This is a genomic window from Agromyces sp. SYSU T00194 (assembly GCF_040496035.1).
GTDB lineage: Bacteria > Actinomycetota > Actinomycetes > Actinomycetales > Microbacteriaceae > Agromyces > Agromyces chitinivorans.
On record NZ_JBEPJZ010000002.1, the window covers coordinates 739,360 to 854,702 of the forward strand.

Below are 115,343 nucleotides of genomic sequence, written 5' to 3' on the forward strand. Positions count from 1 at the left end.
CGGGCGACCTCCTGCGCAGCCCGGCCCCGGATCTCCGCCGCGAGCACCTCCTGCTCGTCCGGGGAGATCGCGTCGACGATGCCCGTGCACCCGGTGAGGCCCGTCGCCACGACGACGGCGATGGCCAGCCCGCCCGCATGCGACCGGACGCGACGTCCTGCCCGCATGACTCGATCATCCCACCACCGGGGTGTGCGCGCACGGGACCACGGACCCGCCCGGTCGGCGGTGGGTCGACAGCTCCCGGAGACAGAGAAGAGGCCCGGAATCACGCATGATTCCGGGCCTCGTTGGTTGCGGGGGCAGGATTTGAACCTACGACCTCTGGGTTATGAGCCCAGCGAGCTACCGAACTGCTCCACCCCGCGGCACAAGAGATAACACTAGCATCCGCTCGGGCGTCCGTCCAATCGAGACCGGATCCGGGCGGCATCCGATTCGGCTCAGGACGGCTCGGTGCCCGCCGGGCCCGCGGACGACGCCCGGACCGCCTCGATCGAGTACGACAGCGGCAGCCACGGACGGTCGGGCCAGCCCCACATGCCGTCGCCCGTGTCCACCGTGCGCGGGAAGATCCTCCACGGCACGGCGTAGTGCTCGCGGAAGTCCGCGATGCCCAGGCCGGCGTCGCGCAGCGCCCGGTGGATCTCGTCCATCGGGTGCATCCACTCCCAGGTGCGGGCGTGCTCGAGCTGCGCGTCGGGATCGGCGTAGTCGGAGGCGTCCACGACGATGTCGGGCTCGGGGTTGCCGTAGGGATAGGTGAAGGCGGGCATCCCGTCGGCCGCACCGTCGCCGTCGAAGACGAAGGCGGCAGGATGCCCGTCGGCGAAGAGCAGCACCCCGCCGGGCTTCAGGTACCAGGCGATGATGCGGGCCCACTCCGCGACGTCCGGGAGCCAGCCGATCGTGCCCCACGTGGTGAACACGACGTCGAAGGCGCCCGGCTCGGGCAGCGCCTCGCGCGCCGCGTAGACGTTCGACTCGACGAAGCGCGCGCGTCCGTCGTCCATGCCGATCTCGGCCGCCATGCGCTCGGCCTCGTCGAGCGCCGGGCGCGAGAAGTCGAGTCCGACGACGGTGGCACCCAGGTTCGCCAGCGAGAGCGTGTCCGAGCCGAAGTGGCACTGGAGGTGCAGCACCCGCAACCCGTGCAGCCCGTCGGGGAGCCGACGCGCGAGCATCGCCTCCACGATGGGGTCGAGCACCGTGCGCCCCTCACGGAGCGGCTGCTGGTCGTACATCGACCCGGGGCCGAGGTGCACCGGGACGCGCTCGTCCCAGTTGGCGCGATTGTCGTCGAGCCAGTCCCCCGACCGCAGGTCGATGGTCATCAGCCGTTGAGGAGCGCCAGCATGTCGGCGATCGTCGACGCGAGCTCCGCGTCGGCGAGGCCGTACGCCGCCCAGTCGCCCTCCGACAGCGCCTGCTGCTTGTCCTGCAGCGACTGCTGGGCCTGCCGGAGCAGCGCCTGCAGCTGGGCATCGGTCTCGGGATCGCCGGTCGTCGTGCCCGTGCCGGTGTCGCCGCCGGTGTCGCCCGTGCCGGTGTCGCCGTCGGTGTCGCCCGTGCCGGTGTCGCCGCCGGTGTCGCCCTCGACGCCGCTGTCACCCGCGGATGCCCCGGACTCGCCGCCGAACAGCACGTCCAGCGCCTCGTCGAGGGTGTCCTCGAACGCGATCTGGTCGCCGAAGGCGACGAGCACCTTCTGCAGCAACGGGTAGCTGGTCTCACCGGTCGAGCGCACGTACACGGGCTGCACGTAGAGCAGGCCGCCGCCGACGGGCACGGTGAGCAGGTTGCCGTTGATGACCTCCGACGAGCCCTGGCGCAGGATGTTCAGCTGCGCCGAGATGCTCGGGTCGCCGTTGAACTGGTTCTGCACCTGGCCGGGGCCGGGAACGAGATCGCCCGACGGGAGCGTCAGCAGCCGCAGGGAGCCGTAGCCCTCGGCGCGCTCGCCGTCGGACGTCCCGGCATCGGCGTCCACCGCGAGGTAGCCCTTCAGCACGTTGCGGCTGTCCTCGTCGCCCGACTCCGGGATGAACGTGGAGTAGAGCGAGTAGCTCGGCTCGTCCTGACCGGGCATCTGCATCGTCAGGTAGTACGGCGGCTGCAGGATGTCGCTGCCGGTCGGGGCCGTCGGCTCGTCGGGCGTCGTCCAGGCGTCGTCCCGCGAGAAGAACGAGCCCGCGTCGGTCACGTGGTACCGGCCGAGGATCGAGCGCTGCAGCTTGAACAGGTCGGACGGGTAGCGCACGTGGCTCATCAGGTCGCCCGACATCTCCTCCATCGGCACGACCGTGGCCGGGAAGATGTTCTGCCACGCCTGCAGGATGGGCTCCTCCTCATCCCACGCGTACAGCGTGACGCTGCCGTCGTAGGCGTCGACGGTGGCCTTCACCGAGTTGCGGATGTAGTTCACGTCGTCGAGCGCGAAGGTCGGCGCGAGCTGCTGCGAGTCCGAGATCGCCTGGCTCATCGAGAGCTTGGTCGAGTACGGGTACGCGTCGGTCTGGGTGTAGCCGTCGACGATCCAGACGATCCGGCCGTCCACCACCGACGGGTACGGGTCGGAGTCGAGCGTCAGGTACGGCGCGACCTTCTGGATGCGCGTGAGCGGGTCGCGGTCGTAGAGGATCTGCGACTCGTCGTTGACGTTGTCGGACAGGAAGATCTGCTCGCTCTGGAACTTCAGCGCGTAGATCAGCTTGTTGAACAGCCCGCTGAGCGACGGGCCGCCCTCGCCCTCGAACGTGGTCTGGGTCTGGTTGCCGTTGTCGCCGCCGGCCGGGTAGTCGAGTTCGACGGGGCTGGTGCCCTCCGGGGCGCCCACGATCGAGTACTCGGGCGAGTTCTCGCCGAAGTAGACGCGCGGCTCCTCGATCTCGAGGTCGCCGGTGGTCGGGATGCCCGACTGGATGAAGACCGGCTGGCCGTCGACCGAGCGCTGGTTGCCCGCCGCCGCGACCATGCCGTAGCCGTGCGTGTAGACGATGTGCGAGTTCACCCAGTTCTGGGCGTCGCCGAGGCCGGCCAGGCGCAGGTCGCGCACCGCGACCACGGCGTCCTGCGTGGTGCCGTCGATCTGGTAGCGGTCGACATCGAGGATGTCGGGGAACTGGTAGTACTGGCGGAACTGCTCGAGCTGTGCGAACGCGTCGCTGATCTGCGCCGGGTCCATCAGTCGGATGTTCGCCGTGGTCTCGGCGTCGGCGCGCAGCGCGCCGCGCTCGGCGTCGGTCTGCGCCTCGTACGGGATCTCCTCGACGTCGGCGACCCCGAACGCCTCGCGCGTCATGTCGATGTTGCGCTGGATGAAGGGCGCCTCGAGCGTCTTGGCGCTCGGGTCGACCTGGAAGCGCTGGATCACCCACGGGTAGAGCGATCCGATGATGAGGCTCGAGATGATCAGCAGCGCGGTGCCGACGAGCGGCAGGCGCCAGCGGCCGATGATCGCGGTGATGAAGAAGAGGATCGACACGACCAGCGCGATGCCGGCGAGGATGCCGCGACCGGGGATCGTCGCGTACACGTCGGCGTACGACGCGCCCGTCATGAGGTCGTTCGACTCGGTGAGCGTGGCGTACTGGTCGAACCAGATGCTGACGGCCTGCAGCAGCAGGTAGATGCCCGCGGTGATCGCGATCTGGATGCGCGCCGACTTCGAGATGACGACCTCGCGGCCCGAGACGCGGATGGCGCCGTAGAGGTAGTTGGTGGCGATCACGAGCAGGGCCGACAGCAGCACCACCGCGGACGCGAAGCCGACGAGCCCGCGGTAGAACGGCAGGTCGAAGACGTAGAAGCCCACGTCGAAGTTGAACTGCGGGTCCGTCGTGCCGAACGACGTGCCGTTCAGCCAGAGCAGGGTGGTCTGCCAGCGCGACGCGGCCGAGACGCCGCCGAAGATGCCGAGCACGGCGGGGATGCCGTACATCGCGAGCCGGCGGAGCGGCTCGAACACCTCCTGGTAACGGTCGAGCTGGGAGTTCAGCTTCGCGTAGACCGGCCGGGTGCGGTAGGCGATCTGGATGCTGATCCAGACGGGCAGCCCCATGCCGACGAACCCGATGAGGAACAGCAGCAGCCGGGCGATCCACTCGGTCGTGAGCACGTTCAGGAAGCCGAGCTGGTCGTACCAGAGGACGTCGGCGTAGAGCCCCGCGAAGATGAAGAAGCCCACCACCAGTGCGACCACGATGCCGATCGTGATCGCGATCGGCGCGCGTCGGCGCCCTTGAGCCTGGTCGGGTTGTGCAGACGTCACTCTCGGCCTCTACTTCGTCGGGGTCGGGTCGATCATCAATCCTAGGCGGACCGGACCGTGCAGGTTCCGGGATCCAGCGAACCGCCAGCCCGCCGTGACCACGTCGTGACCATGCGCGGCCGGATCAGCCCGCGGCGCAGCGCGGCAGCGCGTCCAGGTCGCCGCCCTGGGCGATGACGTCGATCGCGTCGATCGCGTCGTCGAGGGTCTGCACCGCGAAGACCTCGAGGCCCGACGGGATGTTCCCGACGACCTCGTCGCAGTTGCTCGCGGGCGCCAGCATCCAGTCGGCGCCGGCGCCGACCGCGCCGTGCATCTTCTGGCGGATGCCGCCGATGGGGCCCACGTTGCCGGCCGAGTCGATCGTGCCCGTGCCGGCGATCCGCTCGCCGCCGGTCATGGCGTCGGGCGTCAGCTTGTCGATGATGCCGAGTGCGAACATCAGGCCGGCACTCGGCCCGCCCACGTCGTCGAGCTGGATCTGCACGTCGATCGGGAACTCGTACTGCATCGTGACGCCCACGCCGATGAGCAGGGTGCCGTCCTGGTCGCGCGGGGTGACGACCGCGTCGACGGTCTCGCCGTCGCGGTCGACCTCGATGTCGGCGGGCTCGGCGCCGTTGACCTGGATGGCATCGCGCAGCGACGCGATGTCGTGCATGGGCTCGCCGTTGACGGCGGTGATGACGTCGCCCTCCTCGAGCTGGCCCTCCGCGGCCGAGTCGTCGAGCAGCCCGATGATGGTGACCTCGCGCGGGAAGTCGTAGCCGAGCTCGACCAGCGCGGCCGCGATGGCGTCCTGCTGGGAGTCGACCATGAGCGTCTGGTTCTGCTCGTCGCGCTCCTCCTGCGTGAGGTCGGCCGGGAAGACCGCCTCGATGGGCACCACCGCACGGCTGTCGTCGAGCATCGCCCCGCCGATCTCGAGCCACGACGGCTGCCGCTGCGGATTGCCGACGATCGAGACGGTGAGCAGGTCGAGGTTGCCCTCGGTCGGGTACGTGGTCTCGTCGGGCACGGAGATGAGCGGCACCTCGTCGCCGTCGCTCGTGGTCGCGACCCCGAGCGTGTCGTACACGGGGCCGGGCTGCTCGATGACGTACGGCGCCGGCGACGACGCGAAGACGCCGGCGATCACGACGGCGATCGCCAGGAGCCACCAGCCGGCGGTGCGGGCCCGCGACCCGGGGCGACGCTGTTCGGGGCGCGCGCGATCCTCGTCGAACAGGGCCATCGGGTTCCTCTCTGGGTCGGCACACGGGGGCGCGCCGACGGCACCGTGCGGGTGGCGATGGCGCTGTTCGCGACGGGCGGACAGCCGGAACGACCAGCCTAGGCCATTTCCCAGTCAACCCGTCGGGCGCGCGGATAGCGTAGGAACATCCGACTGGGAGGTGGCTGAAGTGGCCGACGAGAATGGCCCCGGCGACGACCGGAGTCCCGAGGACGAGTTCCGCGACATGCTGCGCGAGATCCTGTCCGGCGGCGCGGGCGTCGACCCCGCCCAGCTCGCCGGCGCGGCCGGCCTGCCGAACGATCCGGCGAGCGTCGCCGCGCTGTTCAGCCAGCTCCAGCAGGCGATGGCCTCGGGCGGCGACGGCATCAACCGCGACCTCGCCCTCCAGCAGGGCGTCGCCCGTGCGAAGGACGGCCAGCAGGACACGGATGCGGCGACCCGAGCCGCCTGGGAGCAGGCGTACCACGTGGCCGCCCTCTGGCTCGACGAGGCCGTCGCCGTGAGCAGCCTGACCGAGCCCGGGGTGCTGCTCAGCCGGCGCCGCTGGGTGGAGCAGACCATGCCGGTCTGGACCCAGCTCGCCGAGCCGGTCGCCGCGAGCATCGCCGACTCGCTCACGCAGGTCATGTCGGAGCAGGCCCCCGAGGAGCTGCGCGGCATGATGGCCGGCGCGAGCCAGATGATGCGGTCGATCGGCGGCACGCTGTTCGCGATGCAGCTCGGCCAGGTGGTCGGGCAGCTGTCGGCCGAGGTCGTGTCGGGCGGCGACGTCGGCATCCCGCTGCTGGAGGACGGCACCGCCGCGGTGCTGCCCCAGAACGCCGCCGAGTTCGGCGACGGGCTCGACATCCCCGACGACCAGGTGCAGCTCTACCTCGCGGTGCGCGAGCTCGCGCACGCGCGCCTGTTCCGCCACGCGCGCTGGCTCCGGCTGCGGCTGATCACCTCCATCACGGACTTCGCCCGGGGCATCCGCATCGACACCGACCGCATCGAGGAGCTCGCCAGCGACTTCGACCCGTCGAACCCCGAGGCGCTGCGCGACGCGCTCGTCAACGGCTCGCTGATCCCGCCGAAGACCCCCGAGCAGCAGGCCGCGCTCGCGCGCCTGGAGACGATGCTCGCCCTCATCGAGGGCTGGGTCGACGTGGTCACCGCCCGCGCGACCGAGCGCCTGCCCTCGAGCGGCGCGATCGCCGAGACGATCCGCCGCCGCCGGGCGACCGGCGGGCCGGCCGAGTCGGCGTTCGGCACGCTCGTCGGGCTGGAGCTGCGTCCGCGTCGCCTGCGCGAGGCCGCGGCGATGTGGGCGGCCGTCACCGACGCCGTCGGGGTCGCCGGGCGCGACGACCTGTGGTCGCACCCCGACCTGCTGCCGTCGTCGGAGGACGTCGACGACCCGGCGCGCATCGTCGCCCGGCTCACCGGCGACCGCACCGAGGAGGAGGCCAGCGAGGCCGACGCCTTCGACCAGGCGCTCGAGGCGCTGCTGCGCGGGGAGTCGCCCGGCGGCGAGGCGGCCGAGGGCGACGAGGGCGAGCGCCCCTAGCTCCGCGAGCCGACGGCGGATGCCTGTGGACGGTCGCCCCGCGTCCACAGATCCTCCGCCGACGACCCGAGCGGATGCCCCGTGCGGCAGTCTCTCGGCATGGCCGTCCGCATCGATCCGCGCATCCCCGTCGTCTGGCGCTCCCCGTCCGACCTGCAGCTGGGCGCCGCGCGCCCGCTCGCGGTCATCCGCGACGCCGACGACGTCGACCTCGCTCTCCTCGAGGCGATGCGCGCGGGCGCGGCACGCGCGAGCCTCGAGCGGCTCGCACGGCGGCTCGGCGCCGACGACGGCGACGTCGACGTGTTCCTCGCGACGGTCGAGGCGGCCGTCGACGCACCCGACCCGCAGGTGCACGCGCGGGTCGCGATCGACGGTGACCCCGCCCGCTGCGCCCGACTCGCCGCCGACCTCGCGGCGGTCGGCCACGAGGTGGTCGGCCCCGCGCACGACCCCGACGCGGTCGACCTGGCCGTCGTGGTCGCCGACCACGTGGTCGACCCGAGGCGGGTGCGCGGCTGGATGGCGCGCGACGTGCCGCACCTGCGCGTGCTCGTCGATGACGACGGGGTCGTGGTGGGGCCGCTCGTCGAGCCCGGCGAGGGGCCGTGCCTGCACTGCGTCGAGCTCGCTCGCGCGGACGCCGACGACGCCTGGCCCGCGATCGCGTCGCAACTGCTCGGGCGGCCGGCCCGCGGCATCCGCCCGCTCACCCTGCTGCAGGCGATGACCGCCGCGACGCTGGCGGTCGACGCCCGCCTGCGGCGCGACGACCTCGGGCTCGCCGACCGGGCGATCCGCTTCGACGCGGTCAGCGCCGAACCGCGCTCCGAGCCGGTGCCGTCGCATCCGCGCTGCGGCTGCCGATCTCTTGCAGGAACCGTGACGGCGCTCGCACCGCACGCGACTGGCCGCCCCGCTCGGCCCAGCTCACCTCGAGCCGGCGTCGTGCCCGCGTGATGCCGACGTAGAGCAGGCGGCGCTCCTCGTCGACCTGCTCGAGTCCCGTGGCGTACGAGATGGGGAGCAGCCCCTCGGACAACCCGACCAGGAAGACCGTGTCCCACTCGAGCCCCTTCGCCGAGTGCAGCGTCGCGAGCGTGACCGCCGACACCGTCGGCTCGTGCTGGGCCGCGGCGCGTTCCAGCAGGTCGTCGGTGAAGCGGCGGAACGTCGTGCCCGGCGCGGCGTCGTCGACGAGGCGCACGAGCGCGTTGTACGCCTCCCATCGGTCGCGCACGGCACCCGGCCCGTCGGGCGGGGTCTGGCTCCAGCCGAGCGAGCGCATCACGTCGCTCACCGACTTGAACAGCGGCTCGTCGGCGATCGTGAGCGACGCCGCGCGCAGCGCCTGCACCGCCTGCTTGACCTCCGGCTGGTCGAAGAACCGGCGCGCGCCGCGCAGCCGGGAGCTCACGCCGACCTCGTCGAGCGCGGTCTCGAGCACGGCCGACTGCGCGTTGGTGCGGTAGAGCACTGCGATCGACTCGGGCCCCTCGCCCGCGTCGACCAGCTCGAGCACGCGCTGCGCGACCTGGCGTGCCTCGGCGATGTCGGAGGGATGCTCGCGCACCACCGGTCGCGGCGCCGACGGCTCGGAGCGCTCGCTGGTGAGGGCCAGCGCGCCGGGGCGGCCGCGCATGAGCCGGTTCGCGACGTCCACGATCGGCGCGGACGAGCGGTAGTTGTGCTCGAGACGCAGCACCGTGGCATCCGGGTACCGCCCCTCGAAGCCCAGCAGGTAGTCGGGCCGCGCGCCCGCGAACGAGTAGATCGTCTGGCTCGCGTCGCCGACGACGCACACCTCGCTGCGGTCGCCGAGCCACAGGTCGAGCAGGCGCTGCTGCGCCGGGGAGACGTCCTGGTACTCGTCGACCACGAAGAACCGGTACTGCTCGCGCACGTGCATCGCGACGGATGCCTCCTGCTCGATCATGCCCGCCGTCGCGAGGAGCACGTCCTCGAAGTCGATGCGCCGCGCCTCGTCCTTCACCCGCTCGTAGCCGCCATGCAGGTCGAGCGCCTGCTCGACCGTCAGGGCGCCGGGCGCACCGCGGGAGGTCAGCCGCACCGCGTGCTGCTCGATCGAGTCGCCCGAGACCTTCCGCAGCTCGATGTCGGCGGCGAGGTCGCGCAGGGTGGCCGAGTCGACCCGGATGCGCAGCCGCTCCGCGGCCTGGCCGAGCACGCGCGCCTTGCCGTCGAGCACGGCGGGTGCGCTGCCGCCCACCACCAGCGGCCAGAAGTAGTTGAGCTGGGCGAGCGCGGCCGCGTGGAACGTGCGGGTCGCGACACCGGACGCGCCCAGGGTGCGCAGGCGTCCGCGCAGCTCGGCCGCGGCGCGCGTGGTGAAGGTGAGGGCCATGACGCGCTCGGGCGTGTAGGCGCCAGTGCGCACGCCGTACGCGATGCGGTGCGTGATCGCGCGGGTCTTGCCCGTGCCGGCGCCCGCGAGCACGCAGACCGGGCCGAGCAGCGACTCGGCCGCCCGACGCTGCTGGTCGTCGAGCGCGTCGAGGAGCGCCGCGGGGTCGTCGCTCATGCGTGCCCGTCGATCTCGCCGCCGTACCACTCCTCGAGCATCCAGCGCGCGATGGACGACGCCCCGGGCAGCGCGATCTCGCCCGCCGCGGCGGCGAGGGCCTCGCGGGTGTACCAGCGGAGCTCGACGATCTCCTCGCCGTCGGGGCGCACCGCGTCGGGGTCGGCGACGGCCGCCGCGAAGCCCACCATGAGCGAGGCCGGGAACGGCCACGGCTGCGAACCGAGGTAGCGCACCTCGGAGACCTCGAGGCCCGCCTCCTCGGCGATCTCGCGCACCACGGCGGCCTCGAGCGACTCCCCCGGCTCGACGAACCCGGCGAGCACCGAGAAGCGGTGCTGCTCCCACATGGCGTTCGAGCCGAGCAGCACGCGGTCGTCGCCGTCGGTGACGAGCACGATCACGGCGGGGTCCGTGCGCGGGAAGATCTGGCGCTCCTCGGCCGTGCAGCGACGCACCCAGCCGCCCTGCTCGACCGCGGCGGGCGCACCGCATGCGGGGCAGAAGCGATGCGAGTCGTGCCAGTTGGCGAGTGCGACCGCCTCGGTGAACAGCCCGGCGTCGCGGTCGCCCAGCCCGGTCACCACGGCGCGCAGCCCGCCCCAGCGACCCTCCTCGGGTTGGAGCGCCCGCGCGGCGTCGTCGTCGAGCACGTGTGCGACGACGCGCACCGCGGTGCCGCCGGCGTCACCGTCGTCGTCGCCGGGCAGCGTGCGGCCCAGGTAGATGCGCGGCTCCCCCGCGGGCGCCTCGGCCACCGTGAGCAGCGCGAGCTCGAGCGGCGAGCCGTCGACCCGCTCGGCCATCAGCGCGCGCCCGCGCCAGATCGGCAGCACGCGCGTGGCGGGGTCGGCGTCGAGCTCGGCGAACAGGTCGGGCGCGGTGCGCGCCTCGGCGTCCCGGTCGAGCGCGGATCGCGCGAGCGGGGGCACGGGCACGGTCATGTGCGACCTCTCTGCGACGGGCGGCGGAGATACCGCGAGGGCGTGGCGCTCGGCCACGGTGAAGGCGGGCGAGCCTAGGCTGAGACCCATGGCCAGACCTCCACTCACTCTAGCCGCGTTGGCCACGGCGGCCGTTCCGGGGCTCGAGGTCTCGGGCGCCCGGCCGCACTCGCGCGGATCGTACGGCCAGTTCGATTCGGCGCTGCTGCGCAGCACCGACGGGCGCACCCTCCTCATCCGCGTGCCGACCACGTCGAGCGCCGAGCTCGAGCAGTCGGCCGACCTGGTCGCCCTGCGAGCGCTGTCCGCGGGCATCCGCGCCCGGCTGCCCTTCGTGGTGCCCACGTTCGTCGGGCAGGCGCCGGTCTCGGGCACGCGTGCGGTCGTGTACGACTACGTGCCCGGGCAGGTGCGCGACGCCGACGGGCTCACCGCCGAGCCGATGCTCGCGTCCGAGGTCGGGGAGTCGATCGCGGCGATCCACCTCCTGCCGTCGGCCTTCCTCGCCGAGGCGGGGTTGCCGCGCCAGACCGCGGCGGACTGCCGGTCGGCGGTGGTCGAGCTCATCGGGCGCGCGGCCGACACCGGTCGGGTGCCGGCGGCGCTGCTGCGCCGGTGGGAGTCCGCCGCCGACGACGCGGCGCTCTGGCAGTTCGCGCCGACGGTGATCAACGGGGCGCTCGCGGCCGACTCGTTCCTCGTCGAGGGCGCGCACGTGTCGGGCGTCATCGGCTGGTCGGGGCTCCAGGGCGGCGACCCGGCGCGCGACCTGCACTGGCTGCTGACCGCGCGCGGCGACGCCGCCGAGCACGCGCTCTCGGCGTACCTGCGCGCGCGTGGCGGCCCCCAGGACGGCGCCATCGCGCAGCGGGCACTGCTCCACGGCGAGCTCGAGCTGGCCCGCTGGCTGCTGCACGGAGTGGAGACCCGCGACCCCGAGGTCATCGAGGACGCCGTGGGCCTGCTCGACGGACTCGTCGAGACCGTCCACTCCGACGAGTCGCCGGCGCTCTCGACCGACACGGGTCCGATCATGGCGGTCGACGAGGTCGAGGACCTGCTCGGACGCACCCCGCGCACCCCCGGGCGCGACGCCTCGACCATGCTGACCGACACGTACGACCGCTCCGACCTCGAGCGCATGGCGGCCGGCGAGCAGGACGAGCCCGAGGCGGATGCGACGGGGGCGCTGCCGCTCGACCTCACCGGCTGGGGCGAGGAGGCCGGGGCCGATGACGGCGCGGCGGGCGATGCTCAGGAGACCGGCGACGACGACCAGGACTCGAGCAGCTCCTCCTCGTCGTAGAGGCGTTCGGGCCGCACGACGGCGTCGTCCTCCACGAAGTAGAACAGGGCGTCGACCTCCTCGGGCGGCACCTCGCGCCAGGTCGCGAACGCGAGCCGGTACAGGGCGAGCTGGGTCTGCTTCAGCTCGAGGTCGCGCGCGTCGCGCGGCGCCTTCCCCGTCTTCCAGTCGACGACCTCGTAGCGCACGCCCCGGCGGCCGGCCTCGCTGTCGGGGTCGACCTGGTAGACCGCGTCGAGCTTGCAGACGAACACCGTGCCGCCGAGCGGCAGGTGGATCTCGACCTCGACCTCGTCGGGCTTGCGCGTTCCCCACGGCGATGCGGCGAACGTCTCCTGCAGCCGCGCGAGCCGCTCGTGCTCGACGGGCACGGCATCGCCGGCGTCGAGCTCGAACGCGGCCGCGTCGACGGCGTCGGCCGCACCCGTGGAGCGCGCCTCGACCCACGAGTGGAACAGCGTGCCGATGCGGGTCGCGCGATACGGCCGCTGCGGCACGGGCCGTCGCAGCTCGGCGGCCACCGCGGCGGGGTCGTCGACCCAGTCCTTGAAGCGCGATGCGGGCACGCGGGTCGGGCGCGCGGCCACCGGGTCGGAGGCGGCGCGCCGCTGCGCGCGCTCGGCGAGCAGCAGGTCGAGATCGCGCGCGAGCGCGTCGCCGACCGCGTGCGTCGCGCCCGTGTCGCGCGCGGCGGCGACGGCTGCGGCGGCCGCGACGACCCGGGAGCGCCGGGTGCCGAGCGGGTCGAGCGGCCACGTGGCGCGCTGCCCGCCGCCCTCGCGCGGGTTGGCCTCGAACGCGGCCGGGACGGGCAGGTCGGCCTCGTCGAGCACGCCGCCGGCGACGAGTTCGTGCAGGTACGGGCTCGGGCCGCGGGCGCCCTTCTGCACCGACCACCACGACCCGCTGAAGAGCAGCCCGCGCCGCGCGCGGGTCACGGCGACGTAGGCGAGCCGACGCTGCTCCTCCTCGTGCAGGGCCCTGATCTCGGCCTGGAAGTCCTTCGTCGCCTGGTCGAACTGCTTCTGGTCGTGCACGCCCCGCCACGCCAGCTCGGGCAGCTCGTCGCGGTCGCCCTTGAACTCGTAGGGCAGCGCGCCGAAGGCGAGCCATCCCTTCGTCGACAGCGGCGCCGACGGCAGCTCGCCCTCGACCGAGCGCGGGATCGCCACGAGGTCCCACTCGAGCCCCTTCGCGCCGTGCACGGTGAGCACCTGCACGGTGCCGGGCTCGGGCTCGTCCTGCCGGGGCGCGAGGCGGTCGCGCTCCTCGGCCTCGGCGAGCCAGCCGAGGAACGCGCCGAGCGTGGGCGCCTCGCTGACGTCGAGGAAGCCGGCCAGCAGCTCGTCGAAGGCCTCGAGGCTCGGTGCGCCGAGCGGCTGGCTCGCGTTCGCGCCCACCTCGATGTCGAGCAGCAGCTCCTGCTGCACCAGGGTGACGAGGTCGGCGAGCTCCAGGCCGGCCCGGCGCCGGAGCGACATGAGCTGGGCACCGGCGGCGCGCATGCGCGAGAGCCCCTCCTCGCCGATGTGCGCCGTCGCCGCGTGCCCGGCGGGCGCCTCCACGACGAAGTCGAGCGCGTCGACGAGCGAGGCGTGCTCCTCGGCCGTGACCGACGCGCGCAGGCGCTGCCGCACGTCCCGGTCGAGCGGCTGCAGGGCGTGGTCGCGTGCGGCGAGCCAGCGTGCGGTCTCGGCGAGCCCGGCGAGGTCCGCCGCCCCGACCTGCCAGCGGGCGCCCCCGAGCAGTCGCAGGAGCTCGGCGCCCGCACTCGGGTCGTGCAGCACGCGCAGTGCGCTCACGAGGTCGGCGATGACGGGCTGGTCGAGGAGCCCGGCGAGGCCGAGCACGTGGAACGGCACGCCCCGCGCCTCGAACGCCTCGGCGAACACGTCGACCTGCTTGAGCGTGCGGCAGAGCATGGCCGCCGACGGACGGTCGCCGGGAACGCCGAGCCGACACGCGAACCAGTCGGCGACGGCAGCCGCCTCCTCCTCGACCGTCTCGCCCCAGGTGAGCTCGACCGTGCCCTCGGTCGCGACCGGCGACGCCTCGAGCGCCCGCTTGGGCACCACGGGCGCGTCGAGGAACGGCCGGAGCAGGACGTTCGCCGCGCGCAGCACCCGACGCGGGTTGCGCCAGCTCGTCGAGAGGTCGTAGACCGCGGCGTCCCCGTCGCCGAAGTCGCGCCCGAACCTCGCCAGGTTCACGGCGCTCGCGCCGCGCCAGCCGTAGATCGACTGGTCGGGGTCGCCGACCGCCATCACGGGCTGCCCGGAGAACAGCGCGGACAGCAGCCGCGTCTGCACGACGCTCGTGTCCTGGTACTCGTCGAGCAGCACGGCGCCGTACCTCCCGCGGTACGCCTCCACGACGCTCGGGTCGCGGCCGCAGATCTCGAGCGCGAACGCGACCTGGTCGGAGAACTCGAGCAGCCCGCGACGTCGCTTCTCGTCGGCGAACCGCTCGGCGAGGTCGACCAGCACGGGCAGCGCGCCGACCTGCTGCATGGCCGAGGCGAACGTGTCGTAGGGCAGCTTCTTGCGCGCGGAGCCGGTGGGCAGGTCGTGCATCGCCAGGAACTGCCGCGCCATCACGCGCACGTCGCGCGGGTCGGCCACGTTCTCGGCGAGGCCCCGGCTGAGCTCGAGCACGGCGCCCGTGATGCGGTCGGCCGACGCGTCGAGCTCGACCAGGCGGTCGTCGTCGCTGTCGAGCACGACCCGGCGGGCGAGCTGCCAGGCGGATGCCTCGCCGAGCAGCGCCGCGTCGGGCTCGCGCCCGATGCGCATGGCGTGCTCCCGGTAGATCGCGCTCGCGAACGCGTTGTACGTGGAGACCTCCGCGGCGTCGAGCAGGTCGAGCTCGACGCGGGCGATGCCCTCGTCGACGAGCTGGCCGACGCGGCGGGCGATGCGCTCGGCCAGTTCGCCCGCCGCCTTGCGCGTGAACGTCAGGCCGAGCACCTCGGGCACGGCGACGTGCCCGTTCGCGAGCAGCCAGACCACCCGGTTCGCCATCGTCTCGGTCTTGCCGCTGCCGGCGCCGGCGACGACGAGGCTCTGCGCGCGGTACGGCGCCTCGATGACGGCGCACTGCTCGTCGGTCGGCGACGGCAGCCCGAGGCGCGCGGCGATCTCGCGAGCGCCGATCGTCGGTCGATGCAGGGCCGCGCCCGCGGATGCGCCGCTCACGCGCTGACCGCCTTGACGAGCTGCACGCGGTACTCCCACGCGCCGAGCGGCGACCGGTGCGGCAGCTCCAGCGGGCCGTCGAAGCGGGCGCCGGCCATGATCCGGCCCGCGGCGTCGACCCGCTCGGCGAACGCAGCCGCCGCCTCGTCGTCGAACGGCTGCTGCACGCGCTCGGAGTAGGCGCGGCCCGACGTGGGCTTCGCGACGAAGACGAGCTTCGCCCCGCCCAGCTCGCCGCCGTCGAGCGGCACCACGCCCTCGCGCGCCGCCGCCTGGTAGGCGCCGAGCTGCGGGTGCGACGCCATGCCGTTCACCGCAGGCATGGAGCGCCCGGTCTTCAGGTCGACGATGACGACCGTGCCGTCGTCCGAGCGCTCGACCCGGTCGACCGTGCCGCGCACCAGGGTGCGCCCGAGCTCGAGGCTGAACCGCCCCTCGGCGCCGAGCAGCGCCTTGCCGTCGTCGGCGAAGCCCGCGAGGTACTCGGCCGCGCCCTCCGCCATGCCGTGGGCGTTGCGGCGTTCGCGGGCGTCGAGCCATGGGGCGTCGAACCGCAGCTCCCCCCAGCGGGCCTCGATGCCGGCCCAGACCCGGTCGACGTCGACCTGGTCGGCGGGCAGGGCGGATGCCTCCTCGACGACGGCGTGCACGATGGTGCCGAGCGACGCGGCGAGGCCGCTCGGCGTCTGCGCGACGGCGTCGACGAACCAGGCGACGGGCGACGCCTCGGCCTTCTCGATCTGCGAGGGCGACACCGGCACCCGGGCATCCGGATCGCCGTCGAGGTCGACGAGCGGCGCGACGGTGCTGGGCTCGCCGAGCCCGTACCATTCCCCCGGGTCGGCGCCCGGCACGCCCGCGTCGGCCAGCCGGGCGAGCGCCTGGGCCGCCTCGGACGACCCGGTCGCCGCCACCTCGCGACGGAGCGCCGCGACGAGCCGGCGCAGGTGCAGGGGGCGCCGACGGCGGGGGGCGCTCGGCACGTCGGCGAACGCCATGAGCACCGACGGCTGCTCGTCGTCGTTGCTCGTGCAGGCGAGCACGAGCTGGCGGTCGGCGCGCGAGGCGGCGAGCGCGAAGAGCCGCAGCTCGTCGCTGCGCACCTCGGCGCGCTCGTCGGCCGCGGTGCGGGCGACGACCTGCGCGAGCGGCTCGCCCGCACGGTCGGCCTCGGCCACTGCCGCGAGACGGTCGGCGCGCAGCAGCGAGCCGCGCGGCTTCAGGTTCGGCCACACGCCGTCCTGCAGGCCGGCGATGACCACCACGTCGTAGTCGCTGCCGACGAGGGCCTGCGGCGAGCACACCAGCACGGTCTCGTCGGCGCGACGCGGGGCGAGCGAGTCCTCGGGCACGTCGCTGCCGAGCACGTCGTCGAGGAACCGCCGTGCGGGCGCGCCCGGCAGCCGCTCGACGAACCGCTCAGCCGAGGCGAACAGCGCCACTGCCGCGTCGAGCGCGCGATTGGCCTCCTCGGCGAGCAGCCCGTGCCCGGAGGCCTGGGCGGCCCACTCGGCCGACAGCCCGCTGCCGTCCCAGACGGCCCAGAGCACCTCCTCGATCGTGCCGCCGGCGTCGGCGACGCGGCGCGCCTCGGCGAGCACCCGGCCGAGCCGCCCCGCACGCCGAGCGAGGCGGTCGTCGATCGTGTCGAACCCGCCGGGCAGGCCGAGCGCCTCGACGAGCAGCTCGTCGCCCGAGCGCTCCCCGCCCGCGGCGAGCTCGTCGCGCCGCAGCGCGAGGCGCAGCCGGCGCAGCCCCACGCCGTCGAGTCGTCCGAGCGGGCCGGCGAGCATCGAGGCGGCGAGCTCGGCGGTGAGCGGCTCGCGGCCGACCACGTAGGAGGCGGCGCGGAGCAGCAGCGCGGCGGCCGCCTCATCGCGCAGCGCCGACCGGGCCGCCGAGGTGCGCGTGGGCACGTCTGCAACCGACAGCGCGCGCTCGACCGCCGCGATCTCGCCGCCCGAGCGGAGCACGACGGCCATGCGCGACCAGGGCACCCCGTCGAGCAGGTGCCGCTCGCGGAGCAGCGCCGCGATGTCGGCGCACTCCGCGGCATGCGACGGGGCGTCGATGCGCACGAGCGGGGCGATGCCGTCGGGTGCCGCGTCGTCCGCCGCGAGCACGGCCGCCCGCTGCGGGCCGCCGAGCGCGGTGCCGATGCGGCTCGTCGCGGCCGAGACGACCGCGCGGATCTCCGGCCGGCCGCGCCGCACGTGCTCGAGCACGACCTGCTCCACGTCGGGCAGGCCGAGCGCCGGCCCGAGTGCCCCGAGCAGGTCGGCGCGGCCGCCGCGGAAGGCGTTCGCGGCGACGTCGGGATCGCCGAGCGCGATGACCGACGCGCCGCGCCGCACGAACGCGCGCAGCAGCGCGATCGTGCCCTCCGTGGCATCCTGCGCATCGTCGACCACGATGCAGCGTGCCTCGGCGAGCGACCCCATCGCGGCGAGGGCCTCTGGGTCGCGCACGCTCGCGCCGACGACCGCGGCCCCGAAGGCCAGCAGCTCGGCGGCGTCGAACCGGGAGTCGCGGAACTGGTCCTTGACCTCGGCGTACTCCTCGGCGAAGTCGGCGGCGGCCGCCCAGCCGTCGACGCCGGCCCGCTCGCCGAGCCGGCGCAGGTCGGCCGGCGAGATGCCGTGCTCGGTCGCCCGCATGAGGAGGTCGCGCAGCTCGGTGCGGAACCCGCGCAGGCGACGCACGTCGGGCCCGAGCGCATCGGGCCAGGCCGGACCGGCGCCGTCGTCGATGGCGCCGTCGATGAGCTCGGCGATGATGCGGTCGTGCTCGCCGCCGGTCAGGAGCGTCGGGTCGGCGTCGGCGAGCGCCCCGCGCACCACCTGGAACGCGACCGAGTTCGCCGTGCGGGCGAGCGGCCCGTTGGTCGGCACCCCGAGCCGCAGCGCGATGCGGTCGCGCAGGCCGGTCGCCGCCTGCCGGCTCGACGCGAGCACCAGCACGTGCTCGGGCGCGTACGCCCGGTCGAGCACGCGCTCGGCCACGACCTCCACCGCCAGCGTGGTCTTGCCCGTGCCGGGCGCGCCGAGCACCGCGGCCGACCGGCCCTCCGGCAGCGCGAGCACGCGACACTGCGCGGGGTCGAGCGCTCTGCCCGCCGCGACCGGCGCGACGTCGGGCGCGACGGCGACGGCCCCCGGCGCGGCGGGGTCGGTGACGAGGTCGGGCTGCTCCACGGCCCACACGCTAACGGGTTGCGCCGACAGTGAACGCGAGCCCGGTGGCGGGTCGCCGGTGTCGTAGTCTGAGCGGGTCACGTCGCACACTCGGAAGGGCCCACAGTGGACATTCGCATCGGCATCCAGAACTCCCCGCGCGAGATCGGGTTCGAGTCCGACCAGTCGGCGAAGGACGTCGAGAAGGCCGTCGCCGATGCCCTCGCCGGTTCGTCGGGCTACCTCCGCCTGCTCGACGCGAAGGGCTCGGTCTACGTCGTGCCGACCGCGTCGCTGGCCTACGTCGAGATCGGCACCGACCAGTCGCGCCGCGTCGGCTTCGTCGCCTGATGGAGCTGATGTTCATCGCCCTCGGCGGGGCGATCCTCGGGCTCGCGGCCCGCTATGCGCTGCCGCGCCGCCACCTGCACGGCTCGGTGCTGGTGCCCGCGATCGGCACCGCCGCCGCCGCGGTCACCTGGGTGGTGCTGACCTGGTTCGGCATGCCGTGGGACGGCGGCTGGATCTGGCTGGTCTCGCTGGTCTGCTCCGGCCTCGCCGCGGCAGGCGCCGACGTGCTGATCGGGCGCAGGCGCGAGGCATCCGACGCCGCGCTCGCCGAGCGCCTCCAGCGGCCGGGCGCGCAGCTCGCCTGAGGCATCCGCCCGCCTCCGCCTCCGCGGAGACCCCGCTTCTCAGGAACCGCCCCACCTCGGCCTGCCCCGCTTTTCAGGAACCGTCGATCGGGCCACGCAACGATCCTGCGTGGGCCGAGCCGATGCAGCCCGGAGCGGCCGGATGCGGCCGGTGCGACGCATGATTGCTGCATCCAGCCGATTCGGCTCCTGAGAAGCGAACCACCGCCGCGGGCGACAGGCGCGCGAACTCCTGAGAAGCGAACCTCCGTCACGGGCGCTGGGGCCGAGCCCACGCGCGAGGACGGTCTCTCGGAGCGCCGGGCGAGCGGATGCCGCGGGCCGACGTCGCGCATCGGCGGACGTGCGAGCGGGCGCCCGTCAGGCCGTCAGCCGGGTAGGCCCGTCGGGCTGACAGCCCGGTAGGCCCGTCGGGCCGTCAGTCCGTCAGCCCGGTAGGGCCGTCCGCCCGGTAGCCGTCAGGCCGTCAGGCCGAGGCCGTCCATGCGGCGGGTGTGCGCAGCGATCAGCTCGGTGAACATCGGCTCCACCTCGGGGCCGTGCCCGGTGCCCTCGCGCAGCGCCGAGCGCGCGACGAGGATCGTGTCGCCGACGATGCGCCGGCCCCAGAGCGCGAGCCGGTCGGCCAGCGTCGGCACGGTCGCGATGCCCTCGCTCAGCTCGCGGACGAGCACCGGCGACGCGCCGACCTCGCCGAGCAGGCGCACCACGCGCCCGCGCACGGGCCCGGGGAGGCCGTCGGCGAGCCGGATGAAGTAGTCGTCGAGCATGCCGGCACTGACGTACGTGCCGAGCAGCAGCTCCCACCAATCTGCGCCGGCGATCGCGGCCCGGTACGCGTCGAGGGCCGGCGCGAACGGCGCCATGACCTCCTCGGGCTCGGCGTCGTGCTCGCGGATCTCCTCGATCAGGCCGTGGTGCTTGCGCAGCGCCACGCCGGCGGCGGCGCTCAGGCCCTCCTTGGCGGCGAGGTTCGGCGACGTGGCGACGGCCCGCGAGAGGTTCTCGAAGAACTCGAGCTGGATGTACGCGGCCTGCCCGAGGAAGGGCAGCAGGTCGGGCGTGAGCTCGGTGAAGTCGACCCTGGTGAGGTTCGTCGGCTGGACGCGGGGTCGCTGCCCCGTCGTCTCACCGCGAGCGCCACGACGGGCCGACCAGGAAACCACCCGACCAGCCTAGTGCCGCGCGCTCAGGGGTCGTGACGGGTCGCCCGGTACACTCGTCTGCGGAGCCGTCGGCAACGGATCGACGGCCAGTGCGCCTGACGACGAACCAGGGCGCGCCTCTACATTCGAAGACAGGCACTTTCTCTTGACGACATTCTCCGATCTCGGCATCGCCCAGGACATGGTCGACGCCCTCTCGGCGAAGGGCATCATCGAGCCCTTCCCCATCCAGGAACAGACCATCCCGCTCGCCCTCTCCGGCCAGGACATCATCGGCCAGGCGAAGACGGGCACGGGCAAGACCTTCGGCTTCGGCCTCCCCCTCATCCAGCGCCTCGGCGACGCGCCCGAGCCCGGCGTCAAGGCGCTCGTGGTCGTGCCGACCCGCGAGCTGTGCGTGCAGGTGACCGAGGACCTCGAGCTCGCGACCGCGAACCGCCCCACCAACATCGTGTCGATCTACGGCGGCAAGGCGTATGAGGGCCAGATCGACCAGCTGAAGGCCGGCGGCCAGATCGTGGTCGGCACCCCCGGGCGCCTCCTCGACCTCGCCTCGCAGCGCATCCTGTCGCTGAAGGACGTGCAGGAGATGGTGCTCGACGAGGCCGACAAGATGCTCGACCTCGGCTTCCTCGCCGACATCGAGAAGCTCTTCGCGCAGACGCCGGCGACGCGCCACACGATGCTGTTCTCGGCGACCATGCCGGGGCCGATCGTCGCGCTCGCGCGCCGCTTCATGACGCGCCCGATCCACATCCGCGCGACCGACCCCGACGAGGGGCTCACGCAGGCGAACATCAAGCACCTCGTGTACCGGGCGCACTCGCTCGACAAGGACGAGGTCATCGCCCGCATCCTGCAGGCCGAGGGCCGCGGCAAGACCGTCATCTTCACGCGCACCAAGCGCGCGGCGGCGAAGCTGGTCGAGGAGCTCAACGACCGCGGCTTCAACGCGGCGGCCGTGCACGGCGACCTGAACCAGGACCAGCGCGAGCGCGCCATGGCCGCGTTCAAGGCCGGCAAGAAGGACGTGCTGATCGCGACCGACGTCGCGGCCCGCGGCATCGACGTGCTCGACGTGACGCACGTGATCAACCACACCATCCCCGACGACGAGAAGACCTACCTGCACCGCGCCGGCCGCACCGGCCGCGCGGGCAAGACGGGCATCGCCGTCACGTTCGTCGACTGGGACGACCTGCACAAGTGGGCGCTGATCAACCGCGCGCTCGAGTTCGGGCAGCCCGAGCCGACCGAGACCTACTCGTCGAGCCCGCACCTGTACACCGACCTCGACATCCCCGAGGGCACGAAGGGCCGCATCCGGGCCGCATCGGCACCGCCGTCGCGTTCGAGCACGGCCGGTCGAGCCGAGGGGGCGGATGCCGCGGGCGCCCGCTCGGGCCAGGGCAGCCGCTCGCGCAATCGGCGTCGCACCCGCAACGGGTCGTCGTCCGGCGGGCAGGACGGCCAGGGCGGATCGCAGGCGCAGTCGACCGCCCCGGCCGACGCAGAGGCGCCTGCGGAGCGGAGCGAGCCCGGCACGGGCACGCACGACGGCAGGGGCCACGAGCACCACGACGGCAAGGCTGCGCCGCGCCGCCGCCGTCGTCGCCGCGGACCGCGCCAGGGTGCGAACCAGGGCGGCCAGGCGCCCCAGCCGTGATCGCGTGACGCGGCCCCCCCCGGGGCCGCGTCCGCCGCACCGGACGAGTCGGCATCGCCGACCGGCCGCGCCGGTCAGCCCGGGAGCACGGGCTCCGTACCGGTGCCCTCGGCGATGATCCGCTCGACGACCTCGGGTGCGGTGGTGAGCTCCCCGAGCCGGTTGGGCTTGCCCGTGCCGTGGTAGTCGCTCGACCCGGTGACGGCGAGGCCGAACCGGTCGGCGAGCGCGCGCAGTGCGCGCTTGTTCGCCTCGTGGTTCTCGGGGTGGTCGATCTCGAGGCCGAACAGCCCGGCGTCGACGAGCTGGCGCAGCCGCTTCGGCGCGATGACCTCGCCGTCGCCGCGCGTGCCCGGGTGCGCGAGCACGGGCACCCCGCCCGCCGCGCGGATGAGCCGCACCCCCGTGAGCGGATCGGGCGCGTAGTGCGGTCGGGCGTATCCGGAGCGCCAGTGCAGGATGCCCGCGAAGGCGTCCGACCGCGTCGGCACGTGGCCGCGTGCGACGAGCGCGTCGGCGATGTGCGGGCGGCCGATCGTGGCGCCCTCGGTCGCCTGCGCGAGCACGTCGTCCCAGGTGAGTGCGTAGTCGTGCGCGATCGCCTCGACGATCGCCTCCGCCCGCGTGCGCCGGCCCTCGCGGATGCGCGCGGTCTCGGCGCGCAGCGCCTCGTGCTCGGGGTCGACGAGGTAGCCCAGCAGGTGCACGCTCGCGAACTGCTCGCGCGTCGACAGCTCCATGCCCGGCAGCAGCGCGATGCCGTGCGCACGGGCCGCCTCGCGCGCCGCATCCCACCCCGCGGTGGAGTCGTGGTCGGTCAGCGCGATGCCGTCGAGGCCGACGAGCGCGGCCTCCGCGACGAGCTCCGCGGGCTCCTGCGTGCCGTCGGACACGCTCGAGTGCGTGTGCAGGTCGAAGCCGCCGGCGGGACGGTCCAGGCGGGGCATCTTCACATGCTATCCACGCCGGCGTGCGCCGCCGCGCCCGCTCTCGGCGTGCTCACGGCGACCCTGCACGGCGCTCCCGGCACCACCCCCTACGCTGGGTCGGGTGTCCCGGCTGCTCCTCGTCCTCGCCGTGCTCGGCGCCGCCGCCGCAGCAGCGGTGTTCACGTGGCCGCAGGGGTTCGGCCTGCAGACCGAGTGGATCGTCTCGCACGTCGTCGCGCTCCGCGGGCTCGCCGTCGTCGGCGCGCTGGCGTGCTGCGTCCTGCTCCTGCTGGTCAGTGCGACGCACCAGCTGCGTGCCCTCAGCGCGGGGCTGATCGTGGTGCTCGCCGCGTACGCCGTCGCGAACGCAGGGATCATCGCCATGCGCGGCACGTCGGGCACGCCGGTGGCGTCCGGCCCCGACACGATCACGGTGCTGTCCTGGAACACGCTCGGCGAGGTGCCCGACGCCGACACGATCGCGCAGCTCGCACTCGACACCGGCGCCGACATCGTGTCGCTGCCGGAGACGACCGAGCCGCTCGGCGAGGAGGTCGCGATCGCGATGCGCGAGGGCGGCAACCCGATGTGGGTGAACACGATCGCGTTCGACGTCATCGCGAAGGCGCGCTCGACGACCCTGCTGATCTCCCCCGACCTCGGCGACTACGAGGTCGTCTCGGCGGTCGGCACCGGCCCGCCCGGCAACACGAACACGCTGCCGACGGTCGTCGCGAAGCCCGTCGACGGCGACGGCCCGACGATCGTCGCGGCCCACGCGGTCGCGCCGATCCGCTGGGAGATGCGCAACTGGCGCAGCGACCTGGAGTGGCTCGCCACGCAGTGCGCGTCGGGCAGCGTGATCATGGCGGGCGACTTCAACGCCACGGTCGACCACTTCGCGGGGCACGGCGTCGACGGCGGCGACCTCGGGCAGTGCCGCGACGCCGCCCTGCAGGCGGGCGCAGCGGGCGTCGGCACCTGGCCGACCGACCTGCCCGACCTGCTCGGCAGCCCGATCGACCACGTGCTCGCGACCTCGGACTGGAGCGTCGAGGGCTTCGAGGTGCTCGGCGAGCTCGACGACTCGGGCAGCGACCACCGGCCGATCGTGGCGGAGCTCGCCCGGCGCTGAGAGAATGGACCCCATGTCCACGAACTCCACCGACACCAGCACCACCGACGCCGCCGAGCAGACCGAGGCGGGCCGCGACACCAACCGGTCGACGACGCCCGGCTCGGAGGGGTTCAAGGAGTACATCGGCTCGGGCTGGGCCGAACGCGCCGACGTCGCGCCGCCCGCACGCGAGTCCGCCGCGCCCGCGGCCCTGCGCCGAGCCGCGGTCTCGGCGCAGCACCCGGGCCAGCGCCTCATCATCCCGGCCGGCGACATGAAGCAGCGCTCGAACGACACCGACTACCCGTTCCGCGCCCACTCCGCGTTCGCGCACCTCACCGGGTGGGGCGCCGACTCCGAGCCCGGTGCCGTGCTCGTGCTCGAGCCGGCGGCCGACGGCCACGACGCCACCGTGTACTTCCGCGAGCGCGCCGGCCGCGACTCGGAGGAGTTCTACGCGAACCCGGCGATCGGCGAGTTCTGGATCGGGCCGCGCCCGTCGCTCGGGCACGTCTCCGCCGACCTCGGCGTGGCGACGCGCGGGCTCGACGACTTCGACGCCGTGATCGCCGCCGTCGACACCGACACCGTCGTGGTCCGCGAGGCCGACGCCGCCATCACCGAGCGGGTGGACCACGCCCGCATCCGCTACGCCGCAGAGCGCGCCGTCTCGCACAACGCGTCCGACGCGCCGTTCAGCCTCGAGGTCGGCGAGGAGCACGAGCCGGATGCCGCGCTGGCGCGCACGTGCTCGGAGCTGCGACTCGTGAAGGACGACTACGAGATCGGGCAGATGCGCCTCGCGATCGCCGCCACGCGTCGCGGCTTCGACGACGTGCTCGCCTCGCTCCCCCGCGCGGCCTCCGAGCAGCGCGGCGAGCGGGTCATCGAGGGTGCGTTCCAGGCCCGCGCCCGCCTCGACGGCAACGACGTCGGCTACGGCTCGATCGCGGCGGCCGGCCCGCACGCCACGGTGCTGCACTGGACGCGCAACGACGGACCCGTCGCCCCCGGCGACCTCGTGCTGCTCGACGCGGGCGTCGAGCTCGACAGCTACTACACCGCCGACATCACCCGCACCTTCCCGGTGAACGGCACCTTCTCCGAGGTGCAGCGCCGGGTCTACGAGGCGGTGCGCGAGGCGGCCGACGCCGCGTTCGCCGTGGCGAGGCCCGGGGCGATCTTCCGCGAGGTGCACGCCGCCGCGATGCAGGTCATCGCGCGCCGCACCGCCGAGTGGGGCCTGCTGCCGGTGTCGGCCGAGGAGTCGCTGCAGCCCGAGAACCAGTTCCACCGGCGCTACATGGTGCACGGCACGAGCCACCACCTCGGCATGGACGTGCACGACTGCGCCCAGGCGCGCCGCGAGCTCTACATGGACGGCGTGCTCGAGGAGGGCATGGTCTTCACGATCGAGCCGGGCCTGTACTTCCAGCCGGACGACCTCACCGTGCCCGCCGAGTACCGCGGCATCGGCGTGCGCATCGAGGACGACGTGCTCGTCACCGCCTCCGGCGTCGAGAACCTGTCGGCGGCGTTCCCGCGCACGGCCGACGAGGTCGAGGCGTGGGTGCGCGAGGTCGTCGGCACCGACTGAGCGGATGCCCCAGGGCTGCGCCTGCGTACGCCCCGTGCGCCTACGCCCCCTGCGCCGTCGCGCGGCGCGCGCGCCACCAGGCGAGCACCGCGTCGACCATGCGCTTCACCCAGGCGGCGATGCGCGCCGCCCACGCGAACTCGGTGCCGAGGATGGCGAACCCGAGGAAGAACACGAGCGTGCCCGGGCCGGGCAGCGGCATCAGGATGACCCCGGCGACGACGACGAGCGCGCCGATCGCGCCGATCGCGAACCGGTAGGCGAACCGGAGTCGCGGGTGCCGCTCGATCCAGGCGCGCGCGCGGCGCAGCACGCGACGGATGGGGCGCTCGGGGTCCTCCCCCGCCGCGATCTCGCGACGCAGCTCGAGCTCGGTGACCATGCCCCGGATGCTACGCAGCGGTGCTGTGAGCTGCCTGCGCGACGGCTCCGGATCGCCTGCGCGGCGCGGCGGACGCGGCGGACGTCACCGGTCGCGCGCGGCCGGCTCGTCCGGGGCGCCGGCGACATCGCCGGCCTCCGGCCCGGCAGGCTCGTCAGGCGCCGCTTCGGACGCCTCGGGCGTCTCGTCGGGCTCGGCGAGCTCGCCGTACGCGGGCCGCGGCCGCGGGGTCGCGGCGGCATCGCGGGCCGCGTCGGTCGCGTCGCCGAAGGTACGCGGCCGCGTGGGCTCCGGGGCCGGCGGCGGCGGGGAGGCATCCGTGCCCAGGATCTCGCGCGCTCGCGCGCCGAGGCCCGGGTCGACGATCAGGGCGTAGCGGCCCGCGGCGACCTGCATCACCGACGTGAAGTCGCGACGGCGGCGGTTGATGGAGTACGTCACGAGCCCGAACAGCATGCCGAAGCCGGCACCCAGCAGCAGTGCCGCGAAGAGCACGCCGAACGACTGGTCGCTCGGCGAGAAGATGAAGAAGAGCAGGCCGAGGAACATGCCGAACCAGAGGCCCGACAGCGCACCGGCCCCGGCGGCGCGGCCGTAGCTCATGCGACCCGTGACGCGCTCGATGCTCATCAGGTCGGTGCCGACGATCGCGAGCTGCTTCACCGGGAAGTCCTCGTGCGCGAGCCGGTCGACGGCGGCCTGCGCCTCGGCGTAGGTCTCGAAGCTCGCCGCCTCGTCGCCCTTCGGCACCGTGGGGAACTTCGTGCCGCGGCCGCCCAGCATCCTCGGATTCGTCACGCGCCCATTGTCCCATGCGACCCCGGGGCGCGGCCCGGGGGTACATTCGAGTGGTGAGCGCCTCGAGAGTCTTCGTCGCCCGACTTGCCGGGTGCGCCGTGTTCGACCCCGCCGGCGATCGCGTGGGGAAGGTGCGCGACGTGCTCGTCGTCTACCGCAAGGACGATCCGCCGCGGGTGGTGGGGCTGATCGTGGAGATCCCGGGCAAGCGCCGGGTCTTCGTGTCGATCGGCCGCGTCACCAGCATCTCGAGCAACCAGATCATCACGACCGGCATCATCAACATGCGCCGGTTCGAGCAGCGCGGCGGCGAGGTGCGCCTGATCGCCGAGATGTTCGGCCGCCAGGTCGACTTCGACGACGGCTCCGGCGAGGCGACGATCGAGGACGTCGCCATCGAGGAGCACGCGCAGGGCGAGTGGGACGTCTCCCAGCTGCTCGTGCGCCGCCGCAAGACGAGCGCGTCGCCGTTCGCCCGCGGCGCGACCGCGTTCGTCGGCTGGGGCGAGGTGAGCGAGCGCTCCGGCGCCGGCCAGCAGCAGTCGGCCGAGCACCTGATCGCGGCGTACTCCGAGCTGAAGCCCGCCGACCTCGCGAACACCATGCTCGAGCTCCCCGCCGACCGCCGCCGCGAGGTCGCCGCCGAACTGCCCGACGGTCGCCTCGCCGACGCGCTCGAGGAGATGCCCGAGGCCGACCAGGTGGAGCTGCTCGCCACGCTCGGCGACGAGCGCGCCGCCGACGTGCTCGACCACATGCAGCCCGACGACGCCGCCGACCTGATCGCACAGCTGCCCCAGGAGCGCGGCGAGCAGCTGCTCGACCTGATGGAGCCCGAGGAGGCCGACGACGTGCGGTTCCTCCTCTCCTACGAGGCCGACACCGCGGGCGGGCTCATGACCACCGAGCCGATCATCGTCTCGGCCGACGCGACGGTCGCCGAGGGGCTCGCGCTCATCCGCCGGCACGAGCTGCCGCCGGCGCTCGGCGCCGCGGTGTGCGTCACGATGCCGCCGCACGAGCCGCCCACGGGCCGATTCCTCGGCCTCGTGCACTTCCAGCGGATGCTGCGCTACCCTCCGAACGAGCGCCTCGGCGCCCTCATCGACCAGGGCCTCGAGCCCGTCAGCGCCGACACGTCGGCCGCCGAGGTCAGCCGCATCCTCGCCAGCTACGACCTCGTGTCGGTGCCCGTCGTCGACGAGCGCAACCGCCTGCTGGGGGTGGTCACGATCGACGACGTGCTCGACTACCTGCTGCCCGACGACTGGCGGTCGCATCCCGACGAGGACGACGACGTGCGCCAGCGCGCCGCAATCCGCCAGCAGATGCTGACCGGCAGCATCCCGATCCAGACCGGACGCCGCACGCGGAGGAGGACCGATGGCACGCGCTGACCGCTCCGCCTCGCGCACCGACGCCAACCGCGCCGCCACGCCCGCGCGCGACCGGCGCGACCGCGACCGCTTCGGCCGCTTCACCGAGTGGGTGGCCCGCGGCATGGGCACGCCCTGGTTCCTGCTCGGGCTCACGCTGTTCGTCCTGCTCTGGATGACGTGGAACACGATCGCCCCGGCGAGCCTGCAGTTCGACCGCGCCGACTACGGGTTCATCGCCCTGACGCTCGTGCTCTCGCTGCAGGCGTCGTACGCCGCGCCGCTCATCCTGCTCGCGCAGAACCGGCAGGACGACCGCGACCGGGTGCAGATCGAGCAGGACCGCCAGCGCGCCGAGCGCAACCTCGCCGACACCGAGTACCTCGCACGCGAGGTCGTCGCGCTGCGGCTGGCGATGAGCGACATGGCGTCGAAGGACTTCATCCGATCGGAGCTGCGCGCGATGCTCGACGAGCTCGACGCGCGCGAGCGGGCCGGCGAGGACGAGCATGCCGGGAGCTGACGGCCGCGACGACACCGTCGTCGGGCGCGTCCTGCGTGCGCTCGACGGGGTGCTCGACCCCGAGATCCGGCGGCCGGTCACGGAGCTCGACATGATCGGCGACGTGCGCGAGTCGGGCGAGCGCGTCGCGGTCGACGTGAAGCTCACGATCGTCGGATGCCCCGCGGCCGACCGCATCGAGCGCGACGTGCGCACCGCCGCCGAGTCCGTCGTCGGTCCGGGCCGCGCCGACGTCGCGCTGTCGGTGATGACGCCGGAGGAGCGTCGCGCACTGACGGAGAAGCTGCAGGCGGGGCGCCCGAAGCGCGGCATCCCGTTCGACGCCGAGTCGCTCACGCGCGTGTACGCGGTCACCAGCGGCAAGGGCGGCGTGGGCAAGTCGACGCTCACGGCGAACCTCGCGGTCGCGCTCGCGCGACGCGGCCTGGCCGTGGGCGTGCTCGACGCGGACGTGCACGGGTTCTCGATCCCCGGCATCCTCGGGCTCGTCGACGACGAGGGCCGGGCGCCCCGGCCGACCCGGGTCGACGAGATGATCCTGCCGCCGGTCGCGCACGACGTGAAGGTCGTCTCGATCGGCATGTTCGTCGACGACGCGCAGGCCGCCGTCGCATGGCGGGGCCCGATGCTGCACCGCACCATCCAGCAGTTCCTCACCGACGTCTACTGGGGCGACCTCGACGTGCTGTTGCTCGACCTCCCGCCCGGCACGGGCGACGTGGCGATCTCGGTGGGCCAGCTGCTCCCCCACGCCGACGTGCTCGTCGTGACGACCCCGCAGCCCGCGGCCGCCGACGTGGCCGAGCGCAGCGGCTCCGTCGCCCGCCAGACCGGGCAGCGCGTGCACGGCGTGATCGAGAACATGGCGGGGCTCGCCCAGCCCGACGGCACGGTGCTGCAGGTGTTCGGCGAAGGCGGCGGCCGCGAGGTCGCCGAGCGGCTCTCGCGCGGCCAGGACGAGCCTGTGCCGCTGCTCGCGTCGGTGCCGCTCTCGATCGCGCTCCGCGAGGGCGGCGACGCCGGGGAGCCCGTCGTGGTCGCCGCGCCGGACGACCCCGCTGCGGTCGCGATCGACCGGGTCGCGGCGGGGCTCGCCGCGCGGCCGAGGTCGCTGCAGGGCCGCCGACTCGGGGTGCGGGTGCGCTGATGCGCGGGTCGGCGGTGCGCGCGAGGACCGCCGTGCGCCGCCCGGGCGCCGTGCTCGCGGCATCCGCCCTGCTGCTCGCGATCGCCGGCTGCGCCGCCGGCGACGAGTTCGCCGACCCGCCGCCCGGCCTCGACGTGACGGTGTTCCAGCACCGCCTCGACTACGTGCCGCGCGTGCTCGAGGTGCGGCTCGAGAACGGCGGGGACGCGAGTCTCGAGGTCACCGAGGTCGCCTTCCGGTCGAGCCGCTTCGCCGACGCCGCACGCGACCCCGACGGCGTGACGCTCACGCCGGGGCGCGCGGTGGCGCTGCGCATCCCGCTGCCCGAGTCGGTGTGCGACGTCCGCGACGACGGCGGGCCCGTCGTCGACGTCAGCTGGGTCGACGCGGACGGCGCGCACACGACGCGCATCCCGGCGGTCGACGAGCAGGCGGTGCTCGACCGCATCAACGACGAGGACTGCCTGGCCGCCGCCGTCGCCGAGGTGGCCCGGATCACCCCGCCGGCCGCGCTGCGCACCGAGGGAGCGGGCACGGACGTGCGCGCATGGATCGACCTGTCCGTCGAGCCGGCCGGCGGCGACGGCACGCTGCGACTCCGGGACGTGCGCACCACGACCCTGCTGGTCGGACCGGGCGGCGTCGGCTGGCCGCTCGAGGTCGCGGTCGGCGACCGCTCCGGCGGCTTCGACGTGGTCTCGGGCGACGACCTGCGCGCCGACGTCTACGCGTTCGTGGGCGAGCGCTGCGCCCTGCCCGCGCGCTGAACGGCCGGTGCGGCCCGGGTCCCGGGCGGGTCTCAGGCGGGCTCGACCAAGCGCCCCAGCAGTTCGACGAGGAGTCGCTCCGCCAGCGGCGCGGGCAGTACCTCGACGAGCGCGAGCACGGGCGCCAGCGACTCGGGCACGGCCGGGCCGTCGCCGCCGATGAGTCCGAGTCCGGCGAGCAGCCCCGCCGCCGTGTCGGAGTCGATCCCGCCGTCGAGCGCCCCGAGCGCCGCCGCTCCGCCGAGCCCGTCCAGCAGCGCGGCGCCGTCGAGCCCGGGCTGGCCGCGCACGTCGTCTGCCGCAGCCGCGAGGGCGGGGAGCAGGCCCGCGAGCGTCGATTCCGTGACGGGCGTCACCGTGAGGTGCGTGGTGCGCGGCAGGGCGACGCCGTCGGGCTGCAGGTAGCCGGGCTGCAGCTGCAGCTGCCAGCCGCGGGCCCGCACGGCATCGGCCCAGCGGTGCGGGTCGACCCGCTGCGCCTCGGGCGCCTCGGGGTCGGTCGCGACCGCCAGCAGCGGCCCGGTCGGTGCGCCGACGACGCGGAGCCCCTCGATCGCGCCCACCGCGTCGACCAGCGCCGACGTGGCACGCGCGGCCTGGGCCGACAGCTCGGCGAACCCGTCGGCGCCGAGCACCTGCACGATCGCCCACGCGGCCGCGAGCGGGCCCGCGGGCTTGGAACCGAGCAGGGTCGGGTTCACGACCGGGTAGCCCGACCACTCGGTCGTGGCGAAGTACTGCAGGCGCTGGCGATCGCGTCCGCGCTGGAGCAGCACGCTCGCGCCCTTCGGCGCGTAGCCGTACTTGTGCAGGTCGGCCGAGAGGCTCGTCACGCCCGGCACGCGGAAGTCCCACGGCGCCACCCCGGTCGGCCAGAAGGCGAGGGCGAATCCGCCGATGCACGCGTCCACGTGCAGGTCGACGCCGTGCTCGAGCGCGGCGGCGGCGACCTCCGCGACCGGGTCGAGCGTCGCGAACGGGTACGACGGCGCGCTCACGACGGCGAGGGCGACGTCGGGGCCGAGGCGGGCGGCCATGGCGGATGCCTCGGGCGCGCCGGTCGCCGGATCGACCGGCACCGCGTCGAGGTCCAGCCCGAGCAGGTGCGCGGCCTTGCGGAAGGCCGCGTGCACCGTGGTCGGGGCGACGAGCCGGGGCGTGCCGGTGCCGCCGCGCGCACGCCAGGCGTCGCGGGCGGTCTTGACGGCGAGGATGCAGCTCTCGGTGCCGCCCGAGGTGACCGTGCCGACCACGTCGTCGCCGGCGTGGAACGCCTCGCGGGCGAAGCCCACGAGCTCGCGCTCCATCACCGCCACCGACCCGAAGGTGGTCGGGTCCAGTCCGTTCACCGGCTGCACGGCGCGTGCCGCGCGCGCGGCGAGCTCGTCGAGCTCGGGGCGGCCGGAGTCGTACACGTACGAGAGCACGCGCCCGCCGTGGGTCGGCGCGTCGGTCGCGCGCAGGGCGTCCAGGCGCGCGAGCACCTCCTCGGCGGTGGGGATGGCGGTGTCGGTCACCGTTCGGCCTCCTCCTGCGCCCGGACGGCGCGTTCGATGTCGGTGCGGCGCAGCCGGTAGCGGCCGAGCGTCGCGAGGCTCGCGAAGGCGAGGGCTGCGGGCACGATGCTGAAGGCGATCGCGATGCCCGCGACGGCCTCCGGGGACTGGGTCACGACCTGGCCGCCGACGGACTCGACGTACCCGGTCACCGCGAGCACGACCGTGAGCGCGCTCGCGCCGAGCGCCATGCCGGCGGTCTCGCCCGCCGTCCACACGCCGCCGAAGGTGCCCGCGCTGCCGTCGCCGTGGGCGGCCGCGTCGACCGAGACGACGTCGGGCAGCATCGCCATGGGCAGCGACTGCATGCCGGCGTACGCGGCGCCCGCGACCGCGACGGGCAGGTAGACCCACGCGCCCGGTGCGAACAGCATCGGGGTCAGCGACAGCGTCGCGACGGCGAACACGATGCTCGCCCAGGCGAAGGCGCGCTCCTTGCCGACGCGGCGCGAGACCGCGCCCCACGCGGGCGCCATGAGCAGGGCCGGGCCGATCAGCGCGAGGAAGAGGAAGGTGAGCGCGTCGTCGGAGTGCAGCACCTGGACCGCGACGTAGTTCGCGGCGGCGAGCATGAGTCCCGTCGCGAGCGCCTGCAGCACGAAGGTCGACAGCAGCGCGCGGAAGGGCGCGCTGCGGCGCAGCACGCGCACGCCCGCGGCGTACTGCTCGCGGACGCCGCGCCAGGCGGATCCGCGCGGCGCGGGCCCGGAGGCATCCGTCACCGGCAGCCCCCGCGGCGCCGTGAAGCTCGCGACGAACAGGCCCGCCCCGATCACGAGCCCCGCGACCAGCGCCATGACGAGGTAGCCCGTGTACTCGTCGCCGCCGACGCGCCGCAGCGCGGGGGCGCCCGCTCCGAACAGCAGGATCGACGCGCTCAGCACCACCACGCGCCAGGTGAGCAGGCGCGTGCGCGCGTCGTAGCCGTGCGCGATCTCGGCCGGCAGCGCGATGTACGGCACCTGGAACAGCGAGAACGCCGTCGCCGTCAGGATGAACGCGACCAGCACCCAGGCGGCCGACAATCCGGGTGCGAGGCCCGCCGGCACCGCGAAGGTGAGCAGGAAGCAGACCGGCAGGGCGACCGCGCCGAGCAGCATCGGGCCGCGCCGGCTGCCGGTGCGCGCCAGCGTGCGGTCGGAGCGGAACCCGATGACGGGGTCGATGACGACGTCCCAGATCTTCGCGACGGTGACGATGGCACCGGCGAGCAGCGCGGCCACGCCCAGGGTGTCGGTGAGGTAGTAGACGAGCACCAGCCCGGGGAGCGTGCCGAAGCCCCCGGTGCCGATCGAGCCGACCGCATAGCGGATGGTCGTCGCCCTGCCCGAGGGCCGTTCCGTCGCGGTCATGACGGGCAGCATAACCGCTCGGCGGCGAAGTGGGTCATCTGACCTAGACTGTCCACATGTCCGCGCCGGCACGCCTCACGCACGCCCCGACCACGTCGCATCCCGGAGCCTCGGTGCCGGACGCGCAGTGGTTCGCCGAACTGCACGACGACCTCGTCGCCACGAGCGGCGAGACCCGCATCGTGCTGGCGGCCGCGACCGGCGAGCCGCTGCACGAGCTGCCGCTCAGCACCGAGGCCGACGTCGTCGGCGCGTTCGCCCGCGCCCGCCTCGCGCAGGTCGCGTGGGCGCAGTCGGGGTTCGCGCACCGGCGCCGGGTGCTCCTGCGCGCCCACGACCTGATCGTCGCCCGCCGCGAGCAGCTCATGCACCTCGTGCAACTCGAGACCGGCAAGACCCGCGGGCAGGCCTTCGAGGAGGCCTACCAGGCAGCCGCATCCGCACGCTACAACGCGCTCGCCGCCCGCCGCGTGCTGCGCACCCGCCGCACCCACTCCGGCGCGCCGTTCGTGTTCACCACGCACCTGCGCAACCGGCCGCGCGGCGTCGCCGGCGTCATCACGCCGTGGAACTTCCCGCTCTCGCTCGCGGCGATGGACGTGATGTCCGCCCTCGCCGCGGGCTGCGCGGTCGTGCAGAAGGCCGACGAGCAGGCGGCGCTGAACATCCTCGAGCTGCGGCGCGCGGCCGTCGACGCCGGCGTACCCGGTGACCTCTGGTCGGTGGTCGCGGGCCCCGGCGCGACGATCGGCGAAGCGGTCACCGACCACGCCGACGTCATCGCCTTCACGGGGTCGACCGCCACCGGGCGGGCGATCGCGCGCAAGGCGGCGGAGCGGCTCGTGCCGGCCTCGCTCGAGCTGGGCGGCAAGAACCCGCTCATCGTGCTCGACGACGTCGACCCCGACCGCGCCGCCCGGCAGGCCGCGTATGCGTGCTTCTCGGCGCACGGGCAGCTGTGCGTGTCGACCGAGCGCATCTACGTGCAGCGTGCGGTGGCCGAGCCGTTCACCCGGGCCCTCGTGCGGGAGCTCGCCGCCATGACGATCGACCCCGCGCCCCGATCGGCGGGCGACATCGGCACGCTCACCACCGCGGCGCAGCTCGAGCGCGTGCGCACGCACCTCGACGACGCGCTCGCCAAGGGCGCGACGGTGCTCGCCGGCGGATCGCACCGCCCCGAGATCGGGCCGTACGCCTTCGAGCCGACGCTGCTCGCCGACGTCACCCCCGACATGCTCTGCCACGCCGAGGAGACGTTCGGCGCTCTGGCATCCGTCTACGTGGTCGACACCGAGGACGAGGCCGTGATCGCCGCGAACGACAGCGCCTACGGGCTGAACGCGAGCATCCTCAGCGGCTCGACCGCCCGCGCGAGGCGCCTCGCCGGGGCGCTCGAGGTGGGGTCGGTCAACATCAACGAGGGCTACCGCGGCGGGTTCGGCGCGATCGCGGCGCCCATGGGCGGCTCCAAGCAGTCGGGCCTCGGCCGCCGGAACGGCCCCGACGGGCTGAAGCGCTACGTCGAGGGCGTCACCGTGTCGGCGACGACCGGGCTCATCGCCCCGCCCACGACGGCGCGCGAGTGGAGGCGGCTCGAGGGCCCGATGCTGCTCCTGCTGCGCCTGCAGCGCGTGCTCCGACGGCGCTGAGCGCCCGAGCCGCGTCCGACTGCGCCGAGCGCCCGCGTCACCGACCGGTCAGGTGGCCTCGGAGTCGAACGGCGCGGCGTCGCCCGTGCGCACCACGTCGCGCCCGCGCTTGAACGGCGACGACGCGCTGCCGACCGCGGCCGCACCCGCGCCCACCGCGGCGGTGCCCGCGCCCGCAGCCGTCACCGCGGCCGTCGCGGCCTGCTGCTTCGGCGACGGCGCCTGCGTCGCGAACGGGTCGACGTCGTTCAAGGCGTCGCGCACGATGCGTCGCGGGTCGTACTGGCGCGGGTCGAGCTTGCGCCAGTCGACCTCGTCGAACTCGGGGCCCATCTCCTCGCGCATGCGCGACTTCGCGCCGTTGGCCATGTCGCGCATCGAGCGCACGAACTGCCCCAGCTTCTGGGCGTACATCGGGAGCTTGTCGGGCCCGAGCAGGAACACGGCGATGACCCCGATGATGAGGAGTTTCTCGAAGGTCAGCCCGAACACCCCTCAAGACTACTGCGCGGCGAGGCGGCGGGCGTACGGGTTGTGGGAGTCGTACGCTGGACGCCGACGAGTACCGGGAGCCGCGCACGTGTCCGACCATGACCTGAACTGGAAGTTCGCCGACGAGACCGTCGTCGAGCCCGAGGCGATCGCCCGGGTGCGGCAGCAGTCGCTCGAGCTGGGGATCGAGCCGGTCTCCCCCGCGGTCGGCGCCCAGTTGTCGGTGCTCACCGGCGTCGGCCGTGCGAACGCGATCATCGAGATCGGCACCGGCGTCGGTGTCTCGGGGCTCTGGATGCTGGCGGGCAGCCGGCACGGTCACCTCACCTCGATCGACAGCGAGGCGGAGTACCACCAGCACGCCCGGGAGAACTTCGCCGACGCGGGCATCGCCCCCACCCGCACCCGCTTCATCGCCGGTCGCGCGGGCGAGGTGCTGCCGCGCATGAACGAGAACTCCTACGACGTGGTCTTCATCGACGCCGACCCGGAGTCGACCATCGAGTACGTCGAGCACGCCCTGCGCCTGGCGATGCCGGGCGGCGCGGTGCTCGTCGCGAAGGCGCTCTGGAAGGGGCGCGTCGCCGACCCGGCGAAGCGCGACCCCGTGGCATCCGGTTTCCGCACCCTCATCTCCGAACTCGCGGCGTCGAACGCGGTGGCCACGGCCCTCTCCCCCGCCGGCCAGGGGCTGCTCCAGATCGTCAAGCTCGGCGCCTGACCGGCCGCCCACCCGGGCGGCGTCGCCTGCGTTCGCCCGCCCCGGGCGAAGTCGCTTTTCAGGAAGCCCGGCGCGGCCCGCGCACGATACGGCTGCAGGCCGAGCAGACCGTGCAACATCCATGCAGCTGCGGGGCCCGACCGCGACAGGATGCGCCGGCGAAGCCTCGGCGCTCCTGAATAGCGACAACCCCCGTGTGCGGGTGGGGCCGCGCGATGCCCCGCGGGCGTCCGGACATGCGAAGGGCCCGCGCACCCGGCGCGGGCCCTGCAGAACGATGCGCTAGCCGGCGTCGACCACGCCGCCGAGCACGTCGTGCAGCTCCTTGGCCTCCGCATCGTTGACCGAGACGACGAGACGGCCGCCACCCTCGAGCGGAACCCGCACGATGATGAGACGACCCTCCTTCACAGCCTCCATAGGCCCGTCTCCGGTCCGTGGCTTCATGGCCGCCATTGAGCTCCCCTTTCGTGGCCGGACACCCCCTATTATCCGGCATCCCGGCGGGGTGGGGAAATCGGCTGGGGATCATGCGCAACGCACGATCCCCTTCACGGCGCCCATCGGCCGTGGATCACGGCGGGGTCCAGTCGGACCCGTCGATGCCCCAGCAGAGCAGCAGCCAGCCCATCTGGAGGCCCAGGAACAGCGCCACCACGGCGACCCGGTAGATGCGCGACCGCGGCATCGCGACCGCGCCCAGCAGCGGGAACATCGGGGCGAGCAGCCGGAACACCGACGACTGCGGGAAGAACACCGCGAGCAGGTACAGGCCGTAGCTCAGCACCCAGAGCCGCAGGTCGACGCCGAGGCGCCGCACCGCGGGCGAGACGAGCACGAGCACGAATGCGACGATGAGGCCGACCACGACGATCGTGCCGAGCACCTTCCCCAGGAACCAGACCCCGGACTGGAACCACGCCGTGAACGGCACCAGGTCGACGCGGCCGACGTACGGCGCCCGCCACGCGAGCTCGGTGTCCAGGTAGGCGGTCGCCCGCCCGGTCACGATCCACGCGACCACGGGCCAGGCGAGTCCGGCGATGCCCGTGTAGACCGCCGCCGCGGCCGACATGACCCGTTCCCTCGTGGGGAACGGGTCGGTCCGACGCGCGCGGAACCGAAGCAGCCAGTGCAGCGCCAGCGCCAGTGCCAGCGCCAGCGCGCCGGGCCTGGTGAACGCCAGCACGGTCACGACCGGGAAGAGCCACTCGTAGCGACGGTCGACCAGCAGCAGCAGCGCCACGTTCAGCAGCAGCAGGAACAACGCCTCCGCGTACCCGAACTGGAACACCGCCGACACCGGTGCCACGCAGTACAGCACGACCGCGAACCGCACCCGGTCAGGCTCGAGGAACCGGCTCATCAGCCGGTGGAAGACGAGTGCCGACCCCAGCCCGGCCGCGACCGAGACGAGCACGGCCGCGACGTCCCAGCCGAGGGTCGTCACGGTCATGACCAGCCGCACGACCACGGGATACGCCGGCATGAACGCCCATGCGTTCTCCCCCACGTGTCCCGCATCGCCGACCGGCAGTTCGGACGGGTAGCCGGCCGACGCCACGTAGCCGAACCAGCGCGCATCCCAGATGTTCGCGTACTCCCAGTAGCCGGGTGACGCCCCGGTCCATGGGTTCTCCTGCTGCACGCGCGCGAGCGCCAGCACCATCACCGTCGTCGCCGCCCGGGCGAGGGCGTAGATGCCGATCACCTGCAGCCACCAGGGGGCGGATGCCGCGAGCCGGCGCGCACCCGGGCGACGCGCGCCGCCCGGGGCGGCGTGCGCAGACGCGGCGGCCGTGCGCTCAGTCATCGCTCAGCCAGGCGCGCAGCGCACGGTCGCAGTCGCGGATCTGGTGCAGCGGCACCCGCTCGTCGTCGGCATGGGCCTTCAGCGGGTCGCCCGGCCCGAAGTTCACGGCCGGCACGCCCATCGCGCTGAACCGGGCGACGTCGGTCCAGCCGTACTTGGGCTTCGCGTCGGCGCCGACGGCGGCCACGAACTCCTGCGCGAGCGGGGCGTCGAGCCCGGGGCGGGCGCCCTCGGCGCGGTCGACCACGGTGAGCTCGTACTCGGGGAACAGCTCGCGCACGTGCGCGACGGCCTCGTCGACCGACCGGCTCGGCGCGAACCGATAGTTCACGTGCAGCGCCGCGTCGTCGGGGATGACGTTGCCTGCGACGCCGCCCGACACGCCGACCGCGTTGAGGCCCTCGCGATACGCGAGGCCGTCGACCTCGACCGTGCGGGCCTCGTACGCGGCGAGGCGCTCCAGCGCCGGGGCCAGCTTGTGGATGGCGTTCTCGCCCACCCAGCTGCGCGCGGAGTGCGCGCGGAGGCCGCGCGCCCGCAGCTCGACGCGCAGGTTGCCGTTGCAGCCGCCCTCGACGGCTCCGTTGCTCGGCTCGCCCAGGATCGCGAAGTCACCCGCGAACAGGTCGGGGCGGTTCGCGGCCAGGCGGCCGAGCCCGTTCAGGTCGGCGGCGACCTCCTCGTGGTCGTACCACATCCAGGTGACGTCGACCACGGGCGCGACGAGCTCGAGTGCGAGCTTCAGCTGCACCGCGACGCCCGCCTTCATGTCGACGGTGCCGCGCCCCCAGAGGTACTCGACCCCGTCGATCTCCTCGAACCGGGTCGGCAGGTTGTCGTTGATCGGCACGGTGTCGATGTGGCCGGCGATCACGACCCGACGGGCACGCCCGAGGTCGGTGCGCGCGACGACGGCGTCGCCGTCGCGCACGACCTCGAGGTGCGCGGCGGGCGCGAGCGCTGCCTCGATCGCGTCGGCGAGCGTGGCCTCGTCGCCCGAGACGGACGGGATGTCGCAGATCGCGCGCGTGATCTCGACGGGGTCCGCCGACAGGTCGAGGGCCGTTGCGGGGGCGTCCGAGGCGGTCATCCGGCCAGTCTACGAAACACGGGCGACGAGGTCGCGGCCGGTACGCTGGCCGTATGCCCGACTCCGCATCCGACACGTCGTCCGCCCGCTCCGCCTGGGGCCACGGCATCGCGTCCGTCGCGACCGACGGCACCGTGCTCGACACCTGGTTCCCCTCGCCCGCCCTCGGCGCCCCGCCCGCCGACCACCACGTGGTGCCGAGCGCCCTCGAGGCGGCCGTGCACGACGACGAGCGACGCGGGGTCACCCAGCGCCTCGTCACCGAGCACATCGACCTCGACGCGCCGCCCGCCTCGACGAGCGACGCGTACCTGCGCCTGCAGCTGCTCTCGCACCTGGTCGTCGCGCCGAACACGCTGAACCTCGACGGCATCTTCGGGTACCTCCCCAACGTCGTCTGGACCAACGCGGGCCCGGTGCATCCGGCCGACTTCGAGCGCCTGCGCCCGGTGCTGCGCCGGCACGGCATCCAGGCGACGGGCCTGGACAAGTTCCCGCGGCTGCTCGACTACGTCACGCCCGAGCGCGTGCGCATCGCCGACGCCGGGCGGGTGCGCCTCGGCGCCCACCTCGCGCCCGGCACGACGGTCATGCACGAGGGCTTCGTCAACTTCAACGCCGGCACGCTCGGCACCTCGATGGTCGAGGGGCGCATCTCGCAGGGCGTCGTCGTGGGCGACGGCTCCGACATCGGCGGCGGCGCCTCGATCATGGGCACCCTGTCGGGTGGCGGCACGCAGCGCGTGGCGATCGGCGAACGAGCGCTGCTCGGCGCCAACTCGGGCATCGGCATCTCCATCGGCGACGACACCGTGGTCGAGGCGGGCCTGTACGTGACCGCCGGCACGAAGGTCGTCGTGGTCGGCGGGCCGCGCACCGCCGACGGCGGGCCGACGACGGTGAAGGCCGTCGAGCTCTCGGGCACGCCGAACCTGCTGTTCCGCCGCAATTCGCTCACGGGCGCCGTGGAGGTGCTGTCGCGCAGCGGCGACGGCGTCGCGCTCAACGCACAACTGCACGCCTGACCGGATCGGCCACGACCCTCCGGTACAGTTGCCCCCACCCGGCCCGCCGGACGACCTGACGACCCCCGACACGAAGGAGTGACGCGTGGGATCCGACCGACCGCGCACCCATCGCCACCGCCTCATCGCGTTCCTCGTGGGCGTGCTGGTGGTGGTGCTGATCGGCGCGATCGTCGGCGCGGGCGTCGGATGGTGGATCGTCCAGCGCTCCTTCCCCGAGACCTCCGGTCGCATCGAGGTCGCCGGGCTCGACCAGCCCGCCGTCGTGTACCGCGACGACGCCGGCGTGCCGCAGGTCGTCGCCGAGACCACCGCCGACCTGTTCTTCACGCAGGGGTACGTGCACGCGCAGGACCGCTTCTGGGAGATGGACTACCGGCGGCACGCCGCGTCGGGACGGCTCGCGGAGCTGCTCGGCGAGCAGTACGTGGCATCCGACGCCCTCGTCCGCACGCTCGGCTGGCGGCGGGTCGCCGAGCGCGAGGTCGAGGAGTTCGACGACACCACCCGTGCCGCGTACGAGGCCTACGCGGCCGGGGTGAACGCCTACCTCGACCAGCACGGGGGCCCCGACCTCTCGCTCGAGTACGCGCTGCTCGGGCTGCAGTTCCCCGGCTACGAGCCGGAGCCGTGGACGCCGGCCGACTCGGCCTCGTGGCTGAAGGCCGCCGCGTGGGACCTCCGCGCGAACCTCGACGACGAGCTCGACCGCGCGCTGCTGTCGACGGCGCTGCCGCCCGAGGAGGTCGAGCGCCTGCACCCGGGCTTCGACTACGCGTCGGCCGCGACGATCATCGGCGACCCGCCGCCCCTGCCCGAGGAGGGCGCCGAGGCCGAGGGCGCGTCGACGGATGACACGGGCGCGACGGATGCCCCCGAGGCGGGCGAGGAGCTGCTGGCGGCACCGCTCGCCGAGTTGCGCGCCCGGTTGGACGCGCTGCCCGCCGTGCTGACGACCCCGGGAACCGACATCGGGTCGAACTCCTGGGTCGTCGCGGGCGCCCACACCGCGTCGGAGTTGCCGCTGCTGGCGGGCGACCCGCACCTCGAGCCCACCCTGCCGTCGGCCTGGACGCAGTCGGCCCTGCGTTGCGCGCCGGTCTCCGACGAGTGCCCCTACGAGGTCTCCGGCTTCGGCTTCGCCGGCGTGCCCGGCATCATCGCGGGCCACAACGCCGCCATCGCCTGGACGCCGACGAACCTCCTCGCCGACACGACCGACCTCTACCTGGAGCAGGTCGACGGCCGCGAGTACCTGCAGGGCGACACGATGGTCGCGCTCGAGGAGCGGCAGGAGGTCATCGAGGTGGCCGACGGTGCGCCGGTGACGATCACCGTGCGCACGACCGGGCACGGGCCGCTCGTGACCGGGCTCGACGACGGCTTCGAGGTCGTCGCCGAGGAGTACCCCGAAGCGGCCGGACTCGAGGACGCCGGGTACGAGCTCGCGCTGCAGTGGACCGGCCTCTCCCCCTCCCGCACCGCGGGCGCGATCCTCGCGATGAACCGTGCGCAGGGCCGGGGAAGCTTCCGGTCGGCGGCCGAGCGTTGGGACCTGCCCGCCCAGAACCTGCTCTACGCCGACGTCGAGGGCAACATCGGCTCGCAGGCGGTCGGCCGCGTGCCCGTCCGCGAGACGGGCGACGGCACGTTCCCCGTGCCGGGCTGGACCGGCGAGTACCGCTGGAGCGGCAGCGTGGCGTTCGACGAGCTGCCCTCGGAGGAGAACCCCGAGCGCGGCTACCTCGTGGCGGCGAACACGCCCCCGCTCGAGGACGGCGACGGCCCGATGCTCACGCAGGACTGGGCGCAGGGGTATCGCGCCACGCGCATCGATCGCGTGCTGCGCGAGGCCATCGCCGCCGATCAGCCGGTGAGCCTCGCCACGATGGCGAACCTGCAGGTCGACCGCGCCGACCCGGCGGCGGCGATGCTGCTGCCCGTGATCGCCGAGCTCTCGCTCGACGGCGACGCGGCACGCGGGCAGCAGCTGCTCGCGGGCTGGGACGGCGTCGACGACGTCGACAGCAGCGGCGCCGCCTACTTCCAGGTGGTCTGGAGCACGCTGCTCTCCGAGATGTTCGCCGACCTGCCCGACGGCACGCGTCCCACCGGCGGCGACCGCTGGATCCGCGTGGTCGACAACCTCCTCGACGAGCCGGAGTCCGACTGGTGGGCCGCCGCGGACGCCGGCGCCGACGGACGCGATGCCGTGCTCGCCGCGGCGATGGCCGCCGCCTGGCAGGAGAGCGCCGACCGCATGGGCTCCGACCCGGCGCAGTGGCGATGGGGGCGTCTGCACCAGCTGCACCTGCGCAGCCAGGCGTTCGGCGAGACCGGCCTGCTCCCCGCGCGCTGGCTCCTCGACCGCGGCCCGTGGGAGCTCGGCGGCTCATCTGCGGTCGTCGACGCGACCGGATGGGACGCGCGCGAGGGCTTCGCCGCGAACTCGGTGCCCGCGATGCGGATGCTCGTGGACCTCGCCGACCTCGACGCGTCGCGCTGGGTGAACGCGTCCGGCGCCTCCGGGCACGCGTTCCACCCGAACTACGTCGACCAGACCGAGGTGTGGGCGCGCAGCGGCACGCTGCCGTGGCCGTTCACGCTCGAGCGCACCCAGGAGCTCGCCGAGCACACGCTGCTCATGCGGCCGGCGGGCGGCTGACGGGCGAGGCGAGCGGATGCGTCGGGGCGGCGACCGCCCCGATCCGCCGGCGCCGCACTCAGCGGGCGGGGAACTGCCGCTCGGGCTGGCCGACGTACAGCTGCTGCGGGCGGCCGATCTTGGTGGCGCCGTCGAGCTGCATCTCGCGCCAGTGCGCGATCCAGCCGGGCAGGCGGCCGATCGCGAACAGCACGGTGAACATGCGGGTCGGGAAGCCCATGGCCTTGTAGATGACGCCGGTGTAGAAGTCGACGTTCGGGTAGAGGCGACGCTCGCGGAAGTAGTCGTCCTCGAGCGCGATCTGCTCGAGCTCCTTCGCGATGTCGAGCAGCGGGTCGCTCACGCCGAGGCCGGCGAGCACGGCGTCGGCGCTCTCCTTGACGAGCTTCGCGCGCGGGTCGTAGTTCTTGTACACCCGGTGGCCGAAGCCCATCAGGCGCACGCCCTCCTCCTTGCGCTTGACGCGCTCGACGAATGCGCGCACGCCCTCGCCGGAGTCCCTGATGCCCGCGAGCATCTCGAGGACGGCCTCGTTGGCGCCGCCGTGGAGGGGGCCGTAGAGGGCGTTGATGCCGGCCGAGACGGAGGCGTACAGGTTCGCGCCGGTGGAGCCGACGAGGCGCACCGTGGAGGTGGAGGCGTTCTGCTCGTGGTCCTCGTGCAGGATGAGGAGCCGGTCGAGCGCGGCCGCCACGGTCGGGTCGATCTCGTACGGCTCGGCGAGGATGCCGAAGTTCAGCTTGAGGAAGTTGTCGATGTACGACAGCGAGTTGTCGGGGTACAGGAACGCCTGGCCGAGCGACTTCTTGTGCGCGTATGCGGCGATGACCGGCAGCTTCGCGAGCAGGCGCACGGTGGTGAGCTCGACCTGCTCGGGGTCGTTGGGGTCGGACGAGTCCTCGTAGTACGTCGAGAGCGCGGAGACCGCGCTGGAGAGCACCGACATCGGGTGCGCCGTGTGCGGCAGCGCCGAGAAGAACCGCTTGAGGTCCTCGTGCAGCAGCGTGTGGCGGCGGATGCGCTCGTCGAAGCCGGCGAGCTCGTCGGCGGTCGGCAGGTCGCCGTAGATGAGCAGCCACGCGACCTCGAGGAAGGTGGACTGCTGCGCGAGCTGCTCGATCGGGTAGCCGCGATAGCGCAGGATGCCCTGCGCGCCGTCGATGTAGGTGACCGAGGACCGCGTGGCCGCGGTGTTCGCGAAGCCGTAGTCGAGCGTGGTCAGGCCCGTCTGCTTCATGAACGTCGAGATGTCGACGCTCGACGCGCCCTCGACCGACGGAACGACCGGGAAGCTCGCCGTCCCTCCCGGGTAGGTCAGCGTCGCCTGCTGCGGCTCGCCACTCGTTCGCGTCTCGACGTCGCCCACGGCGCCTCCTGTGATCCGGGTGTGTCTCGGGGGAATGGTGCTTGCGTCCCGCGCCGGTTCGCGGCCGGGACCCGCATACAGCCTAGACGTGCGCGCGACCTACTGTCGCATCCGCCAACGATCCCCGTGGACGACTGCACGAAACCACGAAAGGCGAGGGTGCGGATGCCCCGAGCAGGCTCAGGCCGCCGCGGCCAGGCGCGCCGCCGCCTCGGCGACCCGCTCGTCGGTTGCAGTGAGCGAGAGCCGCACGTGCTCGGGGAAGTGCGGGCCGTAGAAGTGCCCGGGACCGGCGACGATGCCGAGTGCGGCGAGTCGATCGATGCTCTCCCACGCGTCGCGTCCCTCGGTCGCCCAGAGGTAGAGCCCCGCCTCGCTGTGGTCGATGCGGAACCCGGCGCCCGTGAGCGCGGGCACGAGCACGTCGCGCCGGGCGCGATAGCGGGCCTTCTGCGCGGCCACGTGCGCGTCGTCGGCGAGCGCGGCGACCATCGCGGCCTGCAGCGGCGCGGGCGGCATGAGTCCGGCGTGCTTGCGGACGTTCAGCAGCCGGGAGATGCGCGTGCGGCAGCCCGCGACGAACGCGCCGCGGTAGCCGGCCATGTTCGACTGCTTGCTGAGCGAGTACACGGCGAGGGTGTCGGTGCGCGTGTCGCCGATCACCCGCGGGTCGAGGATGCTCGGCACCCGCTCCGCGTCCCACGGCGCGTCCCAGCCGAGCTCGGCGTAGCACTCGTCGTTCACGACGACGGCGCCGAGCTCGCGGGCACGCGCGTGCGCGGCGCGGAGCGCATCGATGTCGAGCACCCGCCCGTCGGGGTTGCCGGGGCTGTTGAGCCAGACGAGTGCGGTCTCGGCGGGCCACTCGGCGGGGTCGTCGGATGCCAGCGCGTCGGCGCCCGCGAAGGTGGCGCCCACCGCATACGTCGGGTACGCCGCGCGCGGGTGCACCACGACGTCGCCCGCGCCGATGCCGAGCATGAACGGCAGCATGGCGACGAGCTCCTTCGAGCCGATCGTCGGCAGCACGTGGTCGGCCGTGAGGCCCGTGACGCCGCGGCGCCGGGCGAACCACTCGACGATCGCCGCCCGCAACTCCGGGGTGCCGGTCGTCGTGGGGTATGCGTGGGCATCGGTGGCCTCGCGCAACGCGTCGCGGACCACGTCGGGCGTGGGGTCGACGGGCGAGCCGATCGACAGGTCGACGGTGCCGCCCGGGTGCCGTGCCGCACGCTCGCGGTACGGCGTCATGAGGTCCCAGGGGTAGTCGGGGAGCTCGCCGAGCGCCACGGTCAGTGCGCCTGCGGCGGCAGCGCGGCGACGACCGGGTGGTCCTTCGCGATCACGCCGACCTTGGCCGCCCCGCCGGGCGAGCCGATGTCGTCGAAGAACTCGACGTTGGCCTTGTAGTAGTCGGCCCACTGGTCGGGCAGGTCGTCCTCGTAGTAGATCGCCTCGACCGGGCACACCGGCTCGCACGCGCCGCAGTCGACGCATTCGTCCGGGTGGATGTAGAGCGAACGCTCCCCCTCGTAGATGCAGTCGACGGGACACTCGTCGATGCAGGCGCGGTCTTTGACGTCGACGCACGGGAGGGCGATGACATAGGTCACGGTGTTCGCGTTCCCTTCGGTAGGCGGGCCCAGCCAGTCTACGCGTCGGGGCTGCGCCCGATGACGCCGGGTGTCGTGTCTAGGAGTCGGCGCGGCGCGGCTGCGGCAGCGTCGGCCAGGCGACGACGAGCACCGAGATGAGCGTCGGACCCACCGCCCAGACGGTCCCCGCGAGCCCCTCGGAGATCAGCAGCGTTCCGCCCCCCTGCGGGAGCGAGAGCAGCGAGACGACGCCCACGAGGCCGAACGCGCCCGCGAACGCGACCCACCGATCGCGTGTCACGAGGCGGAGTCCGGCGAGCAGCGCGGCCGCCCCGACGAGCGCGACCACGATGCCCCAGGGCAGGTCGACGTCGCCGACGGTCCACGCGGAGCGATGCCCCAGCGTGCCCAGCACGCCGTAGAGCGCGCCCGCGACGAGCGCGCCGGCCATCACGCCGACGCGGCGGAGCCCCGGCGTCACTGGCCCGCGGGCACGACGACGTACACGATGCCCTCGCTCGCTGCGGTCACGAAGACGTCGAACCGGGGGTTGCTGAAGGCCACCACGCCCGAGCCGCCGGTCTCGGCGAGAGCGGTGTCCTCCTGGAATCCGGCGGCCGCGAGCTGCTGACGGGCCTGCTCGAGCGGGTCGGACGACTCCGGCCGGATCGTGACCGCCCAACCCGAGTCGTCCTGGACGGTGCCGGATGCCCCGAAGAGCACCTCGCCCTCGACGACCGGCACCTCGGCCGGCCACCCCGCCGGCATCTCGCCGACCCCGACCGCGCCGCCCGTGGCACCCTCGATGGCTTCCTCGACGCCGCGGTTCACGATCTGCTCGAGCGGATTGCCGAAGCATCCGGTGAGGCCGACGGCCAGGGCGACTGATACGGCGACGGCGGAGAGCGTACGGGCTGCGATGGGCATGGCACCAATTATCGCCGGTTCGCGACCGCCCGCATCGGGGGCATCCACGAGTCGCCCCACCGGTGCGCGTGGAGGGCGTCGGTCGCGTACGGTGGGTGCGACCTGCCGACGACGCGAGGAGCACCCGCATGGACGACCAGCCCGTGATCACGACGACCTGGGACGGACCGATCGCGACCGTGACGATCGATCGCCCCGCGGCCCTCAACGCCCTCTCGCGGCGCGTGCTCGAGGAGCTCGGGTCGGCGTTCGACCGGCTCGACGAGGCGGGCACCGACCTGCGCGGCGTCGTGCTGATCGGCGCGGGCGGGCGCGCGTTCGTCGCGGGAGCCGACATCCGCGAGCTGGCGGACCTCGATGCCGAGGGCGCCGCGGCGATGGGCAGGCTCGGGCACGAGACGGTCGCCCGCATCGAGGCGCTCGGCGCGCCGGTCATCGCGTGCGTCGACGGCTACGCGCTCGGTGGCGGACTCGAGCTCGCCCTCGCCTGCGACATGGTCTACGCGTCGGCGCAGGCGAGGTTCGGCCTGCCGGAGGTGTCGCTCGGCGTCATCCCGGGCTTCGGCGGCACCGTGCGCCTGCCGCGCGCCGTGGGTCTGGCGCGGGCCAAGGAGCTCATCTACTCGGGGCGGACGATCGACGCGGCCGAGGCCGAGCGCATCGGCCTGGTGTCGCGCGTCGAGGCCGATCGCGAGACGCTGGTCGCCGCGGCCCGTGCGACGCTCGACGAGATCGGCACGCGGTCGCCGGCCGCGGTGGCGCTGGCGAAGTCGGTGCTGGTCGAGGCCACCGGGCGCCCGACCGACGCCGCGACGACGCTCGAGGTGGACGGGTTCTCGCGCGCCTTCGGCACCCGGGACATGCGCGAGGGCACGCGCGCGTTCCTCGACAAGCGGAAGCCGGAGTTCACGGGTCGCTGACGCGAATCGCCCGGCGCCGCCCGCGAGGCCGCGAACGGCGCAGGCGCCCGCCGCCCGTCCGCGCGTCGCGTGCGCGCTCGTCGTGCGACGGCGCGGGGGTCAGCCGTTGACGTGCGAGGCGAGCCAGGCGTAGCCGTCGAAACGCGAGCCGTCGGTGTAGTACATCTCGAGGTGCAGGTGCGGTCCGGTGGACTGTCCGGTCGAGCCAACGCGGCCGATCGTCTGTCCTGCGGTGACGTGCTGGCCGACCGAGACGGAGATCGAACCGGCCTGCATGTGGGCGTAGAGGCTCGTCACGAGGCGTCCGCCGATGTTGTGCTGCACCTCGACGTAGTTGCCGAGGCCGCCGCCGCCGGCGGTCGCGGTGACGACCACGCCGTCGGCGATCGAGCCGATGGCCGTGCCCGCGCCCGGGTTGAAGTCGATGCCGTCGTGGAAGGTCGAGCAGCCGGCGCAGGGCGCGACGCGGTAGCCGAAGCCGTCGCTGATCTTCGAGTGGTTGGGGAACGGCCAGACGACCGTGTCGACGTCGGCGAGGGCGGTGACGCCGACGCCGGCGACCGAGGTGTACAGGGGCGGCGGTGCCGCCTCGACGTCGTACGAGCCGGACTCGATCGGCGCGATCTCCGAGGCGCCGACCACGATGGTCTGCGGGTCCTCGGCGGGCGCCTGGTCGTAGACGCTGGCCGCGTACGCCTGGTCGTCCGAGGAGGTCAGCGCGGCCGCGGGGAGCGTCGTCGAGACGGCGAGCGCACCCACGAAGAGGAAGCCGAACCCGCTGGTCACCGTGCGCAGTCGTGCCTTCCGCGCGCGGTACTCCTCCAGCGTGAGCGAACGGCTCGGCCGGGCGCCCCAGGCGTTCCAGGCGACGGAGGCGTCGCGGAGGGCGCGGCGGAGTGCGTCGGGAAGACGCGGGGTGCGCTGCGTGCTGCGTCCGCGACGGGGGCCGACGGCGCGGCGACGCGGGGCGGCACGGCGGCCGGAGGGGGTACGGGGCATGTCTGGGGGAACTTACGCGTGAAAGTAACGGTCTGGTAACGGTCGTTGGACGACCCGACGTACGTTACGTGACCGAACCTGAAAGAACGCTCGGTATTCGGCGGGCGGATGCCCGCAGGCGGGCGTCGCCCGACCGCATCCGCTCGCCCCGACCGCGCCCGCGGCCGGGACGCCCCCGTGCGGGCTACGCCTGCTTCTTGAGCCGCGAGGCCGCACGCGCACGGGCGGTGGCGTCGAGCTCGACCTTGCGGATGCGCACCTTCTCGGGCGTGACCTCGACGCACTCGTCCTCGCGGGCGAACTCCAGGCACTCCTCGAGCGAGAGCTGCCGAGACGGCGTCATCGACTCGAACGTGTCGGCGGTCGAGGAGCGCATGTTCGTGAGCTTCTTCTCCTTGGTGATGTTCACGTCCATGTCGTCGTTGCGCGAGTTCTCGCCGATGACCATGCCCTCGTACACCTCCTCCGTGGGGTTCACGAAGAACGTCATGCGCTCCTGCAGGGCGATGATCGCGAACGGCGTCACCACGCCCGAGCGGTCGGCGACGATCGAGCCGTTGTTGCGGGTCGTGATGACACCGGCCCACTCGTCGTAGCCGTGCGAGATCGCGTTGGCGATGCCCGTGCCGCGCGTGATGGTGAGGAACTCGGTGCGGAAGCCGATGAGGCCGCGGCTCGGCACGACGAACTCCATGCGCACCCAGCCGGTGCCGTGGTTCGTCATGTTCTCCATGCGGCCCTTGCGTGCGGCGAGCAGCTGCGTGATCGCGCCGAGGTACTCCTCGGGGGCGTCGATCGTGAGGTGCTCGTAGGGCTCGTGCACCTTGCCGTCGACGGTGCGGGTGACCACCTGCGGCTTGCCGACGGTGAGCTCGAAGCCCTCGCGGCGCATCTGCTCGACGAGGATCGCCAGCGCCAGCTCGCCGCGGCCCTGCACCTCCCACGCGTCGGGCTTGCCGATGTCGAGCACATTGAGCGAGACGTTGCCGATGAGCTCGCGATCGAGGCGGTCCTTCACCATGCGCGCGGTGAGCTTGTGGCCCTTGACCTTGCCGACGAGCGGCGAGGTGTTGGTGCCGATCGTCATCGAGATCGCCGGGTCGTCGACGTGGATCGCCTCGAGCGGACGCACGTCGTCGGGGTCGGCGAGCGTCTCGCCGATGGTGATCTCCTCGATGCCCGCGACCGCGATGATGTCGCCGGGGCCGGCCTCCTCGGCCGGGTGGCGCTCGAGCGCCTTGGTCTTCAGCAGCTCGGTGATGCGCACGTTCGAGTGCGTGCCGTCCTTGCGCACCCACGCGACCGTCTGGCCCTTGCGGATGGTGCCGTTGAACACGCGCAGCAGCGCGAGGCGGCCGAGGAACGGCGAGGCGTCGAGGTTCGTGACCCACGCCTGCAGCGGCGCCTCGTCGTCGTAGGTCGGCGCCGGGATGTGGGTGAGGATCGCCTCGAACAGCGGCTCGAGGTCGTCGGAGTCGGGCAGCGCGCCGTCGGCCGGCTTCGTGGTCGACGCGCGGCCGGCCTTGCCGGAGGCGTAGACGACCGGCACGTCGAGGATCGCGTCGAGGTCGAGGTCGGGCACGTCGTCCGACAGGTCGGAGGCCAGGCCGAGCAGGAGGTCCTGGCTCTCGGCGACGACCTCGTCGATGCGGGCGTCGGGCCGGTCGGTCTTGTTCACCAGCAGGATCACCGGCAGGCGCGCCTCGAGCGCCTTGCGCAGCACGAAGCGGGTCTGCGGCAGCGGTCCCTCGCTCGCGTCGACCAGCAGCACGACGCCGTCGACCATCGAGAGGCCGCGCTCGACCTCGCCGCCGAAGTCGGCGTGGCCGGGGGTGTCGATCACGTTGATCGTGACCGGGCCGCCGGTCGCGTGGGGCCCCGCGTACTCCACCGCCGTGTTCTTGGCGAGGATCGTGATGCCCTTCTCGCGCTCGAGCTCGTTCGAGTCCATCGCGCGATCGTCCACGTGCGCGTGCTCCGCGAAGGAGTGCGTCTGCTTGAGCATGGCGTCGACGAGCGTGGTCTTGCCGTGGTCGACGTGGGCGACGATCGCGACGTTGCGCACGTCGGAGCGAGTGGCGGTTGCCATGGAGAAGTCCTTGTAAGTATGGGAGAACGCCGGGAAGCCGACAGGACAGCCTATCGCAGCCCCGTGACCGGGCCTCGCAGGGTGCCGTCGTGGAGCTCCAGCACCCGGTCGGCCCGCTCCACGATCGACGGGTCGTGCGTCGACAGCAGCACCGCGAGCCCGTCGTCGTGCGCGATCGACGCGATCAGCTCGACCATCGCGGCGGCCGTCGTCGAGTCGAGCTGGCCGGTCGGCTCGTCGGCGAGCAGGATGCGCGGGCGACCCGCGAGCGAACGCGCGATGCCCACGCGCTGCTGCTGCCCGCCCGACAGCTCCGCGGGGCGCTGCGAGGCGTGGCCGGCCAGGCCCACCCGGTCGAGCAGCATGCCGACGCGATCGGTGCGCTCGGAGGCATCCGCCCCCTGGATGCGCAGCGGGAGCTCGACGTTCTCCTGCGCCGAGAGCGCGCCGATCAGTCCGAACGACTGGAACACGAACCCGACCTCGTCGCGGCGGATGCGGTCGAGCTCGGACTCGCCCGCGGTCGTCAGGTCGACGCCACCGACGCGCACCGTGCCCGTCGTGGGCGGCTGGATGCCGCCGAGCACGTGCAGCAGCGTCGTCTTGCCCGCACCCGACGGGCCGACGAGCACCACGAACTCGCCGGGCGAGAGGGTGAGGGATGCGTCGGCCAGCGCGGTCACGTCGCCCGCCGGCGTGCGATGGACGACCGAGATGCCCTCCGCCTCGAGCACGTGCTCAGCCACGGTCGCCTCCCTGCTCGTCGTCGCCTTCGGTCTGATCGGATGCCTCGTGCGGTTCGACCGGCGCAGCATCGGCGCTCCCCGGCTCGGGGGCGCCCCGGTGGCCCGGCCAGACCCCCACGTGGTCGGCCTCGAGCCGCAGCCGCACGCGTTCGCGCAGCGACAGCCGGGCCAGGTAGTCGTCGGGCAGCTGGAGCCGGCCCACGCGGTCGAGCACCGCGAACTCCTCGGCCATGGCGTGCTCGCGCCCCTCGTCGTCGGTGTGGGTCCAGCGCAGCACCTCGGTCGAGGTGCGGCCGTCGCGGATCTGCACGGTGCGCTGCACGTGCTCCGACACGGTCGGGTCGTGGGTGACGATGAGTGCCGTGGTGCCGAGCTCGCGGTTCACGGTCTCGAACGTCTCGAGCACCTCGACCGAGGCGTGCTCGTCGAGGTCGCCGGTGGGTTCGTCGGCGAGCAGCACGCGGGGGTCGTTCGCGAGCGCGACCGCGATCGCCACGCGCTGCTGCTGGCCGCCCGAGAGCTCGGCCGGACGGCGGCCCGCGAGGTCGGCCACGCCGGCGAGCTCGAGCAGCTCGCGCGCCCGTTCGGGGTGCTTCCGGTCGCCGCCGATGGCGCGGGCGAGCTGCACGTTCTCGAGCGCGGTCAGGTAGGGCAGGAGGTTCCGCGCGGTCTGCTGCCAGACGAAGCCGACGACCTCACGCCGGTAGCGCACGCGCTCCCGGTTCGACAGCGACGGCAGGTCGCGGCCCGCGACGGTCGCCTTGCCCGCGGTGGGCGCATCGAGCGCCGACAGGATCGACAGCAGCGTCGACTTTCCGGAGCCGGACGCGCCGACCAGCGCGACGAGCTCGCCGCGGTCGACGAGGAGGTCGAGGCCCTGGAGGGCCTGCACCTCGATGTCGGCGACCGTGAAGATGCGCACGAGCCCGTGGCACTCGATGTCGGGGCCGGTGTCGGCGATGGACGTGGTGGTCATCGGTCCTCCTCGGTTCGGAGCACGGTGGCGATGGAGGTGGTGCGCGCGGTCACGACGCCGACGACGACCGCGAGGGCGAGCGCTGCGGCGACGGCCGCGACGAGCGCGCCGGTCAGCACGGGGTCGACGGCGATGCCCGGCTGCACCGACCCGCCGGTGAACGGTCGCAGGTCGACCGCGACGACGACGAGCCAGGGCAGCACGGCGCCGAGGATCGTGCCGCCGACGAGCGCGGTCGCGCCGAGCGGTGCGAACTCCCACCCGACGATGCCCCGCGCCTGGCGGCGGTCGAGTCCCATGGTGCGCAGCAGCGCGATGGTGCGTGAGCGGGCGTCGCGAGAGACGCCCGCGACGAGCAGCACGGCGATCATCGAGAGCACGACGGCGAGGCCGAGGGCCAGGAGCAGCGCGACCCGCAGCGCGGTCACCGCGGGCGAGCCCTGGATGCGGGTCGTGCGCTCGTCGAGGCGCTCGACGGCGTGCGGGCCGCCGATGGTCTCGGAGACGGCCGCGGCGACCGCACCGGCATCCGCACCGTCGGCGACGTCGATCAGCAGCACCTGGGGGAAGAAGCCGAGCGCCGTCACCGCGCGATAGTCCTCGGCGTCGACCAGCAGCCACTCGGCGGGCGTGTTCTCGCCGGCGATGCGGGCGATCTCGCCGACGACCTCGACCTCGGTGTACGCGACCGTGATGGTGCCCTCGCCCACGGCCTCGACGAGCGAGGGCGACGCGAGCGCCTGCACCTGCTCGTCACCGGGCGCGAGGTCGACGAACCGGAAGCCCTCGCCGAGCCCCGACTGCACGGCGGCGAGCCGCTCGGTCTCGGTCGCCACCACGATCGCGGGCGAGCCGCCGTCGGGCCCGTCGACCGGGGCGCGGTCGCCCACGAGCAGGCCGACGGCGTCCTCGACGCCGTCGATCGCGCGGATCGCCTCGGTGCGCCCGGCGTCGAAGAACGGGCCCGAGACGCGGATGTCGGCGCCCACCTGCCGCTCGGCCGCCTGCTGCGCGCCGCCGTCGACGGTCGCGAGCACGAGCGACGAGAACACCGCGACCGCGACGGCCACGAGCATCGCGAGCACGGCGGTCGTGCCGGCGGCGGGGTCGCGCAGGGTTCGTGCGGCGCCGACGAGCGCGACGACGCCCCGGCCGCGGGTGGCGCGCCGCAGCACGGCCGCGATGGGCAGCGGATGCAACCGAACGACGATGAGCGCCAGCGCGACGGTCGCGAGCAGCGGCGCCGCCACGACCAGCGGGTCGACGCCGCCCGTCGACGGGCCGATGCCGCGCACCACGAGCAGGGTGACCGCGATCGCCGCGACGAGCAGCACGGCGCCCTCGATGATGCGCCGCGCCCGACCGCGCACCGGCGCATCGAGGTCGGCGCGGCCGGGTGCGAGCGACGCGGGGCGCAGCGCACCCGCGAGCGCGACGGCGGGCACGAAGCCGACGAGCGCCGCGATCGCGGTGCCGAGCCGGCCGGCGTCGGTCGGCACCGTGACGACCGCGGCCGCGGCCGCGACGACGGCGACCGGCACGCCGAGGATGAGCCCCTCCAGCGCGAGCAGGCGGCGCAGCAGCCCGATCGGTGCGCCGCGCGCGGCGAGCAGGGCGAGGTCGCCGCGGCGGCGACGCACGACGAGCGACGCGGCGAGCACGACCAGCGCGACGCTCACCGCGATCGGGCCGACCGCCGCGACCGTGAGGATCGCGCTGGCGGAGTGCGAGCGGGCGACCGCCGTGGCGAGCACGTCGACGACCGTGCTGGAGAATCGCATGCGCGCATCGCCGCTCTCATCCATGCGCTCGGACTGCGCCGTCGCGCCGCGCATCGCGGCGAGCAGCTCCGTCGGGTCCTGCTCGGCCGCGGCATCGGCGTCGAGCGGTATCCACGCGGTGGTCTGCGGCTGGTAGTGCAGTCGGCCGGGCAGCTCGTGCCAGCCGGCGGCGTCGACGAACGCGGCCGCGGTGGCGCTCGGGCGACGGTTGCCGTCGTCGAAGATCGCCGCCTCGAGCGGGTTGGGCAGGTGCTGCCAGCGGTCGGCGTCGGGGTCGACCGCCTCGACGAGGCCCACGAGCCGCACGGGCTCGCCGGGCGGGTCGTTCGGGCCGAGGTTCCCCGGCATCGTGCGCAGCTCGCCCAGCGGCCACGCCATCGTCTCCGCGGCGTCGCGGGCCAGCACGATCTCGAGCTCGCCGGCGCCGTCGTAGGTCGCCGGCCACTCCCCCTCGACGAGCTCGAGCTCGCTGCGCATGCGCACGTCGGCGAGCAGCTGCACGACGCCGGTCGGGGCGGTGGCGGGCAACTCCTCGGGCTCGGCGACGATCGGCACCTCGTAGACGGCGAACTCCGGATCGCCGAGCAGCGGCGCGAGCGCGGGGTCGACGCCGGACACGACCTCGGCCAGCCGTTCGCCGAACGCGCCGAACGCGGCATCCGCCCCCTCGTCCCAGCCCTCGACGACTGCGGGGTCGGTGGCGGCGCCGGGCAGCGGGTCGACGAGCATGCGGCCGGTGAGGTCGCGGCCGGTCGGCGCGACCTGGTCGACCTGGTAGGCGACCTCATCGCGGATCACGCCCGCCAGCGCGCGCGGCGCGGCGGCGACCACGAACGCGACGAGCGCCGTGAGCGCCACGATCACGAGCGCCGCGCTGCGGGGCGTGGCGAAGCGGCGGCGGGTCAGCCGCGCGATGCCCGGGGACCTCGTCATTCGTCCTCCCGGAGCACGGGGGCGAGCGCGGCGGGGGCGCGCACGGTCGCGGCGATCAGGATGCTCGCTGCCAGCAGCGCGCCGACCGCGGCGGCGAGCACCAGCGGGTCGAGGTCGAGCACGACGGGGAACGTGTCGGGCAGGTCGACGTACGCCCCGCGCACGAGCGCGGGAACGACGACCCACGCCGTCGCGAGGCCCGCGGCGACGCCACCGACGGCGCCCAGCACGAGGGTGGAGACCTCCTCGAGCGTGCGCACGCGGGCCGCGCCTCGACGACCGAGGCCGAGCACGGCGAGCACGGCGAGCTCGCGCGTGTCCTGCCGCGTGCGGGTGCGCCGCAGCACGAGCACGACGAGGGCGAGCACGGTCGCGGCGGCGGCCGCGAGCACGAAGGCGATCGCGGTGCGCTCTGCGTCGGCTGCCGCGAGGGGGTCGGCGGCGTCGACGGATGCCGCGGGGAACGCCTCCTCGACCGCGAGCGCGACCTCCGCTGCATCCGTCGTGCCGAACCAGACCTCGGTCGGCTCGAGCGGCACCGCTGCCGAGAGCGACGCGGTGACCAGGTCGGTCAGGATGCCCTGTCCGTCGGGAGCGCCGGGCAGCAGCGGGATGACGTCGACGACCTCGAAGTCGATCGTGGCGTTCATGGTGGGGATGCGCAGCGAGAGCTCGTCGCCGGTCTCGGCGCCCATCGCGGCGGCGACCTGCTCGGTGAACACCGCGGGCACGCGCGTCGGCGCACCGGCGGGGACTGCACGCACCGCCTCGGTCGAGGGGCCGGAGGGCGACGGCACACCCACCCGGATGCCGTCGCCGTACGCCTGGATCGACCCGTCGCCGCCGGGTGCGAGCTCGAGCGCGGTGAGATCGACCGGCTGCCCGTCCGCGCGTACGACGAGGTCGACCGGCGCGCCAGCAGGAGCCCCGATCCCGTACTCCTCGGCGTGGCCCACGCGCAGCTCCACGATCGTCCACGGGCCGCCTGCAGGCAGTTCGAGCTCGGTCGTCGAATCCATGAGCCGCTCGAACGAGACCAGTTGGTTGCCGTCGTCGTCGGCGCCGAGCTCCACGATCTCCACGTTGGTCGCCGCGAGCTGCGCGAAGCGTCCCTCGGCGTCGGCGAGGATGAAGCCCGCGGTCATGGCGGGCGGCGGGCCGGGGAACGTGGTGCCGTCGGACTGCTGGTACTCCCCCTCGGGCACGTGCAGCTCGACCGTGAACGACCGGGTGCCGTCCGGGAGGGCGACGCCCGCGGGGCCGTCGCCGCCCTGGCCCAGCGCCTCCGCAAGGGCCTGGGGGTCGATCGTGCCGTCGGCGTCGGCGAGCACGTCGCCGAGCTGTGCCGCCTGCACGGGCAGTACGGGGATGGTGCCGTCGCTCCCCCGCACCTCGAGCGGGCGCACCGCCATGGCCGCGTCGGCGCCGGCGACGTCGGCGACGTCGCCCGCGGCCACGCCGTCAGGCAGCTCGACGCGCACGTCGGCGCCGACCCGCACGTCCTCGGGTGCCTGGCCGAGCGCCTCGATGCTGCCGCGGTAGGCGACCGCGAGCGTCACCGCGCCCGCGGCGAGCACGACGACCGCGATGGTGACCGCGTGTCGTGCGGGCCGTCGAGAGGCGAGACGCAGCGGGGTCACGGGGCTTGCACCGCGGCCTCCGGCGAACGCGGCCGCGACCGCGCGTGCGACCGGGGCGGCCACCGCGACCGCGACCAGGCCCGCGAGCGCGAGCACGAGCGCCGGCGCGATCGCGACGATGGGGTCGACGCCTCGGGAGCCGTCGCCGCGCACGACCACCGCGCTGCCCGCCTGCACGAACTGCCAGACGGCGACGCCCGTGACGATCGCCACGAGCACCGCGGCGCCGATCAGGGCCGTGCCGTCGGCCCGCGCCGACGTGCGGTCGGCGCCGCGGAACGTGCCGATCACCACCGCGGCGACGGCGACGAGGACGACGGCTGCGGCCGCGGCGACCGCCGGCCAGACGCCGATGACGACCCCGCCCGCGACCGCCGCCACGACGGTGCCACCCACAGCGCCGGCGAGTGCTCCGAGCGTCGCGACCACCGTCGCCTCCGACGCGGCGATGCCGATGAGCCGACGGCGCGACGCGCCCCGTGCACGCTGGAGGCGCGTCTCGGTGGTGCGCACCCGCACGACCTCGAGCGCCACCGCAGCGACGGCGACCGCGGCGACGAGCCCCGTGATGCCGACGGCCACTGCGGTCGGGCCGCGCCGCGACTCCAGGCCCGGCAGCAGCTCGAGGAGCGTGCGGCGCAGGCCGCCGGAGACCTGCACCTGCGGCCCGCCCGCATCGGCCACGGCGTCGTCGAGGTCGCCGAGTCCTGCGGCGAGGGCCGCTGCAGCGTCGGCCGTGAAGCGCACGGGGTCGGGCGTCAGCACGATGGTTCGGCCGTCGACCTCGATCGCGAGGCCACCCGGCGCGCCGAGCGCGCCGAGCGCGTCACGCACCGCGGGTACGGCGTTGGCAGGCTCGCCAGTCTCGGGGCGCACGACCACGCGATCGCCGTCGCCCGGCGCCGCGGCGACGGCCGCCAGCGCGGCACGCGATTCCACGACGGCGATCGCGCCGACGAGCCCCGCGAGGGTCGCCGCTGCGACCGCGGTCGTGACCGCGAGCGCGACGAGCACGGGCAGGGCGGCGCGGGCGCGCGCCAGGAGGAACCGCGCGTTCCCGCGCCCCTGAGTACTCGGCCCCGTCACGTCCGGATCGTGGGTGCGCTCAGCCGAGCGTGGTCCGGCGCCGCTCGCGGCGCTCGCGCTGCTCCATCGGGTCGGGCACGGGCACGGCCGCGATCAGGCGCTGCGTGTACGGATCCTTCGGGTTGCGGAGGATCTGGTCGCGCGTGCCCTGCTCGACGAGCTTGCCGTTGTGCATCACCGCGATGCGGTCGGCCAGCTGGTCGACGACGCCGAGGTCGTGCGTGACGAAGAGGCATCCGAACCCGAGGTCCTGCTGCAGCGACGTGAACAGGTCGAGCACGCGAGCCTGGACCGACACGTCGAGCGCACTGGTCGGCTCGTCGGCGACGAGCAGCTTCGGCTTCAGCGCGAGCGCGCGGGCGATGCCGATGCGCTGGCGCTGGCCGCCCGAGAGCTCGTGCGGGTAGCGGTTGCGCATCGAACGCGGCAGCTCGACCGCGTCGAGCAGCTCCTCGACGCGCGCGTTGACCTTCTTCTTGTCGGTCTCACCGGCGAGGATGAGCGGCTCCGCGATCGATTCGCCGACCGGGATGCGCGGGTTCAGCGACGAGCCCGGGTCCTGGAAGACGATGCCGATGTCCTTGCGGATCTCGCGCAGCTCCTTCGGACCGACCCCGACGATGTCGTGGCCCGCCACCGTCATCTCGCCCGAGTGCACGGGCAGGAGGCCCACCGCGGCACGGCCGATCGTGGTCTTGCCCGAGCCCGACTCGCCCACGAGGCCGACGACCTCGCCGCGGCGGATCTCGAGGTCGACGCCGTCGACGGCGCGGAACGCCGGCACGCGACCGCGCTTCGGGTACTCCAGCACGACGTCGCGCAGGTGCAGCACCGACTCCGACTCGATGCGCTCGGCGACCTCGGCCTCGTCGGTCGAGACGGTGCCGAGGTGGGGCACGGCGGCGAGCAGCGCCTGCGTGTACGGGTGCTTCGGCGCCTTGAAGACGTCCACGACGCTGCCGTTCTCGACGACGGCGCCGTCCTTCATGACGATCACCTGGTCGGCGAGGTCGGCGACGACGCCCATGTCGTGCGTGATGAGCACGATCGCCGAGCCGAGCTCGGTGTGCAGGCGCCGCATCAGGTCGAGGATCTCGGCCTGCACGGTCACGTCGAGCGCCGTCGTCGGCTCGTCGGCGATGAGCAGCTTCGGGTCGTTCGCCATCGACTGTGCGATCATCGCGCGCTGGCGCTGGCCGCCCGAGAGCTGGTGCGGGAACGAATCGAACGCCTTCTGCGGGTCGGGCATCTCGACCTGGGTCAGCAGCTCGATGGCCCGCTCGGATGCCTGCTTGCGGCGCATGTTCGGGTGGTGGACCTGGAGCGCCTCGACGATCTGGTACCCGACGGTGTAGACGGGGTTCAGGGCCGTCATCGGCTCCTGGAAGATGACCGCGATGCCCTGGCCCCGCACCTTGCGGAGCTTCGACACGGGGGCGCCGATCAGCTCCTCGCCCGACAGCTTCGCGCTGCCGGTCGCACGGCCGTTGCCGGGCAGCAGCCCGAGCACGCCCATCGAGCTCGTGGACTTGCCCGAGCCGGACTCGCCGACGATGGCGAGCACGTCCCCGGGGTTCAGCGTGTAGTTGATCCCGCGCGCGGCGGACACCCACTCGCCCTCGACCCAGAAGTCGATGCCGAGGTCGCGCACTTCGAGGACCGGTGCGGTCCGGGTCTGCGTCTCGTTCACTGGAGGTGGCCTTTCGGGGTGGTTCCCGTCGCGTCTGCGACGATGGTGTGGTGTCCGAGGTACATGTCTTCCGCCCCCGGTTCGGTCGATGGCTCGCGGGAGCCGTCTTCGTCGCGTGCGGGGTGGGCTTCGTCGCGGCGTTCATGGGCGCGCCCGGCGACCTGTTCGCCTACACGCCCATGCTCGCCCTGCTCGCCTTCGCCGCGTGGGCGGCCTACTGGCGCCCCTCGGTGCGCATCGACGACGAGGGCGTCGAGGTGGCGAACGTGTTCCGCACCACCCGCGTGCCGTGGGGCCAGATCCGTCGCATCGACACGCGCTACGCGCTGATGCTCGAGACGACCCACGGTCGCCTCAGCGCCTGGGCGGCGCCGGCGCCCGGCCGCTACTCGCTGCTCTTCGCGCAGCGCGAGCACGGCACCCACCTGCCGGAGTCGAGCTACGTCGCCGGAACGGTGCGCCCGGGCGACCTCGTCTCGAGCGACTCGGGTGCCGCGGCGTACCTGGTGCGCCGCCGCTGGGAGGAACTGCGCGACAGCGACCGGTTGGTCGACGACGGCAGCCCCCGCGACGTGCGCTGGCACGTCGCGACGATCGCGGGATTCGCGGTGCTGATCCTCGCGACCGTGCTCGGCGTCGTGGTCTAGCAGCATCGCCATCACCGGTCTTCGGTCGCCGACCCGCCGGGGGCCACGGCACCGGTGCGGTCCGCACCGCGCTGTGCCCACCACCGGCGCAGCTCCGACATCGGCCCGTTGAAGTTCGGCACGCGCTTCTGGCGCGGGTCGAAGGCGTCGCGGAGGCCGTCGCCCACGAAGTTGATGCACAGGGCGATGATGATGATGAAGATGCCCGGCCACCAGAACAGCCACGGTCGCGTGTTGAACGCGCCCTGGTACTGGTTGATCAGCTGGCCCAGCGAGATGTCGGGGGTGGTGATGCCGAAGCCGAGGAAGCTCAGCGACACCTCGATGAGGATCGCGGCGCTCATCAGCAGCGTCGAGTTCACCACGATCACGCCGACGGTGTTCGGCAGGATGTGCGTGAAGATGATGCGGCGATCGCTCGCGCCCGCCACGCGGGCCGCATCGACGAACTCGCGCTCGCGCAGGGCGAGGAACTCGGCGCGCACGAGACGGGCGAGGCCCGTCCAGGCGATCGCGCCGAGCAGCACGCCGATCGTGATCGCGTTGCCACCGAAGGTGCGGGCCAGCACGGCACCGAGCACCAGGATCGGGATGATGATGATCACGTCGGTGAACCGCATCAGCAGCGAGTCGATGCGACCGCGGTAGAAGCCCGAGATCGCGCCGATCACGACACCGATGACGGTGGCGATGATGCCGGCGAGGAAGACGACCAGCAGCGACTGCTGCGTGCCGCGCATGACGCGGGCGAACATGTCCTTGCCGAGGTCGTCCTGGCCGAACGGGTGCTCGCCGAACGAGAAGGGCCACACCGTCAGGGTCGGCTGACCACTGTTCACGATCGGGTAGCGGCTCCACCAGTCCTTGTCCCACCAGCCCGCGATGCGGAACCCGTCGATGCCGAGCGTGCCCGTCGTGTTGTTCACGGCGTACTCACCGGAACCTCCGACCACGGTGCCGACGGAGCTGAAGGCCAGCAGGACGACGAACCCGAAGACGACGAGCGAGACGACCGCGCCGCGGTGCTGGAAGAAGCGACGGCGCACGATGGCGCCCTGGCTGAGGCCCGCGATCTCGCGCTGCTCGATCGTGAGCTCGTTGCCGCGCGACTCGTCGGGGGCCTGGGTGGTGTTCGTGGGGTCGGTCATGTCAGCTCACCCGGATTCGCGGATCGAGTGCCGAGTACAAGAGGTCGGCGATGATGTTGAAGATGACGGCCAGCACGCCCGTGACGAGGAAGAAGCCCATCATCAGGTTGACGTCCGTGTGGCCGAGCGCGTCGGAGAACACGGCTCCCATGCCCTTCCACGCGAACACCGTCTCGGTGATGACCGCACCGCCGATCAGGCCGCCGAAGTCGAACGCGATGATCGTCGCGATCGGGATCATGGCGTTGCGGAACGCGTGCCGCATCACGACGACCCGCTCCGAGAGTCCCTTGGCCCGAGCGGTGCGCACGTAGTCCTGGTTCATGACCTCGAGCAGGCTCGCGCGGGAGTACCGGGTGTACGCCGCGAGCGAGATGAGCATGAGGGTCAGCGTCGGCAGGATCATGTGCGTCAGCGAGTCGAGCATCTGCAGCCAGTAGTCGTCGCGACGGTCGATCGCCGGGGTCGACGCGCCGATGGTCGAGATCACGCCGCTCGAGAGCGGGATGATCGACTCGTAGGTCGCCCAGCGCTGGAACATCTGGTCGAACACCAGCGGGATCGTGCCGAGGCCGGCCGCGAGACCGACGACCCGCGCCAGGTTGCCGCGGCGGTCGCCGCCGAACAGCCATCCGATGACGGCGCCGATCGCCACGAGGATGATCGCGACGAGCGCGATCGTCCACCACGCGTTGCCGAAGAAGAACAGGAACTGGAACGGGAACCAGAGCGCCACCGGCGCCACCACCGCGGCGATGCCGAAGGCGATGAGCGCCGGCCTGTCGCGGATTCCCGTGGTCAGGCTCGCCACGATGAGGGCGTTCGCGAGCGAGAACAGGATGATGCCGGCGATGCCGATCGAGGGGTCGGAGAACCAGCCCGTGAGGTCGAGCACGAGGAGCAGCACTGCTCCGGCGAGGCCCGTGAACACGAACGTCTTGATCCTCGTGGCGAGCCCGCCACCGACCACGGCCATCAGGATGAAGCCGGTGACCAACCCGAATATCGGGATGAACCACCACGGGATCACCGGATCGCCGAGGAACTGGTTGAAGGCGATGCCGCCGTACTGCTTGAGGAGCACCGCGACCCAGAAGACGGGCAGCGAGTAGAAGATGAAGGTCGCGAACGTGACGGTGTAGTCGTACCCGCTGTACTGGCGCAGCGCGGTGGTCATGCCGATCGCGACGCCGAAGAGGATGGCGAGGATGGTCGCGGCGGTGACGAGCTGCAGCGTCGAGCCCATCGCGGTGGCGATGACCTCGGTGACGGGGGCCTCGCCGCGCGCGACCGAGATGCCGAGGTCGCAGTTGCCGACGAGGCAGCCGGCGGCGCCGCCGAGCCACGAGAAGTAGCGCAGCACGGGCGGGGTGTCGAGGTCGAGCTTGTTCGCGAGGTCCGCGATCTTGGCCTGCGCGTCGGGGTCGCGGCTGCCGCGCAGCTCGGCGAGGGGATCGCCGGAGACGGCGGTGAGCACGTACACGACGTATGACGCGACGAGCAGGACGAGAAGTGTGGCGACGAGTCGCCTGGCGACGAAGGAGAGCACCGGGGGTCCTTTGTGGTGGTTCGGCACGAAACCCGGCGACAACGACGACGTGCCTGCGACGGTGGTCGCTGCCGGTTCGAAGTTGACAGTATAAGCAGACGCACGCGGGTGTCGCGCACGCCTGCTTCGCCGGGAAGATCAGGCCGATGGGCCGGATGCCAGAGGCATCCGGCCCACCGTGTGATGCGATGCCTGCTTACTCGGCGGTCGCGCCGTCAGTCGGCGCCCACTCCCAGAAGTTCCAGAAGTAGTACGGGGACAGCGGAGCCGGGGCGATGCCCTCGACACCCTTGTCCCACGCCGTCAGACCGGGGAACTGGAAGATGGTGATGCCGTAGCCGTCAGCCCACAGCTCCGTCTCCACGTCGATCTGGATCTGGACCTGCTCGTCCTCGTCCAGCTCGGTCTCGAGGTCGCTCAGACGGGTGTCGACGATCTCGTTCGAGTAGCCACCGAAGTTCGACGGCTGACCGGTACCGAGGTACTGGTCGGTGCCGGTGAGCGCGAGGCTCGTCGACGCCCACGCGAAGATCACCGCGTCGTGCGGGTTGACCGGGTTCGCGGCGGTGTCGGTGAACTCCCAGTTGGGCTCGGAGTCATCGGTCACGTCGAAGCCGGCGAGGGCTGCCGAGGTGGCGATGAGCTCGTACTCGGCGGCACGACGCTCGTTGCCCTCGGGGTACCAGAACTTGACCTCGACCGGGGTCTCGACGCCGGCCTCCTCGAGGAGCGCCTTGGCGCCCTCGATGTCGACCTCGGCGTACTCGGCCGAGCCGTTCGCCTCGACGATCGGGTCGTACATGGGCGAGCCCGGGATCTGGAGGATCGAGTCGCGGACGACCGCGTTCGGGTTGAGCGGCTGGATCAGCTTCTCGAGGATCTCGTTGCGCGGGATCGTCTTGAGGAACGCGATGCGGACGGCCTTGGCCTTCTCCTCGTCGCCACCGTAGGTCGCCGGGTCGAACGGACCACCGTTGTTGAAGGTCAGGTCGACGTGCTCGTAGGTCGCCTCGTCGCTGGTGTGGTAGTCAGCGGTCTCGGTCTCCTGGACGAGCTGCAGCACGTCCGGCGTGGGCTGGCCCGAAGCGACCTGGACGTCACCGTTCTGGAGCGACTGCACCTGAGCGGTCGGGTCCGCGATCTGGCGGATGGTGATCCGCTCGTACTTGGGCGAGGGGCCCCAGGCGAACTCCTCGTTCGCGACGAGGGTGACGTAGTCCTCCTCGACGAGGTCCTCGACGATGTACGGACCGTACGAGAGCTTCACCAGGTCGGACTCGGGGGTGTTCGCCGACTGGAAGTCGGCCTCCCATGCCTCGGCGACCGGGGCGAGCCACTCGGTGTCGCCGTTCTGGATGGCCTCGACCAGCTGGTCCTTGGCCTCCTGCGGGTCCTCGATCTCCGGGTACGCCAGCATGACGGCGGCGTGCGCGGCGACGGAACCGACGGCGAACTGGACCTCCCAGTCGACGTACGGCTTGTCGTAGACCAGCGTGAGCTTGTGGTCGTCGATCTCGGGCAGCGCGCTGGCGAGGTCGGCACGCGGGTTCGCGTAGTTGAAGAGGGGGGCACCCTCCTCGTCCGTGACGCCGGCGAAGATGAACGCCCACGACAGGAGCAGGTCTGCCTCGTCGAGCGGCGTGCCGTCCGACCAGACGACGTCGTCGTTGATGGTGTACTCGACGGTCAGCGGGTCGTCGCTCACCTTCTCGTACGAGCCGAAGTCCGTGTTCTGGACCAGCTCGGGCGAGTTGTCGTAGTAGTTGAAGCTCGACGTCGTCAGGTAGGTCACATTGCTGTTCGCGATGTTGTTACCCGAGGTGCTGCTGCTGTTGAAGTTGTCGATGATGTCGTTCCAGGAAACCGTGATTTCGGTTCCCTCGATGACCTCAGACTCATACGGCAGCGAGCACCCGGAGAGCACGAGTGCTCCCGCGGCGATGACGGCTGCGCCAGCCGCCCCACGCTTGATGTTCACATTTCCTCCTGTGCAGGGGTGCAAGGTGTAGTTGTTTCCACAAGATCGACCGGCGCCCGAGAGCGCCGGCCGACACCAATGACAACGACTGTAAGTTGACTCGGGGCACCGACCAACTCGACGCGGAAACCGTTACCGAGTAGTAACGAGCGGAGCGCATTCTTGCGAACGGCGCACGATTCCTGCGTCGAGGCGGGCGATATTGCAACGAATAGTCGACGAATGCTCATTTGAGCGCGATGCGCAGGATGTGAGAATCAGGGACATGTGGACAAACGGAGCGACCGGACCGCAGCCGTACGGACGCGCGTCCCGCACGCGCACGATCTGGGAGGTCGTGATCGTGCTCGGGCTCTCGCTCGGGGCATCCGCCGTCTACTCGCTCGTCGCGATCGTCGCGCGCCTCACCGCCGAGACGCCGCTCGCCGACCAGTCCGCATCCATCAACGCCTCGCGCTCCGAGCGCGAGTGGCTCGACTTCACGTACCAGTTCCTCGACGTCGCCTTCGACCTGTTCGCCGTCGCACTCGTGCTGTACCTGCTCTGGACGCCGACGGAGTCCGCGTTCCGCCGCATCGGCTTCGACCTGCGCCGACCCTGGCGCGACCTCGGCTCGGGCGTCGCGCTCGTGGCCGTCATCGGCGTGCCGGGCCTCGCCCTCTACGCCGCGGGCCGCGCGCTCGGCATCACGGTGGCGGTGGTGCCGTCACCACTGGACACGTTCTGGTGGACCGTGCCGATCCTCGTGCTCTCGGCGCTGCGTGCGGCGCTCACCGAGGAGCTCATCGTGGTCGGCTACCTGTTCACCCGGTTGCGCGAACTCGGCTGGAGCACGTGGGGCGTCATCGGCGCGAGCGCGCTCCTGCGCGGCACGTACCACCTCTACCAGGGCATCGGGCCGTTCTTCGGCAACGTCGCGATGGGCGTCGTGTTCGGCTGGTGCTACGCCCGCTGGGGCCGCACGATGCCGCTCGTGATCGCGCACTGGATCATCGACATGCTCTCGTTCATCGGCTACCCGCTGGCTGTCGCGTGGTGGCCGACGCTGTTCGGCGTTCCTGCCTCCTGAGGCGCGGCCTGAGGCGCCGCGGGCGGCGATCTGAGGCGGATGCCACCCAATCTGAGGTACCCACTAAGGCACCCGCCCGATCCGCAGGGGGCACCTCAGGGAGGAATCTCGGATGCATCAACCGATGCAGCACCGCACCCGAGGAGCAGATCATGGACTTCGCAACCACCCACGTCGCCGCCCAGCTCGACCGTCACCGCGCCGCCGACCTCCAGGTCGAGGTCGAGCGCCGCCGCCGCATCGCCGAGCGCAACGCCGCCTCCGGTGCCCCCGCGCGCCCCGGCATCATCGGCAGCATCCGCGCACTCCAGGCCGATGGACTGCGCGGCGCACGCCTCGCGGCCCGCGGTCACCGCCACGCGTGACCCGGTGCGGGCACTGAGTGCGACGCCTGCTCGCCCGGAGTCGACGCACGGGCTGCACCGAGACACCGCCCGAACAGCACCGAGGGCCATTCCGGGCAGCACCGAGCCGCACCGCACCGAGTACTCCCCGAGGACCGGTGCACGCGCCGATGCGGGTGTCAGGGGGTGACGGCAGTCTGAAGGGGTGGCGGAGCGGTCCCGACGCACCGCCCACAGGGGGGAATCCGAGATCATGTACTACGCGAACACCGTCGTCGCCGAGGCGCTCCACGCCCATGATGCGAGGCGCCAGGCCGTCGAGAACGAACACCGTCGCGTCGCCGCCGAGCGCGGCCAGCTCCCGGAGCACGCCTGGCACCGTATCGACCGCGCGCTCGTCCGCGCCTATCGCGGGGCCCGCAGGCGCATCCGCATCCGGCACCTCGCCCGGGTGCACCACCACGCGTCGGTGATGCGCGCGCGCCACCTGTGACCGGCTCGCCGGCTCGCCCAGGCGGCGCACCGGCACGCGGCCCGCGGTCCTCACGACCTCGGGCCGCGTCGCTGTGGGAGGATGACGCCGTGGGCGCCGCACCGACACGCAGCATGGCCGGCAGGCGTGCCGAGCTGCAGACGCTGCGCGACGCGCTGGCGTCGGCGGATCGCGGCGATACCCGGGTCGTGCTGGTCGGCGGCGAGGCCGGCATCGGCAAGAGCCGGCTCGTCGACGAGTTCATCGCCGACATCGACGGAGCGTTCGTCGCACGCGGCCAGTGCATCGAGCTCGCCGACGCGGGCGCTCCCCTGATCCCGGTGCGCCAGCTCGTGCGCGCGCTCGTCGCCGAGTTCGGCGAGGACGCCGCGCGCGACGCCGCCGGGCCGTCCGCTGACGCGCTCCGCACCCTGTTCCCCGGCGGCGGCGACATCGCACCGAGCGGCGGCGCCGGGCTGCTCGAGGAGGGGTTCCTGCGCCTGGTCGAGGGGCTCTCGCAGCGCAGGCCGCTCGTGCTCGTCATCGAAGACCTGCACTGGGCGGATGCCTCCACCGTGGCCGTCGTCCAGTACGCGATCCGGCTCCTGCGCGACGCGCGCGCACTGCTCGTGCTCACCGCCCGCACTGCCGAGCTGCCGCGCGGGCACCGGCTGCGCACCGACCTCGCGGAGCTCGACCGGCTGCGTGCGGTCACCCGCATCGAGCTGCCGAGACTCACCCGCGACGACGTGCACGAGATGGCGGGTGCCGCGCACGCCGACCGGGTCGACGAGCTCTTCGCGCGCAGCGGCGGCATCCCGTTCTTCGTCGAGGAGCTCCTCGGCGCGAGCCCGCACGATCTGCCGCACTCGCTCACCGACCTGCTCGCCGCGCGCTACGAGCGCATGTCGACCGACACGCGCGCCGCCCTGCGACTGATGTCGGTCGGCGGACTGCGCGTGGAGCACGACCTGCTCGAGGTCGTCCACGACGGAGAGCCTGTCCGCATGGAGCAGGCGATCCGGGAGGCGATCGACGGCGGGCTGCTGGTCGCAGACCGATCGGGCTACGCCTTCCGTCATGCGCTCGTGCGCGAGGTCGTGGACGGCGAGCTGATGCCCGGTGAGCGCTCGCGGTACCACGCGCGGTACGCCGAGGCGCTGCAGTCGCGACGCTGGCCCGGTATCGACGTGGAGGTCTCCACGCACTTCCTGGCCGCCCGGCGGTACGACGAGGCGTTCACGGCGGCACGGCGAGCGATCGAGGAGTCCGAGCGCTCGTACGCGATGTCGACGGTCGCGGCCATGGCCGAGCGAATGGTCGACATCTGGGATCAGGTGCCCGATGCGGAGGCCGTCGCCGGCATGAGCCGGCTCGACCTGCTGCAGGCCGCGGCAAACGCGCACCGCGCCGCGGGCAGCGCTGTGCGCGCGATCCCCCTCACCGAGCTCGCGATGGAGTCCGCTGCCGACGACCCGCTGCTCATGGCACGCCTGCTCGGCGACAACGGGCGCGACCTGTACCGCCTCGGCGAACCCGGGGCCCGATCGCGCATGGAGCGCGGCCTCGCGCTGATCGCCGACGACGATTCGCACGAGGCACTCGTCCTGCGTGCCGAGATCCTCGCCGACCTCAGCGCCGCGCACATGATGCAGGGCAGCGACGAGACGCTGCGCATCGCCGAGGAGTCGCTCGAGGCGGGCGCCCGTGCCGGCGACGAGGGGCGCCGCGCAGCATCCGTCGGTGCCAACCTGGCCGGGGTCGCACTCATCGACGCCGGTCGCGTGGAGGAGGGCATGGAGCGCTTCGCCCAGGCCCGCGAACTCGCCGGCGACGACTGGGGGCCCCGGGTGCGCCTCGCGATCAACCTGTCGGACTCGCTGCTCCTGCTCGGACGCTACCGCGAGGCGGTCGAGGTCGCCGAGACCGCGCTCGAGGAGGCGCGCGAGCGCGGCGAGGAGCGCGGCACCGGGGTCATGCTCTCGTCGAACGCCGCAGAGCCGCTCTTCGCGCTCGGCGAATGGGATCGCGCCCGGCGCATCCTCGAACGCACGCTGCGCTCCGACGCCCCCATGGCGTTCCGCCGGTTCCTCGAGCACATGCAGCTCTGGCTGCTGGTCTGGTCGGGCGAACTCGAGGCGGCGAACGACTGGAACCGCATGATCCGCAGCCGCCGCGACGAGGTGGGGCGCATCGAGCGCCAGGTGGAGACCGGCGGTGCGTACGACGAGGCGGAGCTCCTGTTCGCGAACGGCGACCCGGCCGCCGCGTTCGCACGGCTCGAGCCGATCATCTTCGACGGACGCGACGACCGGCCCGCCGATCGACTGCTGCAACTCGCGACGGCCGCACGCATCATCGGCGCGATGCGCGACCGCGGCATCGCGCCACCGCGACCCGCCGATGATGTACGGGCGGCACTCGAACCGTTGCAGGGCTGGGAGTCCGCACCCGTGTGGACCGCGATCGCGAACGCCGAGCTGACCGATGATCCGACCGAACGCGCCGAGGCCTGGCAGCCGGCGCTCGACCTCCTCGCCGCGGGCAACGGCCACCGACATCTGCTCGGCTACGGCCTGGTCCGCCAGGGCACGGCGCTGCTCGACGCCGGCGACCGCGAGGCGGCGACCGAGCGCATCGCGCGCGGTCGTGCCGAGGCGGAGCCGCTCGGCTGCGGACTCGTCGTGCGCATGGCGGACGACGTCGCCACACGGGCGGGGCTGCCGCTCGGGGCGACCGGTGAACGCAGCGCAGGCGTCGGGGACGCCGAACTCACCGCACGCGAGCAGCAGGTGCTCGACCTCGTCGCCGAGGGCCTGTCCAACCGCGAGATCGGCGAACGCCTGTTCATCAGCGGCAAGACGGTGAGCGTGCACGTCTCCGCCGTGCTGCGCAAGCTCGGCGTGGGCTCGCGCACGGAGGCGGCGGTCGCCGCGGCCGCGCGGGCGGACCGGGGCTGACCGGCCCGCCCGGGGCATCCGCTCGACGTCGGCGACGTACCCGGGGCCGGCGCTCGATTCGAGCGGCGCAGCCCCGGGGCATCCGTCGGCCTAGGCGAACGCCTCCACGGGCGGGCACGCGCAGACGAGGTTGCGGTCGCCGTAGGCCTGGTCGACCCGGCGCACCGGCGGCCAGTACTTCGTGCGCACGAGCGAATGCACCGGGAAGACCGCCTGCTCGCGGGTGTACGGGTGGGTCCACTCCCCCACCGCGATCGACTCGGCCGTGTGCGGAGCGTTGCGGAGGGGGTTGTCGTCGGCCGGGAACTCGCCGCGGCCCACCGCGTCGGCCTCGGCCTTGATCGCGATCATCGCCTCGACGAAGCGCTCGAGCTCCGCCAGGTCCTCCGACTCGGTCGGTTCGACCATGAGCGTGCCCGCGACCGGGAACGACATGGTCGGCGCGTGGAAGCCGTAGTCGATGAGGCGCTTCGCCACGTCGTCGACGGTCACGCCCGTCGCCTGCGTGAGCGGACGCACGTCGAGGATGCACTCGTGCGCGACCAGCCCGTCGTCGCCCGTGTAGAGCACCGGGAAGTGCTCGCGCAGGCGCTCGGCGACGTAGTTCGCGGCGAGCACCGCGGCGGACGTCGCCTCGCGCAGCCCCTCGGAGCCCATCATGCGGATGTACGCCCACGAGATCGGGAGGATCGACGGGCTGCCGTACGGCGCCGCCGAGACCGGGCCGCCGCCGTGCACGAGCTCGCGGTGGTCGGCGCGCTGCGCCATCGGGTGGCCGGGCAGGTACGGCGCGAGGTGCGCCTTCGCTGCGACCGGGCCGACGCCGGGGCCGCCGCCGCCGTGCGGGATGCAGAACGTCTTGTGCAGGTTCAGGTGCGACACGTCGCCGCCGAAGTCGCCGAACCGGGCCGTGCCGAGCAGCGCGTTGAGGTTCGCGCCGTCGACGTAGACCTGGCCGCCGGCGTCGTGCACGGCCTGCGTGATGTCGACCACGTCGTGCTCGTAGACGCCGTGCGTCGACGGGTAGGTGATCATGAGCGCCGCGATCTCGGCGGCGTTCGCGTCGATCTTGGCGCGCAGGTCGTCGAGGTCGACGTTGCCGCGGTCGTCGCAGGCCACGACCACCACGCGCATGCCGGCCAGCACGGCGGATGCCGCGTTGGTGCCGTGCGCGCTCTGCGGGATGAGGCACACCGTGCGCTCCGGCTCGCCGTTGGCGTGGTGGTAGCCGCGGATCGCGAGCAGGCCCGCGAGCTCGCCCTGGCTGCCCGCGTTCGGCTGCAGCGAGACGGTGTCGTACCCGGTCACCTCGGCAAGCCACGACTCGAGCTGCTCGATGAGCGCGAGCGAGCCGACCACGTCGGCCTCGGGGGCGAACGGATGCAGGTTCGCGAACTCCGGCCAGGTGACCGCCTGCATCTCGGTTGCGGCGTTCAGCTTCATGGTGCACGAGCCGAGCGGGATCATGCCGCGGTCGAGCGCGTAGTCGCGGTCGCCGAGGAGCTTCAGGTACCGCATCATGGCGGTCTCGGAGTGGTGCGTATTGAAGACAGGGTGCTCGAGGTAGGCCGTGCTGCGGCTGAGGGCCTCGGGGATGGCCGAGCCGGTCAGTGCCGCCTCGCCGCGCTCCTCGGGCCCGCCGAAGGCGCGGGTGACGAGGTGCAGCTCGTCGAACGTCGTGGTCTCGTCGACCGAGACCTGCACGGTCGCCTCGTCGGCGGCCCAGAGGTGCACACCGAGCTCGCGGGCGCGCTCGACGACGCGATCTGCCGTGCCGGGCACGACGACGCTGAGCGTGTCGAAGAAGGCGTCGTGCACGACGGTCTGGCCGAGGTCGGCGAGCTGCTCGGCGAGCAGGTGCGCCATTCCCGCGGTGCGGGCCGCGATCGCGCGCAGGCCGCGGGGGCCGTGGTAGACGGCGTACATCGACGCCATCACGGCCAGCAGCACCTGCGCGGTGCAGATGTTCGAGGTCGCCTTCTCGCGGCGGATGTGCTGCTCGCGCGCCTGCAGGCTGAGCCGGTACGCCGGATGCCCCGCGGCATCCTGCGACACCCCCACCAGGCGCCCCGGCAGCTGGCGCTCGAGGCCCTTCCGCACGGCCATGAAGCCCGCGTGCGGCCCGCCGAAGCCCATCGGCACGCCGAAGCGCTGCGAGGTGCCCACGGCGACGTCCGCGCCGAGCTCGCCGGGCGGGGTGACGAGCGTCGTCGCGAGGAGATCTGCCGCGGCGACGGCGATGCCGCCGCCCGCGTGCACGGCCTCGAACACGGCCGACGGGTCCCAGATGCGGCCGGATGCCCCGGGGTACTGCGCGAACACGCCGAAGCACTCCCCCAGCCCGGCCGGGTCGGTCTCGGCGAGCGGCAGCTCCGCGAGCTCGATGCCCACGGCCTCGGCGCGCGAGCGCAGCAGCGCGAGCGTCTGCGGCAGCGCGTCGGCGTCGACCACGAACCGGGCCGTCTTCGCCTTCGAGGCGCGGCGTGCCAGGAGCATCCCCTCGACCACCGCGGTGCCCTCGTCGAGCATCGAGGCGTTCGCCGTGTCGAGCCCGGTGAGGTCGGCGACCATGGTCTGGAAGTTCAGCATCGCCTCGAGGCGGCCCTGCGAGATCTCGGGCTGGTACGGCGTGTAGGCCGTGTACCAGGAGGGGTTCTCGAGCACGTTGCGCTGGATCACGGCCGGGGTGATCGTGCCGAAGTAGCCCAGGCCGATCATCGACGTGCGCACGGTGTTCTCGTCGGCGATCGCGCGGAGCTCGGCGAGCGCCTGCCGCTCGGTCGCGGCCTCGGGGATGGACGAGGAGATGACCTCGCGCATCTGGATCGAGCTCGGCACCGCCGCGTCGACGAGCGCGTCGAGCGAGTCGTAGCCGAGGGTCGCCAGCATCAGCGCCTGGTCGTCGCGGGTCGTGCCGATGTGGCGACGGCCGAAGGCGTCGAGGTCGTACGTGCCGCTCACTCGCCCGTGACCTCGCGGTACTGCTCGAGGCTCAGCAGGTCCGCCGGGATCTCCGCGACCGTGACCTTGATCAGCCAGCCGTCGCCGAAGGGGTCGCTGTTGAGCAGCTCGGGCTCCTCGACCGCGCGCTCGTTCACCTCGGTCACGGTGCCGTCGACCGGCGAGATGAGCTCGCCCACCGACTTCGTCGACTCGATCTCGCCCACGACGTCGCCTGCGGCGACGGCCGTGCCGACCGCGGGCAGCTCGACGAACACGACGTCGCCCAGCTTCTCGGCGGCGTAGGCGGTGATGCCCACGACCACGCCGCCCGCGTCGACGCCCTCCGCGGGATCCTCGTCGACGAGCACCCACTCGTGGTCGCTCGTGTACTTCAGGTCGTTCAGGTCGGTCATGGGGTTCCCCTCGGATCGGTGGGTCGCGGTGCTCGGTGGGCGGTGCGGTTCGTGGTGGGTGGCGGGTTCGCCGGACGGCGCGGCTACTGCTCGCGGCGGTAGAAGGGCAGGTCGACGACGGATGCGGCGATGCGCGTGCCGCGCACGTCGACATACAGCGCGGTGCCCGTCGCCGCGTGACGCGGAGCGACGTAGGCCATGGCGATCGGGTGGCCGAGCGTGGGCGACAGCGCGCCGCTCGTGATCACGCCGACCTCGGAGGCATCCGCCCCCTCGCCGTCGAACAGCGCGTACCCGGCGCGGCCCGCGCGGCGGCCCTCGCTCGCGAGCCCGACCAGCACCGGGGCATCCGCCGCCGGCCCCTCCTCGCTCGCGGCGCGGCCGACGAAGTCGACCTCCTTGGCGAGCGCGACGACGCGCCCGAGCCCCGCCTGCGCCGGGAACGTGTCGCGGGTGAGCTCGTGCCCGTAGAGCGGCATGCCCGCCTCGAGGCGCAGCGTGTCGCGGCTGGCCAGGCCCGCCGGCACGAGCCCGAGCGGCTCGCCGGCCTCGACGAGCGCCTCCCAGAGGGCGGGCGCCTGGTCGGGCGAGACGTAGAGCTCGAAGCCGTCCTCGCCCGTGTAGCCGGTGCGCGCGACGAGCACCGGCTGCTCGGCGAACTCGGCCGCGACGGCGCGGTAGTACTTCATTCCGGTGACGGCATGCACGAAGTCGTCGTGGTCGTTGCCGTCGCCCTGGATGCCGAAGCCGGGCGTCGTGGTGAGGATCTCGAGGGCCTTCGGCCCCTGCACCGCGACAAGGGCGACGTCGTCGGACTCGTCGAACACCTCGCAGTCGAACGGCGCCGTGCGGGCGCGCAGCTCGTCGGCGACGTGGGCGGCGTTGGCGGCGTTGGCGACGACGAGGAAGCGGTCGGCCCCCGTGCGGTAGACCACGAGGTCGTCGATCACGCCGCCGTGGCGCGCGAGCAGCAGCGTGTACTTCGCCTGACCCTCGGCGCTGGCCGAGAGCTTGCCGGCGAGCGCGTAGTCGAGCGCGCGGTCGGCCTCGGGCCCGACGACCACGATCTCGCCCATGTGCGAGAGGTCGAAGATGCCCGCCGCGGTGCGGACCGCCTTGTGCTCGGCGAGGTCGGACGAATAGCGCACGGGCATCTGCCAGCCCGCGAAGTCGGTGAAGGTCGCGCCGGCGGCGCGGTGGATCGCATCGAGGGGGCTCAGGCGTTCGGTCACGGAGTTCTCCTGTCGTCGCACGGCGCGCGCGGCATGCTGCCGCGGTCGAGAACTCCCCCTCTGTCATGTGCCTGAGAGTTTCACGGACCCCGTGGGGTGCGCTTTCACCGTGGGCGGGATGCTCGTGGCATCCGCTTTTCAGAGCGGCCTGCTCGCTGCGGTCTGTGACCTGAGAGATTGGCGGGGAGGCTTGCTCCTTCGGTGCCGGCCCAGCCGGCTCTCCCGCAACGCGTCGATGGCCCGATATGCGATTGTGCGCACAGCCTACCAACCGAATCCGGGAATCCTCGCCCCGCGCTGCGCGCGAGCCCGGTCCGGCCCCAGACCCGTCAATCTCCTGCGCTCTCGCGCCTCATGGCGCAGTTTCTTGACGGGTCTCGCGCACGACCCGTCCCCGTGGTCTCGAGACCCGTCAAGAGCCTGCACTCCCAGCGCTGAGAACGCAGGTTCTTGACGGGCGTTGTATCGGCGACCAGGGGTAGGTCCTCCACAGGCGCGAACGGGCACCCTCTCGGGGGGTGTGCGCATGCGGCACCGCCGAAGTCCGGCTCGTTGGAGACAGTGTCAGCATGCGAAGTCCGAGCCGACTCCCCGCCGATCTCGTGTCCCGCGTGTCATTCACGACTGGGGATGCCGCGAAGCACGGCGTCGGACATCGGCGGCTCGCCGCACCCGACATCGTGGCTCCGTTCCACGGGGTTCGGTCCGCCCAAGACGCACCACCGCTCGCGTCGGCCTATCAGGTGCGACTCGCCGAGGGTCAGTGCTTCAGCCACACCACGGCCGCACTGCTCTTAGGCTGTCCGCTCCCCCGCAGGCTGGAACGAGACCCGCGTGTCCACGTCTCGAGCGTCGGGAAGTGGCGCGGGCCCCGCACTCGCGGGGTCGTCGGGCACGAGCTGTCGAGCCGATGCACCAAGGTCATCGAGGTCGATGGCCTGCTGGTGACGGATGCTCCGACCACCTGGCGCCACCTCGCCGGGATGCTCTCCGTCGACGAGCTCATCGTGGTCGGCGACTACTTGGTGTCGCCCCGCGGGTCCTACGGCGATCTCCCTGCCCTCACCGAGGACGAGGCGCTCCAGCGTTCGATCGAGCGAACGCCGCGCCTTCGCGGAGCGGCTCGCGCCCGCGATGCACTCGTCGACGTCCGCGCGGGCGCCCGTTCACCGAAGGAGACCGAAGCTCGGCTCATGCTCTGCCGTGCAGGATTGCCGGAGCCGGTGCTGAACCATCCAGTCGTCGACGAGAAGGGCGAACTCATCGCAGAGATCGACCTCGCGTACCCGGACGACCTTCTCGGAGTGGAGTACGAGGGCGACACGCATCGCGAGCGCGAACGCTTCCGTCGTGACATCCGACGCATCGAACGGCTCCAGGACGCGGGTTGGCACATGATCCGCCTGACCTCGGACGACGTTGACGCGACGCTCACGACGACGGCCTCCTGCGACGCGGTGGAGCGAATCGAACGCCGACTCCGCATGCCTCGCACCTGAAGACCAGAGACGCGGCAGACCTGGTTCCCCGCCCCGCTGAGACCCGTCAAGAAGCTGCGCTCTCCCCGCTGGGAGCGCAGTTTTCTGACGGGTCTCGAGCCACCTACGTGACCCGACACGCAAGACCCGTCAGGAAACTGCGGTCTGGCTCGCCAAAGCGCAGGGAATTGACGGGTCTGGAAGTTCGCGGGGGCGGTTTGTGTTCGGGTCAGGGTGACACTAAGATGGACGCGGTCTTCGAGTCAGACTGACACTTAGGGGGTGGGGCGGATGCCGGTGGAGCCCGTGGGCACGCACGACGCGCGCCTCGCCGTGTCGACGGTGATCTTCGCGCTGCGCCGCGACGAGGCATCCGGACTGCCCACGCTCTGGATTCCGCTGGTGCGCCGCACGCGCGACCCCTACCTCGACGACTGGGCGCTGCCCGGCGGCTGGCTGCCCGACGACGAGGAGCTGTCGGATGCCGCGGCGCGCACCCTCGGCGAGACGACCGGCCTCGCGCCGAAGTACCTCGAGCAGCTCTACACGTTCGGTGCGATCGGACGCTCCCCCGGCGGGCGCGTGGTGTCGGTCGTGTACTGGGCACTCGTGCAGTCGGACGAGGCCGAGCGCGCCACCGCCGACGAGAACGTGCGCTGGTGCGCCGCCGACTCGCTCGGGCGGCTCGCCTTCGACCACAACCGCATCGTCGAGTACGCGCTCTGGCGGCTCCGCACGAAGATGGAGTACGCGCGCATCGCGCACGCGTTCCTCGGCGAGACCTTCACGCTCGCGCAGCTGCGCGAGGTGCACGAGGCGGTGCTGCAGCGCCGCCTCGACCCCGCGAACTTCCGTCGCACGATGGAAGCGTCCGGCACGCTCGTCGACACCGGCGAGCGCCTGTCGGGCACCCCGCACCGGCCGCCCAAGCTGTACCGGTACGACGCCTCGATCGACCTGGCCGACGCCGGGCCGCTCGCCCGAACCCGCGCGCTGCGCAGCGCGCACGACGATCGGGTCGAGTCCGACCCGATCCTGCCCCACCCGAGGATGAGAGCATGACCATCGCAACGCCCCCCGCCCGCGACGAGGTGGAGACCCGTCGCGCGGCATCCGTCGACCGCAGCATCCGGCTCATCCAGACCGGGTCGAAGGCCGGCGCGACCTGCACCCCCGAACTCGCGAAGGGCCCGTGGGAGTTCGACCGCGGGCCGATCGGCTACGGTCCCGGCTCGTCGATGGGCGACGTGATCCCCACCGGCTCGCCGCGCCAGGGCGACCTGCCCGAGTCGTACCGCACGGCCTCGCAGGACGAGCTGCACGCGCGCATCGAGGCCGCCAAGGCGACTCTCGGCGACCGCGTCGTCGTGCTCGGCCACTTCTACCAGCGCGACGAGGTGGTGCGGCACGCCGACTTCGTGGGCGACTCGTTCCAGCTCGCGAACGCCGCCAAGGCGAAGCCCGAGGCCGAGGCGATCGTGTTCTGCGGCGTGCACTTCATGGCCGAGACCGCAGACATGCTCTCGGGCGCCGAGCAGGCCGTGATCCTGCCCAACCTCGCGGCCGGCTGCTCGATGGCCGACATGGCCGACCTCGACTCCGTCATGGAGTGCTGGGAGCAGCTCGAGGAGGTCTACGGCACCGAGCCCGACGCCGACGGCCGCGTGCCGGTCATCCCGGTGACCTACATGAACTCGTCGGCGGCGCTCAAGGGCTTCTGCGGTGAGCGCGGCGGCATCGTCTGCACCTCGTCGAACGCCGAGACGGTGCTCGAGTGGGCGTTCGAGCGCGGGCAGCGCGTGCTGTTCTTCCCCGACCAGCACCTCGGCCGCAACACGGCCAAGGCGATGGGCGTGCCGCTGGAGCACATGCCGATGTGGAACCCGCGCAAGCCGCTCGGCGGCTCGACCGAGGACGAGCTGCACGACGCGCGGGTGATCCTCTGGCACGGCTTCTGCTCGGTGCACAAGCGCTTCACGGTCGACCAGATCGAGACCGCGCGCGCCGAGCACCCGGGCGTGCAGGTCATCGTGCACCCCGAGTGCCCGATGCCCGTGGTCGACGCGGCCGACGGCTACGGCTCGACCGACTTCATCGTGAAGGCCATCAACGCCGCCCCCGCGGGGTCGAGCTTCGCGATCGGCACCGAGATCAACCTCGTGCAGCGCCTCGCCGCCGAGCACCCCGAGCACGAGATCTTCTGCCTCGACCCCGTCGTCTGCCCGTGCTCGACGATGTACCGCATCCACCCCGGCTACCTGGCCTGGGTGCTGGAGGAGCTCGTCGAGGGCCGCACGGTGAACCCCATCACCGTGCCCGAGGACGTCGCGGGCCACGCGCGGGTGGCACTCGAGCGGATGCTGGCGGCCAAGCCGCCCGCCGGCGCCGTCGCGAAGGCCGGCACGCGCGTCTCCGACGCCATCGCGGCGCCCTCCCCCGGCACGACGGACTGACCATGGCGGCCGTGGTCGTGGTCGGCAGCGGGCTCGCGGGCCTGCTCGCCGCCGTGCGCGCCGCCGACGCGGGCCACCGCGTGACGGTGGTCACGAAGGGTGCGCTCGACGAGGGCAGCACGCGCTACGCGCAGGGCGGCATCGCGGCCGCGCTCTTCCCCGACGACTCGGTCGACGCCCACGTGCTCGACACGCTGCGCGCCGGGGCCGGGCACTGCGACCCGGCCGCCGTGCGCGTGCTGTGCGAGGAGGGACCGGCGCGCGTGCGCGACCTGATCCGGTTCGGCGCGCGGTTCGACCGCGACGACTCCGGCCTGGCGCGCGGGCTCGAGGCCGCGCACTCGCGGGCGCGCGTGGTGCACGCGGGCGGCGACGCCACCGGCGCCGAGATCGAGCGCGCGCTGGTCGCCACGGTGCGCGCGCGCGCGGTCGAACTCGTCGAGCACGCGATGCTCGCCGACGTGCTCACCTGCCGGGGCCGCGCCTGCGGCGTGCGCCTCCTGGTCGACGGCCAGCTCGTCGACCGCCCGGCCGACGCCGTGGTGCTCGCAACGGGCGGTACCGGGCAGCTCTTCGGCCGCACCACGAACCCCGCGGTCGCGACCGGCGACGGCATCGCCGCCGCCTGGCGGGCGGGCGCGCGGGTCGCCGACCTCGAATTCACCCAGTTCCACCCGACGGCGCTCGCCGCCCCGGGCACCCCGCTCGTCTCCGAGGCGGTGCGCGGCGAGGGGGCGGTGCTGCGGGATGCCGCCGGAGAGCGCTTCATGCCGTCGCGGCATCCGCTCGCCGAGCTGGCGCCGCGCGACGTCGTGGCCCGCGAGGTGGCCGCCGCGATGCGCCGCCACGGCGGCGCACCCGCACTGCTGGACGCCACCGCGCTCGGCGGCGCGTTCCTGGCCCGGCGGTTCCCGGGCATCGACGCGGCGACGCGCGCCGCGGGGTACGACTGGTCGCGCGAGCCGATCCCGGTGACGCCGGCCGCGCACTACGCCATGGGCGGCATCGCCACCGACCTCTGGGGGCGCACGAGCGTGCCCGGGCTCTTCGCGGTCGGCGAGTGCGCGCGCACCGGCGTGCACGGCGCGAACCGGCTGGCGTCGAACTCGCTGCTCGAGGCGGCCGTGTTCGCCGATCGCGCGGCGCGCGTGCTCGACGAGCCGTTCCCGGGGGCGACCGCGCCGCGGCAGTTCCCGGGCCGGACGCCGGCCCACCCCCATGACACCGCCGCCCCCGACGCCGCTCCGGCCGCCTGCACGCGAGCCGCCCTGCAGGAGCTGATGTGGTCGCGCGCGGGACTCGAGCGCACCGGCGCGGGGCTGTCCGAGGCATCCGCCGTGCTCGACGCCTGGGCCGATCGCCGGCACGCCGACCCCGCCGACGACCGGGCCGGTCTCGAGGACGCCAACCTGCTGCTGCTCGCACGCCTCACGGTCGACGCCGCGCTCGCCCGTCGCGAGTCGCGCGGCGCGCACCACCGACTCGACCACCCCGACCGCGACCCCGCGCTCGGCGCCCTCCCGGAGGCCGCATGACCACCCTCACGCCCGCACAGCTCGACCGCATCGTGCAGGCCGCGCTCGATGAGGACGGCCCGTGGGGCGACCTCACCTCGGAGACGCTGATCCCGGCGACGTCGCAGGCGCGCGCCGACCTCGTGGCCCGCGAGCCGGGCGTGATGAGCGGCGGCGCCGTGTTCGCCGCCGCGTTCCGCCTCGTCGACCCGCGCATCGAGGTCGAGCCGGTCGTGCCCGACGGTGCGCGCTTCGCCGCGGGCGACCGACTGGCGAGCGTCGCCGGGCCGGCTCGGGGCGTGCTGCGCGCCGAGCGCATCGGCCTGAACTTCACCCAGCGCATGTCGGGCATCGCCACCCTCACGGCGCGCTACGTCGACGCGGTCGCCGGCACGCGCGCGCGCATCGTCGACACCCGGAAGACGACCCCGGGCCTGCGCGTGCTCGAGCGGCAGGCCGTGCGCGACGGCGGCGGCCGCAACCACCGGTTCTCGCTGTCGGACGCCGTGATGGCCAAGGACAACCACCTGGCGGTGCTGACGGCGGACGGCACGGGCGTGACCGACGCCCTGCTGGCGGTGCGCGAGCGGATGCCCCACACGGCGCACCTCGAGGTCGAGGTCGACCGGCTCGACCAGGTCGAGGACGTGCTCGCCGCCGGCGTCGACACGATCATGCTCGACAACTTCTCGCTGGAGGACCTGCGCACGGGCGTCGCACTGGTCGGCGGGCGCGCGGTGGTCGAGGCGAGCGGCGGCGTGCACCTGGATACCGTCGGCGAGATCGCCCGGACCGGCGTCGACGTCATCTCGGTCGGTGCGCTCACGCACAGCGTGCGTTCGCTCGACCTCGGACTCGACGTGGTGATCGGCGCGCCGTGATCTACCTCGACCACGCCGCCACGAGCCCCGTGCGCCGCGAGGCGCTCGAGGCCATGTGGCCGTACCTGACCGGGGAGTACGGCAACCCGTCGAGCCACCACACGGTCGGCGAGGCCGCCGCGCGGGCGCTGGCCGATGCCCGCGCAACGGTGGCGCGGGTGCTGGGTTGTCGGCCCGGCGAGGTGGTGTTCACGTCGGGCGGCACCGAGGCCGACAACCTCGCGGTCAAGGGCATCGCGCTCGGCGCCCCGCGCGGCCGGCACGTGGTCACCACGCCGATCGAGCACGAGGCGGTGCTCGAGTCGGTCGAGCACCTGTCGAAGGTGCACGGCTTCGACGTCACGATGCTCGCGGTCGACGCCGGCGGACTGGTCGACCCCGACGAGCTCGCCGCCGTGCTGCGCGACGACACGACGCTCGTGAGCGTGCAGGCGGCCAACAACGAGATCGGCACCGTGCAGCCGGTCGCCGAGCTCGCGGAGGTCGCCCGCGCACGCGGCGTGCCGATCCACACCGACGCCGTGCAGGCGGCCGGCTGGCTGCCGCTGGAGGTCGGCGCGCTGGGCGTCGACGCGCTCTCGCTGTCGGGCCACAAGGTCGGCGCGCCGAAGGGATCGGGCGTGCTGGCGGTCCGGGGGCGGATGCCGCTGGAGCCGGTGCTCCACGGCGGCGGCCAGGAACGGGGGCGCCGCTCGGGCACCGAGAACGTGGCCGGCGCGGTCGCACTCGCGACCGCACTGCGACTCGCCGAGGCCGAACGACCGGAGGCCGCCGCGCGGGTCGCCGCCGTGCGCGACGCACTGGTGGCGCGGGTGCTCGCCGACGTGCCGTCCGCGCGCCTCACAGGCGACCCGGTGCGCCGACTGCCGGGCACCGCGTCGTTCGTGTTCCCGGGCACGAGCGGCGAGGCCGTGCTGCTCGAGCTCGAGCGACGCGGCGTGGTCGCCTCGAGCGGATCGGCCTGCGCCGCGGGCAGCGACGAGCCGTCGCACGTGCTCACCGCGATCGGCCTGCCCGCCGAGGTCGCGCAGACCGCCGTGCGGTTCACGCTCGGACGCGACGCGGACGCCGAGGACGTGGCCGCCGCGGCGGCATCCGTCGCTTCTGCCGTGTCGGCGGTGGGCGGTATCGTGTCGGCATGAGCGATTCCACTCCGGTGCCCGGCGACGACGAGACCGACGCCGAGGCCCGCGCCGAGCACGAGCGCGAGGTCGAGGAGCGGCTGACGGACGAGCTCGCCCCCGAGGAGGAACTCCTCAAGGGCTGGCTGCCCGAGGCATCGCCGACCGACGGGCCCGCGCCGGCCCCGTAGCCCCTTCCCGCGGCCCGCTCGGGCCGCACGCACGCTGCGCGACGACGCGCTCGTTCGTCCCGTACCGGGAATTTCCGTCCGCTCGTGACGGTTGCCCGGCTGTATCGCCATCGCCGACCCCGGATCCGGCCACGCCCGTTTCCGCAGTGAGGAACCACACGTGACCGACCGCTCCACCGACCTCGACGACGCCCGCGCAGCCGGGCCGGCCGACGCGCCCGGCGACGCCGACCGCGCCGCACGCGACTCGCGCGTCATCTGGCTGCTCCTCGCGGCCGCCTTCGTCGTCATCCTCAACGAGACCATCATGGGCGTGGCGATCCCCCACCTCACGACGGACCTCGGCATCACGGTGCAGGCCGCGCAGTGGCTCACGACGGCGTTCATGCTCACCATGGCGGTGGTCATCCCCATCACCGGGTTCCTGCTGCAGCGCTTCCACACGAGGCCCGTGTTCATCGCCGCGATGAGCCTGTTCTCGACCGGCACGCTGATCGCCGCCCTCGCGCCCGGCTACGAGGTGCTGCTCGGCGCCCGCGTCGTGCAGGCGACGGGCACCGCGATCATGATGCCGCTGCTCATGACGACCCTCATGACGCTCGTCGCACCGCGCGACCGCGGGCGAATCATGGGCCGCGTCTCGACCGTCATCTCCGTCGCGCCCGCGATCGGCCCGACCATCTCGGGCCTGATCCTGAACTACCTGTCGTGGCGGTGGATGTTCTGGATCGTGCTGCCCATCGCCGTCACCATGCTCCTGATCGGCATCCGCCGCGTCGAGAACGTGACCGAGCCGCGGGTCGTGCCCATCGACGTGTTCTCGGTCGTGCTGTCGGCCTTCGGCTTCGGCGGCATCGTGTTCGGGCTCAGCCAGATCGGCGGCGCCGCCGAATCGGGCGGCGAGGCCGGGGGCAACGCCGTCGCGATGTGGATCTCGCTGGCCATCGGCGCGATCGGGCTCGCGGCGTTCATCACCCGGCAGCTGCTGCTCCAGCGCCGCGACCGGGCGCTGCTCGACCTGCGCACGTTCCGCTCGCGGAACTTCTCGATCTCGATCGGCCTGATGGCGATCATGATGCTCGCGCTCTTCGGCACCATCATCCTGCTGCCGATCTACATGCAGAACGTGATCGGGCTCGACGCGCTCCAGGCGGGGCTCCTGCTGCTGCCCGGCGGACTCGTCATGGGGCTCGCGGCGCCGACGGTCGGGCGCCTCTACGACCGCTTCGGGCCGAGCGTGCTGCTGGTGCCGGGCAGCGTGGTCGTGAGCGGGGTGCTCTGGTTCCTCGCCCTGTTCGCGACCGAGTCGACGCCCGCCTGGGTCGTGCTCGCCGCGCACGTCACGCTGAGCCTCGGCCTGGCGTTCATGTTCACCCCGCTCTTCACGGCGTCTCTCGCGTCGGTCGAGCCGAGGCTGTACTCGCACGGCAGCGCGATCGTCGGCACTGTGCAGCAGGTCGCGGGTGCGGCGGGCACGGCGCTCTTCGTGACCGTGATGGCCGCGCAGACGGCCGCGCTGTCGTCCCCGACGGTGGCGGATGCGGCCGCGGCGGCCGGCGGCGTGCGCGCGGCGTTCCTCGTCGGCGCGATCCTCTCGCTGCTCGCGATCGTCGGTTCGGCGCTGGTGCGCCGCCCCGCCGACTCGCCGGCGCACGTCGTCGGGCACTGATCGTCCGTGACGCGTCGGCGCGACCCGGTTCGCGCCGACGCGCAGCGGCCGTACGCGGCACTCGGCGGGTGCGGCGTCAGCCGCAGTCGGGGCGGCAGGTGCGCTGCGACAGCGCGGTGACGAGCACCTGGCCGAGATCTTCGGGCTCGGATGCCGAATAGGCCGCACCCCCGGTGACCTTGGCGATCTTCGTCATCGCGTCGAGGTCGGTGTCGGGACCGAACCCGATCATGATGACCGGCACGGGCCGGAGCGGGTCCTGCAGGTCCTCCAGCTCGGCGAGCAGGGTGTCGAGGTCGATGCCGTTCGCGTCCTCGTTGCGCCCGTCGGTGATGAGCAGCACCGAGTTGACGCGGTCGGGGTCGTAGGTCTCGGTCACGCGCTGCACGGCGGCGAGCGTCGTGTCGTAGAGCCCGGTGGCGCCGCCGAGGCGCTCGGGCAGCGACGCGATGATGCCCGCGATCTGCTGGAGGTGGGCGACGTCGGCGAGCGACGCGATGGGCGCGAGCTCCTCGTAGTCGAGGTCGCCGTTGCGCGCGGTCGAGAACGCCCAGACGCCCATCTGCACCTCGCCGGAGAACTTCTCCATCGCGCCCAGGGCGGCCTGCTGGAAGATGTCGATGCGCCGGAGCCCGTTGCCCGCCGGGTCCTCCATGGAGCCGGAGACGTCGATGACGGCGAGCATGCGGCCGCGCAGGGTCAGCACGCCCCACTGGCGCAGGAGGTTCACCTGGTCGGCGCCGGCCGGTGCGTCGAACGTCGCGACCGCGTCGGCCACCACGCCCGGCGCCTCGAGCTCGCCGCCGCCGTCCGCGGTGCGGAACCCGTTGGCCGCCAGGACGTCGGCAGCGCCGGCGATCGCCTGCTCGAGGTCGACGAGCAGCTCATCCTTCGTGGGCGGGGCCCACGCGTCGGGGTCGGGCTCGGCCGTCGCGTCGGCCTCGGGCGCGCCGGTCGCCTCGGCGGCATCCGCCCCGTCCTCCGCTCCATCCTCCGCGGCGGTCTCGGCGTCGTCGGCGCCGACCCCGAGCCGCACGAACGGGAAGGTCATCGCCGGCGTGCCCTCGGCGGGGTACACGGCGACGAGCTGCTCGGACTCGTGGTCGGCGTTGTGGGCTGCCACGGCCTGCTCGGTCGCGATGGCCATGGTGGGCTCCGACGCGGCGACCGTCGCGGCCAGCGCCGCCTCGGTCGAGGCTGGGATGGTCTTGCCGAGCTCGATCATCGCGCCCGCGAGCTGGGTCGGGTCGTCGGGGTCGGCGATGCCCGCGAGCGCGCCGAGGGCGGCGAGGCTCGACGCCGAGCCCTCGGGGTCGGGGAGCAGCATGCGCGTGGCGCCCGCGAGCACCGTTCCCCAGCCGGGCTGCGTCTCGCCCACCTCGGCGGCCTGCTCGGCCGGGGTGACGAACACGATCGGCGTGCTCGCCACGGCATCGCCCACCGAGACCTCGGGCGCGGGCCGGCCGAGGGACGTCGCGGTCGCGGACATGCGGTCGACCCATGCGACGGCGCTCGGGATCCAGACGTCGGCGGGCTCACCCGTGCCGGTCGCCACCACCGCCGCGGTGTCGGCCGACTCCTGGGCGCGCACCGTCGTCGCGGCGCAGCCCTCGGACGCCTCGTCGAAGGTCTCGGCCACGCTCGTCACGACCGGTTCGATCGTCGGGTCGGCCACCACGACGAGTTCGGTCGGCTCGTCGCATCCCTCGGGCTCGGAGGCGAAGATCGAGCCGTCCAGGAGCGGGTCGAGGATGCCGGCGGCCCACGCGGCCCCGGTGCCGCCGACCAGGAGCAGGAGCACGAGCGCGACGGTGCCGCCCACCAGCATCGGTCGCCGAGGTCGCCTCGCCGGCGCGACGCTGTGACGGCCCACGCTCACTCCATTGCCCACCGTCGCGCGTGCTGCGACAACCGGTGACTCGTTCGCTTGTCGTTCGGGTCCGCACCTGGGGGGTGCGGGATCCCAACAGTGTAGGTGACGCGGGAAGGGTCCGGAACTGGAGGATCCACACAAGTGGCCCGGAGGGGCCGGTACGTCGACGCCGATCGGCGGCCGACGGATCAGTGCTCGGCGAGTTCCAGCCGCACGATCGGGATCTCGGGCTCGGCCTCCCCGGTGACGTCGCGGATCATGCGCTGCAGGGCGGCCCACGCCTTCGGGTAGTGGTCGGCGTAGCGTGCGAGCACCTCTGCGCTGCCCGCATCGTCGAGCAGCACGGCGTGCGCCGGCCGTCGGCGGATGCGCCCGGTGCTCACGTGGCAGGCGGGGTTCGCGCGGAGGTTGCGGTACCACTGCGATCCGCGTCCGAACCCGGCTGCCACGAAGACCGTGCGATCGTCGGGCCGGTCGACCACTTCGAGTGCGACGTACCGCGGCTCGCCCGACGAACGCCCGACGTGCTCGATCATCGTCAAGCGCCGGCCGAGCAGCACGCCGAGTCCTGCGCGGTAGAGCGGGATGGGGAGCCGGACCAGCCAGCGGGTGCGGATGAGGGTCGCGGCGAGGCTCACTCGCTGCATGATCGCGCACGTCGGACGATCGCGCAAGGGCGTTGCACCGATCCGGTGCCCGCCGCTTGGCTGTCAGGTCGAACCTCATGAAGGAGGACCCACGTGGACACCACCACGCTCATCTGGATCATCGTCGGCGTCGTCGTCGTCATCGCGATCGTCATCGGCGTCGTACTGCTGACCTCGGGCAAGCGCCGCGAGGCGCGCCTGGAGGCAGACCGGCGCAAGGCCGCCGAGCTCCGTGCGGAGGCGGCGGACGCCGACCGACAGGCGCGCGAGCGCGAGGCGGCCGCCGCCCGGGCGCGTGCCGATGCCGCGCGGTCGCAGGCCGAGGCGGAGGAGGCCGAGGCACGGGCCCAGCAGGCCCGGCTCGACGCCGAGGAGCGCAGCCGCGAGAGCGCGGAGCGCCAGGCGGCCGCCGAGGAGGCGCGCGCGTCCACCGAGGAGACCCGGCGCCGGGCGGACGAGATCGACCCGGACACCACGGGCGACCGCGCCGCGGACGAGCCGGCGTCGGACGAGCCCGCGGACGCGCCCCCCGCGGACGAGCGGCCCGCGGACGAGCGGCCCACGGAAGAGCGGCCCACGGAAGAGCGGCCCACGGAGGACGCCGGCACCGCCGACGCCGAGCACCACGCGGCCCGTCACGACGAGGCCCGTGTGGACGAGCCCCGGCACGACGAGCCCCGGGGCGAGGAGCCCCGGCATGCGGCCGCCGCTGCGCACGACGCGCCGACCGCGGCATCGGACCCGTCCCCCGAGGACGACACCGCCGACGGCCGGCACACCGCCGAGGCCTCGCAGTCCGCGCCCGCGGACGGCCGCACCGACGCCGACCGCGCCGCGCACGTGCGCGACGCGAGCTCGGAGCGGGCGCGCCCCTCGGCGTGACCGCTGCGGCGGATGCCGGGCCGATGCGCGTCGCCCGGCATCCGCCGCCTACTTCAGCAGGCGCGACATCCGTCGGTCGGCGAGCAGCTTGCCGCCGGTCTGGCAGGTCGGGCAGTACTGCATCGAGCGGTCGGCGAAGTGCACGTCGCGCACGGTGTCGCCGCAGACGGGGCAGGCCTCGCCGCCGCGGGCGTGCACCCGCATACCCCGACGCTTGGCGTCCTTGAGCTCGGCGGCCGGCCGCCCCTCGGCCGCCTCGACGGCGGCGCGCAGGGTGTCGCGGAGCGCGTCGTAGAGGCGCGCGACCTCGTCGTCGTCGAGGGAGGAGGCGAGCGCGTAGGGCGACATCCTCGCCACGTGCAGCACCTCGTCGGAGTAGGCGTTGCCGACCCCCGCGATGAGCGACTGCTCGCGCAGCACGCCCTTGATCTGCGTGCGCCGGCCGGAGAGGATGCCCGCGAAGACCTCGAGCGTGAAGTCGTCGTCGAGCGGCTCCGGCCCGAGCGAGGCGATGCCGGGCACGTCGCGGGGGTCGCGCACGACGTACACCGCGAGCGACTTCCTCGTGCCGGCCTCGGTGAGGTCGAACCCCGACCCGTCGTCGAACCCGACCCGCATGGCGATGGGCGACGTGCCGGGCCGGATGCGGCTGGCCGGGAGCTGCTCGTACCAGCGCAGCCAGCCCGCGCGGGCGAGGTGCGCGACCAGGTGCACGCCGTCGACGTCGAGGTCGAGCCACTTGCCGTGGCGGGCCGCGCCGGTCACCGTGCGCCCGACGAGGTCGGTGAGCGGCGGGTCGAAGGTCTTGAGGGCCGAGAACGACGTCATGGTCGCCGATCGGATGCCGCGCCCCACCGTGCGCTCGCGCAGGAAGCCCACCAGGGCGTCCACCTCGGGCAGTTCCGGCATGCGCCCAGTCAACCAGCCGCATGCACGCGCAACCACCCTTGCGGGCGCCGACGGAGAGGTATATCGTGAGGCGATATAGCGACCCACGAGTGATCGACCGGAGACCATGACCGAGACCCAGCCCCGCGACCTGCTCCCCCTCACCGAGCCGGTGTTCCACATCCTGCTCGCGCTCGTGGACGACGAGCGGCACGGCTACGGCATCATGCAGGAGGTGCGCACCCGCACCGAGGGCGACGTGCAGCTCGCACCCGGCACGCTCTACGGGGCGATCAAGCGGCTCCGCGGCCTCGGGCTCATCGAGGAGTCGGACACCCGCGTCGACCCGTCGCTCGACGACGAACGCCGTCGCTACTACCGCATCACCGGCCTCGGCGAGCGGGTCGCGACGGCGGAGGCGACCCGCATCGCGGCGCTCGCACGCCAGGCGGCGGCCAAGCGCCTGCTGCCGGAATGGGGCGCGGCCTGATGTCCGCCCGCGTGGACGAGGGACGGATGATCCGGGTCGCACTGCGCGCCCTGCCGTCCGAGTTCCGCGCGGAGTACGGCGACGAAGTGCTGCTCGTCAGCCGCGACACGCTCCGCGAGGCCAGCGCGTCGGGCCCCGCCGCACTCTCGAGTGCGCGCGGGCGCATCCTCATCGACCTGGTGGCCACCGCGGCCGCCGAGCATGTGCGGAAGGGGTTCACCATGCGCACCACGGCACCCGGAATCGGGTACGGCATCGCGGCGGCCATCGGCTTCCCGCTCTACATCGCCAGCTACGGCAGCTACGGCTTCTGGAACGTCGTCGACGGGGTGCACGGCCTCTTCGGCGTCAACCCGGCCCTCTGGTTCCATCCGCTCATCGCCGCGATCGGGGGCGTGCTCGCCGCCATCGGCCTGTTCGGACTCGTCGGCAGGCTGGGCCTGACCGCCCGGACGAGGGCGATCGCCCGGTCCGCCGCGATCCTCGCAGGGCTCGCCCTGGTCGTCACCTCGCTCGGGATCCTCGACGACGGCGCGATCCTGCGGAACTCGGTGCACCGACTGCTGGACACCATCGAGGCGATCGGATGGTTCGTCGGGTTCGGCGGCACCATCGTGATGCTCATCGCGTGCGGGGTGGTCGCCGTGCGCCGCCGCGCGCTCGGCGTCTGGAGCGCCGCGCCACTGGTCGCGGGCGTCGGCGTCGCCGCCTGGGTGTCGTTCGTGCTGGTCGGCATGGGCGCGGGCTGGGGCTGGGAGAACCTGCTTGCCGGACCCGTCTCGCAGCTGCTGCTCCTCGCGAGCGTGCTCGCGTGCGTCGCCACCGGCGTCGGCATCGCCCTCGCCCCGCGCCACCGCACCGACCCTGCCGACCACGCGCCGCACCCGAAGGCGCGGATCGACTCCGCGGCGACCGCCTGACCCGGGTCGGTCGGCCGGACGGCGAGGGGCGGAGGACGACTCAGGCGCCCCCCGCTGCACCGTCCTCGTCCTCGTCGGCATCCCCGAGCAGCTCCGCGAGCTCGATGTCCGCCTCACCGGTGGGCGGCGGCGCGGTGAGCGTCGGCTCGACCTCGCGCACCGCGGCGATGACGCCCTCCAGCAGGTCGCGCACCGACGTGGCGCCGAGCAGTCGCACCTGGTCGAGCGCACCCACCGGCGCGATTCCCGCGAGCTGCCAGCTCGCCGCCACCGGATCCTCGTCGAGCACGATGTCGGCCGACCACGGCAGCTCGACGAACTCGCCGGCGCGCGCGAGCACCCCGCGCACCGCCCGCTCGGCCTCGTCGCGCAGCGCCGCGCAGGCCGCCTCCCACGCCAGCTCGGGCAGGTCGCGCACGACCGCCATCGGATACGGGTCCTCCTGCAGCCACTCCAGGACCTCGAAGCGCAGCCCGCCGCGCGCGGCGATGGCGATGGTGCCGTCCCCCGACCCGAGCTCGACGAGCCGTGCCATGGTCCCGATGCCGAAGCGCTGGTCGCCCCCGCCGACCTCGGCGCCCCGTTCGATGAGCACGACGCCGAACTCGGGCGACTCGCCCTCCAGCATGCGGCCGAGCATCGCGAGGTACCGCTCCTCGAACACCCGCAGCGTGATCGGCATGTGCGGGAACAGCACCGCGCCGAGCGGGAACATCGCGACGGATCGCATGCACGCCAGTACAGCACATCGGCCGGGAGGGGTGTTCCCGCCGTCCGCCGCGCACGCACGCCGCGGCGCCCGAATGTGATCCGCCATTCACTTCCCGCCGTCCGTCCCGTAGCCTGCCCACATGCGACGAGACCACTGGCGGCGGCGCAACGCTGCGCTCGACCCCGCCCGCGACCACGTGGAGATCTACCGGAACGTCCTCCAGTACGAGTTCCCATGGGACATGAACCAGGCGCTGAGCTTCGCGCTGTTCCGCACGTACGCCGTGCCGGGCATCGGGCGCCTGCTCGACGAGACCGGCGAGTTCACCGGCCGTACGCAGAAGCGCTACGACGACACCGCGCTGCTGCTCGAGGCGCCGAGCCGCCTGGGCTTCGCGCACCCCGAGGCACGGGCGGCGATCCGCCGCATCAACGGGATGCATCGTGCCTACGACATCCCCGACCACGAGTTCCGCTACGTGCTCTCCACGTTCGTGGTGGTGCCCAAGCGGTGGCTCGACGCCTACGGCAAGCGCCCGCTCGACGCGGGTGAGCTCGAGGCATCCGTGCACTACTACCGCGCGCTCGGCAGCCGCATGGGCATCCCCGACGTCCCCGAGACCTACGACGGCTTCGCGACGCTCATGGACGCCTACGAGACCGAGCACTTCGCGTTCGAGCCCGGGGCGCGGCGCGTGGCCGACGCGACCCTCGCGCTGCTGCTGACGTTCCACCCGCGGCTGCCGAGGCGCACGGTCGAGGTGTTCAGCCGGGCGCTCATGGACGACGCACTGCTCGACGCGCTCGGCTACGACCATCCACCGCGCGCCGTCACCGTCGCCTCGCGCGCGGCGCTCCGCCTGCGCGGCCGCGTGGCACGCCTGCTCCCGGCCAACCGCACCCCCACCACGGTCGCCGACCTGCCGTGGGTGCGCAGCTACCCCGACGGGTACGACGTCGAGCAGCTGGGCACCTTCCCGGGCGGATGCCCGGTGCCGCATGCCCGCGCGGAGGACTCAGGGGCCGCCTGAGGCACGCGCGACGGCGGCGCCCGCGGGCTGCTCCCCCGTGTCCCCGGGCACCTGGGCGCGCGAGCCCCGGCGACGCGGTCAGGCGCCGGGCAGCTCGCGCCCGAACATCTGCGCGGTCGCCCGCGCGCTCGGGGTGCCGGCGTCGGGGTCGGCGCCGGCGGCGAGCAGCGCCCGGATCACGTCGCCCTCGCCCTTGAACACCGCGCCCGCGAGCGGCGACTGGCCGCGCGCGTTGAGCCGGTCCACCTCGGCGCCCCGCTCGGCGAGCGCCGCGACCAGCGCGGCGTGGCCGTGGTAGGCGGCGAGCATGAGCAGCGTGTTGCCCTGCCCGTCGGCGAGGTCGGCGGGCACGCCCGCGTCCACGAACTCCAGGAGCAGGTCCGCGCCAGCGCGCGCCAGGTCGAGCAGCTGGTCGGGCTCCACGCCCGGTGCACCGGCAGCCATCAGGTCTCCCGGGTCGGCGGCGAGACGGTCTTCGCCGGATCGCGCTCGGCCAGCCCGCCGACCGCCGCATCGATCGCGGCCATCGTGTCGGCATCGAGCGTGCGACCCGCAGCCTGCACGTTGTCGGCGATCTGCTCGGGCCGGGAGGCGCCGATGATCGCCGACGCGACGTTCGGGTTCTGGAGCACCCATGCGACGGCGAGCTGCGCCATCGTCATGCCCGCCTGCTCGGCGATCGGCCGCAGGCCCTGCACGGCCGTGAGCACCTCGTCGTCGAGGAAGCGCCGGACCATGTCGGCCCCGCCCTTCTCGTCGGTCGCCCGGGACCCCGCGGGCAGCTCCGCGCCGGGGTGGTACTTGCCGGTGAGCACGCCCTGTGCGACCGGCGACCACACGATCTGCGAGATGCCGAGCTCCCGGGACGTGGGCACGACCTCCGCCTCGATCACGCGCCAGAGCATCGAGTACTGCGGCTGGTTCGAGATGAGCGAGACGCCGAGCTCGCGGGCGAGCGCGTGCCCGGCGCGGAGCTGCTCCGCGTTCCACTCCGAGACCCCGATGTAGAGCGCCTTGCCGGCACGCACGACGTCGGCGAACGCCTGCATCGTCTCCTCCAGCGGCGTCTCGTAGTCGAAGCGGTGGGCCTGGTAGAGGTCGACGTAGTCGGTGCGCAGCCGCGAGAGCGAGCCGTCGATGGACTCCATGATGTGCTTGCGCGAGAGGCCCGAGTCGTTCGGGCCCTTCGGGCCCGTCGGCCCGTAGACCTTGGTGAAGATCTCGAGCGAGGCCCGGCGTTCGCCGGCGAGCGCCTCGCCGAGCACGGCCTCCGCGACCGTGTTGGCGTAGACGTCGGCCGTGTCGAAGGTGGTGATGCCCGCGTCGAGCGCGGCACGCACGCAGCGCTGCGCGGTGTCGTTCTCGACCTGGGAGCCGTGGGTGAGCCAGTTCCCGTAGGTGATCTCCGAGATCTTGAGGCCGCTGTTGCCGAGGTACCTGAATTCCATGGGTCCCAGCCTAGGCAGCGAGCGGATGCCGCGGAGCTGCCGCGCGCTGGCCGGGCCCCCGCGGCGGGCTCAGAGCGCGAGCAACCGCTCGGTGTCGCCGAACACCTCGAGGCCGGCGCACTCGGCGACGCCCTCGAGGCGCACCGTGCCGTCGTGGTCGACGTGGCGGAACGCGATGCGCGCGTCCATCGTCTCCTCGACGCGCTGGTGCATGGCCTCGCGCAGCGGCGCGTGCAGCAGCCCGCCCCGCACGCGCTCGGCCTCGAGGTGGAGCACGCCGTCGGGCCCCGAGACGCTCCAGCGCACGTGGGCGTCGTCGATCGCGAGCGCATGCTCGCGCGAGCCGTTGTAGGTGGTCCACCGGTGCAGGCGACCGCCGTGCCGGAAGCCGATGATCGAGCCGCGGAACGACCTGCCGACCCACGGGATGATCGCCACGGAGGCGATGAGCGAGGCGTCCGTGCCGTCACCCGCGGTCGCATCGACGTGGTTGCTCGCCATCCACACGTAGCCCGCCGGGAAGGCCCGACCCCAGTCCTTCTCGATGTACCCGCGTCCGCCGTCGAACGGCACCGACGCGCCCTCGACCTCGAGCGTGCCGGCCAGCCCGTGCCCGAACGAGACGATGCCGTGGAAGCACTCCATGAACGGCACCAGCCCGTACCAGCCCATGATGCCGGGCTCGCGCAGGGTCACCGGCCACGGGGTGAAGGGGTCGGGGAAATCGACCCGCCCGCGCAGCTGCGGCAGGTCGAGCGTCGCACCCGTCGGCGAGAAGCGGTTGCCGCCGACCTCGACGTGGAAGCCGTGCGCGGACGCCGCGAACTCGTCGACGTCGAACCGGTGGTACCAGGACCGGCCGGTGAGCCCGTCGAGCACCTGCACGAACGCCTCGTCACGCGCTCCCCCGTCGCCGGCGAGCCCCCGGAAGACGCCCGGGATGACCGCCCAGCGCTGCGACCGGTCGGCCGTCACGAGCTTCACGTACCAGCCCTCGAAGAACCCGCGCCGGACGCCGTGGCCGTGGAACGCCTCCGGGCGCCGCACGCCCCGCACCCATGCCGCGGGAGTCCGCATGCGCCAATCGTAGGCGCGCGGCGGCGCGCCCGGACGGGATGTGGGCAACCCGCCGGCCCCGCGCATCCGACGCGATCCTCAGGAGTTCCCCACGCCGCCACGACACATCCGGGCGCCTCGGCGGCGAGGCTGTCGGAGGCTGCGCCACCCGCGCACGCGCAACACGACAGGAGACCCACCTTGCACGGCACCACCACCGGCCGCATCCCGGCCCGCGACCCGCTCGACCTCGCCGCCACCGGACACCCGTCGACCCTGGTCGGAGCCGGGCCGGGCGCCACCCGCCAGCCGGACCTGCAGTACGCCGACGAGCACGTCGAGCTCCGCGCGTTCACCCCGGCCCGCGACACGGGGCTCGATGCGGCCGCGTACCGGGTCGAGACGCGCAACCTCGTCGCCCGGCGCGACCCGGAGGGCTACCGCTATGTGACCGAGATGGTCGAGCGCCAGACGGCGCGGCTCGCCGCGGACGGCGTCGACCGCCCGCGGCGACCACTGACCGGCCCCGACGGCCGGGAGCTGCTCTCGCGCCGCCACGAGGTGCTCGACGAGTGGTGGGGCATCGGGCGGGACCGCCCGCGCGAGGCCTTCGCGTTCGACTACATGCCGCGGTGGCGCGAGCACGTGCCCTCCGCGAAGGCGCTCTGGCCGCTGCAGCACCCGGGTGAGCCGACGCTGCCCTTCGATGACGGGGCCGCGCCCAACGCCGACGACTGGGCCGTGCTCAGCCACGTCGCCGACGCGGTCGGCATCCGCTCGCGCGCGGCCGTGCTCGCCGCCGTCGCCGAGGCCCAGCTCGCCGCGACCGAGGGCGGGTCGTGCCTGTCGCTCGGCAGCGGCGGGCTCGTGCCCATCCTGAAGTCCGCGGGGGCACTCGGCGCTCGGGGCATGGACACCGCGGTCGAGCTGTGGGACGCCGACCCCGACGCGATCGACATGGCGCACCTGCTCGCCGTGCGCCACGGCCTGCCGGCGCCCCTCACGACGCGCCAGGTGAACCTGTACGACCTGCGCGCCCTCCGCTCGGCCGCGTCGCAGTTCGACCTGGTCGACCTGCTCGGGTTCTTCGAGTACCTCCCGACCGAGGCGCCGCCCGTCGCCGGATCGCTCGTGCCGACGGCCTCCGACTTCCTCGCCGCCGCACTCACCCGCGTCGCGCCGGGCGGCACGCTCGTGCTGGCGAACATGCGCGACACGCACCCGCAGCTCGACTTCGTGATGCGGTGCGTGCAGTGGCCGTACATCCACCCGCGCGGGCTCGACGAGCTCGCGGCGATCATCCGCGGCGCCGGCGTGGCCGACGAGCGGGTGACGTTCTACCTGCCCGACGACGACGTGTACGCGGTCGTCGAGATCGAGGGGTAGCGGATGCCGCGGGCCGGACGCCCCGTCGACGGTGCGTGCTGCGGGGCATCCGGCCGCCCCGCGGCATCCGCCGCATGCAGCCGGCTCCATGCCTGATCGCATAGGGTTGCCGGATGCTTCGACGACTGGTGTCCCGCGTGTACTGGGCCTGCAGCAGGTGGACCCTCGCGGGCGAGCCGGCGCCGGACCGCCCCTCGGTGCTGATCGGCGCCCCGCACACCTCGAACTGGGACTTCGTGCTCATGCTCGGCATCGCGTGGCGACACGGCATGGACATCCGCTGGCTGGGCAAGAAGAGCCTGTTCGCCGGATGGCGCGGGCCGATCATGCGCGGTCTCGGCGGCATCCCGGTCGACCGCTCGAACCCGTCCGAGGTCGTGGGCGAGGTGCTCGCGCGCATCGAGGCCGGGGAGGTCTTCGGGCTGGTCGTCACCCCCGACGGCACGCGCGGCTCGAACACCTACTGGAAGTCGGGCTTCTACCGCATCGCCCGCGAGGCGGGCATTCCGGTCACCCTCGGCTACGTCGACCGCACCACGATGACGACGGGCCTCGGCCCGACCTTCGAGCTCACCGGCGACGTGCCGACCGACATGGACCGCATTCGCGCGTTCTACGCCGACAAGGCCGGCGTGCGGCCGGAACTGCGCACCGAGCCGCGCCTGCGCAGCGAGGACGCGCCGGTCGCCTGAGTCGCACCCGACCCGGTTCAGATGAACAGGGTCGTGCCCGACTTCTGCGCCTCGCCCAGGAAGGTCGCGACGCCGCCCAGCTCGATGCCGTCGATGAGGTCGGACTCGGCGATGCCGAGCAGGTCCATCGTCATGGTGCAGCCGATGAGCCGCGCACCGTCGGCGTGCGCCGCCTGCATGAGCTCGGGCAGCGACTGCACGGAGTGGTCCTCCATGACCTTCTTGATCATGGCCGGCCCCATGCCCGCCATGTTCATGGTCGACAGCGGCAGCTTCTCGGGGCCCGACGGCATCATCATGCCGAACATGCGGTCGAGCGCCCGCCGGTCGCGCTTCGGCGGGTCCTGCCGGCGCAGCGCGTTGAGGCCCCAGAAGGTGAAGAACATCGACACCTTCTGGCCCATCGCGAGCGCGCCGTTGGCGATGATGAACGCCGCGAGCACCTTGTCCATGTCGCCCGAGAAGACCACGAACGAGACCTGGTCGAGGCCCTGCCTCGCGACGACGGCGGATGCCCCGGGGCCGACCGCCGCACCGCCCTTGCGGAACGACGCCACGTAGCCCGGCCCCTCGGGGGTCATCGAGAGCAGTTCGTGCCCCTTGGTGGCCGCCCAGGCGGGTCCGTCGGCGGCGAACCCGGGGTCGGAGACGTGCACCACGACCTCGTCGCCGGGCTGCACCTCGTCCATCTGCTTCGAGAGCTTCATGATCGGGCCGGGGCACGCGAGTCCGGTGCAGTCGAGGTCGACGACCGTGCCGGTGCCACGCACCGCGGTGACGAGGTCGACCGCCTCGGCGTAGGGGATCTCCGGCGCCTTGACCGCCTCGCCGACCGGCTCGAGGTCGTGCCAGAAGCGGAACGTGTGCGACCCGCCCGACAGCGTGCGCACGTCGGCGAAGCCGCGCTGCACGAGCAGCCGGTATGCGAGGTAGCTGCGGAAGCCGACTGCGCAGTAGAGCCGGATCGGCACGTCGTGGTCCCACGCGTCGGCGACCTCGCGCAGGTCGCCCAGCGGCACGTTCTCGGCGCCGGGGATGTGCCAGATGTCGTACTCCTCGGGCGTGCGCACGTCGATGATGCGCGCGCCCTCGACGGCCGCCGGGAAGTCCTTCGCGTACCAGAGCCTCAGGTCGCCGCGCAGCACGTTGGTGGCGACGAAGCCCGCCATGTTCACCGGGTCCTTCGCCGAGCCGAACGGCGGCGCGTAGGCGAGCTCGAGGGTCTCGAGGTCGTGCACGGTCGCGCCGAGGCGGATGGCGGTGGCGAACACGTCGAGGCGCTTGTCGACGCCGTCGAATCCCGCGATCTGCGCGCCGAGCAGCTTCCCACCGTCGGGCGCGAACAGCACCTTCATGTGCATCATCGCGGTGCCCGGGTAGTAGCCCGCATGGCCCGACGGATGCAGGTGCACGGTGCGGTACGGCACGCCCTCGCGCTCGAGCTGGCGCTCCGTGGCGCCCGTGCCGCCGGCGGTCATGTCGAACACCTTGACGATGGACGTGCCTTGGGTCGAGCGGTACTCGGTGTCGCGCCCGCAGATGTTCTCGGCGGCGACGCGGGCCTCGCGGTTGGCCGGCCCGGCGAGCGGCGTGAGCCCCGCGCCCGGCAGCACGGTGTGCGGCGTCTCGACGGCGTCGCCGGCTGCCCAGATGTGCGGGTCGGAGGTGCGCATGTGGGTATCGACGACGATGCCGCCGCGCGGCCCCAGCTCGATGCCGGCTTCCTCCGCGAGGCCGACGTTGGGCCGCACGCCGGCGGAGAGGATGACGAGGTCTGCCGGCAGGACGCGTCCGTTGTTCAGCTCGACCCTGAGGCTGCCGTCGGCGGCACGCTGGAAGGCGGCCGCGGCGGTCTCGAGCACGAGCTCGACGCCGCGTCCGCGGATGTGCTGCTCGACGGGGATCGAGACCTCCTTGTCGAGCGGCGGCATGATCTGGTCGCTGAGCTCGACGACCGTGACCTCGGCGCCGCGATGGCGCAGGTTCTCGGCCATCTCGAGGCCGATGTAGCCGGCGCCGATCACGACGGTGCGCACGGGCTTCCCGGTCGTCGCGGCGGCGTCGAGCGCGGCATCCAGTTGCGCCTTGATGCCGTCCATGTCGGCGATGTTGCGCAGCACGTGGATGCCCGGCAGGTCGACGCCCGGCAGCGGCAGGTGCATCGGGTCGGCGCCCTGGCAGAGCGCGAGCGCGTCGTAGCGCTCGGTGTACTCGCGGCCGGTGTCGACCTCCCGCGCCGTGACGGTCTGCGCCGTCGGGTCGATCGCCACGACCTCGGTCGAGACGCGCACGTCGATGGCGAGCGACTCGTTGAGGCTCTCGGGCGTCTGCAGCAGGAGGCGGCTGCGATCGGTGATCACCCCGCCGATGTGGTAAGGCAGGCCGCAGTTCGCGAACGACACGTAGCCGCCGCGTTCGAGCACGATGATCTCGGCGGTCTCATCGAGGCGCCTGGCGCGCGCGGCGACCGAGGCTCCCCCTGCGACTCCACCGACGACGACGATCTTCATGGCCGACCCCTCTCACGTCACCGTGGCCGGATATGTGGTCTGACCACAGTGCACAGTGTACCCCCGGGGTATCAACGTGCACAAGGGCGGGCCGGATGGGCGCCCCGGCGCGAGCACACGCCACGGACGCCGGGCGGATCACTCCTCGACGGTGTTCCAGGTGGTCTCCACGTAGACCATGCCGTCGCGTTCGGTGACGACGATGCCGGTTCCGTCCGCAGGGTTCCATTGCGTCACGACCTCGCCGGTCTCCTCGGACACCACGCTCGTGTCGGCCACGCCGTAGCGGTCCTCGTAGAACGCGATGATGTCGTCGGCGTACTTCTCGTCGTACGCCGCACCCTCCTCCTGGTAGTCGCCGCCGTCGTAGGAGCCCTCATCCGTCTTCTCGAACGGCGGCAGCTCGGGCGGCCCGGTGAGCTTCTCGAACTCATCCTCAACCTGGTCGAGCGTGTCCTGCGCCTTGTCGAAGACGTCGCGGACGTCGCCCATGCTGATGTCGCCGCAGCCTGTGAGCAGCAGCGCACCGGCAACGGCGAGCGTGGCGACGGCCGGCACTCGGCCGGTGCGGGCGGATGTGAGCGGTCGTGGCATGGCGAATTCTCCCCAGTTCGGTGCCGGACGTCGCCGACCGTATCGGCTCCCGCCGGTTCCGACAAGAGGGACGCCCCGGGCGCACGCTCTTGACACGGCCCCTGCGGAGGGCGAATCTACGAGCGAATCTCACTGATGAGAACTGGGGGCTGTGCAATGACGAACGAAGCGCAGGGGGCGCCCCCGCGACCGCTGATCCTGATCCGGGGATTCGGCGGCGTGGGCGTCGACGACGAGCGGGCGAATCCCTACCAGGGGTTCAACGACGGCACGGTGTACCCCGGCCGTCGCGGCGAGAACTACATCTACGAGGGCTTCGTGCTGCGTGCCATGAAGTCCGACGAGCATCCGTACCGCGATGCCACCAACGTCGCGGGGTTCTACGGCGCCGACCAGGGCGCACCGCCCGACCTCGGCGACCTCGGCGAGGACGACGTGACCGGCACGATCGTGCTCGACCCCGCCGTCGAGCGGAAGGTGCTCTCGCACGGCACGGCCGGCACGATCTGGATCTTCCGCTACTACGACCTCGACCCGCGCTCGCTCCGCGTCTACGGGAAGGGGCTCGAGCGGCTCGTCACGCTGATCCGGCGCTCCGCGGCGCGCCACGGCGAGACCTTCCGCGGGGTCGACATCGTCGCGCACAGCATGGGCGGCCTGGTGACCCGCGAGGGAGTCATCGCGATGCACCAGACCGCGACGGCGCCGGATGCGGCGGACGACGTGCTTCCCCCGCGCGAACTGGTGCACCGCATCGTCACGCTCGGCACGCCGCACCGCGGCATCGCCTTCCAGCGCACGCCGGAGTGGCTGCTGAAGGTGCTGCCCAAGGTGGAGAGCGCGAGCAATGAGCTGGCGTCGTTCGACCCCGAGTCGACCCGCTTCCTCGAGTGGGACGACGTCTACGACGTGCGGAACGTGCTGACCGTGGTCGGCACGAACTACCGCTCGTACAACATCGGCATCGCCAGCGCGCTCAACCGGCTGTCGAGCCTCCTGAACGACGGCTCGATGGTCTACAACCGCAGCGACGGGCTCGTGAAGCAGGCATCGGCCCAGCTGCCCGGCGCGCCGCGCACCTTCGTGCACAAGTGCCACGGCGGCAACGACTCGCTCGTGACCTCGCGCGAGGCGTATGAGATCGCGATGCGGTTCTTCCACGGCACGCATCGGGTGTCGCTGTTCCTCGACGAGGGGCGGATCACCCGGGGGCGCGACCTCATCGGACGCAGCGAGTTCTACTTCGGGGTGTCGATCAAGCCGCGCTACGTCGACTTCGACCTGTTCCACCAGAGCATCGAGGCGGAGAACTGCTACGGCCCGTTCAACGAGATGGACCTGTCGGACGACCTCGGCGACCTGCAGCGACGGCTGCGGCTCCCACTGGCGGAGTTCGGCGGCGCCACTGACTGGGCCGGTCCCGACCGGCTCATCTGGGAGGGGTGGATCGACCGCGACGCGACGCCCGACCCCCGGTTCGGGATCGTGTTCCGCGTCGACTTCTACGTCGGCGAGCGCGACAGCTACGGCGTCGGCTTCTCCGACAACGTGGTGTACCGCAAGCAGTACTACGTGCAGACCTTCCCGCGCGATGCCGCCGGCAACGGCACCGCGATCTTCCTGCACACGGGCGAGCAGGTGCTGGTCGGCGAGCACGCGCTCGACCGGGCGGGCGTCCAGGCCGTCGCGGACGATCCCGCACGAACCGATGTCGTGCAGGCCGCCCCGGTCGACGGCTCGCCGGGCGACTGGACCTTCCCGATCACCGGAACGGGCTTCGAGGGCACCTTCCGCGTGCGCATCCAGGAGGACCGCGGCTGACCCGACGCGCATCGGCGGGCGCCCGGCCCGATGCACCGCGCTCCCGCCACTTCCATTATCCCGCACGGAGGGGGCCTTGCGGCAAGGGGGTATCGCTGGGGCAGAATCGCAGGTCGCGCCGTGATTCGTCGACCCCGCACCGGGTCGGCGACGCGCATCCGCCGACCCGGGAGCATCCGCGTGACCCACACTTCGATCCGCATCTTCGACCTCGCATCCGACCACGCACGCAAGGCGGCGCCCGAGCGCATCGCCGACGATGAACGCCACTTCGCCCGCATCACCGCCCGTCTCGCCGACCAGGTCGACGACCTGTCCGCGCGCCTCGACGCCGAGCGCCGTGCGCCCGGCGGGCGGGGCCAGCAGGCGCTCGATCGCGACCTGCGCATCCACCACCTCTCCGCGCGCCTGCGCACGCTGCGCCGGTTCGGGGCCGACGCCTGCCTCGGCCGCATCGTGCCCGCCGACGGCGGGGAGCCGGTCTACGTCGGCCGGTTCGGCCTCACCGACGGCGACGGCCGCAGGCTCCTGCTCGACTGGCGCACGCCGGCCGCCGAGCCGTACTTCGCCGCGACGAGCGCGAGCCCCCTGGGCCTCGCGAGCCGCAGGCGGTACCGGTGGGCGGGCCGGCGCATCCGCGACTACTGGGACGAGCTGCTCACCCCGGGTGCGGCGATGGACGCACTCGCACTCGACGAGGAGTCGGCGTTCATCGCGAGCCTCGGCGCCGAGCGGTCGGGTCGCATGCGCGACGTGCTCGGCACGATCCAGGCCGACCAAGACGCGATCATCCGCGCGGACTCGCGCGGTGCGCTGGTCGTGGACGGCGGGCCGGGCACGGGCAAGACGGTCGTGGCGCTGCATCGCGCGGCGTACCTGCTGCACGCCGACCCGCGGCTCGGCTCGGGTCGAGGCGGGGTGCTCTTCGTCGGGCCGAACCCCTCGTACCTGGCGTACGTCGCCGACGTGCTGCCCAGCCTCGGCGAGGAGGGCGTGCAGACCTGCACCCTGCGCGAGCTCGTCGCCGAGGGCGCCGACGCGGTCGCCGAGCGCGATGCGGAGGCGGCCCGGCTCAAGGCATCCGCCCGCATGATCGACGCGATCGAACCCGCCGTGCGGTTCTACGAGGAGCCGCCGACGCACGCGCTCGACGTCGAGACCCCGTGGGGCGACCTGTGGCTCGGGCCCGACGACTGGGCCGAGGCGTTCGCATCGCCCGAGCCCGGCACCCCGCACAACGAGGCGCGCGACCAGGCCTGGGAGACCCTCGTGGAGATCCTCGCCGACCGGCTCGACGACGAGGAGGTGCCGCTCGACCAGGTGCGCCGCGCGCTCGCGCGCAACGAGTCGCTCGCGCGCACGTTCACGCGCGCCTGGCCGCTCGTCGAGGCGTCCGTGCTCGTCGCCGACCTCTGGTCGGTGCCCGCCTACCTGCGCCGCTGCGCGCCGTGGCTCGGGCCCGACGAGGTGGCGGCACTGCAGCGGGCGGATGCCTCGGCCTGGACGAGGGCCGACCTGCCGCTTCTCGACGCGGCCCGCCGACGCCTCGGCGACCCGGGGGCCTCCCGGCGTCGTCGGGAGCGGGAGGCGACGCTCGCCGCCGAGCGCGAGGCGATGTCGCGCACGATCGAGCGACTCATCGAGGCCGGCGACGACCTGCTCGGCTGGATGGACGGCGACGACCTGCGCAACAGCCTCGTCGATGACGCGGTGCTGCCGGCCGACGACCCCGACCGGCTCGCGGGACCGTTCGCCCACGTGATCGTCGACGAGGCCCAGGAGCTGACGGATGCCGAGTGGCGCATGCTCATCGCGCGGTGCCCGTCGCGGAGCATCACCGTGGTCGGCGACCGCGCGCAGGCCAGGCACGGCTTCGCCGAGTCGTGGGAGGAGCGCCTGCGGCGGGTCGGACTCAGCGACGTCGAGGTCGCATCGCTGCGCATCAACTACCGCACGCCGGCCGAGATCATGGACGCGGCGGCGCCCGTGATCCGCGCGGCGATCCCCGACGCGAACGTGCCGACGTCGGTGCGGTCGACCGGGGTGCCGGTGCGGCGGGCAGGGCGCCATGAGCTGGGCGCGGTGCTCGAGGAGTGGCTCGGGGCGCACGATGAGGGCGTCGCGTGCGTGATCGGGGACCCCTCGTTCGGCACCGCCCAGGAAGCCGGCCGCGTGCGCTCCCTCTCCCCCGTCGAGGCGAAGGGCCTGGAGTTCGACCTCGTCGCACTGGTCGAACCCGACGCGTTCGGCGAGGGCATCGAGGGGGCGGTCGATCGGTACGTGGCGATGACGCGCGCGACGCAGGAGCTGGTGATGCTCGCCGGCTGAACAGCGGATGCCACCTGGCGGCGCGGCTCAGGCCCGGGCGAGCACCGTCACGTCGACGTTGCCGCCGGCCGTGGGCTTGTGTGCGACGACCGCCCAGCCGGGCCCGGCGAGCCCGCGCGTGCCGCCCGCGTGCACGAACCGACGCGCGTTGCCCGCGTGCGTCGGCCCTGCGGCGAGTTCCGCCAGCACGGTCACGGCGCGCATCGCCGTGCCCCGCGGGAACCTGAGCGTCCCGGTGCCGAACTCCGTCACGAGCAGCCGGCCGCCCGGCGCGAGCACGCGTGCGACATCGTCGAGCAGCGACCGGCCCGCCGCCCGGTCGAGGGCGTGCAGCACGAACGAGAGCAGCACGAGGTCGGCGCGCACGTTCTCGAAGACCTCGCGGGAGCCGTCGCCGAGCCGCAGGTCGGCGCCCGCCCCGAGCCGGTCGCGGGCGCGATCGAGCATCGCCCCGGACGTGTCGACGCCCACCACGCGGAAGCCCTCAGCCGCGTACTCGGCGAGCGACGCACCCGTGCCGCAGCCGAGGTCGAGCACGATCGCGCCCGGCGGCGGATCGACCTGCCGTCGCGCGACCCGCCGCAGCGGTGCATTCATCGGCTCGAGCACGCGGTCGTACACGCGCGCCCGCCAGCCGTATCGGTCGGTTCCCATGGGAGACCACCTCGCAGGGGGTGCCGTGCACCCCGTCCCTCCAGTGTCCCACCGGCCCGGAGCACGGGCCGGCCGATGGTCCCGGAGGGGCGACGTGCCTCGGCGGTAGAGTCGCATCATGGTCGAGGTGCACGAGGTGGACCCCGCCGGCGCGCACGACGGCGACCCGGTCGCGCTGGTACTCCCCGGCCGCGGGTACAGCGCGCAGGCACCACTGCTCTACTGGACCTCATCGGCGCTGGCCGGCGCCGGCTGGCGCACGTACGCCGTCGAGTGGCATCCGACGACCGACGACCTCGCCCAGCACGGGCCGCGCGCCTTCGTGGAGGCCGCCGTGGCGACGGCCCGCACCCGCATCCCGGAGCCGCCGTCGCTCATCGTGGGCAAGTCGCTCGGCGCATACGCGCTGCCGTCGACGCTCGAGGCGGGATTGGCGGGCGTCTGGCTCACGCCGATCCTCAAGAACGACGAGGTGGCCGGCGCCCTGCGCGACGCACCCGACACGCACCTCGCGATCGGTGGCACGGCGGATGCCTGGTGGCTGCCCGATCGCGTCGCGGGCACGTCCGCCGCGCTCGTGAGCGTCGAGGGCGCCGACCACTCCCTGGAGGTCGGCGACTGGCGCGCCTCGGTGCTGCGCCAGGCCGAGGTCGTCGAGCGCGTCGCCGCCCACGCGGATCGCATCCGCGACCTCCACGGGTAGTCGAGCCGGCAGCGGCGACCGGGCTCAGTGGCGCGCCATCCAGGCCTGCAGTACGCCGCGCGGCAGCCCGTGCTTCGCGTGGCCCAGGGAGGCGCCGGCCTCGTCGATGATCTGCTCAGCGGAGCATCCGCTCGTGTCGCCGAACGAGTACGCGACCGCGCCCGTCCGGTCGACGAACCCGTCGGGGGTCGACCAGTAGTGGTTCCGCTTCAGGTCGGGCGGCGGTGCGGTCGCGTCCGTGCCCGGGCAGGCGTCGGCGGCGGCGAGCACGCCGTCGGCGTCGAGGTCGGCGTCGATGGCGAGACGGAAGGCGAGGTCGGCGTGCCCCGGAAGCGGCACGATCTTCGCGAAGCCCTCGCCCTCGGTGAAGTAGACGTCGCCGCCGGCGTACGGGTCGCCGGTCGTCGACCCGGCGAGGGTGATCGTGCCGCTCGGCGGCAGGTCGCCGGCGCAGCGCAACGTGACCCAGTACTCGTCGCCGGCGGTGACCGGCACGGGTGCGTCGAGGGTCACGGTCGCGGTCTCGCCGCCGGTCAGGTCGACCTGCTGCGCCGGTGCGAGCGGGTCGTCGGGGTAGCCCTCGGGCTGCACCGGGAAGACGGCGGTGGCGAAGAACGCGAGTGTCACCGTGCCCGAGGTGGTCGGCTGCAGTGCGAGTTCCGCGACCTCGCCGGTCGCGGTCGCCGTGAACGTCTGCGCGAGGTCGAGCGCCCCGCAGATAATCTCGAACCCGCCGTCGTCGGCGGGTTGGTCGATCACGACCTCCGCGGCCTGCGCCGGTGCGGCGAAGGCGATGGCGGATGCGACGAGCCCGGCCGCGGCCGCTCCGGACAGTGCGTGCGTGATGCGTGACATGTGGGCTCCCCTCGTCGGCGAGGCTCCCGTCGCACGATACTCCCGGGCTCGCGCACCCGCCACCGTGGGCGTGACGTGGGGTCAGGAGCGCCCCGCCAACCAGGCGGCGCACGCCGCGACGATCGCCTCGCCCGCGGCGATCGCCTCGGGCACGTCGGCGCGCACCGCGGTGGGCTGGTCGGGGCTCGGGTACTCGGTGCCGTTGCGCACCTGCCGCATCCACTCGAACTCGGCGAGCGCGTCGGCCGCCTCGGCGAGGAACTCCGCCGCCGCGAGCCCGGTGTTGCGGTGCGCGCCGCCCATGGGGCGCACGCGCAGGCCCTCGCTCGCGAGCACGGCGGTGAGCGCCTTGCGCGTGCCGTCGTAGGCGGCCGTGAACGCCATCGCCACGTCGTCGGTGCGGGCGAGCAGGCGGGCGGTCTCGAGATGCCGCCGCGCGGTCGCGATCAGCTCGTCGGCGTGCCCGGGGTTCACGGCGATGCGCTCGAGACGCCCGGTGGCGAGCATCCGCCGGATGACCGGGGTCGCATCAGCCATCGGCCGCGTCCGTCAGCACCTCGACGAGCGGCCGGGCGCGCACCGTGGCGAGGAACGGCGTCGGCTCGGCCGCATCCCACTCCTCGGCCGCCACGCGCGTGACGTGCACGTCGAGGCCGATCTCCTCGCCGGCCCGAACGGCGACGTCGGCGAGCGCACGCCGCGACGGCGCGCCCACGACGAGCACGTCGACGTCGTTCGGGTACTCCCCCGGCTCGCCGAGCCGGCGTGCGGCCCACGACCCGTAGATGTAGGCGCGCTCCACGCCGTCGATCTCGCGGAGCATGCGCCGCAGCACCGGGACGGGCCCGTAGGTCGCCTGCACCAGTTCGCGCATGAGGGGGAAGAGCGGATGCCCAGGGTTGGCGCGCACCATGCGGTTGCGCCCGACCGTGCGATCGAGCAGCACCCCGCCGTCGACGAGGCGACCGACCTCCTTGTGCACGACGCCGCCGCCCGCGCCGACGCGTCGCCCGAGCTCGGCGAGCGAGCACTCCTCGTCGGGCCGCCCCAGCGTCTCGGCGAGCAGCGCTCCGGTGACATCCGACCGGATGAACGGCGTCAGCTGCGCGGGCATTGTCTTCACGGAACGTGAGTATATCTTCGCGTTACGTGAATGTCTACGACCCCGTCGCCCCATCCGATCGCGTCGACGATCGCATGGTCACCGCGGCGACGCCCACCGGCACGCCCACCAGCGCCAGCGCACCGAGCGCCCCGAAGACCACGTCGACGCTCGCCCAGTGCGCCGTCTCGACGATCTCGTACCCGCGGATGCCCGCCCACCGCTCGGGCACCCAGGCGGCCCTGGCGGTGTCGGCGCCATCGTCGAGCCGGCCCTTCAGCTCGACCGGCCGCAGGACGGTCGCTCCGTCGTCGCTCCGCCACACGCCGATGCTCGTGCCGCCCTCCTTGCCGGGCAGGTGCGACTCCTCCGCGTAGGTGCCCCACTGCGCCCCCGGCCCGAGCACCACCGCCCCCTCGACGGTGTTCTTCACCATGATGCCGACGAGCAGCAGGTAGCCGAGCACCATGGCGAGCAGCATCACCGACCAGAACAGGCGGGCGGATGCCGTACGCCAGCGCCGTCCCGAAGCAGCTCCCGTCGATGCCGCGGCGACGTCCATGGACGCGGCGACCGCGGCCACGTCGCCCGGTGCCGTCCGTTCACGTTCGCCCATACTCGCGACCAGCCTCCTGCAGGGGTGTCGCCCGACAGTAACCCGACGCTGCGCTCGCCACCGGCGCGGCACGCGCGACCCTGTGGACGAGCCGCGCGGCGCCCCGACCGGGGTCAGGCGCCGGATCGCTCACGCAGCCAGTGCACGGTGCCCCGCCGATCGAGGTCGTGTGCGGCGATCGCGGCGAGCGTGCGGCGCTCCAGCGTCACGGCGCCCTGCTCGCGCGAGATCCGCAACGAGCGGTCGAGCTGTTCGTCCGCCTGGCGCTCGAGGGTGCCTCGCGTCCCCGGTCCGGCTGCGCCGGCGGCCGCGAGCAGCAGGCCCGCACGCATGCGCGTGAGTTCGGCCAGGTACCAGACCTCGCCCGACGACTCGGCGATGTCGATCGCGCGATCGACCGCCTCGATCGCCTCGGGGACGCGCCGCGCGGCCGTCTCCGCCTCGGCCAGAAGCGAGAGGTGGTACGGACCCCAGATGCCGTCGGCGACGGATTCGACCTCGGCGAGGCCGGAACGGATCACCTCCGCGGCGTCCGGCGGCGAGTCCTCGATCATCGCCCACCCCCGCATCACGCGACCGGCGGAGATCCAGAGCGCGAACTCGTTCGCCTCCGCGAGGGCCAGCAGTTCCCCGGCGAGCGCCCGGACCGTCTCGACGTCGCCGAGGAGCTGGTGCACCGCCGAGAGCGCGCCGAGCGCCTGCGCGAGCCCGTCGGGCCGCGAGCCGGCCCGGGCGAGCCGCAGGGCGTCCTCGGCCAGCTCGCGTGCCGCCACCGGTCGCCCGAGGAGCCACTCGTCGAGGGCGGCGAAGGACCGCAGCAGCACGCCGGAATCCTGGTACGCACCGGCGAGCCGCCGACGCACCTCCGGCGAGTCGAACTCCCCGGCACGCTCGATGTGCACGCGCGCCCCGACGGGGTCGCCGAGCGCCAGGGTCGTGACCGCCTGCGCGTTCGCCGCCTGCAGCCGCAGCCCGTCGTCGGCCGAGCTCACGGCAGCCGCCGCCAGCCGACCCAGAGGCCGTTGCGATCCGCGCAGGTCGCCGCGCATGAGGGCAACGCTCCAGAGCACGTAGGAGATGCGCCCGAGCGCACTCGGTTCGTCCACCCGGGCAGCGGCGACCTCGAGCAGCGCCGCCTCCTCGGCGACCCGGTCGGACCGCACGCCCCACGCGAGGATCGCGGCCGCGACCCTCGTGACGCGCAACCGTGCGTGCAGGGCGGTGGTGACGGGGTCGACGAAGGTCGACTCCGCATCCGCCGAGGCCCGCAGCTCCTCGAGGAGCTCGAGGGCGCGATCGGTGTGCGCGAGCGCGACGGCCGGCACCTGGCGACCCATCGCGGTCTCGGCGGCGTGGGCGAACCAGACGGCGGCGCTGGCGGCGTCGGCCCCGCGGTCGAAGTGCGTCGCGACCTCGGCCGCGGCGGCCCCCGGGCGCTCGGCGAATGCCGCACCGAGCCGCTCGCCGATGCGGCGGTGCACGAGCACCCGGCGCGCGCCCCCGAGCCGCCCGTAGAGCACGTCCCGGTGCAGCGCGTGCGCGAACGCGTACCGCGCGGTGACAGTGCCGTCGGGCCACGTCGCCGGCTCCAGCTCCTGCAGGAGCCCGTGACTGCGGGCGAGCCGCGCGAGGTGCTCCTCCACGTCCTCCGGAGGTGCTCCCTCGTCCACCGCGGCGACGGAAGCGGTCGCGAACTCGATCCCGGCGACGGCGGCGGTCTCGAGGAGTCGCCGGTCGACGGCGGGCAGCGTCCCGATCCGCCGCTCGACGACGCGGCGGAGGCCGTCGGGGATCTGATGCGTCGCTGCGGTGCCCGCGTGGGCGTCCGCGGCGCCCACGCGGTCGGCGAGCAGCGAGAGGTACAGCGGGTTGCCACCCGTCCGGCGCAGCAGGTCGCCCACGAGGACGTCGTCGACCTCGGCACGCCCGGCACGATCGGTGACGAACGCGCGCACCGCTGCCGCATCCAACGGCCCGAGCACGAGGAAGCCCGACTCGCCGAGCGAGCCGAGTCGATCGGGCAGGTCCGCCTCGGGGCCGCCCTGCCGCGCGGCGTCGGTGCGTGCGGTCGCGAGGAGGAGCAGCCCGGCGGGCGCGCCGCGCTGCGCCAGCGCCGAGACGAGTTCGAGGCTCGCCCGGTCGGCCGCGTGGAGGTCCTCGCAGACGAGGAGCACCGACGCCTCGGCGGCGAGCTCCGACATGGCGTCGACGAACTCCCGCAGCATCCGCCCGCGGCTCGCCCCGGCGCTGCCGGATCGCAGCTCCGCCGCGCGCGTGACGACCGCCTGCCCCGAGAGCTGCGCGATCCACGACGGCGCACGCGCCGCCAGCACCGAGCGTGCACGCGCACCGCGCGGGCCGGCGCAGAGCGCGCCGAGCGCGTCGAGGAACGGGTGGTAGGGGTCGCCGTCGCCCAACCGCTCGACGCACTGACCCTCCCCGATCCACGAGGCGCCCGCGAGGCGCGCCTCGTCGACGAAGGCGCGCACGAGCGCCGACTTGCCGATGCCGAGCTCCCCTGCGACGACGCCGACGCGTCGGCCGCGTTCACCGGCGGCAGCCCACCACCCACCGAGCACGGCGAGCTCCTCGTCGCGCCCGACGAGTGCCGGCGACTCGCGGCCCGCACGCATGTCGATGACGGCTGCGACGAACCGGTACCCGCGGCGGTGCGCGGTCGCGATGAAGCGCGGCTGCCGGGGATCGTCGCCGAGTTCCCGGCGCAGTTCGTTCACGCAGACGGCGAGCGCGTCATCGCCCCCACCGATCGGGCCCCATGCGGCGGCGATCAGCTCGCGCTTGGACACGACGTCACCGGCGTGCACCAGCAGCTCGCGGAGCACGCCCGCGGTTTTCGGTCGCAGTGAGACCTCGCCGCGGGGACCGGCCAGCCGGCCGTCGGCTGCGTCGAAGCGCCACTCGTCGAAGTGGAAGGTCTCGGGTTCGGGAAGGCGGGCTGGCGGGATCTGCACGACATCGCTCACCGGGCCCGGACCTCCGTTCGGCGCTGCCTCGGCCGGGCCGCGCTCCACGTTCGACCACGATGTCGACGCCGACCGCTCCCGGCTGGGAATGTGATGTGAATACTAATGCAAGAACTTCGTAAGGACACGAGCACCGCTCACATAGTCGACTGGGGACCGGACGGTCGCCGCCGGGAACCGTCCTGCCCGACGACGGAGGTCCCCGATGGCCAAGCGGCTCTCGTTCACTGCAAAGGTGGTGGCGACCACCGCGGTGATCGCACTCGCCACGACCGGGGCGATCGCCGCGACCGGCGGCTTCGACGGCGACGGCCTCGGCCCCGGCGAGGCCCTCGCACGCGAGTCGATCCTCACCCCCGACGAGCTCGGTGACGGCGCGTTCGACGGCCTGCAGTACGCGGATGCCACGGAGGGACTCGTCGTGGTCGACGCGCCGGAGGCATCGAGCGACGGCGGCGCGCACCTCGCGTATCCGCTCCCGATCCCGGCGGGCCGCGGCATCACCCCCGAGCTGTCCCTCGAGTACGACTCCTCGGGCGGCAACAGCTGGGTCGGCACCGGCTGGGACCTCGGCGTCGGCGAGGTCGCGGTGGACACGACCTTCGGCGCCCCCTACTTCGACGCCGACCACGAGAGCGAGAGCTACACGCTCGACGGCGACGCACTGGTGCCGAACGCGCTGGGCGATGAGTGGGACGAGCGCGTCTCCGGCGACCGCGAGGACTTCGTGCGCCAGGTCGAGACCGAGTACGAGCAGATCATCCGACACGAGGTCGGCGACGGCGGACCGGACGACTACTACTGGGAGGTGCGCCAGGCCGACGGCGGCATCCGCTGGTACGGCGGCTACCCCGACGCCGGCGGCCCGTACGGCGACGACTCCAGCGAGGGCACCATCGACCGCGACGCGATCGTCACCGACGACGCCGGCAACCAGGTGCGCTGGCTGCTCTCCGCCCAGCGCGACATCGGCTACAGCATCATCCGGTACCACTACGAGACCTACGACTACCAGCGTTCGGGCGAGTCGTGGGCGAGCGGATGCAGCGGATCGACGCTCTGCGCGCGCCACACGTACCTCGACCACATCGACTACACGATCGCGGCCGAGGCATCGGGGCAGCTCGCCGACCCCGCGTACCGGGTGGACTTCATCCTCGAGTCCGAGCTCGAACCCGCACCCGCCCGACGGGGCGACCCCATCCTCGACGGCACCGGCCGCTACCTCGACCTGACCTGGGAGCGCCTCGCCCGCATCGAGGTGCGGCACGGCGACCTCACGCTCGACCCGACGCGTGCACGCAGCTTCCCGGCCGACTCCGGTGCCGACGACCTCGCCGCCCGGTACGACCTCGCCTATCGGGACGCGGCCCTGAGCCCGTTCGGCAAGTCGCTGCTCGAATCGGTGACGCAGGGCGCGCACGACCCGGACGTCGCCGCGACGCACGAGTTCACCTACTTCGACGAGGTGGGCAACGCCACGGCCGGCTATACGGGATTCGCCTCGGACCAGTCGTGGTCGACCGGTGAAGACATGGGCGACCGCTCCTGGCTCGACAGCAACGTGTCGGCCGGCGCGCTCGGCGGCTCGGAGAACAACTCGGGCGAAGGCCACGCGTACATCGGCTTCAACGCATTCGTCCCCCAGAAGGTCGGCTCGGTCGGCGCATCGGTACAACTCGGCGGCGGCACGACGACCGGCGTCGCGGAGTGGATCGACCTGAACGGCGACGGGCTGCCCGACAAGGTCTACCGCGCCGGCGGCACGATCGGCGGCGGCATCTCGTACCGGCTCAACACGGGTGGCGCCAACGGCTCGGGCACCACGTTCTCCGACCCGGTCCCGCTGCCGACCCTGAAGTCCCTCTCGGTCGAGGACGAGTTCAACATGCAGTTCGCGCTCGAGGCGCACCTCGGCGTCACCGCATCGTTCGGCGTCGGCACCTCCATCGCCTGGGGCGACACGTACTTCACCGACGTCAACGCCGACGGTCTGCCCGACCTCGTGTACGACGGCAAGGTGCTCTTCAACCGGCTCGTCAACGGCGTGCCGACCTTCGCCGAGTCGAGCACCGGCACTGCCGTGCCGATCGCGACCGGCGCCGCCCCCGACGTGGGGAATTCCCAGGTCGACGAGCTGCGCGAGCTGCTCGCCGACCAGTCCCCCCTCGTCGACACCGTAAGGCGCTGGATCGCACCGTTCACCGGCACCGTCGAGGTCGACGCGCCGGTCGTGCTCGACCCGGCGGAGGCGTCGCTCGACGGCGTGCGCGTGGCGATCGAGTACGACGGCACCGAGATCGATGCGGCGAACCTGCTCGCGACCGGCGCGGAGGCGTTCACGACGCCGTACCCGGTCGACGTCGAGCAGGGGCATCCGCTCTACTTCCGCGTCGGCTCCGTCAACGACGGCGCGAACGACGAGGTGATCTGGTCGCCGGTCGTCACCTACATCGAGATCGACGGTGACGAGGTCGTCGATGCGGGGCAGGCACCCAGCGGGTCGAGCGCGACGGAGGTCCCGCTCGACGTCAATGGCCTCTCGCAGACCGTGTACGACGCGACGAGCGACTTCACGCTGTCGGGGCGTCCCGGCACGAGCGTGGTCATGCCCTACGACGGCACCGTGCGATTCACCGGCGCGCTCACGAAGCACGCGGCCACCTCCGACGACCTGCAGCTCGTGCTGAAGCACAACGGCGTCGCCGTGCCCGGCTCCGGCATCGTGATCGACGCCGACTTCATCGGCGACACGCCGATCTCGGTCGACTTCGACGTCGCGCAGCCGGTCGCGCCCAGCTCGGGCAACGAGAACGGCTCGACCGACACAGTGGAGGCGTACCTCGCGGTCGACTCCCCGATCGACCTCAACGCCATCACCTGGACCCCCGAGCTGTTCTACCTCGACGCCACCGACGTCAACGGCGACCCGCTCGACGTGGTCGACTCGAACGGCGAGTACATCCGCAGCGTCGACCTGACGCCCGAGATCGAGCAGTACCCGATCCACTCGTCCACCGGACCCGTCTCGCCGTGGGAGTCGACCACCGGCGAGACCCTCGACGCGATCGTGAGCTTCTCCGGCGCGGCCGTCCCGCGCGACGGCGACGGCAACCGCCGCTACCCCGGTGCGGTGCTGACGGTGAAGACCGTCGACGGCGTCGTCGCCCAGCAGGCGTTCACCCTCGCCGCCACCGATGACTCCGGTGGCTACGAGAACACGCTCGACCTGAACTTCGACCTCGACGACGGGACCGACTACTGGTTCGAGGTGACGACACGCGACGCGGAGTTCGCCCAGGACTTCGGCACCATGACCGTCGAGCTCACGGACCCCGACGACCCCGCGTCGACCGACATCGAGGTGGACGCCACCTTCTACGGTGCCGACTACCAGGGCATCTTCCCGCTCGCCTACCGCGGCTGGGGACTCGCGGGGTACACCGCGAACGACGAGCTCGCGACCGAGACGATCGATGACGCGGCGTTCGTCATCGACGCTGACGAGCTGGCGGACCAGACCGAGCCGTCGGGCTTCGACGACGTGCCCGCCGAGGGGCCCGACCCCGACCCGTCGTTCGCGTTCCTCGCGCTCTCGGAGCCCCCCACGCTCGACCCGACGCTGGCGGCCGCCGCGGGCACGCCGCTCGCGGGCAACCAGTGGCGCGGCAACCGCGACAACCTCGCCGGCGGGCCCGAGCGCATGCGATCCTCGAGGCTCGCGTCCGACAGCGCCGACCTCGGCACCACGGGCGGTGGCGGCACCGGCATCACCCGTATCTCGACCGTCTCGCCCTCGCTCGCGCTGGGCTTCGGCTTCGGTCCGCTCGGCGGGTCCGTGGGCGTCGGCACCAGCCAGAGCGTCGTCGACTACGAGGACCTGAACGGCGATGGCTACCCCGACCTGCTCGTCCCCGACGGCGTGCAGTTCACGACGCAGCGCGGTGCGCTCGGCCAGGGTTTGACCGACATGGGGCTCGACTACGTCAACCAGGACTTCACGGTCAACGCGCAGGGCGGCCTCGACGCCGGCCTCGTCAACGTCTCGCCGAACAGCAAGGGACGCACGAACGCCACGAGCGGCAACGCGTCCGGCAAGGGCGGCTCGGCGTCCGAGGACGCCGGGCTCGGCGCGGGCTTCGGCGTCGCGATCGGCGGCGGCATCGACGGCAGCTGGACCAACCCGAACGACTCGGGCGGGCTCGTGAACACGCCGTACTCGAGCTCCGAGCTCGGCGGCGTGGTCCGCGACCAGGCCGACGTGATCTCGGGTGGGTTCGGCGGCCAGCAGGAGCTCGCCGACGTCAACGGCGACGGCCTGCCCGACCGCGTGGTCACCGACGACACCGGCGTGTACGTCTACTACAACCTCGGCTACGGGTTCACCTCGCAGCGCACCAAGCTCACCGCCGGCGGGTTCGGCACGCAGGAGTCGATCGGCGGCAGCGCCTCCCTCGGCTTCGCGACGCCGTGGGGCGAGTTCTCCGGCGGGGCATCCCTCACGTGGAACTACGACATGGTGCGCTACGCCTGGATCGACGTGAACGGCGACGGCATCCTCGACCGCCTGCACAAGGGCGCCAACGACGCACAGCCCACGGTGACGTTCGGCACCGGGTCGGGCCTGTACGGCTCACCCGTCACGTACGGCGAATTCGCGACGACGGCGGGCGTGGGCGCGGCGAACGTCGAGTCGGGCCCGCAGATCGGCTACGACCGGGCGCAGGGCATCGGCGGTGGGTTCGACTTCACGATCTACGCCGGCCCGCTGTGCGTGGCCGCGTGCTACCTCGTGATCAACCCGGGCGCGTCGTACCAGAACTCGGTGAGCTTCACCGAGGTCACGCTCGACGACATCGACGGTGACGGCTACGTCGACTCGCTGAGCACCACCGACGACGACAAGGTGTCGGTGCGCCTCAACCAGGCGGGCAAGGCGAACCTGCTCGAGACGGTCGAGAACCCGCTGGGCGGGACGATCACCCTCGACTACGACCGCGACGGCAACACCTACGCGCACCCCGACTCGATCTGGACCATGTCGAAGGTGTCGGTGAACGACGGCCGCCCCGGCGACGGCGTCGACGTGCGGACCTCGACGTTCGAGTACGACGGCCTGCGCTTCGACCGGCTGTTCCGCCAGTCGCTCGGCTACAGCAGCATCGTCGAGCACGAGCTGGACGAGGCGGGCACGACCGCCCTGCGCGACACCACGCGCACCTTCCTCAACGACAACATCTTCACGGCCGGCCTCGGGACATCGACCGAGCTGTCGGATGCCTCGAGCGGCGACGTGATCCGCGGCGCGTACCTCGAGTGGGAGTACCGCGAGGTCGTCGGATTCGACGCGGGCGTCGACCCGCGCGACCCGGTCGCGACCTCGGAGGTCTCGCTGCTGCCGGACGCCGCGGTGCCGACCCCCGGCGCCCTCGGCACCGCGATCGCTCCACTCGCCGTCTCGACGACCGAGCGCTGGTACGACGCGTCCGGCGCGGCCGGGCAGGAGACGCGATCGACGTTCACCTACGACGGGATGGGCAACATCCTCACGGAGGTCGACGAGGGCGAGACGGATGACCCCGCCGACGACCTGACCACGACGACCGTCTACTCCGACTGCGAGATCTCGTCGAGCAT

At 73.2% G+C, this 115,343-nt stretch carries 90 protein-coding genes, 1 tRNA gene, 1 pseudogene and 2 riboswitches (2 of these 94 only partly in view); of the genes and pseudogenes, 40 read left to right on the top strand and 52 right to left on the bottom strand.

Annotation, left to right across the window (positions count from 1 at the left end; translation table 11 throughout):
• The 5 genes from ABZK10_RS16260 to ABZK10_RS16280 form a co-directional block, all read right to left on the bottom strand.
• Positions 1–167, bottom strand: the start of a protein-coding gene (locus ABZK10_RS16260; RefSeq protein WP_353810329.1) for a serine hydrolase domain-containing protein. Its footprint begins 961 nt before the window's first position; the window shows 167 of its 1,128 coding nt (coding positions 1–167); the start codon lies at positions 165–167; the stop codon falls past the left edge of the window.
• 124 nt (positions 168–291) lie between these two features.
• Positions 292–368, bottom strand: a tRNA-Met gene (locus ABZK10_RS16265).
• A gap of 75 nt (positions 369–443) precedes the next feature.
• The gene (locus ABZK10_RS16270) at positions 444–1,334 is read right to left on the bottom strand and encodes a class I SAM-dependent methyltransferase (protein WP_353810330.1); all 891 of its coding nucleotides are present in this window, start codon (positions 1,332–1,334) and stop codon (positions 444–446) included.
• Positions 1,334–4,270 carry a UPF0182 family membrane protein gene (locus ABZK10_RS16275; protein WP_353810331.1) on the bottom strand — a complete coding sequence of 979 codons (2,937 nt, stop codon included), beginning with the start codon at positions 4,268–4,270 and terminating at the stop codon, positions 1,334–1,336. Before ABZK10_RS16275 ends, ABZK10_RS16270 begins: the two co-directional genes overlap by 1 nt.
• Positions 4,271–4,394: 124 nt before the next feature.
• Positions 4,395–5,504 carry a YlbL family protein gene (locus ABZK10_RS16280; RefSeq protein WP_353810332.1) on the bottom strand — a complete coding sequence of 370 codons (1,110 nt, stop codon included), beginning with the start codon at positions 5,502–5,504 and terminating at the stop codon, positions 4,395–4,397.
• A gap of 169 nt (positions 5,505–5,673) precedes the next feature.
• Between ABZK10_RS16280 and ABZK10_RS16285 the strand changes: the two genes are divergently transcribed.
• Entirely contained in the window at positions 5,674–7,056 is a 1,383-nt protein-coding gene (locus ABZK10_RS16285) for a zinc-dependent metalloprotease (protein WP_436408539.1), read from the top strand.
• Between the two features lie 522 nt (positions 7,057–7,578).
• Positions 7,579–7,881: pseudogene (locus ABZK10_RS16290) on the top strand (TOMM precursor leader peptide-binding protein); the annotation flags it as partial.
• Here ABZK10_RS16290 and ABZK10_RS16295 read toward each other — a convergent pair.
• Together ABZK10_RS16295 and nudC are read right to left on the bottom strand one after the other, a co-directional pair.
• Positions 7,868–9,598: an ATP-dependent helicase gene (locus ABZK10_RS16295; RefSeq protein WP_353810333.1), complete on the bottom strand. Its 1,731-nt coding sequence runs from the start codon at positions 9,596–9,598 to the stop codon at positions 7,868–7,870. The pseudogene ABZK10_RS16290 and the gene ABZK10_RS16295 overlap by 14 nt on opposite strands.
• The gene (gene nudC / locus ABZK10_RS16300) at positions 9,595–10,542 is read right to left on the bottom strand and encodes an NAD(+) diphosphatase (RefSeq protein ID WP_353810334.1); all 948 of its coding nucleotides are present in this window, start codon (positions 10,540–10,542) and stop codon (positions 9,595–9,597) included. Before nudC ends, ABZK10_RS16295 begins: the two co-directional genes overlap by 4 nt.
• Before the next feature lie 88 nt (positions 10,543–10,630).
• Here nudC and ABZK10_RS16305 point away from each other — a divergent pair, with 88 nt between their 5' ends.
• A complete protein-coding gene (locus ABZK10_RS16305) occupies positions 10,631–11,848 on the top strand; it encodes a phosphotransferase (protein WP_353810335.1) in 1,218 nt (405 codons plus the stop codon).
• Here ABZK10_RS16305 and ABZK10_RS16310 read toward each other — a convergent pair.
• Positions 11,797–15,042, bottom strand: a complete 3,246-nt coding sequence (locus tag ABZK10_RS16310; RefSeq protein ID WP_353810336.1) for an ATP-dependent helicase — start codon at positions 15,040–15,042, stop codon at positions 11,797–11,799. The two genes, ABZK10_RS16305 and ABZK10_RS16310, sit on opposite strands and share 52 nt — an antisense overlap.
• Entirely contained in the window at positions 15,039–18,236 is a 3,198-nt protein-coding gene (locus tag ABZK10_RS16315; protein ID WP_353810337.1) for a PD-(D/E)XK nuclease family protein, read from the bottom strand. The genes ABZK10_RS16310 and ABZK10_RS16315 overlap by 4 nt, the downstream gene beginning before the upstream one ends.
• 105 nt (positions 18,237–18,341) lie before the next feature.
• On the opposite strand from ABZK10_RS16315, the gene ABZK10_RS16320 reads away from it, so the two are divergent.
• Complete coding sequence (locus tag ABZK10_RS16320; protein ID WP_353810338.1) at positions 18,342–18,566, top strand: DUF3107 domain-containing protein; 225 nt, start codon at positions 18,342–18,344, stop codon at positions 18,564–18,566.
• Positions 18,566–18,871, top strand: coding sequence for a hypothetical protein (locus ABZK10_RS16325; RefSeq protein ID WP_353810339.1), 306 nt, complete (start codon positions 18,566–18,568; stop codon positions 18,869–18,871). Before ABZK10_RS16320 ends, ABZK10_RS16325 begins: the two co-directional genes overlap by 1 nt.
• A gap of 458 nt (positions 18,872–19,329) precedes the next feature.
• Here ABZK10_RS16325 and ABZK10_RS16330 read toward each other — a convergent pair whose 3' ends face one another.
• The gene (locus ABZK10_RS16330) at positions 19,330–20,037 is read right to left on the bottom strand and encodes a ferritin-like fold-containing protein (RefSeq protein WP_353810340.1); all 708 of its coding nucleotides are present in this window, start codon (positions 20,035–20,037) and stop codon (positions 19,330–19,332) included.
• 145 nt (positions 20,038–20,182) lie between these two features.
• Between ABZK10_RS16330 and ABZK10_RS16335 the strand changes: the two genes are divergently transcribed.
• Positions 20,183–21,703 carry a DEAD/DEAH box helicase gene (locus tag ABZK10_RS16335; protein WP_353810341.1) on the top strand — a complete coding sequence of 507 codons (1,521 nt, stop codon included), beginning with the start codon at positions 20,183–20,185 and terminating at the stop codon, positions 21,701–21,703.
• A 74-nt stretch (positions 21,704–21,777) separates the two neighbouring features.
• Here the strand turns inward: ABZK10_RS16335 and ABZK10_RS16340 are convergent, their stop codons facing one another.
• Positions 21,778–22,650, bottom strand: a complete 873-nt coding sequence (locus tag ABZK10_RS16340) for a PHP domain-containing protein (protein WP_353810342.1) — start codon at positions 22,648–22,650, stop codon at positions 21,778–21,780.
• A gap of 103 nt (positions 22,651–22,753) precedes the next feature.
• Between ABZK10_RS16340 and ABZK10_RS16345 the strand changes: the two genes are divergently transcribed.
• Both ABZK10_RS16345 and ABZK10_RS16350 read left to right on the top strand, forming a co-directional pair.
• A complete protein-coding gene (locus ABZK10_RS16345; protein ID WP_353810343.1) occupies positions 22,754–23,767 on the top strand; it encodes an endonuclease/exonuclease/phosphatase family protein in 1,014 nt (337 codons plus the stop codon).
• Between the two features lie 13 nt (positions 23,768–23,780).
• On the top strand, positions 23,781–25,346 hold the full coding sequence (locus ABZK10_RS16350; protein ID WP_353810344.1) for an aminopeptidase P family protein: 1,566 nt from the start codon (positions 23,781–23,783) through the stop codon (positions 25,344–25,346).
• Positions 25,347–25,386: 40 nt separating this feature from the next.
• Here the strand turns inward: ABZK10_RS16350 and ABZK10_RS16355 are convergent, their stop codons facing one another.
• Both ABZK10_RS16355 and ABZK10_RS16360 read right to left on the bottom strand, forming a co-directional pair.
• The gene (locus ABZK10_RS16355; protein WP_353810345.1) at positions 25,387–25,728 is read right to left on the bottom strand and encodes a TIGR02611 family protein; all 342 of its coding nucleotides are present in this window, start codon (positions 25,726–25,728) and stop codon (positions 25,387–25,389) included.
• 84 nt (positions 25,729–25,812) lie between these two features.
• A complete protein-coding gene (locus ABZK10_RS16360; protein WP_353810346.1) occupies positions 25,813–26,526 on the bottom strand; it encodes a YflT domain-containing protein in 714 nt (237 codons plus the stop codon).
• Between the two features lie 53 nt (positions 26,527–26,579).
• Here ABZK10_RS16360 and ABZK10_RS16365 point away from each other — a divergent pair, with 53 nt between their 5' ends.
• The 4 genes from ABZK10_RS16365 to ABZK10_RS16380 are packed head-to-tail and all read left to right on the top strand — an operon-like array spanning position 26,580 to position 30,339.
• Positions 26,580–27,923 (top strand): magnesium transporter MgtE N-terminal domain-containing protein, encoded by a 1,344-nt coding sequence (locus tag ABZK10_RS16365; RefSeq protein ID WP_353810348.1) that lies wholly within the window; start codon positions 26,580–26,582, stop codon positions 27,921–27,923.
• On the top strand, positions 27,910–28,425 hold the full coding sequence (locus tag ABZK10_RS16370; protein WP_353810349.1) for a DUF1003 domain-containing protein: 516 nt from the start codon (positions 27,910–27,912) through the stop codon (positions 28,423–28,425). The genes ABZK10_RS16365 and ABZK10_RS16370 overlap by 14 nt, the downstream gene beginning before the upstream one ends.
• Positions 28,412–29,572 (top strand): Mrp/NBP35 family ATP-binding protein, encoded by a 1,161-nt coding sequence (locus ABZK10_RS16375; RefSeq protein ID WP_353810350.1) that lies wholly within the window; start codon positions 28,412–28,414, stop codon positions 29,570–29,572. Before ABZK10_RS16370 ends, ABZK10_RS16375 begins: the two co-directional genes overlap by 14 nt.
• A 14-nt stretch (positions 29,573–29,586) precedes the next feature.
• Positions 29,587–30,339: a hypothetical protein gene (locus tag ABZK10_RS16380; protein WP_353810351.1), complete on the top strand. Its 753-nt coding sequence runs from the start codon at positions 29,587–29,589 to the stop codon at positions 30,337–30,339.
• Positions 30,340–30,371: 32 nt separating this feature from the next.
• Here ABZK10_RS16380 and ABZK10_RS16385 read toward each other — a convergent pair whose 3' ends face one another.
• Both ABZK10_RS16385 and ABZK10_RS16390 read right to left on the bottom strand, forming a co-directional pair.
• The gene (locus tag ABZK10_RS16385; protein WP_353810352.1) at positions 30,372–31,856 is read right to left on the bottom strand and encodes a pyridoxal phosphate-dependent decarboxylase family protein; all 1,485 of its coding nucleotides are present in this window, start codon (positions 31,854–31,856) and stop codon (positions 30,372–30,374) included.
• Positions 31,853–33,247, bottom strand: a complete 1,395-nt coding sequence (locus tag ABZK10_RS16390; RefSeq protein WP_353810353.1) for an MFS transporter — start codon at positions 33,245–33,247, stop codon at positions 31,853–31,855. The genes ABZK10_RS16385 and ABZK10_RS16390 overlap by 4 nt, the downstream gene beginning before the upstream one ends.
• Before the next feature lie 56 nt (positions 33,248–33,303).
• Here ABZK10_RS16390 and ABZK10_RS16395 point away from each other — a divergent pair, with 56 nt between their 5' ends.
• The gene (locus ABZK10_RS16395) at positions 33,304–34,899 is read left to right on the top strand and encodes a succinic semialdehyde dehydrogenase (RefSeq protein ID WP_353810354.1); all 1,596 of its coding nucleotides are present in this window, start codon (positions 33,304–33,306) and stop codon (positions 34,897–34,899) included.
• A 48-nt stretch (positions 34,900–34,947) separates the two neighbouring features.
• Here ABZK10_RS16395 and ABZK10_RS16400 read toward each other — a convergent pair whose 3' ends face one another.
• Complete coding sequence (locus ABZK10_RS16400; RefSeq protein WP_353810355.1) at positions 34,948–35,391, bottom strand: twin-arginine translocase TatA/TatE family subunit; 444 nt, start codon at positions 35,389–35,391, stop codon at positions 34,948–34,950.
• Positions 35,392–35,479: 88 nt separating this feature from the next.
• On the opposite strand from ABZK10_RS16400, the gene ABZK10_RS16405 reads away from it, so the two are divergent.
• Positions 35,480–36,112 (top strand): O-methyltransferase, encoded by a 633-nt coding sequence (locus ABZK10_RS16405; RefSeq protein ID WP_353810356.1) that lies wholly within the window; start codon positions 35,480–35,482, stop codon positions 36,110–36,112.
• A 282-nt stretch (positions 36,113–36,394) separates the two neighbouring features.
• On the opposite strand, the gene ABZK10_RS16410 is transcribed toward ABZK10_RS16405, so the two are convergent.
• The 3 genes from ABZK10_RS16410 to dapE form a co-directional block, all read right to left on the bottom strand.
• Entirely contained in the window at positions 36,395–36,568 is a 174-nt protein-coding gene (locus ABZK10_RS16410) for a DUF3117 domain-containing protein (RefSeq protein WP_281885782.1), read from the bottom strand.
• A 118-nt stretch (positions 36,569–36,686) separates the two neighbouring features.
• Positions 36,687–37,925 (bottom strand): hypothetical protein, encoded by a 1,239-nt coding sequence (locus ABZK10_RS16415; RefSeq protein WP_353810357.1) that lies wholly within the window; start codon positions 37,923–37,925, stop codon positions 36,687–36,689.
• On the bottom strand, positions 37,918–39,015 hold the full coding sequence (gene dapE, locus ABZK10_RS16420; RefSeq protein WP_353810358.1) for a succinyl-diaminopimelate desuccinylase: 1,098 nt from the start codon (positions 39,013–39,015) through the stop codon (positions 37,918–37,920). Before dapE ends, ABZK10_RS16415 begins: the two co-directional genes overlap by 8 nt.
• A gap of 53 nt (positions 39,016–39,068) precedes the next feature.
• On the opposite strand from dapE, the gene dapD reads away from it, so the two are divergent.
• Complete coding sequence (gene dapD / locus ABZK10_RS16425) at positions 39,069–40,040, top strand: 2,3,4,5-tetrahydropyridine-2,6-dicarboxylate N-succinyltransferase (RefSeq protein WP_353810359.1); 972 nt, start codon at positions 39,069–39,071, stop codon at positions 40,038–40,040.
• Positions 40,041–40,125: 85 nt separating this feature from the next.
• Complete coding sequence (locus ABZK10_RS16430; RefSeq protein WP_353810360.1) at positions 40,126–42,705, top strand: penicillin acylase family protein; 2,580 nt, start codon at positions 40,126–40,128, stop codon at positions 42,703–42,705.
• A 58-nt stretch (positions 42,706–42,763) separates the two neighbouring features.
• Here ABZK10_RS16430 and ABZK10_RS16435 read toward each other — a convergent pair whose 3' ends face one another.
• The 5 genes from ABZK10_RS16435 to ABZK10_RS16455 all read right to left on the bottom strand — a co-directional run bounded on the left by ABZK10_RS16435 (position 42,764) and on the right by ABZK10_RS16455 (position 46,593).
• Complete coding sequence (locus ABZK10_RS16435) at positions 42,764–44,071, bottom strand: citrate synthase (RefSeq protein WP_353810361.1); 1,308 nt, start codon at positions 44,069–44,071, stop codon at positions 42,764–42,766.
• Between the two features lie 180 nt (positions 44,072–44,251).
• On the bottom strand, positions 44,252–45,361 hold the full coding sequence (gene dapC / locus ABZK10_RS16440; protein WP_353810362.1) for a succinyldiaminopimelate transaminase: 1,110 nt from the start codon (positions 45,359–45,361) through the stop codon (positions 44,252–44,254).
• 2 nt (positions 45,362–45,363) lie between these two features.
• Positions 45,364–45,684 (bottom strand): ferredoxin, encoded by a 321-nt coding sequence (gene fdxA / locus ABZK10_RS16445; protein ID WP_281885769.1) that lies wholly within the window; start codon positions 45,682–45,684, stop codon positions 45,364–45,366.
• A gap of 79 nt (positions 45,685–45,763) precedes the next feature.
• Positions 45,764–46,117, bottom strand: a complete 354-nt coding sequence (locus tag ABZK10_RS16450) for a hypothetical protein (RefSeq protein ID WP_353810363.1) — start codon at positions 46,115–46,117, stop codon at positions 45,764–45,766.
• A 26-nt stretch (positions 46,118–46,143) separates the two neighbouring features.
• The gene (locus tag ABZK10_RS16455) at positions 46,144–46,593 is read right to left on the bottom strand and encodes a hypothetical protein (RefSeq protein WP_353810364.1); all 450 of its coding nucleotides are present in this window, start codon (positions 46,591–46,593) and stop codon (positions 46,144–46,146) included.
• 128 nt (positions 46,594–46,721) lie between these two features.
• On the opposite strand from ABZK10_RS16455, the gene ABZK10_RS16460 reads away from it, so the two are divergent.
• Positions 46,722–47,513, top strand: coding sequence for an enoyl-CoA hydratase/isomerase family protein (locus tag ABZK10_RS16460; RefSeq protein WP_353810365.1), 792 nt, complete (start codon positions 46,722–46,724; stop codon positions 47,511–47,513).
• 99 nt (positions 47,514–47,612) lie between these two features.
• Here the strand turns inward: ABZK10_RS16460 and ABZK10_RS16465 are convergent, their stop codons facing one another.
• The 7 genes from ABZK10_RS16465 to ABZK10_RS16495 all read right to left on the bottom strand — a co-directional run bounded on the left by ABZK10_RS16465 (position 47,613) and on the right by ABZK10_RS16495 (position 59,453).
• Positions 47,613–48,512 (bottom strand): M23 family metallopeptidase, encoded by a 900-nt coding sequence (locus ABZK10_RS16465; RefSeq protein ID WP_353810366.1) that lies wholly within the window; start codon positions 48,510–48,512, stop codon positions 47,613–47,615.
• A 184-nt stretch (positions 48,513–48,696) separates the two neighbouring features.
• On the bottom strand, positions 48,697–50,601 hold the full coding sequence (gene typA, locus ABZK10_RS16470) for a translational GTPase TypA (RefSeq protein WP_353810367.1): 1,905 nt from the start codon (positions 50,599–50,601) through the stop codon (positions 48,697–48,699).
• A 50-nt stretch (positions 50,602–50,651) separates the two neighbouring features.
• Positions 50,652–51,347, bottom strand: coding sequence for an ABC transporter ATP-binding protein (locus ABZK10_RS16475; protein ID WP_353810368.1), 696 nt, complete (start codon positions 51,345–51,347; stop codon positions 50,652–50,654).
• Positions 51,340–52,323: an ABC transporter ATP-binding protein gene (locus ABZK10_RS16480; protein ID WP_353810369.1), complete on the bottom strand. Its 984-nt coding sequence runs from the start codon at positions 52,321–52,323 to the stop codon at positions 51,340–51,342. Before ABZK10_RS16480 ends, ABZK10_RS16475 begins: the two co-directional genes overlap by 8 nt.
• The gene (locus tag ABZK10_RS16485) at positions 52,320–55,037 is read right to left on the bottom strand and encodes an FtsX-like permease family protein (protein ID WP_353810370.1); all 2,718 of its coding nucleotides are present in this window, start codon (positions 55,035–55,037) and stop codon (positions 52,320–52,322) included. The genes ABZK10_RS16480 and ABZK10_RS16485 overlap by 4 nt, the downstream gene beginning before the upstream one ends.
• Complete coding sequence (locus tag ABZK10_RS16490; protein WP_353810371.1) at positions 55,034–57,763, bottom strand: FtsX-like permease family protein; 2,730 nt, start codon at positions 57,761–57,763, stop codon at positions 55,034–55,036. Before ABZK10_RS16490 ends, ABZK10_RS16485 begins: the two co-directional genes overlap by 4 nt.
• A gap of 19 nt (positions 57,764–57,782) precedes the next feature.
• Positions 57,783–59,453, bottom strand: a complete 1,671-nt coding sequence (locus tag ABZK10_RS16495; RefSeq protein WP_353810372.1) for an ABC transporter ATP-binding protein — start codon at positions 59,451–59,453, stop codon at positions 57,783–57,785.
• Positions 59,454–59,503: 50 nt separating this feature from the next.
• Here ABZK10_RS16495 and ABZK10_RS16500 point away from each other — a divergent pair, with 50 nt between their 5' ends.
• Positions 59,504–60,100: a PH domain-containing protein gene (locus ABZK10_RS16500; protein ID WP_353810373.1), complete on the top strand. Its 597-nt coding sequence runs from the start codon at positions 59,504–59,506 to the stop codon at positions 60,098–60,100.
• A gap of 11 nt (positions 60,101–60,111) precedes the next feature.
• Here ABZK10_RS16500 and ABZK10_RS16505 read toward each other — a convergent pair whose 3' ends face one another.
• From ABZK10_RS16505 to ABZK10_RS16515, 3 genes are all read right to left on the bottom strand, one after another.
• Positions 60,112–61,248 (bottom strand): ABC transporter permease, encoded by a 1,137-nt coding sequence (locus ABZK10_RS16505; protein ID WP_353810374.1) that lies wholly within the window; start codon positions 61,246–61,248, stop codon positions 60,112–60,114.
• 1 nt (position 61,249) lies between these two features.
• A complete protein-coding gene (locus ABZK10_RS16510; protein WP_353810375.1) occupies positions 61,250–62,797 on the bottom strand; it encodes an ABC transporter permease in 1,548 nt (515 codons plus the stop codon).
• Positions 62,798–62,993: 196 nt separating this feature from the next.
• Positions 62,994–64,775: an ABC transporter family substrate-binding protein gene (locus ABZK10_RS16515; RefSeq protein ID WP_353810376.1), complete on the bottom strand. Its 1,782-nt coding sequence runs from the start codon at positions 64,773–64,775 to the stop codon at positions 62,994–62,996.
• A 265-nt stretch (positions 64,776–65,040) separates the two neighbouring features.
• On the opposite strand from ABZK10_RS16515, the gene ABZK10_RS16520 reads away from it, so the two are divergent.
• From ABZK10_RS16520 to ABZK10_RS16535, 4 genes are all read left to right on the top strand, one after another.
• Entirely contained in the window at positions 65,041–65,844 is an 804-nt protein-coding gene (locus ABZK10_RS16520) for a CPBP family intramembrane glutamic endopeptidase (RefSeq protein WP_353810377.1), read from the top strand.
• 152 nt (positions 65,845–65,996) lie between these two features.
• Positions 65,997–66,209, top strand: coding sequence for a hypothetical protein (locus ABZK10_RS16525; protein WP_353810378.1), 213 nt, complete (start codon positions 65,997–65,999; stop codon positions 66,207–66,209).
• A gap of 232 nt (positions 66,210–66,441) precedes the next feature.
• Entirely contained in the window at positions 66,442–66,681 is a 240-nt protein-coding gene (locus ABZK10_RS16530) for a hypothetical protein (RefSeq protein WP_353810379.1), read from the top strand.
• Positions 66,682–66,770: 89 nt separating this feature from the next.
• Complete coding sequence (locus tag ABZK10_RS16535) at positions 66,771–69,620, top strand: ATP-binding protein (RefSeq protein ID WP_353810380.1); 2,850 nt, start codon at positions 66,771–66,773, stop codon at positions 69,618–69,620.
• Between the two features lie 90 nt (positions 69,621–69,710).
• On the opposite strand, the gene gcvP is transcribed toward ABZK10_RS16535, so the two are convergent.
• From gcvP to gcvT, 3 genes are all read right to left on the bottom strand, one after another.
• Positions 69,711–72,509, bottom strand: coding sequence for an aminomethyl-transferring glycine dehydrogenase (gene gcvP, locus ABZK10_RS16540; protein ID WP_436408547.1), 2,799 nt, complete (start codon positions 72,507–72,509; stop codon positions 69,711–69,713).
• A gap of 68 nt (positions 72,510–72,577) precedes the next feature.
• Entirely contained in the window at positions 72,578–72,976 is a 399-nt protein-coding gene (gene gcvH, locus ABZK10_RS16545) for a glycine cleavage system protein GcvH (RefSeq protein ID WP_353810382.1), read from the bottom strand.
• Positions 72,977–73,059: 83 nt separating this feature from the next.
• Positions 73,060–74,208, bottom strand: coding sequence for a glycine cleavage system aminomethyltransferase GcvT (gcvT, locus tag ABZK10_RS16550; RefSeq protein WP_353810383.1), 1,149 nt, complete (start codon positions 74,206–74,208; stop codon positions 73,060–73,062).
• A 53-nt stretch (positions 74,209–74,261) separates the two neighbouring features.
• A riboswitch (glycine riboswitch) is annotated at positions 74,262–74,355 on the bottom strand.
• Between the two features lies 1 nt (position 74,356).
• Positions 74,357–74,443, bottom strand: a riboswitch (glycine riboswitch).
• A gap of 772 nt (positions 74,444–75,215) precedes the next feature.
• On the opposite strand from gcvT, the gene ABZK10_RS16555 reads away from it, so the two are divergent.
• From ABZK10_RS16555 to ABZK10_RS16590, 8 genes are all read left to right on the top strand, one after another.
• Positions 75,216–75,707, top strand: coding sequence for a putative endonuclease domain-containing protein (locus ABZK10_RS16555; RefSeq protein ID WP_353810384.1), 492 nt, complete (start codon positions 75,216–75,218; stop codon positions 75,705–75,707).
• A 270-nt stretch (positions 75,708–75,977) separates the two neighbouring features.
• Complete coding sequence (locus ABZK10_RS16560) at positions 75,978–76,748, top strand: NUDIX hydrolase (RefSeq protein ID WP_353810385.1); 771 nt, start codon at positions 75,978–75,980, stop codon at positions 76,746–76,748.
• The gene (gene nadA, locus ABZK10_RS16565) at positions 76,745–78,139 is read left to right on the top strand and encodes a quinolinate synthase NadA (RefSeq protein ID WP_353810386.1); all 1,395 of its coding nucleotides are present in this window, start codon (positions 76,745–76,747) and stop codon (positions 78,137–78,139) included. The genes ABZK10_RS16560 and nadA overlap by 4 nt, the downstream gene beginning before the upstream one ends.
• Positions 78,140–78,141: 2 nt before the next feature.
• Positions 78,142–79,674, top strand: coding sequence for an L-aspartate oxidase (gene nadB / locus ABZK10_RS16570; protein ID WP_353810387.1), 1,533 nt, complete (start codon positions 78,142–78,144; stop codon positions 79,672–79,674).
• Positions 79,671–80,534 carry a carboxylating nicotinate-nucleotide diphosphorylase gene (nadC, locus tag ABZK10_RS16575; protein WP_353810388.1) on the top strand — a complete coding sequence of 288 codons (864 nt, stop codon included), beginning with the start codon at positions 79,671–79,673 and terminating at the stop codon, positions 80,532–80,534. The genes nadB and nadC overlap by 4 nt, the downstream gene beginning before the upstream one ends.
• Positions 80,531–81,676: a cysteine desulfurase family protein gene (locus ABZK10_RS16580; RefSeq protein ID WP_353810389.1), complete on the top strand. Its 1,146-nt coding sequence runs from the start codon at positions 80,531–80,533 to the stop codon at positions 81,674–81,676. Before nadC ends, ABZK10_RS16580 begins: the two co-directional genes overlap by 4 nt.
• Entirely contained in the window at positions 81,673–81,846 is a 174-nt protein-coding gene (locus ABZK10_RS16585; protein ID WP_353810390.1) for a hypothetical protein, read from the top strand. Before ABZK10_RS16580 ends, ABZK10_RS16585 begins: the two co-directional genes overlap by 4 nt.
• Before the next feature lie 160 nt (positions 81,847–82,006).
• Complete coding sequence (locus tag ABZK10_RS16590) at positions 82,007–83,515, top strand: DHA2 family efflux MFS transporter permease subunit (RefSeq protein WP_353810391.1); 1,509 nt, start codon at positions 82,007–82,009, stop codon at positions 83,513–83,515.
• Positions 83,516–83,591: 76 nt separating this feature from the next.
• Here the strand turns inward: ABZK10_RS16590 and ABZK10_RS16595 are convergent, their stop codons facing one another.
• Entirely contained in the window at positions 83,592–85,337 is a 1,746-nt protein-coding gene (locus ABZK10_RS16595; protein ID WP_353810392.1) for a VWA domain-containing protein, read from the bottom strand.
• A gap of 239 nt (positions 85,338–85,576) precedes the next feature.
• Entirely contained in the window at positions 85,577–86,035 is a 459-nt protein-coding gene (locus tag ABZK10_RS16600; RefSeq protein WP_353810393.1) for a nitroreductase family deazaflavin-dependent oxidoreductase, read from the bottom strand.
• A gap of 93 nt (positions 86,036–86,128) precedes the next feature.
• On the opposite strand from ABZK10_RS16600, the gene ABZK10_RS16605 reads away from it, so the two are divergent.
• Positions 86,129–86,917, top strand: coding sequence for a hypothetical protein (locus ABZK10_RS16605; RefSeq protein WP_353810394.1), 789 nt, complete (start codon positions 86,129–86,131; stop codon positions 86,915–86,917).
• 48 nt (positions 86,918–86,965) lie between these two features.
• Here the strand turns inward: ABZK10_RS16605 and ABZK10_RS16610 are convergent, their stop codons facing one another.
• Complete coding sequence (locus ABZK10_RS16610; protein WP_353810395.1) at positions 86,966–87,826, bottom strand: Fpg/Nei family DNA glycosylase; 861 nt, start codon at positions 87,824–87,826, stop codon at positions 86,966–86,968.
• Positions 87,827–87,932: 106 nt separating this feature from the next.
• Here ABZK10_RS16610 and ABZK10_RS16615 point away from each other — a divergent pair, with 106 nt between their 5' ends.
• Both ABZK10_RS16615 and ABZK10_RS16620 read left to right on the top strand, forming a co-directional pair.
• On the top strand, positions 87,933–88,295 hold the full coding sequence (locus ABZK10_RS16615; protein ID WP_353810396.1) for a PadR family transcriptional regulator: 363 nt from the start codon (positions 87,933–87,935) through the stop codon (positions 88,293–88,295).
• A 26-nt stretch (positions 88,296–88,321) separates the two neighbouring features.
• Positions 88,322–89,215, top strand: a complete 894-nt coding sequence (locus ABZK10_RS16620) for a hypothetical protein (RefSeq protein WP_353810397.1) — start codon at positions 88,322–88,324, stop codon at positions 89,213–89,215.
• 40 nt (positions 89,216–89,255) lie between these two features.
• On the opposite strand, the gene ABZK10_RS16625 is transcribed toward ABZK10_RS16620, so the two are convergent.
• Positions 89,256–89,945 (bottom strand): LON peptidase substrate-binding domain-containing protein, encoded by a 690-nt coding sequence (locus ABZK10_RS16625; protein WP_353810398.1) that lies wholly within the window; start codon positions 89,943–89,945, stop codon positions 89,256–89,258.
• A 121-nt stretch (positions 89,946–90,066) separates the two neighbouring features.
• Here ABZK10_RS16625 and ABZK10_RS16630 point away from each other — a divergent pair, with 121 nt between their 5' ends.
• Positions 90,067–90,957, top strand: coding sequence for an oxygenase MpaB family protein (locus ABZK10_RS16630; RefSeq protein WP_353810399.1), 891 nt, complete (start codon positions 90,067–90,069; stop codon positions 90,955–90,957).
• Positions 90,958–91,035: 78 nt separating this feature from the next.
• Here ABZK10_RS16630 and ABZK10_RS16635 read toward each other — a convergent pair whose 3' ends face one another.
• The 3 genes from ABZK10_RS16635 to ABZK10_RS16645 all read right to left on the bottom strand — a co-directional run bounded on the left by ABZK10_RS16635 (position 91,036) and on the right by ABZK10_RS16645 (position 93,482).
• A complete protein-coding gene (locus ABZK10_RS16635) occupies positions 91,036–91,401 on the bottom strand; it encodes an ankyrin repeat domain-containing protein (RefSeq protein WP_353810400.1) in 366 nt (121 codons plus the stop codon).
• Positions 91,401–92,405, bottom strand: a complete 1,005-nt coding sequence (locus ABZK10_RS16640; protein WP_353810401.1) for an aldo/keto reductase family protein — start codon at positions 92,403–92,405, stop codon at positions 91,401–91,403. Before ABZK10_RS16640 ends, ABZK10_RS16635 begins: the two co-directional genes overlap by 1 nt.
• Positions 92,406–92,474: 69 nt before the next feature.
• Complete coding sequence (locus ABZK10_RS16645) at positions 92,475–93,482, bottom strand: tocopherol cyclase family protein (protein ID WP_353810402.1); 1,008 nt, start codon at positions 93,480–93,482, stop codon at positions 92,475–92,477.
• A 180-nt stretch (positions 93,483–93,662) separates the two neighbouring features.
• Between ABZK10_RS16645 and ABZK10_RS16650 the strand changes: the two genes are divergently transcribed.
• Together ABZK10_RS16650 and ABZK10_RS16655 are read left to right on the top strand one after the other, a co-directional pair.
• Positions 93,663–94,847, top strand: a complete 1,185-nt coding sequence (locus ABZK10_RS16650; RefSeq protein ID WP_353810403.1) for a class I SAM-dependent methyltransferase — start codon at positions 93,663–93,665, stop codon at positions 94,845–94,847.
• A 113-nt stretch (positions 94,848–94,960) separates the two neighbouring features.
• Positions 94,961–95,539: a 1-acyl-sn-glycerol-3-phosphate acyltransferase gene (locus ABZK10_RS16655; RefSeq protein ID WP_353810404.1), complete on the top strand. Its 579-nt coding sequence runs from the start codon at positions 94,961–94,963 to the stop codon at positions 95,537–95,539.
• 17 nt (positions 95,540–95,556) lie between these two features.
• Here ABZK10_RS16655 and ABZK10_RS16660 read toward each other — a convergent pair whose 3' ends face one another.
• Positions 95,557–98,049 carry an FAD-dependent oxidoreductase gene (locus ABZK10_RS16660; RefSeq protein WP_353810405.1) on the bottom strand — a complete coding sequence of 831 codons (2,493 nt, stop codon included), beginning with the start codon at positions 98,047–98,049 and terminating at the stop codon, positions 95,557–95,559.
• Between the two features lie 138 nt (positions 98,050–98,187).
• Positions 98,188–98,643, bottom strand: a complete 456-nt coding sequence (locus ABZK10_RS16665) for a hypothetical protein (RefSeq protein WP_353810406.1) — start codon at positions 98,641–98,643, stop codon at positions 98,188–98,190.
• Positions 98,644–98,799: 156 nt separating this feature from the next.
• Between ABZK10_RS16665 and ABZK10_RS16670 the strand changes: the two genes are divergently transcribed.
• Together ABZK10_RS16670 and helR are read left to right on the top strand one after the other, a co-directional pair.
• On the top strand, positions 98,800–100,464 hold the full coding sequence (locus tag ABZK10_RS16670; RefSeq protein WP_353810407.1) for an esterase/lipase family protein: 1,665 nt from the start codon (positions 98,800–98,802) through the stop codon (positions 100,462–100,464).
• A gap of 180 nt (positions 100,465–100,644) precedes the next feature.
• On the top strand, positions 100,645–102,792 hold the full coding sequence (helR, locus tag ABZK10_RS16675) for an RNA polymerase recycling motor ATPase HelR (RefSeq protein ID WP_353810408.1): 2,148 nt from the start codon (positions 100,645–100,647) through the stop codon (positions 102,790–102,792).
• 27 nt (positions 102,793–102,819) lie between these two features.
• On the opposite strand, the gene ABZK10_RS16680 is transcribed toward helR, so the two are convergent.
• Entirely contained in the window at positions 102,820–103,446 is a 627-nt protein-coding gene (locus ABZK10_RS16680) for a class I SAM-dependent methyltransferase (protein WP_353810409.1), read from the bottom strand.
• A 118-nt stretch (positions 103,447–103,564) separates the two neighbouring features.
• Between ABZK10_RS16680 and ABZK10_RS16685 the strand changes: the two genes are divergently transcribed.
• The gene (locus tag ABZK10_RS16685) at positions 103,565–104,149 is read left to right on the top strand and encodes a hypothetical protein (RefSeq protein ID WP_353810410.1); all 585 of its coding nucleotides are present in this window, start codon (positions 103,565–103,567) and stop codon (positions 104,147–104,149) included.
• Between the two features lie 24 nt (positions 104,150–104,173).
• Here the strand turns inward: ABZK10_RS16685 and ABZK10_RS16690 are convergent, their stop codons facing one another.
• From ABZK10_RS16690 to ABZK10_RS16710, 5 genes are all read right to left on the bottom strand, one after another.
• Positions 104,174–105,004: a hypothetical protein gene (locus ABZK10_RS16690; protein WP_353810411.1), complete on the bottom strand. Its 831-nt coding sequence runs from the start codon at positions 105,002–105,004 to the stop codon at positions 104,174–104,176.
• A gap of 81 nt (positions 105,005–105,085) precedes the next feature.
• Entirely contained in the window at positions 105,086–105,541 is a 456-nt protein-coding gene (locus tag ABZK10_RS16695) for a HEPN domain-containing protein (protein WP_353810412.1), read from the bottom strand.
• Positions 105,534–106,127, bottom strand: a complete 594-nt coding sequence (locus ABZK10_RS16700; protein WP_353810413.1) for a nucleotidyltransferase domain-containing protein — start codon at positions 106,125–106,127, stop codon at positions 105,534–105,536. Before ABZK10_RS16700 ends, ABZK10_RS16695 begins: the two co-directional genes overlap by 8 nt.
• Before the next feature lie 34 nt (positions 106,128–106,161).
• Positions 106,162–106,722, bottom strand: coding sequence for a hypothetical protein (locus tag ABZK10_RS16705; RefSeq protein WP_353810414.1), 561 nt, complete (start codon positions 106,720–106,722; stop codon positions 106,162–106,164).
• Positions 106,723–106,835: 113 nt separating this feature from the next.
• Positions 106,836–109,694 carry an ATP-binding protein gene (locus ABZK10_RS16710; protein WP_353810415.1) on the bottom strand — a complete coding sequence of 953 codons (2,859 nt, stop codon included), beginning with the start codon at positions 109,692–109,694 and terminating at the stop codon, positions 106,836–106,838.
• Between the two features lie 217 nt (positions 109,695–109,911).
• Here ABZK10_RS16710 and ABZK10_RS16715 point away from each other — a divergent pair, with 217 nt between their 5' ends.
• Positions 109,912–115,343 carry the 5' portion of a SpvB/TcaC N-terminal domain-containing protein gene (locus tag ABZK10_RS16715; protein WP_353810416.1) on the top strand. The gene runs 3,553 nt beyond the window's last position, so only the first 5,432 of its 8,985 coding nucleotides appear in the window; its start codon is at positions 109,912–109,914; its stop codon lies off the right edge, out of view.

Bases quoted from the DNA above. Each gene is read 5' to 3' on its own strand.
- ABZK10_RS16270 (WP_353810330.1), bottom strand. From the start codon at position 1,334: ATGACCATCGACCTGCGGTCGGGGGACTGGCTCGACGACAATCGCGCC.
- ABZK10_RS16280 (WP_353810332.1), bottom strand. From the start codon at position 5,504: ATGGCCCTGTTCGACGAGGATCGCGCGCGCCCCGAACAGCGTCGCCCC.
- ABZK10_RS16295 (WP_353810333.1), bottom strand. From the start codon at position 9,598: ATGAGCGACGACCCCGCGGCGCTCCTCGACGCGCTCGACGACCAGCAG.
- nudC (WP_353810334.1), bottom strand. From the start codon at position 10,542: ATGACCGTGCCCGTGCCCCCGCTCGCGCGATCCGCGCTCGACCGGGAC.
- ABZK10_RS16305 (WP_353810335.1), top strand. From the start codon at position 10,631: ATGGCCAGACCTCCACTCACTCTAGCCGCGTTGGCCACGGCGGCCGTT.
- ABZK10_RS16325 (WP_353810339.1), top strand. From the start codon at position 18,566: ATGGAGCTGATGTTCATCGCCCTCGGCGGGGCGATCCTCGGGCTCGCG.
- ABZK10_RS16340 (WP_353810342.1), bottom strand. From the start codon at position 22,650: ATGCCCCGCCTGGACCGTCCCGCCGGCGGCTTCGACCTGCACACGCAC.
- ABZK10_RS16350 (WP_353810344.1), top strand. From the start codon at position 23,781: ATGTCCACGAACTCCACCGACACCAGCACCACCGACGCCGCCGAGCAG.
- ABZK10_RS16355 (WP_353810345.1), bottom strand. From the start codon at position 25,728: ATGGTCACCGAGCTCGAGCTGCGTCGCGAGATCGCGGCGGGGGAGGAC.
- ABZK10_RS16370 (WP_353810349.1), top strand. From the start codon at position 27,910: ATGGCACGCGCTGACCGCTCCGCCTCGCGCACCGACGCCAACCGCGCC.
- ABZK10_RS16375 (WP_353810350.1), top strand. From the start codon at position 28,412: ATGCCGGGAGCTGACGGCCGCGACGACACCGTCGTCGGGCGCGTCCTG.
- ABZK10_RS16390 (WP_353810353.1), bottom strand. From the start codon at position 33,247: ATGACCGCGACGGAACGGCCCTCGGGCAGGGCGACGACCATCCGCTAT.
- ABZK10_RS16395 (WP_353810354.1), top strand. From the start codon at position 33,304: ATGTCCGCGCCGGCACGCCTCACGCACGCCCCGACCACGTCGCATCCC.
- ABZK10_RS16410 (WP_281885782.1), bottom strand. From the start codon at position 36,568: ATGGCGGCCATGAAGCCACGGACCGGAGACGGGCCTATGGAGGCTGTG.
- ABZK10_RS16415 (WP_353810357.1), bottom strand. From the start codon at position 37,925: ATGACTGAGCGCACGGCCGCCGCGTCTGCGCACGCCGCCCCGGGCGGC.
- dapE (WP_353810358.1), bottom strand. From the start codon at position 39,015: ATGACCGCCTCGGACGCCCCCGCAACGGCCCTCGACCTGTCGGCGGAC.
- dapD (WP_353810359.1), top strand. From the start codon at position 39,069: ATGCCCGACTCCGCATCCGACACGTCGTCCGCCCGCTCCGCCTGGGGC.
- ABZK10_RS16450 (WP_353810363.1), bottom strand. From the start codon at position 46,117: ATGGCCGGCGCGCTCGTCGCGGGCGCGCTCTACGGCGTGCTGGGCACG.
- ABZK10_RS16455 (WP_353810364.1), bottom strand. From the start codon at position 46,593: ATGCCCATCGCAGCCCGTACGCTCTCCGCCGTCGCCGTATCAGTCGCC.
- ABZK10_RS16460 (WP_353810365.1), top strand. From the start codon at position 46,722: ATGGACGACCAGCCCGTGATCACGACGACCTGGGACGGACCGATCGCG.
- ABZK10_RS16465 (WP_353810366.1), bottom strand. From the start codon at position 48,512: ATGCCCCGTACCCCCTCCGGCCGCCGTGCCGCCCCGCGTCGCCGCGCC.
- typA (WP_353810367.1), bottom strand. From the start codon at position 50,601: ATGGCAACCGCCACTCGCTCCGACGTGCGCAACGTCGCGATCGTCGCC.
- ABZK10_RS16480 (WP_353810369.1), bottom strand. From the start codon at position 52,323: ATGACCACCACGTCCATCGCCGACACCGGCCCCGACATCGAGTGCCAC.
- ABZK10_RS16485 (WP_353810370.1), bottom strand. From the start codon at position 55,037: ATGACGAGGTCCCCGGGCATCGCGCGGCTGACCCGCCGCCGCTTCGCC.
- ABZK10_RS16505 (WP_353810374.1), bottom strand. From the start codon at position 61,248: ATGACCGACCCCACGAACACCACCCAGGCCCCCGACGAGTCGCGCGGC.
- ABZK10_RS16520 (WP_353810377.1), top strand. From the start codon at position 65,041: ATGTGGACAAACGGAGCGACCGGACCGCAGCCGTACGGACGCGCGTCC.
- ABZK10_RS16525 (WP_353810378.1), top strand. From the start codon at position 65,997: ATGGACTTCGCAACCACCCACGTCGCCGCCCAGCTCGACCGTCACCGC.
- ABZK10_RS16530 (WP_353810379.1), top strand. From the start codon at position 66,442: ATGTACTACGCGAACACCGTCGTCGCCGAGGCGCTCCACGCCCATGAT.
- gcvP (WP_436408547.1), bottom strand. From the start codon at position 72,509: ATGCTGGCGACCCTCGGCTACGACTCGCTCGACGCGCTCGTCGACGCG.
- gcvH (WP_353810382.1), bottom strand. From the start codon at position 72,976: ATGACCGACCTGAACGACCTGAAGTACACGAGCGACCACGAGTGGGTG.
- ABZK10_RS16560 (WP_353810385.1), top strand. From the start codon at position 75,978: ATGCCGGTGGAGCCCGTGGGCACGCACGACGCGCGCCTCGCCGTGTCG.
- nadA (WP_353810386.1), top strand. From the start codon at position 76,745: ATGACCATCGCAACGCCCCCCGCCCGCGACGAGGTGGAGACCCGTCGC.
- nadB (WP_353810387.1), top strand. From the start codon at position 78,142: ATGGCGGCCGTGGTCGTGGTCGGCAGCGGGCTCGCGGGCCTGCTCGCC.
- nadC (WP_353810388.1), top strand. From the start codon at position 79,671: ATGACCACCCTCACGCCCGCACAGCTCGACCGCATCGTGCAGGCCGCG.
- ABZK10_RS16585 (WP_353810390.1), top strand. From the start codon at position 81,673: ATGAGCGATTCCACTCCGGTGCCCGGCGACGACGAGACCGACGCCGAG.
- ABZK10_RS16600 (WP_353810393.1), bottom strand. From the start codon at position 86,035: ATGCAGCGAGTGAGCCTCGCCGCGACCCTCATCCGCACCCGCTGGCTG.
- ABZK10_RS16610 (WP_353810395.1), bottom strand. From the start codon at position 87,826: ATGCCGGAACTGCCCGAGGTGGACGCCCTGGTGGGCTTCCTGCGCGAG.
- ABZK10_RS16615 (WP_353810396.1), top strand. From the start codon at position 87,933: ATGACCGAGACCCAGCCCCGCGACCTGCTCCCCCTCACCGAGCCGGTG.
- ABZK10_RS16620 (WP_353810397.1), top strand. From the start codon at position 88,322: ATGATCCGGGTCGCACTGCGCGCCCTGCCGTCCGAGTTCCGCGCGGAG.
- ABZK10_RS16625 (WP_353810398.1), bottom strand. From the start codon at position 89,945: ATGCGATCCGTCGCGATGTTCCCGCTCGGCGCGGTGCTGTTCCCGCAC.
- ABZK10_RS16630 (WP_353810399.1), top strand. From the start codon at position 90,067: ATGCGACGAGACCACTGGCGGCGGCGCAACGCTGCGCTCGACCCCGCC.
- ABZK10_RS16635 (WP_353810400.1), bottom strand. From the start codon at position 91,401: ATGGCTGCCGGTGCACCGGGCGTGGAGCCCGACCAGCTGCTCGACCTG.
- ABZK10_RS16640 (WP_353810401.1), bottom strand. From the start codon at position 92,405: ATGGAATTCAGGTACCTCGGCAACAGCGGCCTCAAGATCTCGGAGATC.
- ABZK10_RS16645 (WP_353810402.1), bottom strand. From the start codon at position 93,482: ATGCGGACTCCCGCGGCATGGGTGCGGGGCGTGCGGCGCCCGGAGGCG.
- ABZK10_RS16655 (WP_353810404.1), top strand. From the start codon at position 94,961: ATGCTTCGACGACTGGTGTCCCGCGTGTACTGGGCCTGCAGCAGGTGG.
- ABZK10_RS16660 (WP_353810405.1), bottom strand. From the start codon at position 98,049: ATGAAGATCGTCGTCGTCGGTGGAGTCGCAGGGGGAGCCTCGGTCGCC.
- ABZK10_RS16665 (WP_353810406.1), bottom strand. From the start codon at position 98,643: ATGCCACGACCGCTCACATCCGCCCGCACCGGCCGAGTGCCGGCCGTC.
- ABZK10_RS16670 (WP_353810407.1), top strand. From the start codon at position 98,800: ATGACGAACGAAGCGCAGGGGGCGCCCCCGCGACCGCTGATCCTGATC.
- ABZK10_RS16680 (WP_353810409.1), bottom strand. From the start codon at position 103,446: ATGGGAACCGACCGATACGGCTGGCGGGCGCGCGTGTACGACCGCGTG.
- ABZK10_RS16685 (WP_353810410.1), top strand. From the start codon at position 103,565: ATGGTCGAGGTGCACGAGGTGGACCCCGCCGGCGCGCACGACGGCGAC.
- ABZK10_RS16690 (WP_353810411.1), bottom strand. From the start codon at position 105,004: ATGTCACGCATCACGCACGCACTGTCCGGAGCGGCCGCGGCCGGGCTC.
- ABZK10_RS16695 (WP_353810412.1), bottom strand. From the start codon at position 105,541: ATGGCTGATGCGACCCCGGTCATCCGGCGGATGCTCGCCACCGGGCGT.
- ABZK10_RS16705 (WP_353810414.1), bottom strand. From the start codon at position 106,722: ATGGGCGAACGTGAACGGACGGCACCGGGCGACGTGGCCGCGGTCGCC.